The following is a 113871-nucleotide window of genomic DNA, read 5'->3' on the forward strand; positions in this document are numbered from 1 at the left end:
TGTTTTACCCGTTGCGTTGACATTGTAGGTTGATGTGCCGAGCGTATCTGTTTTATTAATAGTTGGGTCATCTTTGGCAAATAAATAAGTGTATCCCGCATCAAAGCCAACGCATGGCCAGGCTTGATAATGGGCGCCAATAGATAAGGCCCAGCGGTCAGCGTCTGGCAAACGCACATCCCGTTGCGCATCTATGGTTGGCGTTTGATCATAGCCCCCGCCCAAGCGCATCATCAATTTATCATTAACATGGTAATTGGCGCCCAGAGCAAACCGCCAGGCATTTTGATAATTTTGTACGGTGGTTGAGTTCACAATCACCTGGCCTACTGCGGGAGAGAAGGCCGCGACATTATTCAATACGGTAAGCTTAAATACATCCCAGCCGGTATACACTACTGATCCGAGAATAGCCAACCTGTCATTCACATCGTGATAACCGCTTAACGTCACCACATCCGGGAATTCAATATCATTACTGTATAAAGCATCGCTTCTGAATTTAGCCAGGGGGTTTCTTGTCAATGGATCAGCCAGACGACCTGTTAATTCGCTGTATCCATGAAATGTATGTTTCATTTTTGACTGATAATTCAAACCAATGCGCGTATGGCGGTCATTGAACATGCCAAGAACACCTGCATGAAATCCGACAGCAAATGAATGGCCCTTGTTATAGCTTAAAGAATCAAAGGCGAAGGGAGACAAACCTCCAGCCTGTAATAAAGTGGGTGCGCCTAAAATCCGGTTAAACTTAACCTGCGACCATTGCAAATCGACTCCCGCGCCTACTGAAAAATTATCCGTTAGCAAGCCGCCGATTTCAGGCGAAACGTTTGCGGTCAACAATTCGGTAAATGTCGCCGCATAACGGACAGGAGAGGTGTTGGAATATTCAGTGGATAAGCCAAAAGGTGAGACCACGCTAAAACCAAACACTGCTCTTTGCCCCAGCGGCCGCGCGTAGTGGAAAGCAGGAACAAACGCTGATTTGGATGCTTCCAGATCGCTGAAGCGTTGGCTATAAGGAGGCAAGCCTGGTGTAGAAAACGTGCTGACTCCCGAGATTTTGGTATTGGGAAATACGCCAATGCCGCTGAATACCGCCTGCTGCTCATCAAGCAATACAAGTCCTGCCGGGTTGTACCAGCCAATGGAAGCATCCGAACCCTCAGCCGCAACACCGGCAGCATAATTGCCAATTGCGACTGCACTTCCCTCGGTATATAAGGAAAAACCGCCGGCAAGGGCGGTTGCGCTAGCCATCATCACTGCAAGGCTGACAACCGATTTTAAAGGTTTATGCATGCTTTTCACTCCATACTCCTAAGCTCAATCCTGATGTTTTAAAGCCTGATGATAAATGAATGGCAACTATTTTCAAAGAGTTAAATCGAAATTCGCGTCAACGAGCACATTGAAAAATTTTTTCTATTTGATCTATATTGAATCATATTTTTTGTTGAATTCCCTGTTATTTTGTACTATTTATTCATTATGCTCATTTTTTATTCAATTATTAGTATGAACAGTTATCAGGATATTCAAAAGCAATTGAGTGAGGAGAAAAAAAATGAGCATGCAGAGGGAACCACAAAACTCGAAGTGAAGGGAGCTGAACAACGCGATACAGCCATAACCTTTTTTCAAAAAACAGATGAGCAATACCAGGAAGGCTGCAAGGTCAAAATTGTCTCAAACGCTGTCAGGGTTGAACAGGGTGAGTATGCTGTTTTAAAACGCTCAGAATATTCCCCGCCTATAGGAACCCATCATGTAACCCCTTGCGTTATCATTTGTGTGCAAAGCCAAAATTATTTTGGCTTGGCCCACTTTGATTCTTATAGAAATCCATATGATCTAGAATCCTTTTTTAAGCCTTTTGAAGGTGAACAAACAGTTCAAGTCCAGATTTTTGGCGGCAAACAGGGTTCTGATCCCCTGCGCACAGGCAATGAAAACAAAACTGAAGTCATAAAATATGTTGGCTCTTTCCTCCCGAAAGCATCAATAGCAGTCACTCCTCCCCCCGAAACAGGCTTTCTTGATCTTGTTTTCTATCCTGACGGTAAAATAAAGGAAAAGGAATTTTGTACGGGACTTGGAATAACAGAAACTCACGGCGCAAAAATGCGCCTCGTTCACAATCTTGGCGGGATTGTTACAGCGCAGCAAAGCAGGAGCGGGCAATTCATTCCGCTAAACTTTACTGAAGCTTACACTGGAACCAAGCAGCCGTTTTTGCTGGACCGGTTGGATATGAAGCTTTTTCATGATTTTGACCCGTCGCCCATTAAAGGCGAAGAACAAAGCTGGACACTCGATCCCGGAGGTTATCTTCTCGGCCAGGAAATGAAGCTTGGATATCAACTCATCAAGGAAGAAATCAGCAATCAGCAAAAAATAATGGAAAAATTAATCTCCGAATTCATAAGCGATGAGGAATTGAGAAAAAAAATCATCTCAGCCAGCCCTATCTATATTGGCGAGGGGGCTGAAGAAGCCAATGTAGATATTGTAAAATTGCTGGCAAATATTTACGAAACAACTGATAAAGAATCAGTTTATCCAGAATTTTTATTGCAGGTAAACAAATTATCGCCCTATCCGCTCGTCACAGATATTATTCCTGAAGTTGCCAAGCTCTATCAGATTAAAGATGAACATTTAAAACAAAGCCTGGGCGATAAATTTGGCAATTACAGCAACTTGGCTTATGGAGTCGATATCACGGCGAATGATTTAGCATCCATCATTCAGTCATTAATCATAAAACAAAGGCCAGGCATCTATTTTATCCAGCAGTTAAAGGATAATCTTCAGGATGAAAACGTGAAAAATACCGGCGACTTCATGAAGCATTTGGGCGATATTTATTCCTTCAATTCAAAGAAAATGCTTACAGAAATATGTGATGAATATAATCAGGAATTAAAAAAAGAAGAAAACATCAATGCCATAATAGAGGCGCTCGATGAGAAAAATGAGCTCTCAAAGGGACATGTGCTTCAGGTGCTGCAAAGCACCTATTCTCCTATGTATTTTAAAGTGATTTCAACAAAATACTTTAATGACATTTGGGATGAAGCAAAATCTCCTGTAGCAGCCCTGGAAGCGGTTATCTTTAAATTTCAACCGCCTTCAGAAAGTGATCTTAAATCCGAATACCTGAATTTGGCAAAAATATTCCATTTGGCCCATTTGAAACCACTTAGCCCGGAAGATATACAAAATATGGCGTTTGATGATAAAATACCCGGCATTGCAGGCGTGACTGCTGGAATCCTGAAAAAAACCATCATCAACGTTCTTGGAAAAAACAATGAGTTCCAGAAGGATTTTGAGGCAGAAAAAATAGATAGCATCGCCTTAACCAAAAAATTAAGAGATCATATGCCTTACAAAAAGCCACTCTCAGAATCATTTTCTGAATGTAAGGACAGTAAAATAAGCTTTTATAGGATCTAAATATGGTTATATCAGTAGAAACACAAAATGAATTCCACATACACTGTGCTTGTGCAGACAGCAAGCAGGTCAAATCGTTTTTAGAAAAACATCCAATTGATGTTAATTATAAAAACGGCATGCCTCTCATTCTTGCCATACGCAGCATTCAAAAATATCCCGCACCGTCTGCGGAAAACCGCCTGGAAACCATGAAAACCCTGGTTGAAGCCGGCGCGGATATACATATTCATGATGATGCGCCTATGTATTGGGCATTAAAGCTCAAAAACCATGTCGCGGTTGATTATTTATTTTCTCAGCAGGGAAATTTTTCAATCGACCCGGAAATCATAGATGATTATTTATCCGAAGGCAAAAACCTAAATCAACAAACCGTTGAGCGCCTCACAGATATCAAAAAAAATTCTACAATGAGGCTTGCCTTGTAGGCCATAAAAAAGCCGGCTGAAAATCTTGTTCTCTGCATGACTCCATGCTAATGTGCTTTATTTTTGCACGGATTTTCTATGCAACAAATCGTTACCAAATTTGGCGGCACAAGCGTTTCCACGCGAGAAAACTGGGATAATATTGCACTCATCACCCAAAATCATATAACCAATGGCCTCCAGCCGGTTATCGTCTGCTCGGCGCTCTCGCAAGCTTCCAATAAACTTGAAAAATTGATTGCTGCAGCACTTATCAATGAACATCACGCGCTGGCTATGAATCTTCGCGAAGACTATCTTCAATTGGCTCACGAGATGGAGGTTGATCCAAACCTAATCAGCAAGGACTTAATCCAGCTTGAAGAATGGCTTACAGGCATTGCATTGTTAAAAGAAGCACCCGCCAAAACATGTGCAGAAATCCTAAGTCTTGGTGAGTTGATGATGACCCGCCTCGGGCAGGCATTTTTACAAAAAAAAGGCATCAACTGCCTATGGTTTGACGCGCGCTGCGCCCTCGTGAGCCGCATTATGCCGGGCGGCGATAAAATCAATTATCTGGCTGCCCGTTGTATAGACGGACCCAACCCAAAGATAGCGGAGCAATTAAAAACAAGCGGGGCACAAGCCATTATTACTCAGGGTTTTATTGCCGCAAATAACAAAGGAGATACAGTTTTACTGGGACGCGGCGGCTCAGACACTTCCGCTGCCTTATTTGCAGCCCTTCTTGAAGCATGCGCTTGTGAAATATGGACTGATGTACCCGGCATTTATACTGCAAATCCACATCAGTTGCCCAATGCCCGTTTATTAAAACAACTCAATTATGATGAAGCCCAGGAAATTGCCTCCATGGGCGCGAAAGTGCTGCATCCCAACTGCCTCCCGCCTGTAAGGCGCGCCGGTATTCCAATGTGGGTTAAATATACCCGGCTGCCTAAGCACTCTGGAACGTGTATTTCAAAAGACAGTGATGAAAACGCGCCTTTGATTAAATCCATACAGGTCAAACACAATGTGACGCTGATTTCCATTGATACGCTCCATATGTGGCAACAAGTCGGCTTTTTGGCTGATGTGTTTAATGCCTTTAAGGCCCATGAATTTTCAGTGGATTTGCTTTCCTCTTCCGAATTCAATGTCACCTTATCTCTGGATACCAATGCCAGATTGCAGGATAGGAGCAAACTGGACGCCCTGCTTGCCGATTTAAATCAGTTCGGGCGCGCAAAACTAATTGAATCCTGCAGTGCCGTCAGCCTTGTTGGACATCATATCCGCACGATGTTGCCGAAACTAGGCGCTGCACTGGAACTGTTTGAATCGCAGCAGGTATATCTAATGTCACTGGCATCAAATGACCTCAATCTCACTTTTGTTGTGGAAGAAACCCAGGCGGAACGTTTATGCCAAAAGCTTCATGGACTTCTGATTGAGAATAATCCGCAAAGTTTTTACTATTCGAAAAGCTGGCAGGAAGAGTTTGGCGCGCCGGAACCCCAGGGGGAATGCTGGTGGCAGGAAAAACGTGAGCACCTGTTAACCTTGGGCGAGCAACACTCGCCCTGCTATATCTATCACACGAGGGTTGTTGCCAATAGCGCGGGAAATTTGAAAAAATTAAGCTCGATTGATCAATTGTTTTATGCCGTTAAAGCCAATCCCCATCCAGCCATTTTAAAGACCCTGTTTGCTCATCAAATTGGTTTTGAATGTGTTTCAATGCCTGAATTGCAACATGTCCTAAAGTTGTTTCCTAATCTTTCTCCTGAAAAACTCTTATTTACACCCAATTTTTCCCGAAGGGAAGAATATGAGTTTGCCCTGAATCTTGGCTGCCATGTGACTGTTGACAATCTTTATCCATTGGAGCATTGGCCTGAAGTTTTTCAAGGAAGAGAAATTTTAATCCGCATTGACCCGGGTTGTGGCGCAGGTCATCATAAATACGTTTGTACAGGGGGAAATGAGTCAAAATTCGGTATCCCAAAGGAAGATATCCCCAAAGTGCTGGCTTTAATCAAAACCCATCATGTCAAAGTTTCAGGATTGCATGCGCACTCCGGGAGCGGCATACTGACGCCTGATTTATGGCAACAAACCGCTTTAATGCTAGCCTCTTTTGCCCGCGAGTTTCCGGATGCCTATATCCTCAATTTGGGCGGAGGGTTAGGTGTTGTCGAAAAACCTGGGCAGCAACCGCTTGATATCAAAAAACTGGATGAATTGCTTTTAGCAGTCAAATCACAGCATCCGGACTTTCAATTTTGGCTTGAGCCTGGTCGTTACTTTGTTGCGGAATGCGGCATTATTCTTGCAAAAGTCACGCAATGCAAAGAAAAAGGCAAAGTCTCCTTTATAGGCGTTGAAACAGGGATGAATTCCCTGCTTCGGCCTGCGTTATATGGTTCTTATCATGAAATTGTCAACCTGACTCGTTTTCACCAGGATAAAAAACGGATAGCCCATGTGGTAGGGCCGATTTGCGAATCAGGGGACACCTTGGGCTATAGCCGCTTATTGCCTGAAACGGAAGAAAATGATCTCATCCTCATTGCCAATGCCGGCGCTTATGGGCACTGCATGAGTTCTTCCTACAATTTAAGGCCGCCGGCACAAGAAATTATTCTGGATCATGATGAGCACGAATCATAATGCTTAAAGATCACGCAGCTCGGAGCGAGGCAACTAATCCCGAACAATCTTTTATTGTCCAGGCTCCCGCGGGTTCGGGTAAAACGGAACTTTTAACCCAGAGATTCCTGCGCCTTTTGGCTAATGTCGAAGCGCCGGAACAAATTATTGCGCTGACTTTCACCCGCAAGGCAGCCAATGAAATGCGGGAGAGAATTTTAAAAGCGCTCGCCATGGCAAACAGCGGCTTTAGCGCAGAATCTGCGCATCTCAAGCAAACCCTGACTTATGCCGAGGAAGCATTAAAACGCAATAAAGCAAAAAACTGGAATCTCTTGCAGCAGCCGGGAAGGCTCCATATTTACACCATTGATGCGCTTTGCCAGCGCTTGAATCAAGCCATTCCCTTACAGGAAAAACAAATAGCCTATGCAAAGGTTGCTGAAAAACCGCAAAAATATTACCGCGCCGCGGCAGAAGATTGCCTGAATTACGCAATCCGGCATGAAGAATTTCAACCCGCCATTAAACTGCTCCTAAAACATGTTGATAACCATCAGGAAACTCTTTTATCTTTATTGAGCGACCTCTTGGCCAAACGCGATAATTGGCTTGCGATGATTGCTGACGCGCGCTTGCAGAAAAAAGAAGATTTTGAGAAAGCGTTATCCTTTATTGAAGAACATGAGCTGGCAAGGCTGCACCTCACCCTGCCTGAAGAGCTTGCACAGGATTTAGTCAATCTTGTCAGAAAGCTTGCTGATATAGAAAGCGATCCCGCCTCTCCCCGCCATACTTTACGGAACCTATCTCATTTCAGGGAGCTTAACCGCGAACTAAGTGCTAGCCTTGCAGCGACGCTTTTAACATCTGAGATGAACCTGCGTAAGTCATTTGATCATCATGTCGGTTTAAAACGTGGAATTTGTCCGGACAAGGAATATAATGAGCTTAAAGAACAAAGCAGGAAACTTCTGGAACAACTTGGGGATTATCCGGATTTTTGTGATTGTCTTGTTCAGGCAAAAGAATTACCCGTCCCTGTTTATGACGTGCAGCAATGGCAGGTATTGCAGGCGATTTTTAAAATTCTGCCGTTGCTCGCTGCTTCATTACAATTGGTTTTCAGCAAGCATAATACCCTAGATTTTACTGCTGTTTCCGAGCAGGCTTTACACGCTTTGGGAGATGAGGACAACCCCACTGATCTGACCCTATATCTCGATCATCAAATTCATCATTTGCTGGTCGATGAATTTCAAGATACATCTATCCGGCAGTTTAAGCTCCTGGAAAAGCTCATCGGGGGCTGGGAGCCGCATAGCGGAAAGACGCTCTTTTTAGTGGGTGATCCCATGCAATCTATCTACCGCTTCCGTTCGGCGGAAGTGGGGCTTTTTTTACGCGCGAAAGAACAGGGGATAGGCCCTGTCAAACTGGTTTCGCTCCAGTTAAATTCAAATTTTCGCTCTACAGCCACCATTGTCGATTGGGTTAACCGGCATTTTAAAAACCTTTTCCCCTCGACAGATGATATTGAATCAGGCGCGGTTTCATACCATGATTCAACCAGTATCCACCCTCAAAGTAAAGACAGTTTTATTACAGCTTGCGCTTTAAGGGATGCAGAAGAGGAAGCCTTTGAGCTTGTGCAAAAAATACGGCATGAGCTGTCATGCTATCCTGAAGACAGTATCGCCATTCTAGTGCGGACACGGAATCAGCTGACCCGCATCATGCGCTTGTTGCGCCAATTTGAAATCCCCTTTCAGGGTATAGAAGTTGACCCGTTAGCCAGCCTGCCTCACCTTCGTGATGTATGGTCGCTTACTAAAGCGTTATTAATGCCAGCCAATCGGTTGAGCTGGCTTGCTTTGCTGCGTAGCCCCTATGCGGGATTGCCTATTGCTGACCTGCATGCAATTGCCAATTATGATAAAAAAAAATCGATTTATTTTGCCTTGCAAAACCTGGACGCCATCCGGGGATTAAGTGATGACGGCCGGCTTAGGGCAAACTACGTGTTTTTCATCATGCATCAGGCTCTGGCAGAAAGACATCAGGAACCTCTGGTGAGCTGGATCAGAAAAACGGTTAATCAGCTGCATGGAGAACATATTCATTCTGAAAATGAACTGGAAGATCTGGAACAATTCTGGTGTCTTCTTGAAGAATTTGAACAAGATGGCCAAATTGCGGATATTCATCTATTCGATGCCGAGTTTAAAAATCTGTATGCCAAACAGACAACGCCGTCGAACTTGCAGGTCATGACCATTCACAAGGCCAAGGGACTTGAATTTGACTCTGTTTTTTTACCCGGTTTAAGCGCAAAACCCAACAATCCCGATAGGCCTTTACTGCGTTGGCTTAAATTGCCCACTGAAGATAAGGAATTGCTTCTGGTATCGCCCATAAAAGCATTCGACACAGAGCAATGCTTGCTGTATGACTACCTTGGCCGGCTTGACATGCAAAAAGATGATTACGAGCAGAGGCGCCTCCTTTATGTAGCTGCAACCCGCGCCAAAAAAAGGCTGCATTTATTCGATAACCGGGAAAAAGGCGCTAAAGGCACGTTTAGGTCGTTTTTAGGGCACCAGGAATTTTTAACCCCCAAACAACTGGAAAACCCAATCGATAAAGAGCCAACATTGCCTGAACTCTATGCATTGCCTGGCAATTATTATCAGCAGGCTTTTACGCCTAATCCCCAGCCAAACAGCCGGTTTTTGTTGCCAGCCGAGGACAGTAATCATCGGCTCCTTGGGATTGTCACCCATGAGCTCTTGCAGTGGATTTGCGACAGTCATCCTGATTTTCACTCCATTCCCTGGCAGATGGCTGCCAACCGGCTGTTAACCCTCGGGTTTTCAAGGACTCAGTTAGCGACGGTTCTTGCGGAATTAAAACAACAAATCAGGCGATTATTTGATGATCCTATAGGACAATGGCTCATTGCGGAACACAAAGAAGAACGAAACGAATTTGAGCTTCTCCTGGATGCGAACGGTACTGTTTCTACCCGAATTATTGACCGAACCTTTGTTGAGCAAGGCATTCGCTGGGTCATTGACTTCAAAACCGGTCGTGACGATGTAAACAGCCGTAAAAATCATCAAAATCAGGTTAATGAATATGCAGAAATTTTATACCGCCTTAAGCCAGGTCCAATTTGTTGCGGCATTTATTATCTGGCGAGTAGTCAATGGCTGCATTGGTCCTACCCGGAAGATCATTTACCCTGAGTAAGATCATGCTTACGAAAGTGTCTAAAATTTTCCATTTCCGCGCAGGCAGAAATGGCACAAACAAAGCATTACAGTCAAAGCACAACTTGCCCCTTGAAGTCTCGTAAAAAACCCTCATTACAGGTATTATGCCTTTTTTAAAACCTATCTATCATGGCAATATCATGCAATTGCAAAAAAAACTGCAGCACATTCTAAATCAGATACAAGATAATTTTTTGAATCAGCCGCTTGCGGAATTACCGATTAAACCCATCATCACAGAAAATGGCAATGTACTTGATATTCACCTATCTCTCGGTTTTCCGAGCCATTTCTTTAAAGAGCGTCTATCTCAAACTTTAACTGCCAGGCTTCAAGAGGCATTCTCCGAATATGAAATCAATCTTCATATTGATCATTTGATTAAATCCCACCGCACACAATTGCCCGGCAAAAGTTTACGCGGTATCAAAAACACAATAGCCATCGCTTCTGGCAAAGGCGGAGTAGGCAAGTCCACTGTTGCGGTCAATCTTGCGGCAGCTCTGGTACGTTCAGGCGCCCGGGTAGGAATTCTCGATGCGGATATTTATGGGCCAAGTATTCCTTTAATGCTTGGAAAAGCCCCACCCGTTCAGATAGAAGGCGACCATTACCTGCCAGTACTTGCGCATGGTATTCAAGCTATGTCTATAGGCTATCTGACTGAAGGCGACCCGGCATTAATCTGGCGAGGCCCGATGCTTGCCAAGTCCTTACTGCAAATGCTTGATATCACCCGTTGGCAAGAACTGGATTACCTGCTAATTGACCTTCCCCCGGGAACCGGTGATATACAGCTTAGCCTAGTACAGAAAATTCCCCTGACTGGCGCTGTGATTGTAACCACGCCACAGACTGTGGCGACCCTTGACGCACAAAAAGCCTTGAAAATGTTTGCCAAAACCAATATTGACGTGCTTGGAATTATAGAAAACATGTCGCAGCATGTTTGCAGCCACTGCGGTTTTCAGGAAGCTATTTTTGGTCACGATGGCGCTGAAAAACTCTGTCAAAGTTTTCAATGCCCTCTGTTGGGGCAACTCCCCCTCCATCGTGATATTGGCGACCATTGCGAACAGGGAGAGCCTACTGCATTGCATGGAAAAAATGACCTGGCCATGGCTTTTTGCAAAGCGGCTTTGCGAATGGCTGTCGAGATTGCCAATAAGCCCTTAAATTATGCTGATAAATTTCCGCCTGTAGTGGTCGAGTCATGATTTCGTGTTAAACTTAAGCCAGTGAATTTGATTTTATTTTTTAGCCAATGTCAGAAAATTATACCGCAGAAGCCATTGAAGTATTGAGCGGACTGGAACCGGTACAACGCCGCCCCGGCATGTATACAGATACATCCCGTCCCAATCATTTGGCTCAGGAAGTCATCGATAACAGCGTAGATGAGGCGCTCGGCGGATTTGCCAGCAAAATCATAGTCCGCCTCTATGATGACGGTTCCATTGAAATCGAAGACAACGGCCGCGGCATGCCGGTTGATATTCATCCGCAATTAGGCATCAGCGGTGTTGAAGTGATTATGACCCGCCTGCATGCCGGTGGGAAATTTTCTCATAAGAGCTATGAATTTTCCGGAGGCCTGCACGGTGTTGGCGTCTCTGTGGTTAACGCTTTATCCGAGAGGCTCGATGTCACCATCAAAAGAAACGGCATTATTTATCAAATGTCTTTTGCCAATGGTGAAAAACAAGTTGAGCTTCAGGAAACAGGCATCACGAAAAAAAAAGATACCGGTACCATCATCCGGTTTTGGCCTAATGCAAAATATTTTGACAGCACCAAGCTTTCTTTGAAGCAATTAACCCATGCCCTGCACGCCAAGGCAGTCCTTTGCCCAGGCCTTCTGATTACCTTGATCAATCATCCTGCAAAAGAGGAAACAAGCTGGCGCTATGAACATGGGCTGGCCGATTATTTATGCCAGTCCTTAACCGGCGAACTGGTGCCAAATGAGCCATTTACCGGCGAATTTAAAAGCGCTGATGCCACAGTGGATTGGGCTTTGGTTTGGAGCACAGACTCAAATAATTCAGTTCATGAAAGTTATGTGAATTTAATACCAACAATCCAGGGCGGAACTCATGTCAACGGCTTGCGTTCCGGCCTCTTTGAAGCGCTCAATGCGTTTTGCGAATTAAGAAACCTCCTTCCGAGAGGGGTAAAACTGACGGCAGAAGATCTTTGGGAGCCCTGCCAGTACGTCCTGTCTGTTAAAATGAAAGAGCCTCAATTTGCAGGACAAACCAAGGAAAGATTGAGCTCAAGGCAAACCGCAGCCTTTGTCGCCAATGTGATTAAAGATGCATTTGCGCTCTGGCTCAATCAACACCGCACGTCCGGCGAAATGATAGCCGCTCTTGCCATTGAACGCGCGCAAAAGCGTTTGCGGCAGGCCAGGCAAGTCGCCCGCAAGCGGGTCAGCCAAGGGCCTGCGCTTCCCGGTAAGTTAGCCGATTGCCTGCAGCAGGATTTATCTCAGGCGGAATTATTTCTGGTTGAGGGAGATTCCGCGGGCGGCTCCGCAAAGCAGGCTCGCAATAAAGAATTTCAGGCTATTTTGCCGCTTAGGGGTAAAATATTAAACGCCTGGGAAGTAGACTCTGCCCAAGTCCTCGCCTCGCAGGAAATACATGATATTTCTGTAGCCATCGGGGTCGATCCTGGCTCTGATAATTTAGGCGGCTTACGCTATGGCAAAATCTGCATTCTCGCTGATGCTGACTCAGACGGTGCCCATATTGCAACTTTGATCTGCGCTTTATTTCTCCGCCATTTTAAACCTTTGGTGCAGGCCGGTCATATTTTTGTCGCAATGCCGCCCCTTTATCGAATTGACGCGGGCAAAGAGGTTTATTATGCGCTGGATGACCTTGAGAAGGAGAAAATTGTCGCACATTTAGCCCAAAGTAACCGCGCCAAAATGAACGTTCAGCGCTTCAAAGGATTAGGGGAAATGAATCCTCTGCAGTTACGTGAAACCACCATGGACCCAAATACCAGGCGCCTTGTCCAACTCACGCTTGAAGATGAGCTGGCTTCCAATGAATTAATGGATATGATGCTCGCCAAAAAAAGGGCAGCGGATCGCAAAGCCTGGCTTGAGCAAAAAGGCAATCTGGCTGATTTATAACCCTCTTCTTTCCTAAATAATTTCTTCAGTTAATTCAACCATAGCAACCGCATCATTGTTGAATCGCCCGAGATTTGGCTATGATTAAATTGATGTATGGAAAATCATCAATAACACTAAAAGGGAGAAAAGGAATGTCTCACTATAATTTTTTTAAAACCAATCCCGAAGTCCGCAATTTCCAATACAAATTAAACAGCGCCATAACGCTTATCAGGCAAAACAACGCTCTTGTTGCCAGAAAAGTAATCGAAGCAATAGATGCGCAACAAGTCAAGATTGGTTCTTTTTTTGATTTAACCCCCGAGCATTACGCCTCCATGCGTCGAAGTTTTAAACGAGAACATAAAATTAATCTGCCTGCTTCCTTTCCGCCTGGTGAATTGACTGTCAGAAAAATTGAATCTGTACTTGAAGGAATTATATATGCTGATAAATACATCTACCTGAGCTCAAAAAAAAATGTTGAAGAAATTGCAAGCACCCTGATTCATGAGGTAGGGCATTTCCTGAATTCAGGAATCTTTGATGAAGAAAGCAAATTCAAGGCTCCAAAACTTGCCAGTTACAGTGATGAGGTTCGTTCATTCACTGCTGAAAAGATGTTTGAAAAAAACGGATTTTGCCTGACGAGAAGCGACATAAAAAAAATCCATAACACGGTTTCAACCCTCTACCCTGAGTTTACCGGGCCTGAGGTTGATCCTGATTCCTTAGGATACATTTATGCGAGCTATGATTGGCCGCTTCATGAAAGTCCCTGGGATAATAAAGGATAAAAATTTCAATTTATACGTTAAAAGCCATAGTTTCAGTTGAAGCCGCCTCTTCGATGACGGCTTCTTGCTCGCCTTTTTTCTTGGATGAAGCATTAAATATGCTGAGTCCAACCTGCGGCGAATGCTGCCTATCCCGCACCCTGTTTTGGCTCATGAAGGGTTGTTGGCTATGTTCAGGGGAAAGATCCGAATTTCTTTCAATCCTTGCCTGCTCAAGGGTATTGAATTGCGCTTCCATCGCGGAAGAGATAGCTTGTTTATTCCAATGAACAATTTGATTCTTTGCAAGATACACAAGGCCTATCGTCAAGATTGCGCCAATACTTATCAAAAGACTTGCCGGCATAAAACACCAGGCCGCAATAATTCCTGCAACAACGACTGCCGCCCCGAGCTCTACTAAAACATGATTTCTTCGTTTTCTGAATTCAAATATTAACCTTGTTTTTTTCTGGCAGGATATCAAATCATCGTGTTCATCAATATTTTCTATGTTCTTAAATTTTATTAAAATTTCTATCAAACTGATTGCTTCTTTAACGATATTGACAGAAGCTGCCAGGATAAACAAGCAAGCTGCAACAGGCGTCATGGTAGCAGCAGCTGTAATTAATATGCCGTATGCGGCAAGATTCAACGCGCTATGAGCCAATAAGAAGAAATTATCCCGAAATCGTTTCCAGAGGGGAATTTCAGGAGTAATCAAGCCTTGATAAAAACTATAAGCCCCTACTCCAATTGTATATAAAATGCCGACGACAGGAAAAAAAAGAGTTGCAGCCACAATGCCTTGCAGAATACTGATACCTCCCTCACTCAACAAAGGCAAAAGGAACCATAAAAGCCCTACAAAAAAAGCGCTGCCAAAAAATATTTTCCTGTCCAGCGTTTTATTTTTACTCTCAATCTGAGAAATGAAATGCACAATCTGTTCGTGTTTTTGAAGAGGAAGCTGTTTTAATTCCAGCAAAAAATCATAAACGGTAATGGATGCCCCAATATATCGTCCCCATAAATATGGCGGAACGCCAAGGCTTCGTAAAATTTCTTCAACACATCCTTGAATTTGCTCATCCTGGCAAATTTTTGTGGTATAGAAATCCTGGCGTAATAATGCGCTTCTTGAATCATAAAAATCCATACAGGTTTGTAACCGGAAGGGGTTGCCTGATTCTATGTATGCTTTAAAACCATTTAATGTATTGATTATAGACATATTCAATTTATATTTTACTTAGGCAGTATGTTCGGTAAGAAGAATTTAAATTGCCCAATATTTTAACATATTTCCGCATCAAATCATTTTTCAGCTACAAAAAATCCGGTTCAAATAGCCGGTATTGTTGCTGGAAAATGCAGCAATTAACGATCTGGTTTCGCTTGGTTAATCTCTTCTTCTATTTCATCCAGTTTTTTTGCTGAATCTGTTTTATGGACAAAAAAGAACTGTTTATTGTTCGCAAGGTTAATTCCGCCTTTAATCAACAACCCAATGCCCGCCGTTAAAATTGCCAAGGCCAGATTGGTTAAAAATTCTGACCAACCTCTATGGTTATCCAGTACCTCTCGCGCTGTGCGGATATGGTGGTTGCAATTGTTTTTAAAAACCTTATAGGAACCTATGGTGGCTTCCTGTTGAAAATAAATTTTTCCTTCGCGAACAAGATTATTGTACAACTCAGATGCAGCAATGCAGGCATCATTTAATTGCTTGCGTTGCTTGAGCTTGCCGTTCTTCTCCGCCTGCGCTTTACGCTTTTCAAGATCATCAATTTTGTATCTCAGTAATTCGAGTTTTTCAGCAAACTGAAGTTCAGCCTTAGATTGTTGCGGCTCATCTTTTGTCTGTTCTTGATTGCTTTTCAGACTATCCCCGTCTTCTTCTGACAGGTGTTCCTGGGTTATGTCTTGCTGGTCTGAGCGGATCTCTTGTACTTCTTGATTTTCCAAACCGGATTCGGCCTGTTCTGGATTAAAAGGTTTAATTATGGGCTCAACCAAAGATTGGATGACATCTTTTTCGTATCCTTCAAGATGCGGTTTTTGAGAGGGATGAGCTTTAATCCAGCGTTCATAAATAAGATTCTGATTAACCTCATTGAAGTGATAATGCGCAATAAAGCGTTGTACATCCTGTGGCAGATTGTCCCCAAGCAATTCAATAGCAAGTGCTTTTGGAACATAGGCAATATTAAAAAGGTACCGCTCAATTAAAGCAGCTGAGTAATATAATTGACTAAACTCACCAACCAATTCTTGGTTCTTTGCAATGGCTTTCGCACTCAACTGAATATGTTTTTTTAACAGTTCAAAGCCAATCGGGTTCGTATTTGGATCTTCTCCTAAAAAAGGCAGAAAGGCGGTCAATTGGGTCGTTTCATCCTTTTGGAAATCAACACTGCTTTCCCCATTCCTGGTGCGTTCCCAATGTCCTCCTGATTGTGCGCCGATAACCCCGCCTTGATGGTACATTTCAACCGGTTGAACGGTAACAGAATCATTGGCATTCAACGGTTCATTATTCCCTGCCTCAGCGAAATAATGGATAGAAATCCCCAAATGCTTGGCTACAAAATTGAATACTTCCTGAGGCCCAAGGCTTTCATAACGCCCGGTATCCCTGTTTGTCTCTGTGCATAATCGGATATATTCGTCTTTAGCCACATTCCGTTCAACAGCCATGAAATATAGGCTTTCTTCCCCTGGCATTTTTTCTTTCATGAAGAGCCGCAAGACAGGGCCCAAAATAATTTGGGTATCAAACGCATTGTAGCGCTCGAGAAGATCAGCAAACTGTTTCCATGTAAAGGTGTCAGGCTCAAAACCATAAAAATCGGCAAACGTACGCTTTAAACGATCATAATCAGCATTATGCTGATTCACATAAAGCGCCCTATCCCGAAATTTGATAATTTCAGCTTTTAATTCAGGTGTCAGCGCATGTAGAGGGCAATTATTTAATACTGCCGATAATTTTGGATAAGGCATACAAAAATCCAGATACGGTTATCTTTATTGTATGAAAATTAACTTAAGGAATTCTTAACAAGCACGGGGCTTCCCACATACACTGGACTTGACTGTTCCTACCATCTCAAGATTGGAATCAGGTTTGTGTAATCATCCCGCCACAACAGGCTTTCATTTTCAGCAACAAAGCGCCAGTTTTTATCGCGCAGAAGGCTCGATATCGTCTCTTCATTTTTGGTCAGCAAAACCCATTCAGACGGGAGCTGCCCCTGCTTCCTGTTACCGTTTTGCCTGGTATGCAAAACCGCCATATCCAATTCACGTCCCGCTGCGGTTATCACTGGCAAGACATTTAAATGGCGGTTGCTGATGTTCGCCAGGATAACGCCATTTTCCGTGATTTTTTGCTGATAAAGCTTAAATGCTTCCAAAGTTAATAAATGAACCGGTATTGCGTCTGAACTGAAAGCATCCATCACCAGCAAATTATAGGCATGATCCGGCATATGCGTCAGGGCTAATCGGCCATCATCCCTGATAATGGAAACTTTCGCCGGGCAATCCTGCAAATAAGTAAAAAATTCTGGATTGTTGGCCATCTCAATGACTTGCGGGTCAATTTCCACCATGGTTATCTCATCCTGCTTACGAAATTGGCAAACCATGGTTCCAACTCCCAATCCAAAAATAATGGTTTTAAGAGAGGGGTGAATCTGCTGCAGATACTGAACCACCGGAAAAACCGCTCCATAATAAGCTTCTATTCCCCTGTATTCTTTTTGTTGTTTGTTTTTTATCAATTGAAACCCGTGTAATGTGCTGTGGCTCATAAAAACATGCAAACCATTCTGGGCGTAAACTTGTTTTACCCCATAAAAATTGCGCTGCTGGCTCAGAATAGTTGGCGTTTTAAACCAGGGCATAAAAATAAACACAAATAAAATGCTCATGCTGACAAACAGCGTTTTGGAACTATTTGCAAAAATTAAAATCATTGCCAGGGCAAGTATTTCAAGGATATGCATTGATTTTATCCAATGCGGCCAGCCTTGATCCGGTAAGTAATAATTAATCAGCAGCAGCAAAATTGTCAGTAAAGGCACCCCCCACTGGAAATTTTGCCTGGGCATTGAAATTCCAAACAGCGCAATCAGGATAATTAATGGATATTCCTCGGCATGTATAAAGAGTATTGGCGCAAGCAAACTGTTAAATACCCCTGCCAGAACACCTCCTGAAGCAATACAAAAATAAAAAGTGGTTAATTGGGATACAGGCGGCCGAGAACGAGCCAATTCCCCATGAAATAACAATCCCAGCATAAAAAAGGTTACAAGATGGGCAATAATCAATTGCCACCCTGGCAGGCTGTGTATGCCCGCAATAAAGCCGATGATAGGAAAAATTAAAATAAACAGCGTATTTCTTTGCACCCACCTGTGGGATATAAAGCTTTTACGTGAAAAGGTAATGACATAAGTCAAAAGATAAAGCGCAAGCGGCAATACCCAGAATAGAGGCGTCGCCGCTATATCTGTCGTGATGTAAAATGTTACCCCAAGCATCAAACTGCAAGGCACGAAACTAAGATAAATCCACCACAGTTTTTTAGCAAAAGACACAGTCCCTGCCCTTGAATATGTCTGGATGACAGGCGCATAACGGCTCGTGGTCAAAAGCAAAATCAGTAAAATAAGATATAAAGCATAAGCAACGTTCCAGGCAAAAAATTGTTGTTTAACACTGAAATAACGTTCAATAAGCCAGGGATAACTCAACAGCGCCAGCAAACTGCCTGCGTTGCTGGCTGCGTACAGGTAATAAGGGTCGCTGCTTCTAATTTTTTGATTTTGGCTGAAAGCATATTGTAATAAAGGCGCCGAAGAGCCTATTACCAGCAAGGGCAACCCGAGCTGCATGACCAAAGACTTAAGAATACTGAACTCGGGAATATCGGTTCCCGAATCGGGCGAAAACAATAAAGGCAGAAAAAAAATACTAAGCAGGCTGACTGCAATATGCACACTTCGCCAAAGACCACCATATCTAAATCGGCTTATTGCCCAGACATATGCATAAGCAACAAGGAGCAGGGCTTGAAAAAACAACATGCATACAGCCCATACGGCCGGTGTGCCTCCAAATGCCGGCAACAGCACTTTTGCCGCCATAGGTTGAATCATGAATAAAAGGCTGGCGCTTAAAAGCAAAGCCAGTGGAAAAAGTAATTGCAACACCTTAAGCTGTCCTGCGCAGGGTATCGGATATATTCATCATAACGAAATAATACAGTAAATAAAGCAATTTTTCGGAGCGACATCATGCTTTGATCGCCAAATGCCTTATTTACATCATTTTCGCGAAGCATGAAACGACAAATCTTAGGCGTTAGAGCCTTGACGCGCTTTGTTCCGAGCCGTTTATCCTGACACCCTCATACAGAACTGAATTAACGCTGTTCAACCTCCTGCTTTGGAGGTTGCTCAGGCGGCGTTACATACACCCTCGGGAGTTCAACCCTGGTCTCTGTTTCCGGTACAATGGGAGCTGGTGGAGGCGGAACAGTAACATACCGGCCGCCAAAGACAAAATAAAGTACAATCATGGCCAAAAGTACAATCACGATTACCGCAATCACCATTACCGTATTATTTGCCCTGTATCCTGCCATAACCCACTCCTCTTTTTACTGCAACATTTTTAATAAGAAGAAAGGCTCTTATGGATTTTCTCGTGAAGCGGCAAGCATCCAGCGTGCCTTTTCATGCGCTTCTATCCGGTTTGCCAATAAATTAACAGTTCCTTCGTCATTTTTTTCCTGAGCCATGTTCATGGCTATATTTAAGTCTTTCAGCAAAGCACCGTGATCTTGAGCAAGCTCAACGACCATATCATTGGCGCTGATATCTGAGTTGCCGTCTTTAATGGTTTTCAAACGCTCAAATTCTTTAAAAGTTGCAGGAGCCTTGTGGCCTTTAATCAGGATTCGCTCTGCAACTTCATCCACGGCCTCTGCCAGCGCCAAATATTGACTTTCAAACAGGCCATGCAATGATCGGAATTGAGGTCCTTTTACATGCCAATGATAATTTTGTGTTTTTAAATACAAGGCGTAGGTATCGGCCAGGATAACAGATAACTTATTAATCAAATCACTCATCTTAAACTCCCTTTTGATTATTTTTATGATCAATATGATGGTTTTGAATTACCTTATCCTGAATTAAGGATAGTTGAAAAAGAAAATAATTAAAACCGCCACGCCTCGACCGATTGCAGGTAAATATCAGTTTTTGATGGGCTTATAATCCCGATAAGAGGTTTTGCCGGTTCATTGCCCTTTCCCCTCTAAATCTTGAGTGGTTGGTTAAGGCTCTGCGAACTGCCATTCCAGTGATGATACAGTCGGCCGCCGGCAAAAAGACCCAAGCCGCAGGCTAAAGCCGCAAGACCAGATCCTGCTACAATTAAACCAGCGCTAGCGCTCACCGCAGCCAGGAGTACTATGCCCGAAGCTACGGCGGCCAGTCCCAAAACAGCGACAAATCCACCCAAAACCTGCATGCCGATACCCATTAAAGAAGAAGCAGATTTTTTGGCAGCGCCATTTTTTATATTATCCGACGCCTCCATATTCAAAGAATCCACATTGGTATTTTCTTCTGAAGATTGCGTTTCAAAAGAACCATTGATCTCCGGGTGTGTTCCTATATACCAGCGAATCTTATCCCGCACTTCTTGGTTCTTTGTGGATTCTAAAAGTTCCTTAAAGAGTTTTTTGGCTTTGGATGGAGCCTTGCTGCATGTTTTCCGGCCTTCATTATGGTATACAGCGAGGTTGAACTTAGCCCATTCATGTCCTTTGCTGGCAGCTATTTCTGCCCAGTAAAAGCAGTCTTTTTCAGAACGCACGCTGCAAATGCGCGATAATTTGAACGCATGTTCTGCAGGAATTAAATCAATATGCTTTATAATCTCGGGTTCTAATTGGACAATTACCTGCCTTGCTTTCTCCAATGCGTTTGCTGAAACCATAGTGGCGTTCATCAGAAAATCAAGATTCTTTTCATACTCAGGCAATTTTTTTTCGACGAAAATCTGTTGATGACGTTTATTAAGAAGCTCTTTGTGGTTTTTCTGGTTTTCTTTCGATGTGAGCGACAAATTGAGCAGGGCGGCATTAGGAAGAAATGGAGCGACCACATCTTGCATGATGTCTTGAGGTATATCGGAAAATGGTTTCATAGCAATTAACAATGGTAATTTTGATTGGTAATTTTACAACAAGTAAAAATCACAATCAATATGTCCATTCAGAAATGTCAAGTCAATATAAAAATCATATTTTTTTATTTATCATCGTTTTGTTAGAATCTTCTCATTCTTATTTTACATTTTGCGAATATTTAAGCATGAATCAATATTTATATTCTTTAGATAAAAAAAGTATTTCTGAATTTCAATCACAGGATAAAATGGAAGCCCTTGCTGCGTTAGAATCAGGGAAAGTCGTTTTTCTTCCAAATTATTGTTTTACCCTGAACCAGCATGAACACATGTTTACTGAAAGTATACTGAGTCCAAATCGTAAAAACGTCAGCTATGATTTTCAATCGCGAAAGCTTTCAGGCGTCTGCAAACACCATTCTATTGAGCAGGCCAACAAAGTCCGACAGTTTATGCACCGTTATGCGGAATTTTCCAGGCAGCTGCTCGAAAGCCTCCTGCCCTCATATCAAAATGAATTACGGTTGGGAAGAACCAGTTACCGACCTGCCGAAATTCAAGGAAGAAAAAGCTCAAAACTCAAAGATGATACCAGGTTACATGTGGATTCATTTCCTGCAACACCAGTTAACGGACAAAGGATTTTACGTGTTTTTTGCAACATTAACCCTGAAGGTAAACCCAGAGTATGGCACTTGGGAGAGCCTTTTTCCCAAGTCTTGGAACAATTTTCATCCAAAATACCGAGGTATAATGCTTTGCAAGCAAGGTTATTAAAGCTTTGCAAAGTGACCAAAACCTTTCGTACTCCTTATGATCATGCCATGCTGAATCTTCACAACCTGATGAAGCTCGATGATGCCTACCAAACTGCCGTTAAAAAATTGCGATTCGATTTTCCGGCACAAAGCACCTGGCTGGTTTATACTGATCAGGTTTCCCATGCGGCTTTAAGCGGCCAGTTTTTGCTTGAACAAACTTTTTATCTGCCTGTCTCTGCTATGAAATATGCTGAATTTTCACCGCTTAGGCAATTGGAAAAAGTAAAATCGTTATCACTGGCATAACGTCTTATCTTACGAAACATTTGCTTCCTGCAAAAAAAAACCCGCCAGGCGGCGGGTTTTATTAGCTGGACACATGAAGGCTTACATCATGCCGCCCATGCCGCCCATGCCGCCCATATCATGGGCGCCGACAGCTTCTTCTTTTTTGGGAAGCTCAGCTACCATGCACTCTGTGGTCAGCATTAAGCTTGCGACTGATGCAGCATTTTGCAACGCAGTACGGGTCACTTTGGTTGGATCAAGGATACCCATCTCAACCATATCGCCATATTCACCGGTTGCAGCATTGAAACCAAAGTTGCCTTTGTTTTCTGCAATTTTGTTAACAATCACAGAAGCTTCATAGCCGGCATTGGCAACGATTTGGCGCAGTGGCGACTCAATAGCGCGGCGCAGGATATCAATACCCATGTTTTGGTCATGGTTATCGCCTTTTAACCCGGCCAGAGCTTTTTGAGCCCGGATTAACGCAACACCACCACCGGCTACGATGCCTTCTTCCACTGCTGCGCGGGTAGCATGCAACGCATCTTCAACGCGGGCTTTTTTCTCTTTCATTTCAACTTCAGTCGCAGCTCCGACTTTAATCACTGCCACGCCGCCTGCCAATTTGGCAACACGCTCTTGCAGTTTTTCACGATCGTAGTCAGAAGAAGTTTCTTCCATTTGAGCACGAATTTGAGCAATGCGATCGCTGATGTCTTTTGCTTTACCTTCACCGTCAATGATAGTGGTGTTTTCCTTGGTAACCACAACACGTTTTGCACCGCCCAGATCTTCAAGAGAAGCGCCTTCAAGGCTTTTACCGATTTCTTCAGAAATCACCTGTCCATTGGTTAAAATAGCAATATCCTGCAACATGGCTTTGCGACGGTCGCCGAAACCGGGAGCCTTCACAGCGCACACTTTTACAATGCCGCGCATGTTGTTGACAACCAATGTAGCCAGAGCTTCGCCTTCCACGTCTTCTGCGATGATCAATAACGGACGGCCGGATTTGGCAACCCCTTCCAGTACTGACAGCATGTCACGGATATTGGTAATTTTCTTATCCACGAGCAGGATGAAGGGGTTTTCCAATTCTGCTGACATATTTTGCTGATTGTTGACAAAGTATGGGGAAATATAGCCGCGATCAAATTGCATACCTTCAACAACAGACAGCTCATTTTCCAGGCTGTTGCCATCTTCAACAGTAATCACGCCTTCTTTGCCCACTTTTTCCATTGCTTCTGCGATAATGGAACCAATGGCTTCATCGGAATTGGCAGAAATGGTACCAACTTGGGCGATAGCCTTGCTGTCTTTGCAGGGCTTGGACATAGCATGCAATTCTTTGGTAATAGCCTGAACTGCCTTATCAATGCCACGCTTCAGATCCATGGGATTCATGCCGGCAGCAACGGCTTTATGCCCTTCAACCACAATGGCGTGAGCCAATACGGTCGCTGTTGTGGTGCCGTCTCCTGCAGCGTCAGAAGTTTTGGAAGCCACTTCCCGAACCATTTGCGCGCCCATGTTTTTAAAGCGATCTTCAAATTCGATTTCCTTGGCAACGGATACGCCGTCTTTGGTCACTGTAGGAGCGCCATAAGACTTTTCCAATACCACATTACGCCCTCTTGGGCCCATTGTGACACGTACAGCGTCTGCCAGGTCTTTTACGCCAGCGAGCATTCTTTGGCGTGCGTCATCACCAAATCGTAAATCTTTAGCCATTATTTAGTCTCCTTTAACGATGAATTTATTTTTCAATAACACCCATGATGTCATCTTCGCGCATCACGACGAGTTCCTGCCCATCAATTTTGACTTCTGTGCCGGAATATTTGCCGAACAATACCACATCCCCTACTTTGACAGCCAAAGCGCGGACATCACCATTTTCCAGTACCTTGCCTTCACCGACAGCCAAAACTTCGCCTTGCATTGGTTTTTCTTTAGCGCTGTCTGGAATCACAATACCACCGGCTGTTTTATGTTCTTCTTCCAGACGGCGAACAATAATACGATCGTGTAAAGGACGAATCTTCATACTTGTTTTCTCCTGATTGTTTTATACCCTATTTTATCACTCAGAGCGCTCTCTGACTGCTTAGCGTTATCATCTCGATGACGCTGATGATTGCCATATGGGGATTCAAAGGATAGTTTCAAGGGGGTTGAAAAAAAAAATTTATAGAAAGCTCACCAGAGATTATTTGAGCCCGGGCTTTTTTCTCCATACAATCATGCATGATATAATTTCAATGCAGAAGATTTTCAGGCCCAGGAATCCAGATGACATGGCATACTTAAAAGCACCATTCGCGACTGGGCCTTGCTGAAGCGTGGTTTGCATCCGGCTTCAGACTGGATGAATATTTAACGGGTTTGTCATGAAAAAAATTTTTCTAATGTTTTTATTTTTATTTCAGGCGCTTGCATTTGCAAGCCCCCCTTCTGCTGAAGAGATTTTTCAGCTTTCAGCTAAAAGAGAAGATCCAAACACATTTATTTTAAATTGGTCTATCAAGCCAGGTTATTTCTTATATAAGGATAAAATTCAGCTTCAACCCAAAGGAGACAAACTATATAAGCTTGGCAAAATTCGCTTCCCGAAACCCTTAAGCAAAACCAATAACAGGGGAGAAGAATTTGAGATTTACCGCCTAAAACTGTCGCTCCCTGTCCCTGTTCTCGGTGAGGCGGCGGGAGAAGACCTCATCACTGTGCATTATCAGGGCTGCTCGGATGATGGTTTTTGTTATCCGCCGCAGGCAAAAGAAATCAAATTATCCTTTGATAAAGACCTTGCGTTGGTAAACGCGGAACATGGAGAAAACGCAACAGGGGCCAGCAGCGAAGCAGAACCCAAAACTCAGGTGGACGAAGTGCTTTCATCCAATAGTTTGCTCTGGATTATTCCAGGATTTTTAGGTTTCGGCTTGCTGCTTTCATTCACGCCCTGTGTTCTCCCCATGATCCCGGTACTTTCCGGCATCATTGTCGGTCAAGGCAAGGAGTTATCCACCCGGAAGGCTTTCTTGCTTTCATTAAGCTATGTGCTCAGCATGTCTTTAACTTATGCGCTGGTGGGTGCGGTGGTTGCATTGATGGGCAACAATTTGCAGATTTTCATGCAATCTCCCTGGGTCATCGGTGCCCTTGGCCTTATTTTTGTTGTTTTAGCCTTATCAATGTTTAATTTTTATGAATTGCGCATGCCCGTCTCCTGGCAAAGCAAACTGGCAAGTGTTACCCGCAGTCAAAGCGGGGGGCATTATTTGGGAGCGGCCATTATGGGATGCGTGTCAACGCTTGTGCTGTCTCCCTGCGTAACCGCTCCCTTAATTGGGGTTATAGGCTATATTGCCCACACGGGAAATATAGGCTTTGGCAGCACTGCTTTATTTTTCCTGGGATTGGGCATGGGGTTGCCATTATTATTCATCGGAACTTCCGCCGGCAAGCTGTTGCCCAAGGCCGGTTCATGGATGAATACTGTAAAAGCCTTTTTTGGCGTCTTGCTCCTCGCGCTTGCAATTTATTTACTTGAGCGCATTTTGCCTCAAATTTTAAGCATGGCATTATGGGCGGGGTTATTGATTTTTTGCGGCGTCTTTATCGGCGCATTCAATCAAGCAAAAAGCAATCTTGATAAGCTGAATCAAGGAGCAGGCATCATGCTGTTGGTTTATGGACTGCTCATTCTGATTGGCGCCAGTCAGGGAAACACCAATCCCCTGCTTCCTTTAAAAAATTCTTCTGACCTTGCAAGAACCAGCCGGCAATCTTCGCCACAAGTCGTAACAACCGTCAAGGAAGCCCAAAAAGCATTGGCTGAAGCAAAAGGAACACCAGTCATGCTGGATTTTTATGCAGACTGGTGTACATCGTGTAAAGTCATTGCCGCAACCACTCTGAAAAACCCGGCAATTTTGCAAGAATTAGAAAATATCATTGTGGTTAAAGTCGATCTCACTTCAAATGATCAAAATACAAGAGAGTTGCTGAAGCACTTTAATGTGGTAGCCCCGCCAACATTTCTTTTCTATGACCGAAACGGCAGAGAACTTTCTCACCTTCGGGTAATTGGCGAAGCATCCACGGAAGCATTCATTAGAAAGCTCAATACAATCAAGTTTTAAAATATGATGCGCCCCGCAGATCCATAGGGTATGTGGACAATGCTGGCTGGAAATCGGTATAATTCGCCCACTTTTTTTACATAATTGTCATAATGAATCATAAAGTTGGTTTTGTAAGCCTTGGCTGTCCCAAAGCTCTGGTGGACTCAGAACGCATCATCACCCAATTGAGAGCCCAGGGATATGAATTGGTATCCAGTTATCAGAATGCAGGAGTTGTAGTAATTAACACGTGCGGATTTATTGACTCTGCCGTTCAGGAATCTCTGGAGACCATTCAGGAAGCAATGGCAGAAAATGGGCGAGTCATCGTGACCGGCTGCCTGGGCGCCAAAGCAGACATCATTCGTGATGCCTGCCCTGATGTATTGCATATCAGCGGCGCTCATGCCTATGAAGAAGTTATCCGCGCTGTGCACCGCCATTTGCCGCCGCCTAAAGATCCTTTTACGCAACTCATCCCGCCGCAGGGCATTAAGTTAACGCCAAGGCATTATGCCTACTTAAAAATTTCTGAAGGATGCAATCAAAAATGCACATTCTGCATTATTCCTACCATGCGTGGAAAGCTTAGGAGTTATCCAGTCACACAAGTCCTTTCTGAAGCTAAACGCTTGCAAGAAGCCGGCGTAAAGGAATTATTGGTCATCTCCCAGGATACCAGCGCTTATGGGGTCGATACAAAATTTAAGGAAGCGCTGTGGCAGGAAAAAACCATAAAAACTCAATTTTATGATTTATGCGAGCAACTGGGCAAATTGGGAATCTGGATTCGACTGCATTACGTTTATCCTTATCCCCATGTTGATGATATAATACCGTTGATGCGCGATCGAGTGATTTTGCCTTATCTTGACATTCCCCTGCAGCATGGCAGCCCCCGAATATTAAAAGCGATGAGGCGGCCTGCCAGCCGTGAAAACACCTTGGCGCGCATACAAAAATGGCGGGAAATCTGTCCGGAAATTACGCTGCGCTCCACTTTTATCGTCGGGTTTCCGGGTGAAACCGAGCAGGAATTTGAAGAGTTATTGGCCTTTTTACAAACTGCCCAATTAGATCGCGTTGGCTGTTTCCAATACTCGCCAGTTGTGGGAGCAAAAGCAAATGAGCTGCCAGATCCCGTACCTGAACCAGTCAAGGAAGAACGCTACCATCGTTTCATGCAGACGCAAGCGGAAATCAGCCGCAAGAAATTACAGGCGAAAATTGGTTCAACGCAAAGTGTGCTGGTTGATGAGGTCAATGACAGGCATATCATTGCCCGCAGTATGGGTGATGCGCCTGAGATTGATGGCCTGGTTTACTTGCCTCAATCTTCACAAGTTCATGCTGGAACTTTGGCTGAAGTCAAAATTACAGGCAGCGATGATTATGATTTATATGGCGAATTGCTCGAGGCGAGGTTATAGAAATGTTGACTGAGTGCCCATATCTCTTCTTTGGCAGGATGGGCTTTTTCAGTTTGATATCGCAGTATTTGTTCATGTAATAATTGATGGCAGTGTTGATAAACTCGCCTTAAAAACAACCATTGTTCTTTATCCAGTATATTTTGGCTCAAGAGTTGATTGATCTGCGATAAAGTATGGCTTTTGCGAGCCAGGCGCTCATTGGGATTGGCCAATATCAAATACTGAGTTAGAAATTCAAGATCCAATAATGCGTCAGCACCCGCTTTATGTTCACCAGTTTGCCCAAATTGTTTGATTTTTTTTCTCATTTCCTGAATAGCCGCAGCCAAATGGCGAGTGTTTCTTGGGATAAATAAAATATCTTTTTTTAGCTTGACAAACTGCTGTGTGATGGCTTGGCTTCCAAAAAGCACCCTTGCTTTTAATAGAGCCTGATGTTCCCAAACCCAGGCCTGGTTATACTGATAATCGATATAAGCTGGTACAGAGCTAACCAGTAAACCCGCAGATCCGGAAGGACGCAGGCGGGTATCTACGGCATAAAGCGTACCCATTTGCGTGCGCAGTGTTAATGAGTGGATGATTTTTTGCACAAGCCGATTAACCAAGGGTTCTTTTTCGCAGGGCGCCGTATGCAAAAAAACCAAATCAACATCTGAATCATAGTTCATCTCGCGACTGCCGAGCTTCCCATAGGCAATAACTGCAATATGAGATTTAAGTGATCGAATTTCGGGGAAGCGGCTTTTTAATTCCCGACAGGCATGAAGCAACGTTTCAATAATGATCAATTGCGCGACGTTAGCTAAAAAACGCCCTGCTGTAATTGCATCGACATGGCCATTTAATTCTGCACGGGCAATAAGAAGCCAGCAACGCAATTTGAATTGCCGTAAAATTTCACCCTGTCTCTCCTCTCCTTCTCCATATCCAGGCTGCATTTGCAACATTTGGCGCAGATGAGCATAATCAGGCGGCCTCCAGCTTTCATCTTCATCAAGCAGTACTTCCAGTAAAAAAGGGTATTCAACCAGGAGATATGCAATAAAAGGGCTGACAGCAAAATAACGCAGCAATTCCTGCAATACTTTGGGATTTTCTGTGAGTAATGCGAGGTATGCGCTGCGCGTTACGGTTTTTTCCAATAAGCGGATAACCTGCAGGAGGATAGCGTCTGTTTTGGGAAAGGACGCCAATTCTTGCAATAAAAGCATCATGAATCGCGCCAGCCGCAGGCGCGCGGCCTGTGACAAACGACGGCAACGCGGCGCATGGCGAAACTCCTGAAGTATTTGGTAGCAACGGTCTGCGTTCTCATAGCCCAGGCTTGATAAAACATTGACGGCAAGAGACTCTTCAACATGCCCATGCCAAATGCCTGCCATTTGCGTTGCCAGAAGGCGTGCTTCATTAGTATAAATATCAGCCTGACTTAAAACTGACTGAAATGAGCGTGTGACGATTTCCTGAAAATGACCGAGCTTTTCCGATAATTGCTCCCAGTTATCAAAATTCATTGCCAGAGCCACCTTGCGCTGGATGTCGCGATCATCTGGCAAAGTGTGGGTTTGCCTGTCATTATGAATCTGCAAAACATTTTCAAGCCTGCGGAGAAAGAGATAGGCGTTTTTCAAATCAGGCGCAAAATCCAGCAGTTTCCCCTGATGGAGAGACTCAAGCGTTTGAATGGCATTGGCGCTGCATAAGTTCGGCAATCTGCCGCCGCGGATGAGTTGAAAAGATTGAATGATAAACTCAATTTCCCGAATGCCGCCTGGCCCTCTTTTAATATCGTGTTGCAATGACTTTATGAGCACTTCGCGGGCAATCATTGCTTTCATGCCGCGCAATGATTCAATTACGCTAAAATCAACATAACGACGGTAAACAAAGGGAGCGATAACACGCTGTATTCTTTCAACTTGCCCCTCATTTTCCTGGATGACTCTTGCCTTAACCATTGCGTAACGCTCCCAGTCACGCCCTTGTTCCTGATAATAGGTTTCCATGGCTGATAAAGATGTCACCAGAGGGCCGCTTTCACCATTAGGTCTTAGGCGCAAATCCACACGAAACACAAATCCTTCTTTGGTCATGCATTGCATCAACTCCAGAAACTTTTGAATCAGTTTGGAATAATATTGCTGATTGAATATTTTTTCTCTGCCATTGGTAAATCCCTCATCTGTATAGACAAATATTAAATCGATATCTGATGAATAATTGAGCTCTTTTCCTCCCAGTTTGCCCATGGCAATCGTGTATAACTGGCTAGAAATTCCTGGCTCTGAACAGGGCGTTCCATAGCGGTGCGCCAGTGCCTGATTGCAATATTTCAATGCGTGTAAAATTAAGGCATCAGCACAATCCGACCAGGCACTCATGCTTTTTTCAACATCACAAAGGCGAGCCTGTTCTCTTAATACAATCCTCAATAAATGGCGATGCCTAAAAATACGCAGCCGATACGCAAAAGCCTGGCTGTCGAGATCAAGCGGGATTTGAGAAACGAGCCTAAAATAATCTCTCCTGTCCAGAGGGCCTAGATCATCCTCTGCAACCAGCATCTGTAAAATTGATATATGGCGGCATGCATACTCGCTGATATAAAGTAGCCTTGCCATTGCGTCGCATAATGATCCCTGCAGATCAGGAAAATGTCTGCTGATTAAGTGTTGTTTTACCTCGGGTATCTCATATGAAATATTCTGCTTCATCTCCACTCATAACTAGGAAAAAAGTCTGACTCATCCTATTATATTATAAATACTGAAAAGCATTGAAACCGGCACAGGGTAAAGCCATATCATCTTGATTAAATAATGACTTTCCAAGGTGCCTAAACGGATTAAAAGGATGCAGGGAAAATGAAAAAAATCATATGCTTGTTAATCATTGCCTTTACACTGCATACCCTGGCTCATGCGCAAAATCCGCCGCTTAGAGTAGCAGTCAACCGCTTTGAGCCTCCTTTTGTCATGCAAGGCGCCAATAAGCAGCTGTTTGGATATGATATTAGCATGATGAAATATATTTGTGCGGAAATTCAGAGAGATTGTAATTTTATCCCTATGGATTTCAAAAACCTGATTCCAGCATTAGTCAATAACGAAGCTGATGCTGCCATCGGTGCAATTGGCATTAACGCAGAACGGGCTTTGCAAGTTAACTTTTCAATACCCTATTTGCCGAGCTATTCGCGGTTTTTAACCCGCAGTAATTTAGCCAAAGAACCGTTTAACCCCATGTTTTTGGACAATAAGGCCATTGGGATTGTATCTGGATCTGTATTTGAAAGCGAAATTAGGCGCATGGGCATCAAAAACCCGGATATTCAGCAGTATGATTTTGAAGGAGATATCATTGATGCCTTGGCTAATGAAGAAATCGATCTGGCTTTGCTCGATGCGCCCACCACTCTCTATTGGCAGAGCAAATCATCAGGGCTCCTCAAAGCTTATGGGCCTCCAATGCCCTACGGATTTGGACTGGGTATTGCGGTGAATCGCGATAGCGGGAACTTATTGCGAGAAATTAATCTTGCTCTCACCAAATATTTGAAAAGCAAGGAATTCAAGAAAAATTTCTCCATGTATTTGGAAGAATTTTAAACAAAAAACTTAATGGATGGTGTGCCCTTGAGTCAAACAACGGCTAATCACCTGTCGGGTTACAAAATCTCCTTGATTTGCACCGTACATGGCGCTGAATTGTTGTGCCATTGTCAATACCCAGCTTGCCAAACGCAAATCCAGCCGTTTTTCTTTCTGATCCAGAACAAGCTCAAATAAGCCTAATGAATCACAGTTTTGCTCCTTGGCATACTCTTCCATAATCGTTTGGGCGATATACAGGTCTTTTTCTTTAGTAGGCCAGTCTTTGTTCACAACTCGTTCCTCATTATTATCTCTTATAATCTATATGGGGTTGAATTTTAAAAAAACAAGCACGAATCACCAGGGTCAAACCATTATTTCAATAAGATAAGGTTGGTTATTCAGCCAACCGTTCATGTACGTGTCCCTGGGACTCATACCATAATGTAATAAAAAGTACCATAATGATTGGGCCCAAAAACAAGCCCAAGAGTCCGAGCGTTTCAACACCTCCTAAAATACCAAACAACACGGCAAGAAAAGGCAGCTGGATGGCGCCGCCAATTAAAACAGGCTTGATGAAATGATCGGCAATAAACATCACAAACGTCCCCCAGGCAATGACGATGATTGCTGCAATCATTGCGCCGTTGCTCATTAATATGAGCGCTGCGATAGCGAATACTATGGGAACCACAAAGGGTATCATAGCGGCAAAAGCAGTGATAAATCCCATGAGGGTTGGAGCAGGAAATCCTACGAGCCCGTAGCAGATTCCCATTAAGATGCCAACACCTATGCCTACAACAATCGTGCCGTTTACCGTTGCCCGCAATGCGCCCGGCAGCCTGTCGGCGTATCTGAACCAGCGGCTCCCGAGGCACAGTTCGCCTATGTGATTAATCTGCTGGAACAGTTTTTCGCCATCCCTAAAGAAAAAAAACAGGGTTAAAAGCGTGAATCCCAGTTGAAACCCGCGATGCGCCAAATTCAGGCCAACCTGCTTGATATAATAGCTGGCTGGAGTCAGCGTTAAATGAAGATTAGAGAGAAAGTATTTTACATTACCCGGCTGGCCAATATTTTCATTCCAGTAATTGACCAATTCATTACCTATCAGCGGCAGATCCTTCAGCACGGCTGGAGCCTGGCCTCCTTCCCGGTTAATCAGCTGTAAGTAATTAATCAACAGCTGCAATTCTTTTACAAGAACCGTGATGAGCCAGCTAATTGGAAGAATTAAAAGTAACGTCAGCATGAACGTAAATAAAAAAGCTGCCAGATTATCTTTACCCGAAAAAAATTGTCGCCAATGCTTGTATAACGGGTAAGTGGCTATGACAATAATACCTGCCCACAGCATGGAAGGAATAAAACGATGAATGATAAAAAGCGCCAGCGCTACAATGCTGACAGTCAAGCCAATGCTGATTAATTCTTTATGATTGTCGTTCACGCCTGCTCTCCACAATAAACTAACAGATTTTAGAAGTTACCCATCAAAAGCTGCATGGTATATCAGGAGTGATTCATGCCCATCGCCCGCAAAAGAAAGCCGCTAATTGCAAAATAAACCAGGCCGGTACCGCAGCCAATACATCGTCAAGCATTATACCAAAACCGCCTCCAATCTGTTTATCAATCATGTGTATAGGCTCCGGCTTCCAAATATCAAAAACCCGAAAGAGAAAAAATCCCAGAACCATCCAGCCAAAACCTGGCGGAGCGAGAAACATGGTACAAAGGTAACCAACGACCTCATCCCAGACAATGCCGGAATAATCATGCACACCCAGATCGCTGGATACGCGGTTAGAAACAGCTATTCCCAAAATAAAAGCAAAAACTGTACAAAGCAAATATGTTATCCAGCTGGTTCCGGATAACAGCAGATAAAGCGGAAAAGCAGCCAAGGTTCCAAAAGTGCCGGGCGCTATGGGCGCAAGGCCGCTGCCAAAGCCAAACGCAATAAAATATGCCGGGTCTTGCCATACTCTTTCAGAAAGTTTCATGATATTCATTCCTGATTCCCCAGGGTAAATTAAAAATGGCTGTAGCCAGAAGTTTGAATGGTTTTGGTAGTACCATCCTTTTCCTTGCCGCGCATTCCTTTCTCCTCAGCAATGCACCCTACTGGGAAACAATGAAGCCCCAGTTCGGCCATTGTACATAAAAAAGCCTGGTTTTGTTTTTCAGATACAGTGAAGCACAGCTCATAATCGTCTCCGCCATGTAAAGCAAAATCTATTGCCTTGTCTCCCTGGTAGCGCTTAACTAATGGATGAACAGGAATTGCTTCCAAATTCAGGATGGCGCCAACATCACTTTCCTCACAAATATGATTTAAATCAGCAGCCAATCCATCGGAAATATCTATGGCTGATGTAGCATATCGTAATAAAATCTGATTGAGATCCACACGTGGTTTCGGGTGCATCAGGGCATTCATTAATACCGTTCTGTCATTGGCATCCAGAGACTTGTTATCTAAAAATGCCACTGCCTGAGCCGCGGCACCTATAGGCCCGCTAACATAGACGATATCTCCAGGACTCGCACCGCTTCGAGTCACTGCTTTGCCAGATGGAACGAGGCCGTGAATACAAATGGTCATGGCCAATGGCCCCCGGGTTGTATCCCCTCCTACTAACGCAAGATTGAATTCCCGCATGGCATCATAAAGGCCCTCTGCATAACGCTTAAGCCATGAGGCATCTGATTCGGGCAGGGTTAAGGCCAGCATCATCCAATTAGGATCGCCTCCCATGGCAGCTATATCGCTGACATTAACCATAACCGCTTTATAGGCTATATCGTACGCGTCCCAGTCAGAGAGAAAATGGATATTCGCAACCAGGGTATCAGAGCTTACCACCAAATCATGCCCAATTGGCACGCAAAGGCAAGCTGCGTCATCACCAATACCAAGTACTACATCGGGACGTTTCGCTGACAAGGACTTAAAAAATGTATTAATCAGCTCAAATTCATTCATGTTCACTGCTGATTTCAATTTGCCGGACGTTTTTAGCCAGGTTGTTTAAAACGCCGTTCACATAACGGTGGCCATCCTGAGAACCAAAGGCCTTGGTTAGCGTAATCGCTTCATCAAGAACGACACGGTATGGAATTTCAGGACAGTAAAGAAGCTCATAAGTGCTTAAACGCAGCACAGTCAGTTCGATAGGATTGAGACTTTTGATCGGCCTGTCGAGGAAGGGCTGAAACGAATTTTCTATATCGCATAATTTTTCCGGAACGCCATACAGCAAGCGGCAGAAATATTGACTGTCGACTTTTGACATGTCATTCATGGCGCGAAACTGCGCCTCAATGTCCGATAGATTGCTTGCTGTCATATACCATTGGTATAACGCCTGCAACGCAAGTCTGCGTGCTTTTCTTTTACCTTTAATTGATAGATTATCCACACCAACCTCATGACGATTTATCGTCGTTCATTTGATCAATTGTCATTCTGAATTCACTGATATCTTTAAATCGTTTGTAAACAGAAGCAAATCGCACATAAGCGACATGATCAAGGTTATATAATTGTTCCATTACCCATTCCCCCACCTGTCGGGAATCAATTTCGCGCTCACCTCTACGCCGGATTTTTTGCATAATAGCGACAATGGCTTCTTCAAGCGCATCCCGACTGACAGGCCGTTTCTCCAGTGCCCGCAGCATGCCCGCACGCAGATTCTCGATGTTAAAGGCTTCACGCCGGCCATCACGCTTGATAATAACGGGCATGATGAGTTCAGCCGTTTCAAACGTGGTGAACCGCTCATGGCACGCGAGACATTGCCTTCGCCTTCGGACTTGCGCGCCATCTGCAACCAGGCGGGAATCCACTACTTTGGTTTCTTCTGCATGACAAAAAGGACACAACATAATTAACTGCGATAAACCGGAAAATCGTTACATAACTGCAAAACCTGTTTTCTAACTGAAGAGATAACAGTTTCATTGCTTACATCTTCAAGTATATCCGCTATCCAGTGAGTGATCATTTTGATTTCTTTTTCCTTAAAGCCGCGCGTGGTAACGGCTGGCGTTCCCAAACGCAACCCGCTGGTCACAAAGGGCGAACGCGGATCATTTGGAACGGAATTTTTGTTTACCGTAATGTTCGCACGGCCAAGTGCCGCATCTGCTTCTTTCCCGGTAATATTTTTATCTATCAAATTCAGCAATAGCAAATGATTTTTTGTGCCTCCTGAAACAATGCTGTGCCCACGTTTAATCAGCTCTTCCGCCATGACTTTGGCATTGGTAAGCACTTGTTGCTGATATTCCTTAAATTGGGGTTGCATTGCTTCAGCAAAGGCCACAGCTTTTGCTGCAATAACATGCATGAGGGGGCCGCCCTGAATCCCTGGAAACACTGCCGAGTTGATTTTTTTCTCGATTTCTTCATTTGCCCTGCAAAGAATCAGGCCGCCCCTGGGGCCCCGTAATGTTTTATGCGTGGTCGAGGTTACCACATCAGCATAAGGGAGGGGGGACGGATATAATCCTGCTGCAATGAGGCCTGCAACATGCGCCATATCAACCAGTAAATACGCGCCAACCTTATCGGCAATTTCCCGAAATCGCGCCCAATCGATAATTTGCGAATAGGCTGAAAATCCGGCAATAATCAATCTTGGCCTATGTTCAATCGCTAATGACTCTACCTGTTCATAGTCTATCAGACCTGTTTCAGGATTAAGGCCGTATTGAATTGACCGATAGAGTATGCCTGAGAAATTAACAGGCGATCCATGAGTCAAATGCCCGCCATGAGGCAAGGCCATCCCCAGGACCAAATCCCCCGGTTTCACTAGAGCCATCATTGCCGCGGCATTAGCCTGTGATCCGGAATGCGGCTGCACATTCGCATAATCGGCATTAAACAGTTTTTTGACCCGGGAAATTGCCAACTGCTCGGCGATATCAACAAATTCGCACCCGCCATAGTAGCGTTTGCCCGGATATCCTTCTGCATACTTGTTTGTCAGTACAGAACCCTGCGCCTGCAAGACCCTGGGACTTGCATAATTTTCAGAGGCAATCAACTCAATATGTTCTTCCTGGCGTTTCCCTTCTGCTTTGATCGCTTGCCATAATTCGATATCAAAATTGTCTATTGTATAATTCCTGTCGTACATGACTATTCCTTAACCCGTGAGGAGCAAAACCCGAATACCATAAATACTTTATTAAAGAATCTTCACTTGATAATCAAATCATTGCGGACTTTTTTAACATTGGCAACGCTTGATGCAATTTGTCCCGCCCGTTGCTTAATGGATGCACTGTCCACAAAACCGCTTAGCTGCACTTCATCTTTATAGGTCTTCACCTTGATCTCAAATCCCCGAGCTCCCAGCTGATTTAGCAGTTTAGCCTTGACCTTGGCTGTCACAGCGGAGCTATCTAGATATTCTCCGGTGCTCTCACGGGTAGGTGTGGCAGCGCAAGCAATAATGACTAAAGCCAATAAGGACATGGTCAACATTTTAATGATTTTTATCATTGTTTCTCCAAGTCATGATGGAAGTTGCGTAGCCAGCATTGAGCAGGCAAAAAACAGAGAAAATTTAGAGCAGAAAGCACGCCATAGATACAATTAATGCGTATTTTATAATCAAATTTTCTCTCATTTTAACAATAAAGGCGAAATTGCTTAATGCCGGACTCCGGTAAAATGTCTCAAATTTATCAAGATTACCATGCTGTTATAATAAAGTCATGCACTGGTTTTGTGCGGGCACGGACAAAATCATACTTTTACATCAAGGCTTATTTGCGCAATTTACGCGCGGTCAAAAAGCCCTTGGCAAGCAAACTCAAGAACCATCATCAGAAATAAAGCCCTGCCTGGACGGAAATGCCAAATTTAGGCGTTCATAAAAGCATTATTTAATCAAAATGATATGGTTTTAGCCATAATGCGCATGGGTAGCCCCGGGTTATGACTTAGTCCAAGCCGGGGTACAAGCGGATAATGGGGGCTAAGAAACAGCCTGTCAGGATTTCTGTTTTACTTCGGCGTAAGGTGCGCCGTTCACCGGTAAAACATAGACCGTGGTTCCTCTTGGAGTGTAACCCTTGTAAACCGGATACCCTCTCAAGGTATTGATGTACAAGTCCATGCCATCATGGCAGTACCCATAGTAATACAGCGAAATATAGTGAGGCGCGTCACCGCTATACACGATAAAAGGTGTCAGGCGGCTTCTATCATCAAAAAAACCGGAAACGCGGACATCCTGACTACTGTAATTAATAATTTCAATTTCACAATAGCCAGGATAGTTCATGCTGCTCGTTGCGGCGTTTTTGCTATTGTCATTCGCCTGGGGGTGAGTATGCAGGTTTGCAGCAAAGGCTGAGGAAAAAAGAGATAAAAAACCAAAGAATAAAACGGCTTTCAGTTTCATGATTATACCTTTATTGTGTTGGGTGTATGAATACTATCAAAGAACATTGTTTAGTCAATAAGTTTTTTATTGATCATCATGATGGATTTATATTCTAAAAAATGGCGGCCTCAAAACGTGCTGGCTCAAGATATGCTCATGCAGGGACTCTGCATTTCCCGCATTTAAGTTGCATGCGCTTTTAAGCGGATGATATATTACGGTATTTGTAATTGCCGTGTCCTGTTGGCCCTTTTAAGGACTATTGCCATTTATGAACAGAATCACAAGAAAACGCATGACCATCATGATCATACTTTTGGTCATTGTGTTTGGTGGAATCATAGCGTTTAATGCCTTTAAAGCGTTCATGATGAAGCGATTTTTCGCAAGTTTTGAGCCGCCTGCCGTCACTGTGTCCTCAGTCACGGCAAAAGAGCAAGATTGGGAGCCCACCATTTCTGCAGTTGGAAATTTTGCAGCAATCAATGGCGTTGAAGTGAACTCGCAAGCGGCTGGCAATGTGGTTGCTATCCATTTTGATTCAGGGCAATTTATTGAGAAAGGCCATCCGCTGATTGATATTGATGACTCTGTAGAGCAGGCAACCTTAAAATTCAACAAATCCGATCTTGCATTACAGGAGATAAATTATAAGCGTCAGACTGATCTCTTTAAAAAGGGCGCTACACCAAGCTCAAACGTTGATGAGGCTCGGGCTAAACTATTACAGGCACAGGCCAATGTTGAAAAAACTCAGGCCTTAATCAATCAGAAACATATCACAGCGCCTTTTTCCGGGCAGCTCGGCATACGCCAGGTCAACCTCGGCCAGTATGTTTCGCCCGGACAAACCGCTATTGTGAGCCTTCAGTCGCTTGACCCATTATTTCTGGAATTTTATCTTCCGGAGCAATATCTTAAACAGTTATATATTGGCCAAAACATCACATTCGCTGTGGAGCAAAATCCAAAATACCGGTTTCACGGTATCATTACTGCGATTAATTCCAAGGTTGATGTGAACACCCATAATATTCTGGTACAGGCCACTGTACCCAATTGCCCCGCAAAGGCTGTCGCAATGCCTAAGACATCCAAGCTCGTGAAAATTAAAAAACAAAAACTTTTTACAAGAGAGCTTTTAATTTGTGACACCGACTTAAACACGAAGAATCATGTTACTGAATTTAACTTCATTCCAGGCATGTTTGCTGCCCTGGAAGTTGAACAACCTTCCGTCTCCAAGGTGGTTGTCTTACCCTCCACTGCCATCTCATATAGCCTCTATGGCAATTCAGTATTTGTGATTGAAAAGGATAAGGAGGGGAAAAAAGATGAGAAAGGACAGGATATACTTCGCGTGAAACGCGTATTTGTCACAACTGGCGACCAGCAAGGCAATTACACCATTATTCAAAAAGGAATCGAGCCGGGCCAGGAAGTGGTCAGTGCCGGCGAACTTAAATTACAGGACGGCACGCGAGTTATCATCAATAATGATGTGCAGCTGGACCAAGAGGTCAACCCTCAGGAATTGAGCCAATAAAATTACATTGGAATTAACTTAAATACGTGGATGTGCACGCTTGCCCATCTTTCAGGTAGTCCTTAGGGTGGATTACATTGAATTTGCAGGACAACATGAAATTTACTGATTTATTTATCAAGCGCCCCGTTCTGGCAACTGTTGTCAGCTTGCTGATATTGCTTTTCGGATTGAATGCAATTACGAAGATGCAAGTCAGGCAATTCCCAAGAATGGATAATACGGTTATCACGGTAACGACGACTTACCCCGGCGCGGATGCAAATTTAATTGCAGGCTTTATCACAACGCCGCTTGAAGCTGCAATAGCAAGCGCTGAGGGCATTGACTACATGACTTCTTCAAGCACCCAAGGGGTCAGCACAATCACTTTAAACATTAAACTCAATTTTGATCCCCAAGTTGCTTTCACCGATATCATGAGCAAGGTGCAGCAAACCTTGAACCAGCTTCCTCCCGAATCGCAGCAACCCGTCATTGTTAAAAGTTCTGACGCTTCCACAGCTTTGCTCTATATGAGCTTTGACAGTGAAGAAATGACGCCTCAGCAAATCACAGATTATGCAACCCGGGTTATTCAACCGCAGCTGCAAACAGTTGAAGGTGTTGCGAAGGCAGAGATTTTGGGGGGGCAAACCTACTCAATGCGGATTTTTCTTGATCCTAGAAAAATGGCAGCGCTTGGCGTAAGTCCCGCCGATGTTTTTAATGTATTGGCAAATAATAATTTCCTGACCGCTGCAGGGAACACCAAGGGAGAATACGTTGCCATAAACATTAAAGCCAATACGAATCTTAATAACGCCAAAGAATTTAGCCAGCTCATTGTGCGCAGTGATAAAAATTCAATTATCCGCCTGGGCGATATTGCGAAGGTCATGCTTGGTTCGCAGTCTTATGATACTTCAGTTATTTTTGACGGCAAGAAAGCGGTTTTTATCGGAATAACCCCCACTCCAACTGCCAATCCCTTAACCGTGATAAGCGATGTGCGTAAACTCTTTCCTGAGATTCAACGCCAGTTGCCGCCGTCACTTGAGGCAACAATCGTTTATGATGCCACAGACTTCATCCGTGCCTCTATTAACGAGGTTATTACGACCATTATTGAAGCGGCCGCGATTGTCATCGTTGTCATTTTTCTTTTTTTGGGTTCCATACGCTCAGTTCTTATCCCTATTGTCACAATTCCCCTATCCTTAATCGGCGTTTGTACATTGATGCTATTTTTGGGTTATTCCATCAATTTGCTGACGCTTCTTGCGTTTGTTCTGGCTATTGGGCTTGTCGTTGATGATGCCATTGTGGTTGTGGAGAACATTCACCGCCATATCGAAGAAGGGCTTTCTCCATTTCAAGCCGCCCTTGTTGGCGCGCGTGAAATCGCGACGCCCGTGATTGCCATGACCATTACATTGGCTGCTGTCTATGCTCCCATTGGGTTCATGGGGGGATTAACGGGCGCTTTATTCAAAGAATTTGCTTTTACTTTAGCCTGTGCCGTTATCATCTCCGGCATCATCGCTTTAACGCTTTCCCCGATGATGTGTTCTAAAATCCTGAGTTCAGATAAAAGCAGCGGCAGGTTTGTTCATTTTTTAGATAAAATATTTAACCGCCTGCGCCTTCGTTATCAGAAAATACTGCACAGCCTGTTAGAAACCCGGATTATCATACTCGTTTTTGCCGCAGTAGTTTTATTAATCCTGCCCTATTTATATACACATACTTCCAAAGAAACAGCGCCTGAAGAGGATCAAGGATTTTTTTTCGTGGTGGGGACAGCCCCGCAGTATGCGACACTGGATTATATTGAAGCCTATACCCGAATGTTTGGCGATATTTATCGAAGTTTTCCGGAAATGGAGCATTATTTCGTGATTAATGCCGGCACTCCCATATCAGGTATGGTGCTAAAGCCATGGGATCAGCGGGAGCAGAGCCAGTTTTCACTAAAAGAACCCTTGCAAAATAAACTGGACACAGTTCCTGGTTTAAAATCCTTTGCGGTTATCCCACCGCCTCTCCCGGGAGGAGGCGGCGGTACGCCGATTGAATTTGTGATTAAAACCACAAATGATTTCCAAAGCCTCCTCGAAATTTCAAATAAGCTTCTTGAAAGCGCCCAGAAAAGCGGTTTATTTATCTATCTGGATAATAGCCTGCGGTTTAATCAACCCGAAATAGAGCTGAAGATCAATCGTTCCAAGGCATCTGATCTTGGCTTGGATATGAAAAGTATCGGCAGCAGCCTGGCCAGCGCCCTGTCAGGCGGTTATGTTAACTTCTTTGATCTGCAAGGGCGAAGCTATCAGGTTATTCCCCAGCTCGAAAGGCAATATAGGCTGTCTCCTGAACAGCTTGGCGAGATATATGTACGCTCAGCTAGCGGAACAATGATTCCCTTATCTACAGTGATCACCCCAGTCTCCAAAACCCAGCCCAACAAACTGACTCATTTCCAGCAATTAAATTCCGCAACCATTCAGGGAGTGATGATGCCGGGAGTGACATTGGGCCAGGGACTCGCGTTTTTACAAAAAGAATCCCAGCATATATTGCCCAAAGGATTTACCTATGATTATGCTGGGCAGTCCCGCCAATTCATTCAGGAAGGCACTGCTCTCATTTTTGCCTTCTTTATGGCTATTATCGTGATTTTTTTAGTACTTTCAGCGCAATATGAGAGTTTCCGCGACCCCTTAATCATTCTTATCAGTGTGCCCATGTCAATTTGCGGGGCGTTAATTCCGCTCAATCTAGGCGCGGCAAGTATTAATATTTATACCCAGGTGGGATTGATTACACTGATAGGTTTAATCAGCAAGCATGGGATTTTAATTGTTGATTTCGCCAATCACCTGCAACGGGAAAAGAATTTAACCCGAAGGCAAGCCGTGGAAGAAGCGGCCGGCATTCGCTTAAGACCAATCCTCATGACCACCGCCGCCATGGTTTTTGGCGTACTCCCGCTCCTCATTGCCAGTGGCGCCGGCGCCGTAAGCCGGTTCGACATTGGTCTTGTGATCTCATCAGGATTGTTGATTGGTACATGTTTTACCCTGTTTGTAGTGCCGGTTATCTATACCTATCTCGCAGCAGATCACAGAAAGGATTCAGACGTCCCTGAAAATATTAGTTAGCGAACGGGCCTTGCTTTCATACTGTCGCATCTTCGACCGGATATGTTAAAATCCCCAGTTTTTACAAGACAGGTTATACCATGGAGAAAACATACTCTCCCCACGAAATCGAAAAAAAATATTACCAAAAGTGGGAAAATCACCATTATTTTGAACCTCGAGGTGATGGAGAAAATTTTTGCATTATGCTTCCCCCCCCGAATGTCACCGGCAGTTTGCATATGGGACACGGATTTCAACATACCCTGATTGACACTGTGATCCGGTATAAACGCATGTGTGGTGCGCGGACCTTGTGGCAACCCGGTACCGACCATGCCGGTATCTCTACACAACTCATTGTTGAAAGTAATTTAGACAAGCAGGGATTGTCTCGCAGGGATATGATAAGAGAAGAGTTTTTGGCTCATGTTTGGAAATGGAAAGAAGAGTCCGGCAAAAATATCACAAGGCAAATGCGGCGGATCGGTTCGTCTGTGGACTGGTCACGCGAACGCTTTACCCTCGATGAAGGCTTATCCCTTGCGGTACAGAAAGTATTCATCCAATTGTATAATGAAGGTTTGATTTATCGCGGTTCCCGCCTTGTCAACTGGGATCCGAAACTTGGTACTGCAATATCTGATTTGGAAGTTATTTCAGAAGAAGAAGACGGGTTTCTCTGGCATATTCGTTATCCTGTAGTCGATTCTGAAGAAACACTGGTTATCGCAACCACAAGGCCCGAAACGATGCTTGGGGATACCGCAGTAGCCGTCCATCCCGATGACACACGTTACCAGCACCTGATTGGCAAACAGGTTCATTTGCCTTTATGCGGCCGTACTATTCCTGTCATTGCTGATGAATATGTTGAGCAGGAATTTGGCAGCGGCTGTGTAAAAATCACTCCGGCACATGATTTTAATGATCATGAAATTGGCAAGCGCCACCAATTGCCGGTGATTAATATTTTAACCAAAAAAGCGGCTATTAATAAAAATGCGCCTCTTAAATATCAAGGCATGGACCGCTTTGTTGCCCGTGATCAAATTATTCGTGATCTGGAGGAAGCCGGATTGCTGGTTAAGACTGAGCCGCATAAACTGAAAGTTCCCCGCGGAGAAAAATCAAACGTTATTATTGAGCCTCTTTTGACTGATCAATGGTATGTCAGGACCAAACCATTAGCAGAGCCCGCAATTGAGGCTGTTAGAAGCGGTGAAATCCGCTTTATTCCAGAAAACTGGAGCAAAACTTATTTTCAATGGATGGAACATATTGAAGACTGGTGCATCAGCAGGCAGCTGTGGTGGGGACATAGAATTCCTGCTTGGTATGATAACCATGGCAATATCTATGTGGGATACAGCGAAAATGATGTGCGCTTCAAATACAATCTGGATCCATCCCTCGTATTAAGACAGGATGAGGATGTGCTGGATACCTGGTTTTCTTCAGCGCTCTGGCCATTTTCAAGTTTAGGCTGGCCGGAAAAAACTCCGGAATTTGAACAGTTTTACCCCACTTCGGTGTTATTCACAGGCTTTGACATCATTTTCTTCTGGGTAGCAAGAATGATTATGATGGGGTTGAAATTTACCGGCAAAATTCCTTTCAGGGAAGTTGTCATCACCGGTTTGGTCTGCGACAGTGAAGGTAAGAAAATGTCCAAGTCCAAAGGTAATGTACTCGACCCTATCGACATCATTGATGGAATTGACCTGAACAACTTAATCGCTAAAAGAACCAGCAACCTCATGCTCAATTCCGTGCGTGAGAAAATTGCAAAAGCTACGCGAAAGCAGTTCCCTGAAGGTATTCCGGCATTTGGTACTGATGCCTTGCGCTTCACTTTTTGCTCGCTTGCTTCCAATGCCCGCAAAGTCCGTTTTGATATTGCCCGAGTTGAAGGCTACCGCAATTTCTGTAACAAATTATGGAATGCCTCCCGCTTTGTTTTGCAAAATACCGCTGAAGAGCAGTTAGATTTTGGTGACGGCGCCTTCCAATATAGCCCTGCTGATCAGTGGATTTTATCATTGCTGCAACGTACAAAAGCACAATGCCACCATTATTTCGAAACATATCGTTTTGATTTGCTGGCCAATACGCTTTATGAATTTGTTTGGCATGAATATTGCGACTGGTACTTGGAATTTTCCAAAACAGTGATTTATGATCCCGAGGCTTTAGCGTCAAGAAAAAGAGGAACAAGACGCACGTTAATCCATGTCCTTGATCAAACTTTAAAGTTATTGCATCCAGTTATTCCTTTCATCACTGAAGAAATTTGGCAGCAGTTGACTAAATTGACCAGTGAAAATGGCGAAACCATCATGTTGAGCCAATATCCTAAAGTAGAGGCTGATTTAATCAACCAGCCTGTAGAAGAGGAAATCGACTGGCTTAAAAATGTCATACAAGCAATACGTACCATACGCAGCGAAATGGCAATTAGCCCTTCAAAACAGATTCCCATGAAATTGCGTCATGTGACGTCTGTTGTTCAGGAACGGGTAAGCAAATATGCCCCAACCCTGAAGGCGTTGTGCAAAGTATCAAGTATTGATTATGTCGCAGACAGAGAAGAAATTCCCTTATCTGCCACGGCAGTTATCGGTGAAATGGAATTATTTATTCCCATGAAGGGCTTCATCGACAAGGAAGCGGAAATAAGCCGGCTGGAAAAAGAAATTGCCAAGCTTGATAAGGATATTGCTCTTGCTGAACAGAAGCTTGGGAATCCGGGCTTTATCGACAAAGCTCCGGAAGAGATCGTAGCTAAAGAGCGCGAAAAACTGGATCTTGCTAGAACTGCGAGGGAAAAACTTGTTCGCCAGTATGAGAAAATCAAAACTCTGTGAATAAAACCCTTTCCCGCATTTTTTATCCAACCCCGGGCTTAGACTGCGTCTAATCCGGGGCTCTGGCGATTGTGCTCGAAAAACCGCTTAACGGCGGCTGCATACTTTTTTTTCAATCCACATTGCTAAAGAGATGATCACAACAGCGCTTAGGACAACTCCAAGCGGCTCCCAGGCTGCGCCTACGAGGCTTAAGGCATCAGGACTATGAAATATAGAAAACGGGATAGCCAGCACGATATCCATTAATGCCGCTCCTGCCACCAAGCCGCATGCGATAAGCGTACCAATTTGCAAACGGAGGCTTTTCTCTTCTTTTTGCAAATCTTGACGCTGCAAACGCCAGTTCACTATCATGGCAATCAATCCTCCTAAAAAAAGCGGAAAGGAAGATGAAATCGGCAAGTACATGCCAATCGCGACACCAAGAATGGATATTTGAAAAAAACGCTGTAAATTAAAAAGCTTGTTAATAAAAATAATCGCGAGGATAATCGCTGAGCCAACCAGCATCATAACCCAGGGCAACGTATTGCGAAATACTGCTTCCGTAACAGCAGCAAGCATGGCTGCGGTGGGTGCCGGAAGAGATTGGCTGACATCCATATTTTCATGAGGCACAACCCCGGCTATGCCATATACTTCAAACAGCAACTGCATGACAGGCGGGATAATCAAAGCCGAAATTAAAACCCCCAACAGCAACATGAGCTGCTGTTTCCAGGGCGTTGCGCCAACCAGTTGGCCTACCTTTAAATCCTGGGTATTGTCATTGGCAATAGCTGCTATCCCTGTCACAACCGAACCAATGATAATTGTAATGGCTTCTGCGGCTTTTAATTGTTCAATGGATAAAGGCAGCGGAATCGCCACTTTAATCACTCCTAGCAATAACCAGGCGGCAAGCAATACCCCAGCAATGACCACTGAACTTCCGGGGCTTGCGGTAACCCCAACCATGCCAGAGAAGTATGCTGTAATCACAGAAAACAAAAAGCCAATAACCAATACATAAATGACAGTCGAAAAAATGAGCGTTGGGGCATAATCATTGTCCAGCCCTGCTTTACCCAGAGGAAAAACAAACTGAAAAAATAAAAACATCAGCGCAGCAGTGATGAAGATGCCGATTAAAATATAAGGCATTGGAATATCCCTGTCAGTGCGGGGAAGGTGCTCTTCTGCCCTGCTTTTTGACATAAAAGCGCGCATGGAAAGCCTGATGCTGCTTTTAAGAGGCTTCACCAATTTCATCATTGTCCAAATGCCCGCAAACAGCATAGCGCCAATACCGAGATATCTCATCTCGCTGTTCCACAGCAACAGCGCAGCCTTATCAGTCGGGTATTTGAGTAAAAATTCTGGATAATATTGGCTGACTATCGGCAAGGCTATGACCCAGGAGACAATTGCTCCGATAAATATGCTTAAAGCCATATCATGGCCAATTAGATAACCCGCGCCGATCATGGTTGCAGAAAACCCGGCGCCAAATCCAAAAATAGATCGTTTGAAAACAAACCAATAATTATAGCTGCCGGCCAAAATCTTAAATCCAGTCTGAAATAATTCAAGGACTGCCCCAACCAGGCCGCCCAATACGATATTCTTAAGACCAAATCGGTTAGCAGAAGATTTCAGTACTTCCGCAATCGCGCGGCCCTCTGGAAACTTCAATCGTTCTTCATTGACAAGAATCCTTCGCAAGGGAATAGAAAACAGCACTCCCAAAACGCCGCCGCTCGCCGCTATAAAAAAATTGGTAAAATAATCAAAATGATTCCAGTAGCCTATGATTACCAAGCCGGGAATAGTGTATACAATGCCGCCGGCAACAGCTTCTCCCGCAGAAGCGGCAGTTTGAACCGCATTGTTTTCAAGAATAGTGGAATGTTTAAAAAGACGCAGCACACCCATGGAAATAATGGCAGCAGGGATAGAAGCAGAAGTAAGAATACCGAGTTTCAAGGCAAGATAAGCATTGGACATCGCCAGAATCAGGGTCAGCAATATCGCCAAAACAATGGCGCGAAGGCTCAATTCAGCCAGCTCTTTTTCAGGAGTAACAAAAGTCATAGGCGTGTTGTCCTCTAATAGCAATTTTTCCTATTTTTCCTTAACCCACTGTCCAGCAATCATTTTTTCATGCGAAAAAGGATATCCAAATTGATAACAAAGCTCTGCCGGATCATGGATAGACCAACGCAGCAGATCAGCCTTAAAGCCTTTCTCCAACACCCCTTTTTTGTGGGATATGCCTAACGCGCGCGCTGCCTGGTAAGTAACACCCGCCCAAACTTCAGGCACGGTCAATGAAAACAGCTGGCAGGCCATATTCATCATTAATGGCAAGGATGTCGTAGGCGAAGATCCAGGATTGCAATCGGTAGCAACTGCCATACCGACTTGATGTTGACGCAACAGGCTGACAGGCGGCTTTTGCGTTTCGCGAAGAAAATAATAGGCTCCCGGTAAAAGTACTGCAGTCGTGCCAGCATTTGCCATCGCTTCGATATCCTTTTCATGAAGATATTCCAAATGGTCGGCGGACAATGCCCCATAACGGGCCGCAAGCGAGCTTGCGCCTATATTCGATAACTGTTCCGCATGGCATTTAACCGGCAGATGGTATTTCTTTGCCGCAGCGAATATCTGCTCAGTTTCCATGACCGAAAAGGCTATGGATTCGCAAAACACATCGACTGCATCAGCTAATCCTGATTCAGCAACCGCCGGCAGGACTTCCTCACAGACATATTCTACATAAGCTTTACGGTTATTTTGATATTCGGGAGGAACTGCATGCGCGCCAAGGTAAGTCGTAAAAACATCAACGTCCGCTTCCTGTTGAAGTTGCCTTGCAACGTGCAGCATTTTTAACTCAGTTTGCAAATCAAGTCCGTACCCTGACTTGATTTCAACTGTTAACACACCCTCTTTGCGCATAGCCAAAAGCCTGGGCAGGGACTGCTCGATAAGTTCATCCTTTGAAGCCACCCTTGTTTTCTTCACTGTAGAAATAATTCCCCCGCCTTTATGCGCTATCTCCTCATAAGAAACTCCCTTTAGACGCAGCGCGAATTCATCGGCACGATTACCTGCATACACGAGATGGGTATGGCAATCAATAAGGGCAGGCGTGACAAGTTTTCTTTGGCAGTCTTCAACGTTCCTGGCTGATTCCAAAATGCCTTTGGATAACTCCTCCATAGAACCACGCCAGCCAATGATGCCGGCTTTAATTGCCAAGGCATGATTCGGCAGGGTATGACCCTTGCGATCCAGCAAGGTTGCGTTAATCAACAACGTATCACAATCAATCATCATGCTCTTCCCAGTCAGGCACTTCATATCCCGCAGCAAGCCAGGCAGGATGGTGCGAGCGATCATAAATATCCCATTCTTTAGCGGAATACTGTTCCTTACCCACATCAAGCAAAAGCCAGGTCAAAAAAAGAGCTACCGTTTCAGCTGATAACAATTGTTTATTTGCTTTTAGCCGATGGAAAAATCGCTTTTTATCTTCTTCCATGAAATCGGCATCGCGAATTAATGCCTGCATATCCGTATCAATGATGCCTGGCATGGCTACCGCAAAGTCAATATCCCTGCTTTCTAATTGCCAGCAGCGGGTCAGCATCGCAAGCGCCGCTTTTGACACACAATACCCCCCCCACCCTGCCACAGGAAAATAGGCAGCCCCTGAACCGATATTTAATACCCGCTGATTGGTCAGTTTCCGGCTCAATAGTTGAGTTAAAAATAAAGCAGGTTCTACATTTGTCGCCAAAATATGATGCCATTCAACTTCAGTAATTTCATTGAGCGGCTTAATCGGTTGTATTGTACCTGCATTATGAACCAGTCCCTTGATCACAGGAACATGCTCGAGGTACCCGGCAATCAGCTGGCGGCCTTCACCGGTTGAGACATCAGCTGCCAGATATTCAATGCCGGAAGCTTTAGCTGCGGTTTGCCGCAAGAGATTTTCGCGGCGTCCAATGATTAAAACAGGCTGGTTCCTTCTAGCCAAAGATATGGCTAAAGCCGCACCAATTCCTGTCCCTCCTCCTGTTACCACAAACACCTCAGCCTCCGAATTAGACAGTAAAAAACTTGAGTTCAAGATGATAGCAGACATGTCCTTTTAAGGCACGATTAAAATTTAGCCTGAGAGATAAACGCACAACATGTTTGGTCTAAAATTTACATCCCTGCAATACAATTTTGACTTCAAACATAGATTACATTTCCCTTGTTGTTGAACCATAATATAATTTCGTAACATTGCGCGGGCGGGAGCATTCATGTTATCTGACATGAAATTTTATGAGGCGCCTTCTTCATCCTTATGGCAGGGAAGGAAAGACAGTTTGCCAGAAGAACGCTTTTTTCAAAAAGTCACCTGCTGTGATCTTCGCGGGGCGCACCCAACGCAACCCGAGGAAGCGATAGTTTTGATTGGCTTTGGCAGTGATGAAGGGGTGAGAAGAAACCTCGGTAGAACTGGAGCCAAGGAAGGGCCTGATGCAATACGCCGCCAACTTGGGGCTTTAGCCTCGCATAACAATCTCAACTTAATGGATGTTGGCAATATTATCTGTAACGAAAATCAGCTTGAAGCCGCTCAGGAACATTTCGCGACACTCATTCAACATTTCCAAAATCAGGGATACAAAACAGTGGCATTAGGCGGGGGGCATGAGATTGCCTGGGGGCATTTTATGGGGTTGGCGGCCCAATATCCGGATATTGGGATCATCAATTTTGACGCCCATTTTGATTTACGTCCCAAAATAGAATCTGCAACAAGCGGCACGCCGTTTTGGCAGATTCGCCAGTATTGCATTGAGAACAATCTTGATTTTAACTATTGCTGCCTTGGCATCCAGCCAACTGCCAACACAAAATCCCTTTTTGACAGCGCCCATGAGTTTAAGGTTTCATACTTGACTGCTGATCAAATGCATGCGGAGAGTATTGCCTGGCAAATGGCTTTTCTTGATGATTTTGTTTTGCGACATGAGCATTTGTATGTAACTATTTGTCTTGATGTATTTTCTGAAAGCCACGCGCCAGGCGTCAGTGCTCCGCAGGCCATGGGGTTATCTCCCGCGCAGGTTTTCACCCTGTTGAAATACATCACACAAACTGGCAAAGTGGTAAGTCTTGATATTGCCGAACTTTCACCGCCGCTGGATCAAGGACAACAAACAGCGAGACTGGCGGCAAATCTATTGGCTAAGTTTTTAAATTTAATATATAAAGGAATGTAAACCATGAGAAACACTGTCATTAACGCAGTTTTTTTGGCAATGCTTAGCAATACCCTATATGCTGAGAGCGTCAATCCTCCTGCTGAATCCACAAGCCAGCCCGCTGTAGAACAGCAAGCGCAACCGGCATCTGACCAAACAAAACCAGAAACAGCCGCGGCAATCAATTGCAGCTACCAGATACCGCCAGAGAAAACTGATATTGAACCTTCCATAGTCAACGCTTGGTCAAAACAGGCTGTCATCCAGGCATTTGACTTTAATTCTGCAACTATTGATCAACAACTTGAGCAACTAAAGGCCTGTTTTACTGAAACCGGCTGGCAGGGTTATCAGGAGGCTTTACAACAATCAGGCAATATTGATGCCATTAAGTCACAGAATTTAACCGTCAGCAGTCAGATAGACGGAGAAATTAATATTAACCCTGTGAAAGAAAATCAATGGAAAGCAACCATTCCACTGGAAGTTGTCTATCAGAACAATAAAGAAAAATTAACTCAAAAATTGATGGTGAACATGTTAATTGGCCGAAAAATGACAGGCGAGCTCGGTATCATGCAAATTATTGCTGCTCCCCGTGCCGCAGAAAATGCAGACAATTCGACCAAGGCATCCGAACAAACAGGGCAAGAATAAAAAAATTTTCTCGTCCTGCCCATGTTCAAGCAGGACGACAGGCGCTTTCTCGATTTTAACAAGCTTTCAGGATGATGATGCCTTACTTAATTGCTTTAATCATTTTTCTATTCAACTTCAATACTCATGCCAATGTCATCCAATATTTTACCGGTATAAGCTACAGCAATCCCGCAGCTTTGTTTCAGATAAAACAAAATGAGTTTATCCTTGGCGGTACCGGTATTTATACCAATGCCAGATTTGCAGGAAGCGTACTCAATTTCAACAACGGCCTCTATGGCGAAGGCATTTCTTATTCGCGCACCACAAGCTTCCTGCCTTACGGGCGGATAGCAACGCGACTTAATGATAGTAGCGTATTTGCTGTTGATGTCACCCAGCCTTTTCACTCTAACCTTAATTGGGGAAACAATTCATTTACCCGCTATGCAGCCACACAAACCTATCTCACAGATATTGATGTAAGTCCCAGAGCATCGTACAGTTTCAACAAGCAATGGCACTTTGGAGCAGGACTGAATTTTAATTTTCTGCAAAATAACGAAACGAACTGGGCTTTACCCGTAGGGCCTGCCGCTTTTGCCAATTTGGTTAACCAAACATCGGGGTTTGGATTAGGTTACAATCTTGGTGTTTATCATATGTTTAATCCTACCAATTTTTTAGGGCTAACTTATTATTCTTCAATTAAGCAGGTCACCCGAGGTACCAGCACGCTGCAAAACGGGATGAACACGAATTTGGCATTTGACTTCCGTATGCCTGCCACGACAGTTTTAAGCTATGTTCACCTGTTTAACAAAGACTGGCTTGCCAGCGCGCAAGTATTTTACAGTCAATGGAGCGCAAATCAATTTGCCAATTTTCGCAATACCAGCGCTCCGCCGCCATTAAGCCCCCATTTTTCTTTTAATATGAGTTTTAGTAATTCCATTGCGCTGCTTGGCGTACTGCGCAATCAATACAATGAAAAACTGGGCATGACCTTATTGGGCATGATAGATGACGGGCCAGAAAAGGACCGCTTGCGCACAATTAATTTTCCTGCTGACACCCAGTTTTTTCTCGCCCTTGCGGCAGAATACCACATTAAGAAGAATATGCTCATTGAATTACTGTATGGACATGGATTCTCAAATACCACGATGAACAACAAGGTTGTATTGAATGGGCAAGAGATGCCCTTTACCACAGGAAAAGTTCGCATCCATGCCGATGTTATCGATTTGAAACTAAAAATAATGAACTAGGCGCGTGTCAGTTGAATGACACGCACTGCTGTTAACCGACCTCGTCCTTATCCCCATCTTCGTCCGGATAGGAAAGCACCGTTACAGTCGTGCCTATATCAATAAACTCTTCATTAAGCCATTTTGCAGCACTGGGCAAGACCCGGATGCATCCGTGGCTGGAGTTGTAAGGAGGGACTTCATAAGCTGCATGGATGGTAAAACCACGATAAAAATACATGCAATAAGGCATTTTTGCGCCCCCTTCCGTTTGCACAGGATATTCTCCTGATTTGCAGTTAATGCCCTTTTTGTTATAGACGCGGAAAGTACCAGTCACTGTTCGGCATGGCTTACCCACATCCTCGCAAAAGTCTTTTCCACCAGAAGCGCTGCCGGTCATAATACGGCGCCCCTCAGCATCATAGGCAGCCCATGCCGCAACCTTTGGATCAAAAACAAACTCTTTTTTGCCGGCAGCCTGTTTTTGTTTGGGAAAATAATTGGCTCCACGGTGATCGCGCAGATAATGTTTAGTATGGTGGACAATGCCCGCATCGTCTGTAATATAGGTCGACTCATCAAAATCAACGCAGGCTGTTAAACTCATAGCTAACGCTAAAACCAGCAACAATTGCTTATTCATGAAAAAGCATCCTCATATTCAAAAATTTAATTACATGCGCTGCTCATCATTCTTTTACCTTATCCCGTAGGTCATGAGGGATGTCTGAAATTTGGTAAAATCAAAATCTGTCATCCTTCGCTGGCGAAGGATGACAGGCGAATGAGCAGGATCAATTACGCCGATAAACGACGATATTTAATCCTTGAAGGCCGCACAGCCAAGTCACCGAGGCGGCGTTTTTTATCTTCCTCAAATTCGCTGTAGTTTCCTTCAAAAAATGTCACCTGTGAATCACCTTCAAACGCTAAAAGATGCGTGCAAATGCGATCCAGAAACCATCGATCATGAGACACGACAATAGCGCAACCAGGAAAATTTAAGATTGCCTCTTCAAGTGCGCGCAAAGTTTCCACATCCAGGTCATTGCTTGGCTCATCGAGTAGTAAGACGTTTGCGCCACTCTTCAAAAGCTTTGCCAAATGCACGCGGTTTCGCTCGCCGCCCGAGAGCTGAGACATCCGTTTCTGCTGATCAGAACCTTTAAAATTAAAGCGGCCGACATAAGCCCGTGAAGGCATCTGAAACGCGCCAACCTGAATGATATCATGCCCTTCAGATATTTCCTCCCAGACTGTCTTTTTATCATCCAGAGCATCACGCATTTGATCGACATAAGCCAGCTTAACTGTTTCTCCTATGCGTAACTCACCGCTGTCGGGGGCAATATGCCGGGTTATCATTTTTAAAAAGGTGGATTTACCCGCCCCATTCGGGCCGATGATGCCGAGCACGCCGCCTTTCGGCAAGTGAAAATTCAAATCATCAAACAATAAGCGATCGGCAAATGCCTTTCTGATATTTTTGCCTTCAAGCACCAAGTCGCCCAGGCGTTCACCTGGCGGTATATAGATCTCATTGGTTTCATTGCGTTTTTGAAATTCCTTGGAGTTCAACTCATCAAAACGGGCAAGGCGGGCTTTATTCTTGGCATGCCGCCCTTTTGGCGATGTCCTCACCCATTCCAGCTCAGTTTTCAAAGCCCTGAGATGGGATGCCTGTTGTTTCTGTTCCTGTTCAAGGCGCGCATTTTTTTGCTCAAGCCAGGAAGTATAATTACCTTTATAGGGAATACCTTCCCCTCTATCAAGCTCAAGTATCCATTCTGCCGCATTATCAAGAAAATACCGGTCATGGGTGACTGCCACGACAGTTCCGGGATATTCTTCCAAATAACGCTCAAGCCAGGCAACACTTTCCGCATCCAAATGGTTGGTCGGCTCGTCCAAAAGAAGCATATCGGGGTTCGACAACAGCAAGCGGCATAAAGCGACCCTGCGTTTTTCACCGCCAGAAAGAACCTCTATTTTAGTTTCCCAATCCGGAAGCCTTAACGCATCAGAAGCGATTTCAAGTTTCCGTTCAAGCTCCCACCCCTGGCCTGCATCAATAGCCTGCTGCAATTCCCCTTGTTCCGCCAAAAGGGCATTCAGCTCATCATCACTCATTGGTTCGGCAAAACGCATGCTGATTTCATCAAAGCGGGCGAGGAGAGCTTTCATCTCTGCCACACCTTCTTCTACGACCTCGCGCACTGTCTTATGGGCATCAATTTCCGGTTCCTGAGCAAGATAACCGATTTTAATGCCAGGCTGGGGGCGCGCTTCGCCATCATAATTTTTGTCAATACCTGCCATAATGCGAAGCAGAGTAGACTTGCCAGAACCATTTAAGCCCAAAACACCAATCTTTGCGCCAGGAAAAAAACTTAGCGAAATATCTTTCAGGATGAATCGCTGGTTATCAACAACTTTGCTCACCCGATTCATCGTAAAAATATATTGTGACATAAAAACTCCCAAAGGGTCTTAAAAACCGTAGAAAAATACTGTCTTCGGCCGATTACAACTCACTCCAGTCAAGGATCACTTTGCCAGACTGGCCAGAAGCCATAATTTGAAAAGCGCTTTGAAACTCGCTTATGGGAAAACGATGGGTAATCACAGGGGAAATATTGAGACCGCTTTGTAACATCGCAATCATTTTATACCAGGTTTCATACATTTCCCGGCCATAAATTCCCTTGACAATCAATCCCTTAAATATAACCTGATTCCAATCGAGCGGCGTTTCCTGGGGAGGGATGCCAAGCATCGCAATTCGTCCGCCATGATTCATGGCCTTGACCATGTCGTTTAAAGCCATGGGATTACCGGACATTTCAAGCCCTATATCAAAGCCTTCTGTCATGCCAAGCTCATCAATCACATCCCTGAGCGGCTGATATTTCACATTCACAGCCCGCGAAACACCCATCTTACGGGCCAAGTCTAGGCGATAATCATTCACATCCGTAATCACCACATGACGGGCGCCAATATGGCGAACGATAGCTGCCGCCATGATGCCGATAGGCCCTGCACCGGTTATCAATACATCTTCCCCAACCACATCAAAGGACAAGGCGCAGTGAGTTGCGTTGCCGAGAGGATCAAGTACTGCTGCCTGCTCGTCTGTGATATTGTCAGGCAAAACCAATACATTGCTGGCCGGCAGAACCAAATACTCCGCAAAACTCCCTGGACGATTCACACCTACTCCCTTGGTATTGCGGCACAAGTGCCGCTTGCCGGCCCGACAGTTACGGCATAAACCGCAGGTAATATGGCCTTCTCCAGAAACTCTCTGGCCCGGGCTTATTCCTTTGACTTCCCGGCCAACTTCAACAATTTCTCCATAAAATTCATGGCCGACAGACATAGGCACAGGAATTGTGGCTTGTGCCCAGTCGTCCCAGGAATAAATATGTATATCCGTGCCGCAAATCGCGGTTTTTTTGATTTTAATCAAAACATCATTCACGCCATATTCTGGGACGGGCACATCCTGCATCCAAATACCCGGTTCCCGCTTTGCTTTAACCAATGATTTCATACTATCCTCGATTCATCTCATTTACTGATTATTAAAATTCATTAATTTTTTTAAATAATGCCAAGCTTTTTCCCTACTGACTCAAAGGCATTTAAAGCTTTATCCAAATGATGCAATTCATGGGCTGCAGACATTTGGGTGCGAATTCGAGCCTGCCCCTTGGGCACGACGGGAAATGAAAAGCCGACAACATAAACCCCTTCTTTAAGCAATTCTTCCGCCATTCTTGCAGCCAATGCAGCATCCCCCAGCATGACAGGAATAATTGCATGTTCTCCTGGTATCAGGTTAAAGCCCAATTTCTGAAGACCCGAGCGAAAATACTGGGCATTACGCTTGAGTTTAACAAGTAAATCATGGCTCTTTTCCAACAGGTCCAAAACAGCAATAGAAGTAGCCGCGATTACCGGTGCCAGCGTATTGGAAAAAAGATAAGGCCTTGAACGCTGGCGCAACCATTCTATAATCACTGAATTTGCTGAGGTATAACCCCCAGAGGCTCCGCCCAGGGCTTTTCCGAGAGTACCGGTTATGATATCAATCTGGTCAGTTACACCAAAGTATTCGGGAGTGCCCCGGCCGGATTCACCGATAAATCCAACAGCGTGCGAGTCATCAACCATCACCATGGCATCATATTTTTCTGCCAGTGCGCAAATCTCAGGCAAATTGGCAAATATGCCGTCCATTGAAAACACCCCATCGGTAGCAATAAGACGAAAGCGCGCCCCTTGCGACTCCTTAAGCTGTTTTTCCAAATCCCTCATATCATTATTGGCATAACGATAACGCTGTGCCTTACAGAGGCGAATGCCATCGATGATGCTGGCATGATTCAAAGCATCGCTGATGACAGCATCTTCAGGGCCGAGTAAGGTTTCAAACAAACCAGCGTTGGCATCAAAACATGAGGAATATAAAATGGCTTCTTCCTTACCGAGAAATTGACTTATTTTTTCTTCCAGAATTTTGTGCGGGGTTTGAGTGCCGCAAATAAAACGCACCGATGCCATCCCATAACCATATTGAGCCAGTGCTTTTTGCCCTTCGGCAATCAAAAGGGGATGATTGGCTAAACCCAAGTAATTGTTGGCACAGAGATTAATTAACTCCTGATCATTGACTGCGACATTTGCCTGCTGTTGAGTGGTAATGACTCTTTCCGGCTTGTACAAGCCTTCTTCTTTGAGCTTCAACAACTCAGTTTGCAAATAATCTCTAAAGCGATCAATCACATGAATCTCCTGATAAATAGATAAATTTGCCGATAATATCAAATTTTACACAATTGCACTACGTGCAACCATATTTACGTCAGCGGCCAAAGACCTAAATTACTTCCCTTGATCATGAAATCGTCGCACCAGAGAACAATTCTTGCTAAAATCATGCCATCGTTTTAACCTAGTTTTATAATTTCACCGGCGGGATTACATGAGCAGTCAAATCGCATGCATCAATATGATCAAACAGCAACTGAGGACAGGTGATGTCTTGAATGACAGAATTCTTGATTTATTCAAAATCATTCCTCGCGAAAACTTCGTGCCAAAGGAGTTTAAGCATTTTGCCTATTCTGATATGCGGATTGATTTGCCCCATCAGCAAAAAATGATGGCTCCTTTGGAAGAAGCCACACTGTTACAATCACTGGATTTAAAAGGCACTGAAACGGTATTGGAAGTGGGAACAGGCACAGGTTTTTTAACAGCCTTGCTAAGCCGATTGGCAAAACATGTTCTAAGCATCGATTATTTTTCTGATTTTACAGCCCAGGCCCGGCTCAAGCTTGCTGAGCATCAATGTAAAAATGTAGAGCTTGTTACTGGCGACGCTGCGCGAGGCTGGGTGGACAAAGCGCCTTATGACGTGGTGGTTTTCACGGGCGCTGTACCGGAAATAACCGATACCCACCGGCTGCAGGTTTTACCGGGCGGAAAATTATTTATCATCGTTGGGGACAAGCCCATTATGCCTGCGGTCTTGCTCACGCTCACGCAGGACAATGTATGGGAAGAAAAGCTCATATTTGAAACCTCAATTCCTCCTTTAATTAATAAATTAAAACCAAAAGAATTTGTTTTCTAAGGCATGCAGCAATGAGAGTAATGCGGTATCAGTTGACGAATCATTTTGTAAAGGCGCATCAGCGCATTCTTAACTCGGCTGGGTCTTTCCTCCACAAACTGATTAAGCGGCTTGTTTTATATTCCTGCGCGTTCAGCTTTGTCTTTAGCGTCCGCGCAGCAGATTTGATGGACGTTTATTTACAGGCCCTCGAAAATGATCCTGCATTTAAGGCTGCCTACAGCACTTTTTTAGCGAATTGCGAAGCAGTGCCCCAGGCAAAAGCAGCCTTACTGCCACAGGTTAATGCAACAGCTCAATCCAGCCGAAATGTCATTCGCGTCCATACCGCAAATTTTACCGATGAGCAAACCTACAACAGCAATCAGTGGCAATTTACTGCGTCTCAGGCGATTTTCAATTATCAGGCATGGGCAAAAGTACAACAGGCAAAATCATCCGTCAAAGCTGCCCACGCGACTTTTAATGATGCGGCACAGGATTTAATCCTGCGCACAGCCAAAGCTTACTTCGATGTTTTGTTTGCCAGAGACACATTGAGTTTTGCAGAAGCAAAGCTTCGCGCCAATAAACGCCAGCTTGAACAGGCCCAACAAAGGTTCAATGTCGGTTTAGATGCCATTACCTCGGTTTATGAAGCAAAAGCAGCCTATGATCAGTCTATTGCGCAAGTTATTTCAGCTAAAAACAACCAAATCAATCAAAATGAAAATCTACGAAAACTGACCAACCACACTTACGAATATTTATCGCCGCTGCGTAACAGCCGGATTCCCCTTGTTAAGCCTGAGCCGGAAAATGCCGATGAATGGATTGCCACAGGATTAAAGCAAAATTACAAATTATTGTCAGCCAAATATAGCCTGCAAGCCGCAAGAGAAAACATCAAGGCACAGACTGCAGGCAACTGGCCCACTTTTTCATTGCAGGGCAACAGCGGCAAAACCAATAACAGCGGCGGGCCCGGCAATGTCTTTGTCCCATCTGCTCAAATGAATTCAAGCGTCGCGATTGCCATGAATTTTCCTATGTATCAAGGAGGATTGGTGGCATCGCAAACAAGGCAAGCAAAATTTAATTTTCAAACAAGCAGTGAGCAGTTAGAGCAAACATACAGAGACGTGGTGGTCAACAGCCAGATTGCTTTTAACACCATCATTGACGGCATCAGCAAAGTCAAGGCTGACAGGCAAACCGTGGTTTCACAACAAAATTCTCTGGAAAGTACGGAAGCTCAGTTTCAAGTGGGCACGCGCACCATGGTGGATGTAGTCAATGCCCAACAGCGTCTGTTTGAAGCCCAGCAGCAACTTGCTTCTGATCAATATGGCCTGATTAATGCTATTTTAAACCTGAAATATCTTGCGGGAACCCTGAATGTGAATGATCTTGAAGAAATTAACTCATGGTTAGACACAACGCGCATCAAGGGCTTGCCTGGCAAACTCAATGAAAAGTTAACCCAATAACCTTCTTTTTAACCTGAGCTGTAACTATGATTTCCTCTCCTACTCCTGTTGAAAAAAAATTATTGCACTATACCGGTAAAGCGATTGCTGATTTTAACATGATTCAAACAGGCGATCGCGTCATGGTGTGTTTATCCGGAGGCAAAGATTCCTTTACCTTGCTGACTTTACTTCATTTGTTGCGCGCGCGTTGCAATGAAAAATTTGATTTGCTGGCTTTTACTCTTGATCAGGCACAACCCGGCTGGAATGACAGTAAACTTCGCGAATGGCTTGAATCCAGAAATATCCCCTATGAAATTTTAACCAGGGACACATACAGCATTGTCAAGGAAAAAATTCCGGAAGGAAAAACATATTGTTCATTGTGCTCAAGGTTAAGGCGGGGAATCATTTACCGCTATGCGGAAGAAAACGGCTATAACAAGATTGCCCTCGGCCACCATCGTGATGATTTAATCCGAACCCTGTTGATGTCCATATTCTACAACGGCGACATTCGTTCCATGCCTCCCAAGCTGCTTAGTGACAATAAAAAACATATTGTGATTCGACCGATGTGTTATGTGCAGGAAAAAGACATCATGACTTATGCGAAAGAAAAAGAATTTCCAATTATTCCATGCAACCTGTGCGGTTCTCAGGAGAATCTTGTCCGTAAACGAATCGGCAGGCTGATTGATGAACTTGCCAAAGAAAACCCAAAGATCCCAAGCAACATGCTGCATGCCTTACAAAGCATCAAGCCCAGTCAATTAATGGATCGCAGCTTGTGGCCCTTTAAGAATCTTGAACAAGAGTTGCTTACAGGCAAAAACGCTTTAAAAGAACAACTCATCTTTCCCGAAGACAATTGCCAAGAGCAAGCATTTTTAGAAACTGAAGATACAGATTGTTAAAATCCGAAATCTCTGGCAGCGCTCGCGAAACGCACTCCCATGACAGGGTTAACAGATTAATTGTTTTAGTATAATATGACCATACTTTAAACTGGCCGAACAAATATCCGATGACCGAAGCATTTCAGCAGCAATTGCGTAAACTGCGTGTTTATAAAAAACGTCAATTCAAGTTTGACCTGATAGCCGCCATTGTGGTTTTTCTGGTTGCAATTCCATTATGCCTTGGCATAGCGCTTGCTTCCGGCGCGCCTCTTTTTTCAGGAATTTTAAGCGGGATTGTGGGCGGTATCGTTGTTGGCAGCCTTAGTGGTTCCCAGGTCAGTGTCAGTGGCCCTGCCGCAGGAATGGCGGCAGTAGTACTCGCAGCCATAACGCAGCTGGGTGATTTTAATACTTTCTTGCTGGCAGTAGTGCTTGCGGGCTTGCTGCAGATTGCAGTTGGCAGCTTAAGAGCCGGGTTTATAGCGGATTATATTCCTTCAAATGTAATCCAGGGGCTGCTTTGTGCCATCGGCATATTGTTAATTGTAAAACAGTTGCCGCTTGCTTTTACGCTTTCTTCCAGTCTTTCCGAGCTTAAAATGCATTTGCTGGAAACAACGGAAGGAATAACTTTAAAACCGCTTTATGATCTCTCATTCCATATCAACAGCGGAGCCATGATTCTTTCGATTACCTCCCTTGCTGTCTTGATTTTTTTCGATAAGACGAAAATTAAATTATTAAAAGCCATTCCTGGTCCCATTGTCGTTGTTATTATAGGCATTCTTTTTAACGAATTTTTTATCCTCATCGACTCCTATCTCGCGCAACACAGCCCGCAACTCGTCAATATTCCGCAAAATGACGGCTTGAAAGATTTCATCTCCTATTTGGAATCGCCAAACTGGGCCGCATTCGCTAATCCAAAAGTGTATTTATACGCTTTTGTTTTAGCCACCGTTGCCTCTTTGGAAAGCCTTTTAAACGTAAAGGCAGGAGAAAAGCTCGATAAGAAAAAACGCTATTGCTCCAAAGATCAGGAATTGGTCGCCCAGGGTTTTGGAAATTTAGCGGCCGGTTTAATTGGCGGAATCCCGGTTACCTCGGTGATAGTCCGGACATCGGTTAATATTCAAGCAGGAGCAAAAACCAAATTTGCAGCCATACTGCATGGTCTTTTTATCCTGTTGGCGGTTATTCTTATTCCCAATATGCTCAACCGCATTCCATTGTCTTCTCTGGCTGCAATCCTGATTTACACGGGTTATAAACTGACCAAGCCCTCTATTTACTCCAGCATCTACAAACAGGGCTGGGATCGATTCATTCCCTTTATCGCAACCCTGGTATGCATTGTTATGCTCGATTTGCTGACTGGAATTCTTATTGGATTAATGGTCAGCCTGTTTTTCATCCTCAAATCCAACAGCCAGATACGGTTGGATATCATCAAGGAAATTTATCCAAACGGCATTACGAACCGCTTGATCCTTCCACAACAGACAACCTTTTTAAATAAAGCTTCCCTCGTCGCCGAACTGGATACCATTCCCAGAAATTCACAGCTCATTATTGACGCTCGTTATTCAGACTACATTGATAAAGAGATAGTCGAGTTTTTAAAAGAATTTAAGGAAGAGCAGGCGCCGCAAAAACAAATTTCCTTAAATTTAATCGGCTTTAAGGATCATTACGATATTCATAACTATATTGATTTCATTAATGTCACAACCTACGACGTGCAAGCCATGCTTACCCCTCGTCAGGTTCTCAATATTTTGAAAGAAGGCAATCAGCGTTTCCTGGAAGACACCCGCATCCACCGCAGCCTGAAAAGCGATATCAAATACACCGCTGCCACGCAACATCCCATCGCGGTTGTCCTTGGCTGCATTGATTCCCGGGTGCCTGTTGAAACAGTGTTTGATATGAGCTTTGGTGATTTGTTCTGCATCCGAGTTGCCGGTAATGTTGTCAATGACGATGTTTTGGCAAGCATGGAATATGCCTGCAAGGTTGCGGGCGCCAAATTAATTGTGGTTCTTGGCCATACCCGCTGCGGTGCAATTCAAGCCGCCTGCGATGAAGTTAAAATGGGTCATATCACCCATCTTTTGGGTAAAATTAAGCCAGCCATTCAGGCAGAAACCAAGACCGAAACAAATCGAACGAGCAAGAACAATTCCTTTGTACACAATGTGACTGAACTTAATATTGCCAACACTTTGATGCATATTTATCAGGAAAGCGATATTCTAAGCAAATTAATTGATGCGCATGAAATTGGCCTCGTAGGTGCTGTTTATGATGTCAACACCGGGGCGGTTTTATTTAAAGACTACTCTCCAGTCATTACACGGCTTAATAAAAAAGCGGGAGCAAATCTTTCTGACAAATTATCCCATTTGTTGACTTCTGAAACTGCAGCATCTAAGACTGACTTGCAAGACACTGCTGCTGAACCAGCATAACCGATAAAAGGAGTAACCATGCGGGCGTCCCAATGGTTTTTTGCGACTTTAAAAGAAACTCCAGGCGATGCGGAAATCATCTCCCATCAATTGATGCTAAGGGCAGGCATGATTCGCAAGCTGGGATCTGGACTTTACACCTGGCTACCTATGGGATTGAAAGTATTGCGGAAAGTGGAATCCATTGTGCGGGAAGAAATGAACCGCGCGCAAGCGCTTGAAGTACTCATGCCCGCTGTGCAACCTGCGGAACTTTGGCAAGAGACCGGGCGCTGGGAAACCTTTGGCGCTCAGCTGCTCAAGATGCAGGATAGCGGCGGTAGAAACTATTGTTTTGGGCCGACTCACGAAGAAGTCATTACTGACCTGATTCGTGATGAATTGCAGTCTTACAAGCAGTTGCCGCTTAATCTATATCAAATTCAAACCAAGTTCAGGGATGAGATACGCCCGAGGTTTGGCGTTATGCGGGCACGCGAATTCCTGATGAAGGATGCCTATTCTTTTCACTTAAGCGAAACTTGCCTGCAAAAAACCTATTACGATATGTATCATAGCTATTGCCGCATATTCGATCGTCTGGGCCTAAGATACCGTGCAGTTGAAGCGGATACCGGCGCCATTGGCGGATCTGCATCGCATGAGTTTCAGGTGCTCGCAGACTCAGGGGAAGACCTGATATTTTACAGCGATGAAAGCGACTATGCAGCCAATGTTGAACAGGCAGCAAGCTTTATTCCTGAAAAAGCGGACGCATCGGCAATTCATGAACCGATGATAAAAATTGCTACACCCAATCAAAAAACCATCGCTGATGTCGCTGAATTCTTAAAGATCTCGCCCAAGGATATGGTGAAAACCCTGATTGTTGAAGGAAAAACGCACCCATTTGTGGCTCTGGTTCTCCGCGGTGATGACGAGCTTAATGAAGTCAAGGCAGCAAAACATCCTCTGGTAAAATCCCCACTTGCCTTTGCCGATGAAAAAGAAGTATGCAAGGCATTAGGTGCGCCTTTTGGTTCCCTTGGGCCGGTTAATCTTGGGATCCCGGTCATCGCTGATTTTCAAACCTTGGCCATGCCTGAATTTGTCTCTGGCGCCAATGAGGCAGACCATCATTTTATGCATGTAGTCTGGGGACGCGACGCAGATTATGAGGATGCCTATGATTTGCGTACAGTGCAAGTTGGGGATAAAAGCCCAGATGGCAAAGGCACCTTGCAGGCTTGCCGCGGCATAGAAGTAGGCCACGTATTCCAACTTGGCGCAAAATATGCCGAAGCCATGCATACAAAAGTCCTGAATGCCGAAGGCGAGCTGCAAACCATACTCATGGGCTGCTATGGCTTGGGCATCAGCCGCGTGGTTGCCGCGGCCATTGAACAGCATCACGATGAGCGGGGCATCATCTGGCCTGAAAGCATTGCCCCCTTCCAATTGGTGATTATTCCCATCAATGCCCATCGCTCACAACAGGTTCAGGAAGAAGCAGAAAAGCTTTATCAGTTCGCGCTTGCGGAAAACATCGATGTGTTGCTGGACGATCGGGAAGAACGGCCAGGCGTATTGTTTGCCGATTGCGACCTGATTGGCGTGCCGCATCGTATTGTGATCAGTGAGCGCAACTTAAACCAGGGCCTTGTGGAATATAAAGCACGAAATCAGGAGGATACACAACTTATTGCACTTTCTGAGCTGCCAACGTTTATTTCCAGGCTTTTCAAAGCTGGATTTTAGCTATCTTCATTTTTGACTTAAATCAATCCAAATTGATGGTTTGTCATCCCCACGAAGGTGGGGATCCATGTGCAACTTGGCATATGTGCCCTGAAAGATAGATTCCCTCCTTCACGGGATTGACAATATCAAAAATGGCTAAAGTCCAGTCAAAGATAAAGGATTTTAGCAGAGGAATTATTGATCTTACTGTTAACTTTTTAAGCATTAATTGTTATAATAGCTTAAAAGTGATGCTGATCAAGGTGTAAAAATGCAAACTTACTGGTGTGCAGAAGCTCAAGCCTGGCTGCGATTTGATATGGATAGAAAAGGTGATGTGGACAGCAATACCGTCGAAATTGCAGAGCCTGACGATGAGCATCCCTCAATGGCTGCACCCTGGAAAAAGGCTGATGCCAACCTCAAGCAAGGCTTCTGGACGCTTTATGATGCAGAAGAACAGCGCTACTTTTATCTGAAAGCAGGCAAGTTATATCAAAAAGACGGCATCGATAAGTGGACAGAAAAGCTAAGGATCAGTGAATTCGATGGAACGCACTGGAGGCGTTCAAGGGAAACCCTTGAAGGTTTTACCCTTGCCGACACCCCGCCTGCAAAACTGCCTATGACCCCTGAACAACAGCAGCGGCAATGGAAAGAGTTACAATCGAAAGATTTGGCTTCTCCATATCTTGCAGGCATTAATTCAAAAATCGCAAAGGATTTTGGGATTGGGTTCACCGAGCAGCAATATAACGAAATTGCAAGCTTCCTGCCCACACCTCTGCTTGGCCAGCGTAAAGATGATTTCAGCGATGTACAAAGCTATCTGAAAGCGTATAAAGATGCCATCACGGATGAGAATAATATAATACATCAGCAAATAGCGGGCCAGGCATCAAGAACATTTGATTATACAACGCTTGAAGGCACTGGAATTGATATTCCAACCCAAACTTTAATGAAAAAACAATTGTTTTTTCATTTGCTGACAGCAGAATATAATGAAATCTGTAATGTGTTTGGCCTTTCAGATAAAAAATTAGCATATGCCAGTTATGCCCGTCCCCGCCCCCAAGGCGCAGATATTCGCCAGGAACTTATTCCTCAAGATGACTTCTTTAACCTGCAACAGTGCCAGATTTTATTCCATAAGCTCGAGCAAATCCTTGCTGATTTTTTCAATACACACTTTGCACATACCAGCGACTACTGTGGTGAACTCAATCAAGTGATTCAAAATCAAGAACATGAAATTCATAAAAAAATTGAAACGCAAGCCTATGATAGTTTTCTTACAGAAAATCAGGAGCTTAATCCAGAAAAGGATGAAAGTCTGAAAACTCACATTAAACAGCAAAAAAAGGAATTTTTCTTAAACCTTCTTCAGGCCGAGCATGATCTTATTGCTGCTCAACTCCTGTACGACCTGAAAAAAGCGGTGGCTGGCGCACAGACAAAATACGCTTCCTGGTATGCAGGGCAATCTGATGCGAAACGCGGTAATCACGGATTTTTCACCTGGGCCCGGCATGGCCGTTATGGTCAAAACCGTGCCTGTGAGTTAAAAAACAAAATTGAAGGACTGGAAAAGCTGGGTGTCGCTATTGGCGAAATACAATCATTTCTGACAGACAGCAAAACACGCTATCACCGCCATTCTTTTGCTTCGTTTCTTTTGGATGAATTAACGAAGCATGACGGTTTGCCCTGGCACGCAATCAACAAGAATAGCGGTAAGAAGTATAATAAAAATGACTTGCTTAATCTTAATATAAGACAGGATATTGAGGATGAACATCGTCAGAATCAATTAAGTCATTAATTCCCGCGTCGTCACTAAGATAGACGTAATTTGAAATCCTGGATTACGACCTTCGGTCTAATCCAGGCTATATCATTACAATATGTGACTACCCGCCATAGGTGTTCCTTAGCACGCGCATTAAACAGTCAGGACTGAGGAAAGCAGCTTTTGGGTATAGGGATGCTTGGGATTTTGCAGGATCTCTTTGCAAGGCCCATGCTCGACTGCCTGGCCATTGCGCATCACGAGGATTTCATCGGCAAGGTATGACACTACCCCCAGATTATGGGTGATAAACAAGTAAGCGATGCCCTGCTCTTCCTGCAAGTCCTTCAGCAAATTCAGAATCTGAGCCTGTACAGAAATATCCAATGCGCTGGTTGGCTCATCGCAAATCAAGACCTGAGGTTCTGTGGCCAAGGCCCGCGCGATAGCAATACGCTGGCGCTGCCCTCCTGAGAACTGGTGCGGGTAACGCCCGAGGCTTTGGCTTGGCAAATTGACTATGTCTAATAGTTCTTTCTGCCTTTTTTGTAACTGCTGCGAATTGAAGCTTTTAAACTGCAGTCCTTCTGCGAGGATTTCTGCGATTGTCATCCTTGGATTCATGGAAGAGAATGGATCTTGAAAAATAATCTGCATTTGTTGCCTGAACTGAAAAAGAGCATGGCCGTATAGCGCGTTAATATTTTTTCCGCAAAATTCTATCGCTCCTGAAGTGACAGGCAGTAAACGCAGCAAAGCCCGTGCTGCGGTGGTTTTGCCACACCCTGATTCTCCAACCAAAGCCAGTGTTTTACCGCGGGATAAGGTAAAAGACAAACCATCTACCGCTTTAATAACTTCCTTTTTGCCCGTCAGCCGGTTTTTATGGAGCATAAAATACACTTTCAAATCGTCTACAGATAAAACCACAGATGTTTCTCGAGACGGAGAGCGTTTCGTTACTGCTGACTCCCGGCGCAGGGCTGGCGGCTTTGAATGTTCCGGATACAAATGGCAGCGAACCAGGCGATTCTTGCCGGCTATCTCCTGCAACAAAGGCTCAATATCGGCGCAGGGAGAAAATACGTGCGCGCAACGGGGATGAAACCGGCAGCCGCGAGGCATGGCATTGAGCACAGGGACATTGCCTGGAATTGCCTGCAACCGCTCTCCTCTTTTGGCTAATGAGGGTAAGGATGCAAGCAACTGCTGCGAATAGGGATGTAGCGGCTGGTGAAAGAAATCCTCTATCTCAGCCCGTTCAACAATTTGCCCGGCATACATCACATAGACCCTGTCAGCCACCTTTTTAACAACACCCAAATCATGGGTGATTAAAAGCAAACCCATTTGGTGCTGGCATTGTAACTTTTTCAATAACTTTAAAATCTGCGCCTGGATTGTGACATCAAGTGCGGTTGTTGGCTCATCAGCAATCAATATTTCAGGCCTTGCAGCGAGCGCCATGGCAATCACGATCCGTTGTTTCTGCCCGCCGGATAGCTGATGAGGATATTGTTTTAAGCGTTGTTCTGCATGAGATATTTCAACTTCATTTAACAGTTCGAGCATGCGGTTTTTTAGCTTCCTGCGGCTTATGGATTCATGCTGTTGGATGGTTTCTGCAAGCTGCGCACCGATGCTAAGCACCGGATTTAGAGCTGTCATTGGCTCCTGGAAGATAATGGCAAGGCGCCGACCGCGCATGGAGCGCATGATCTTTTCCGGCAAATCGAGCAGATCCTGGCCCGAAAACAACACTCTGCTTTGGCTGCCGTAAACGGCATGCTCCGGCAACAGCCTTAAAAGGGCAAGAGTGGTCAGCGATTTTCCGCACCCTGATTCACCGAGTAACGCTACTGCCTCTCCTTGCCTTATATTAAACTCAACTTCATCTACGGCTTTGATGCTTCCCCTATCCGTTTGGAAAGCAACACTTAAGGACTTTATATTCAAGACATTGTTCATCACACAGGCGCATAATCAGGAGCAAGAATGATACTGTAACAAGCTGTTACCGGGATTGACAATGCCAAATGAAATCAGGCTCTTGCGTTTTGGTTCAACAGAGCCTAAACATTAAAACGAAAATGCATCACATCGCCATCGCAAACGACATACTCCTTGCCTTCCAGCCGCAATTTTCCCGCTTCTTTCGCGCCCTGCTCCCCGCCAAAGGCAATAAAGTCATCATAAGCAATGACTTCTGCGCGAATAAACCCTTTTTCAAAATCGGTATGAATAACGCCTGCCGCCTCAGGCGCTGTAGCGCCTCGCCTGATAGTCCAGGCACGTACTTCCTTAACACCTGCAGTAAAATAGGTTTGCAGCCCAAGTAAATCGTAACCAGCCCGGATCACTCGGTTCAGACCGGGCTCTGAGAGGCCAAGGTCCGCCATAAACTCCTTGCGTTCATCTTCATCCAGCTCCATAAGCTCGGCCTCGGTTGCGGCACTTATAGCTACAACTTTCGCATGTTCTGTTTGCGCGAGGTCTCGTACTTTATCCAATAAGGGATTTTGTTCATAACCATTGTCATCGACATTGGCTATGTAAAGTACAGGTTTTTCAGTGAGCAAGAACAATCGGCGGCTGACAGCCTGTTCTTCTGGAGAAAGATTTAATGTGCGCACAGGCAGGCCTGCATTTAGATGAGCGCTGATTTTTTCCAAAGTATACTTTTCAAAGAGCGCATCCTTATTCCCACTTTTGCTGTTCTTGCCCGCCTTATTTAAAGCGCGTTCGACAGTTTCCATATCAGCCAGCGCCAATTCTGTATTGATGACTTCAATATCGCTGACGGGGTCGACCTGTCCTTCAACATGGATCACATCGGGGTTTTCAAAACAGCGCACCACATGCGCTATTGCGTCGGTTTCGCGGATATTCGCTAAAAACTGATTTCCCAGACCCTCGCCGCTTGAGGCGCCCTTGACCAGCCCTGCAATGTCGACAAACTGCATCACGGCAGGCACCGTCTGCTGAGGATGCACAATACCTGCCAATGCCTGCAAGCGCGCATCCGGGACTGTAACCACACCCACGTTAGGTTCTATGGTGCAAAAAGGGTAATTGGCCGCTTCTATCCCTGCCTTGGTGAGAGCGTTAAATAAAGTTGATTTGCCAACATTAGGCAACCCGACTATTCCACATTTAAATCCCATACTTACCTCGAAAAAACTATCGGTTCAATTGGCTCATAGCCTGGCTCATAGCCCCATTAAACACATCAGGCATGATGTCCACTCCCCGCCTAACCGCCTCGAGGATTAATTCGCGCTCGGAAATTGAGGGAGGATGCAAAACATAATCGATCACCAGATGTTTGTGGCCTGGATGGCCTACGCCGATGCGCAGGCGATGAAAATCAGGGCTGCCAAGTTGGCTGATGATATCGCGCAATCCATTATGGCCGCCGTGGCCCCCGCCTGTTTTAAGCTTAATCCTCCCAGGCGGCAAATCAATATCATCGTGTGCCACCAGCAATTCACTGACCCCTATTTGATAAAACTGACAAATAGATCGCACACAAATCCCGCTTTGATTCATAAAAACCAACGGCAGGGCTGCCTTGCAGGCATGATGATTCAATTCAAGATGAGCCAATTCCGCATGAAATTTCTTTTCAACTTTAAAAACGGCATCAAAATGGCGTGTTAACGCTTCGACAAACCAGGCGCCCGCGTTGTGGCGGGTTTTCTCATATTGCGAGCCCGGATTGCGCAAGCCAACTATCAATTTAATAGGCATGGATCAATAGACCTGATAAATATACATCGCGCACCAGGCGCAAGACACGGAATTCTGAGACTGCATGTCAACAGGCCAAAAAAACAAGCGGCAATAAATATTATAACCTATTGCCGCCCATATGCATTAAATCAGGGAAGAGCTTACTCTGCGCTCTCTTCAGGCCCTTGTTCAGAAGCTGCTTCGGGTACTTCTTTGGTTTCAGCTTCGGCTTCAGCCGCGCGTTTTGGCTTATGGATGCTCACCACCGGATGGTCATGATCCCCTGCAGGTTCTATCGTCAGCTGGACTCCTTTGGGAAGTTTTAAATCAGACAGGTGCAAGACATCGTCAAGCTGCATGTCACTGACATCCACTTCAATAAATTCAGGAAGATCTTTTGCCTGGCAGCGCACCTCAACCTGATTCATGGTGTGGTTGATCATGCCGCCCGCTTTCACGCCTTTGGCTTCAGTTTCATTCACAAAATGTATGGGAACCATTTTGACCAGCACATCCTTGGCGCCTACGCGTTGCAAATCCATGTGTAAAATGACCGGTTTGTAAGGATGGCGCTGTAAATCTTTCAGGATTACCTGCTCAACCTTGCCGCCCAATTTCAAATCAAAAACACTGGAATATATGCTTTCAGATTCGAGCGCCTTTATAACCTTGTTATGCAGTAAATGAATCGCCTGTGGTTCCTTACTGCCGCCATATAAGATGGCAGGAACTTTGTTCTCAAGACGACGCAGGCGGCGGCTCGCACCTTTCCCCTTGTCAGTTCTTGTTTCAGCTTCTAAAATTAATGTTGTCATGGGTATTCTCCGTTAAAAACAAATTCCCGGGCAGCCGCACGTCTTTCGTGCTCAAAAAGCTCTAACCTCGCGACCAGGTTATGCGGGATACGGTGGCGAAGTATACAATAATTTAAAATCAACTTGAAGTCAGAATTGATATTTTATAGAATGTTGCACTTTGCTGGTATGTGCAACCAGAAGGTATGTTGGAGAAATAATATGTATGCGGTAATTAAAACAGGCGGCAAGCAATATCGCGTCAAAGAAGGCGATGTGTTAAAGGTAGAATTATTGTCCGCTGATGTTGGCAGTAAGGTCGATTTTTCAGAAGTATTAATGGTTGCGGATGGCGATGACATCAGCTGCGGCAAGCCCATCCTTGAAAATGCGGTGGTTCAGGCTGAAGTGCTTGAGCATGCCCGGCACAAAAAAATTAAAATCATTAAATTCCGCCGTCGCAAGCATCACATGAAAACCATGGGTCACCGGCAATATTACACTCAGGTTAAAATTACTGGGATCAATAAGTAAGAGGTAGTTCTAATGGCACATAAAAAAGCAGGCGGCAGTACACGTAACGGTCGCGATTCGAATCCAAAATACCTTGGCGTTAAACGTTTTGGCGGGCAAAGGGTCAACGCCGGTGAAATTCTGGTTCGCCAGCGCGGTACCCGCTTTCATGCTGGTGAAGGCGTTGGGCTTGGGCGCGATCACACGCTTTATGCATTGGTATCCGGCTTGGTAAAATTTAAAGTCCAGGGTGCAAAAAACCGTAAATATGTGATCATCGAAAGATCACAACAAGACAGTTAAGCATTCCTATCCTATTGCTATTTACTTAGCTGCGCTATCATACGAACCGTAGTATTGTAGCCCGTATTAGCGAAGCGTAATATGGGGATTAGGCAGAAAATCCCGGATTAAGACTGCGTCTAATCCGGGCTACGATCAAACTCAATTTTATAGCCACAAATTGCTTTTACAGGCTCGGCAAAGTTTCTTCATGCAGTCAGCCGAATTTACGGCCGTTAAATGAAGTGCTAACAGAACCCCAAACTCTATCCCTAACTAATTGATAAGCATAAAAAAATGAGATTCGTTGACGAAGCGATCATTAAAGTTGAAGCAGGCCATGGCGGCCATGGTTGTTTAAGCTTCAGGCGTGAAAAATATGTTCCTCGTGGCGGCCCGGATGGCGGCGATGGCGGCGATGGCGGCAGTGTTTTTCTTGTTGGTTCTGAAGAACTCAATACCTTGGTTGATTTTCGTTATCAGCGCTATTTTAAAGCGGAAAACGGCCAAAGCGGGATGGGCAGCAACTGTACAGGGAAAAAAGGAGAGGACTTAACCATACCTGTGCCGGTAGGTACCATGGTTTACGATAAAAATACGGGTTTTCTGATGGGCGACATCAAAACAGATGGGGAAAAACTTAAGGTCGCAGAAGGCGGTTTTCATGGCCTTGGTAACGCCAGATTCAAAAGCAGTGTGAATCGCGCTCCCCGGCAAACCACGCCTGGAAAGCCTGGGGAATCTCGAGAGCTTCGCCTTGAATTGCGTGTTTTAGCGGATGTTGGATTGCTCGGGCTGCCTAATGCGGGCAAATCAACTTTAATCCGTGCAGTATCCAGTGCGAGGCCCAAAGTCGCTGACTACCCTTTTACAACTTTGCATCCCCATCTTGGTGTTGTCAAAGTCGCGCCTCATAAAAGCTTTGTCATGGCAGATATCCCAGGACTTATAGAAGGTGCTGCTGCAGGTGCCGGTTTAGGGCACCGTTTTTTAAAGCATTTATCGCGCACCTGTGTTTTGCTGCATGTCATTGACGCCGCGCCGCTTGACGGCACAGATCCCGTAATTTCGGCACAATCCATCATTCATGAACTGGCTGCTTTTAACAAAGAGTTGCTCAATAAGCCTCGATGGCTCGTCATCAATAAAATTGATATGCTTCCCGATCAGGAAACCAGGCAGCGTACCATCCAACATATCATTGACGGCTTGCAGTGGCGTGACAAAGTGTTTGCCATATCTGCCATAAAACGCGAAGGGACAGACGCTTTGGCTTGGGCATTAATGCAGTTGATCGATGAGATGAAGCAGGCGGAAGCATAGCCATTCTGCAGCATGGTGGATGACGGATCGGCTGCGGTATGGGAGCTGATAGGATTCACTGCCTTGCTGCCGGTCGTTTTGGTATTTGATGGTGATATTGCAGAAAGAAGCCTCCTCTTGCGTCCAGTACTCTTCAAGGCCGCTTAGATGAAACTGGACGCGGATGTTCTCATGCTTCTGAAAAAATACCCTTTGATAGGTTTCTGGCTTTTGAAGCAAGGTTTGCAATACTCCCCCTGTCGCTTCATCAACAATCACAACAGGCTCTGATAACTGGCTTAAGATCTGGCATAAACGCACCGAAGCTTTATCGCTTAATTCCCCGAGCAGATAAGGTTTAATCAGCGGCAAAACAATGTCTTGAACCTCAGCGACCATGCTGGCTGGGCAGCGAACCTTAAACTCAAGGTAAGGCGTTTCAAGGCGATATCCGGTATCACAATTTAATCCTGCGAGGGATTTATCGAGAATTTCCGCAATTTCACCTTCAGCGACCCCCAAAAGGCGCCATTTTAATAATTGCTTACCGCTACGCTTTGTTTGCTGTAAAAGAGGCAAGACATGATGATTCAACATGGGCAAGCATTCGGCAGGAGGCCCTGGCAGCATGAAGTATTGCCTGTTATCCGCGCGGCACATGCAACCCAGCGCTGTACCAAAAGGATTTGGCAGCAAGGTGGCATTGGCTGGAAATAAAGCTTGCTTGCGATTCCCGGCGTTCATGGATAAATTGGCGCAGAGAAGGCGCTGCTCAATGTGCAGCAAAGCTTCAGGATATTCTATCAACTCTACCTGAAGAAAACGCGCCAGGGCGAAACGAGTCCTGTCATCGGAGGTAGGGCCAAGCCCTCCTGTAATCACAATGATCTCATGCTGCTTGTGCAAAAATTTAAGTCCTGTGACAATTTCCTGCTCTTTATCCCCGCAGGCCAAATGGCACCCCATTGATAAACCCTCGGAGCATAAAACCTGAGCTATAGCCTGGCTGTTCGTATTCAATGTGTCGCCATGGATAATCTCATCGCCTGTGGCTAATAGTGCAATACTCATAATCTATCCTGGGTGTTTAGAGTAATCATGCGCAAATCGTCAACATGCGGTTTTCCCGGTTTAAATCCTATCCCCCATAATGCCCTTAATGACTCATTTCCGATGATATAGCGCGCATCCGCAAGAATCAGGGGATTACGGCTGACGAGTAACAAATAGCCGTCGGTAAACCAGTTGAAAATAGTCAAATCACGCAATTGATCTCCTGAATGATATACATAATCAGGCAGTTCGTCACCGGAGAATGCAGGAAATAATGCAGTTGAATCAACCTCGCTTTTTGAAAACCAGGGGGTGGCTACTCTGGCAAGAACGAGTTTGTTACCGCTGAAAGCAACGCTTCGCCAATGCGTTGAGCTTGCAAGTTCGGGAAACACTCTTAACCGGCTTATCTGCAGATGATTTTCATGCGCATAGGCTTGAACTGCTGCCAAGGCACGGTGGTGTTGCAGTGCATTCACTGATAAAAACGCACCTGCAAGTATAATGCCCAGGAAAACAGGCTTGCGGTTATCATAAACCAGGGTGCCGATAACACCCGCGCCTAAAAATACAGTAAAGACAGGATCGACAATAGAAATTAAATCCCAGGCGTACCTCGTATTGGCAAGGGGCCAAAATAACACAGTGCCATAGCTGGTACAGGTATCCAGCAATGCATGGGTTGCATAGCCAATGAAAGCAGCCCAAAAAGTCAAACGCCATCTTTCCCGAAATCTCTGGAAAGGAATCAGGGCAAGCGTCACGAGTATCGCGCCAAAAGGGATGAAAATAAAAGAATGGGTAAATTGCCGATGATATATCAGGGTTAGCATCGGATCATTTGCCGAGCGGATGAGCAAGTCAAGATCAGCTGCTGTTCCTCCAAGAGCGCCAACGATCCAGGCATTTTTTCTATCATATTGGTGCAAGATGGCCTGTGAACATGCAGCGCCAAGAGCCGCCTGTGTGACGGGATCCATATTGTTATGCCTGAGGCAGCGACATCTGTCGATAAGGCATTTCTATACCCTCCTTATCAAATACCTGCTTGATTTGCTCATATAATTCATATTTCACCTGATTGACTGTTCCTGTTTCTGCCCAAAACATCAATTTTAATTCAATGGCCGAATCGGTAAACTGGTTAATGACCACTTGCATTGCCGGTTCTTGCAAAACATCCGGATGCGCTTTAAGCAAGGTTAGCAAAATATGTTTTACATGCTCAATCTCAGTGTTATAGGAAACACCAATGAGCATATCCACTCTCCGGGTTTTAAAATAGCTCATATTGATGATATCTGATTTCATAATCGTTTCATTGGGTATGCGAATCCTCATATTATCTGCCGTTTTGATCTTGGTTGATAAAAGATCCATGGAATCGACAACTCCCGCCATGTCTTTTAAACGAATGGTATCCCCTACTTTAAACGGCGACTCAAACAGAAGAAAAATGCCGCTGACCAGGTTGGATGCGGCGGTCTGGGAAGCAAAGCTTAATGCCACTGTAAATACACCGGCAGCGCCCAGCAGAACAGTCATTTTAAAGCCAATTTGTTGTAAAGCTGAAATTAAAAAAAGTAAAAATAACCCATAAAATATCAACCTGCGGCTCAAAACAGCCAGATGGCGGGAAAAGCGTTTGCTGACGGCTTTACCGACTATCGCACCAACCTGCCTCGCAATAAAAAAACCCAATACCGCCACGAAAACCGCATAAACAATATGTAGCCAGTCTATCTTTGACAGCACATCCATGACTCCTCCGGCACCGATTTCATAAACAAAAAACCCCGCAATACGGGGTTTAGTAAGCATCTATCAAAAAAAGCAAACACCTGCCTTTGCAGCGGGCCTTGCTGTTTTTGGGGTATTACTCTTGTGTTTGATTATCAGCAGCGCCTTGGTCTGCGCCCTGATTTTCAGTATTTGTAGCGGCAGGTGCTTGCTCAGGTGTTTGCTCAGGCTGAGTCGCGGTGGTTTCTGTTCTGACTTCAGGCTGTTTTTGCTTATCCTGACCGCCACAGGCTACAAGCGACAAGGCCATAAAACCAGCTACGAACAACATTGCCAACTGTTTCATTTTTTTCTCCCGTTTTTTTTTATTTTTTAAAAGTCTCCCGTTTCAAAGTCTAGCAAAAATTTACTTATTGTGAAGGAGTTAATTGTAATTCTCTTCAGTTAAACCCAAAAACCAGAGCTCAATGAACACCAATAATTCATTATGGATTATTTTAAGGCAAAGAACAGGCGAGATAACCCCTACCTGCTCATTGGTTTGACTATTAGATCTTGGCGCTGAACAAAGCTATTAGGCTGGATTGGTACTGACTTGTCATCTGTCATTTGCTAGAATTTGCACAACTTTACCCAGAATAATAATTAAGATGAGTTCATCCCATACTCCTATGATGCAGCAATATTTAAAAATAAAGGCACTGCATCCTGACATGCTTCTCTTTTACCGTATGGGCGATTTCTATGAGCTTTTTTTCGATGACGCCAAGCGTGCGGCAAACCTGCTTGACCTGACTTTGACTCACCGCGGCCAGTCTGGCGGAAAACCGATCCCCATGGCAGGAGTACCCTTCCATGCTGTTGAAAATTATTTGGCAAGGCTCGTCAAAAAAGGGGAATCGGTTGCAATTTGCGAACAAATTGGCGATCCATCTTCAGCAAAAGGGTTGGTAGAGCGGCAAGTAACCCGCATCATAACGCCGGGAACGCTTACGGATGACGCGTTGCTCGACGCCCGCGCAGATAATATTCTGCTTGCTGTTTATGAGTTGCGGCAACAATATGGGCTCGCCTGGGTTGATTTAAGCGGCGGTCGGTTTCATGTCTCCCATGCAGCAGATAAAGCTCAACTTCATGCTGAAATCCATCGGTTAAAACCTGCGGAAATTTTAGTCAGTGATGCATGCTCTATCCAAATGCCGGATGAGTTTCTCATCAAAATCAGACCTGATTATGAATTTGCGATGGGAAATTCAGAAAAAATAGTATGTGAGCAATTTCAGGTCGTGAATCTTGAAATCCTCGGGTTAAATGAGTTTCCTGCCGCTGTTCCGGCAGCAGGTTGTTTGCTCTCCTATTTGCGCATAACCCAGCGCCAGTCTCTGCCTCACCTAAAGTCGCTGACGCTTGAGAAAAGCGATGATTATTTACAGCTGGATGCGGCAACACAAAAACATTTGGAATTATTTGAAAGCAATCATGGCAAAAATGAAAACTGTTTATATGCTCTGCTGGATAAAACAGCCTCTGCCATGGGAAGCCGCTTATTGAAACGATGGCTTGGGAGGCCTTTAAGGCAGCATGAACCCATCCGGCATCGCCAGGAAGCGATACGCGAACTCATCGCGGAGAAACAAACCGATGCTATTTATAAACTCCTAAAACAGACATCCGATATCGAGCGCATTATCTCGCGCATAGCTTTACAAACCGCAAGGCCAAGAGATTTGCTGCTTTTACGCGAAACGCTGAAATTAATCCCCGAATTTCAAAGGGCGCTCGCCCCCAAGCAAAGCTATTTGTTAAAAAATATCTGCAAACACCTTCAGCCTCAGCCGGTACTGGAGGATTTGTTAAGCCGGGCGCTCGTTGACAATCCTCCAGCCCTGCTTCGCGACGGTGGCGTCATTGCCCGCGGGTTTGATGAGATGCTGGATGAATTGCGAGAATTAAATGACAGCGCCTCGGATAAATTGCTGGATCTTGAACAGGAAGAAAAAAAGCGTTGCGGGTTAAGTTCTTTAAAATTCGGCTATAACCGCGTTCATGGCTATTATATTGAACTGTCAAGGGGGCAGTCAGAAGAGATTCCACCCCATTTTCAGCGCAGGCAGACCCTCAAAAATGTGGAACGCTTTATCACGCCAGAATTAAAACATTTTGAAGAGAAGGTTTTATCAGCGCAGGTAAAAGCGCTTGCTCGAGAAAAATGGCTTTATGAAAACCTCTTAAAGGAATTGAACCAATATATTGCAAGGCTTTCAGAAATCGCCAAGGCCCTTTCAACGCTAGATGTTTTGAATAATCTTGCCGAGCGGGCAATATCTCTGAACTGGCAATGCCCTGTTCTGGTTTCTGAACCTGGGATTGAAATTAAGACTGGCAGGCACCCGGTCATTGAGCAGATCCTGCAGGAAAAATTTATTGCCAATGACTTATACCTTCATCCCGCGCAAAACATATTATTGATAACAGGCCCTAACATGGGCGGAAAATCAACCTACATGCGGCAAAATGCATTAATCATACTTTTGGCGCATATTGGCAGCTTTGTACCGGCACAACACGCCAAACTGGGTCCCCTGGACAAAATATTTACCCGCATCGGCGCCAGTGACGACCTCACATCCGGCCGCTCTACCTTTATGGTAGAAATGACCGAAACAGCCCATATCCTGCGCAATGCAACCCGGCAAAGCCTGGTTTTAATCGATGAAATTGGCAGAGGGACAAGCACTTATGACGGCGTGGCACTGGCCTATTCCTGTTGTGCCTATCTTGCTGATACCGTGAAGGCTTATACCTTGTTTTCAACGCACTATCATGAATTGACCGAACTTCCGCAACGGTTTTCCTGTATCCGCAATATACATCTTGAGGCGGTTAAACGAAAAAACAGCATTGTTTTTCTTTATCAGGTTAAAGATGGTTATGCAGATCAAAGCTATGGCATTGATGTAGCAGCCCTGGCAGGTATTCCTGAAGAGGTGCTCATGCTTGCAAAAGAGTATTTAAATACACTAAAGGCCCATCATCCTGAAGACTCAGGCCAGGACAATCCATGCACTACGGAGTCATTGATTTTGAAAAAACTGGCCAGTGTGGATGTGGATAACCTGACACCAAGGAGGGCGCTTGAATTGCTTTATCAGCTAAAAGCATTGGAAAGCTGCTAAGGCCTACTTTATTCCGGCTGCATATCCTGCCAAACTAGTACCGTTTTCCTTTAATTTTGGCTGGCTTTTATCACCAAGAACGAATTTTTCTAAATGCTCAACAGGATTTCTGCATTGATTCAATACTTCAGCAAAAATGGTTTATTCAGAAAAACTGTTTCCCTTGTGCTTTTCTTTTTGATCCAAAAGAGCGTTTATGCGGCGAATTTTAAAATCACAGGAATTAAAGGCGAACCCTTGCAGAATGTGCGCTACCGTTTATCAGAGTTGTACCAGGATAAACCCTTAACAACAGTACCAAGAAAAGAACTGCAAGCCCAAATTGAAAAAGCCTTGCATCCCTACGGTTTTTTTAGGCCGAAGATATCTTTTGCGGTCAGCAGCGAGGGGACGCCTTTTCGCATTCAAATCACTCCAGGCCCGCAATTACACATCGCAACGATGACGATTCAGGTTACCGGTGAAGGGGCGGATAATGCTGAAATCAGGCAGGCGCTGCGTGATCTCCCCCTTAAGGCAGGCCAACCTTTAAATAACCCAATCTATGAGGAAGCCAAGGAAAATATACAAACAGCTGCTGAACATCAAGGCTATCTGCACGGTATTTTTGAAAAGGCTGAAGTATTGATTGACCTGAATCGATATCGCGCAGATATCACGCTGATTTACAATACTGGCCCACAGTTTTACTTCGGGCAATTGAAATTTGATCCAACCCATATTTCCAAGGAACTTCTCTACCGCTACGTTCCGTTTGAGATGGGGCAGCCGTATTCAACAGATAAAGTTCTTGCCCTTGAATCCAATCTCTCGGCGAGCGGGTATTTTAAGTCAGTCATTGTGAAGCCTGAGATGAACAGCAGGCGGCTCGTGCCCGTGAATGTCCATTTGGAGGCGGTAAACCGCATCAATTACACCCTGGGTATTGGTTATGGAACAGATACCGGACCCAGAGGCCGGGTCGGGTTGCATGTTGTGCCTGTCAACAGCGCCGGACATAAATTCAATGCCATAGCACAGGGCTCTCTGCAGGAAAATGCGCTGTTGGCTCAATATATTATTCCCGGACGGGATCCCTTGCATGACAAATACAGCGTTTCGGCGAGTTTTTCCAATCTGGATTACAGCAGCGGCTATGCAAATTCCGCGCTTTTATCGCTGGCTCATCAGCATCTGAAAACCAATCACCAGCGCGTCATTTCCCTGAATGCCCTGCATGAACGCTTCAATTATACAAATACCCCAAAAACTGAGAAGACCTTGCTTTATCCCAAGGCAACCCTGACCTGGCGGAAGGTCACTGATCAGCTGTTTTCACCATCAGGCTATAATATTACACTGAATGGCCTTGCAGCGAGCAAACTTTTGCTCTCCGAAATCAATCTGGCACAGGCTTCTATTGACGTGAAAGCGGCTCTCACCGTCAAACCAATCCGGACCCGGTTTTTCGTGCACGGCATACAAGGCTTTACCGCGGTGAATGATATTGAAAACCTCCCCCTATCGCTGGCCTTATTGCTTGGCGGAGCCGAGAACTTGAAAGCCTATTCATACAATTCAGTTGGGCCTGGTAAAATTTTAAGTTTTATCGGCGGAGAAATTCAAAAAGAAACGTTTGAGAAATGGTATCTGGTAGGGTTTCTTGATGCGGGGGATGTATACAATCCAGGCATAAAAGATTTTAAATATGATGCAGGCATCGCCCTAATGTGGGTATCTCCCGTGGGGCCCATTAAAGTTGGGGTCGCGCAAGCCATTAATCGCGACTTTCAGAGAATCGACGGGAGAAATCCCAAACTGGTCATCAACATGGGGCCTGATCTCTAATGAAATACCTAAAAACTGTTACTTACAGCCTACTGCTCTTGTTTGTCATCCTGATGAGCCTCTTGGCTTTTTTGCTCACGACCACTCCCGGCATTTATACCGTGATAAAAATCACAGGGCTTTTTTTACCCGGGGATATATCTATCCAAAAGCCCAAAGGGCAATTGCTTGATGAATTCTCTATTGCAAAATTAACCTATACTGATGCAACACTCTCAATAGAAGCAGATGATATTCACATCAACTGGAAATTACTCCCTCTTTTGCAAAAACAGCTAAAAATTAAGCATTTCATTATTGATAACCTGAACATTCATATTAAAGACACGAAAGAAGCGATCGAAGAAACGAGGGATATGGATTTTGGCTTTCCCGCTTTACCTATAGCCCCAAATGTCGGCGAAATCCTGATAAATGATTTAAAAATCAAGCAATTGGGCGTTACACGACACATTAAAAAAGTGCATATTCATGATGCTGTTTTAAATAACCAGCAATGGCTCGTTAAAGAGCTGGGTGCTGATTATCAGGGCTATCAATACCATCTGGTTGCCAAAATCAAGCCAAATATGCCTTATGAGGCGTCAGCCAGCCTCGAATTCAGCCCCCTAAAAAAAGAAGCGGGACTGCATGGCAAGATGAGCCTCTCAGGCGACTGGCAGCTTTATCATTGGCAGGGACAATTTAAGGGGGCTGCCAGGGGCAGCCTTTATGGAACCTTAAAAACAGGGCGGGAAGTCTTTTTAAAAGCCAGCTGGAACAGGGTTAATTGGCCCTTGAATGGCGATGTTCTGTCTGGGAAAAAAGGAGAATTTGTTGTTTCTGGAACCCTGCCTGATTTGGAAATCAAAACGCTTATGAGCCTTGATAAGCCTGTTGCCGCTCATTTAGAGGCCCATGCAACAGTCATCCAGCAAAAGATTGAAGCCCAAAGCCTTATTGAGACTGAACAGGGAAACATTCAGGGCAGGTTTTATTATGATGGCGCAGCAAAACCGGCATTCAAAGGGGAGCTTAAAAGCAAATCACTCAATTTAACGGAGTTTGGCATCCCGATTAAACAACTTGAGTTTAATACCGTTTTTTCCGGGAGTTCTCCTGCAACATTGACTGTTAAAACCAGTTTAACAGCCGAATACCTGGAACATCTCTTAAGGGCAGATATTCGCTATGATCAGCAAACAATCGAAAGCGCCTTCTTTCTTGGCGCCAATCATATCCGGATTAGGGGAACAGTCCCTTACGGCTGGAAACTGAACGCAACGCTTCCTGAACCGGAACTCCTGCACCCTAACCTCCAAGGCTTGCAAACTGCTCTGAAAATTGAGGGCAATGTTGATAGCGCGAACCAGGGAAAAATGCATTTGACCCTGCGCCCCGGCGTTTATCATACGCCGGATAATGATGCCCTGCCTCCTATCCCCTTTTCCGGAGGCCGAATGATCATCAATCTAACCCCAGATGGGTTAACCGCTCAAGGTTCTCTCGCGATTGACGGGCAAAAAAGGCTTGGGCTTGATTTAACCCTCCCCAAATTTCATTTGGGTAAAGCCAGTTACCAAAACCAGCCGCTTACTGGGGAATTAAACGCGCAAATTGATTCGCTTGCATTTTTAAGCAATCTGAGTGAAGCCATTCAAAAAACGAGGGGATCGCTCAATTTAACCCTCAAAATACAGGGAACAGTTAAAAAGCCTGATCTTCGCGGCCAGATAAAGCTCAGGAACGGCAGTGTATTTTTACCGCACTCAGACCTAACCCTAAGTCCTATTACAGCAACAATTGAAACCCAGAATAAACAATGGAATGCCAAAGCAACCATAGGACCGAAGGCAAGCAGGCTTTCTTTAAAGGGAAATGGCCAGTTTACGCCTCTGCTTTCGGGAGAACTGACTTTAACCGGCAAGCAATTCCCTATCTCAAAAACTGCCGAATATACCGTTTTTGTATCTCCGCTTTTAACGTTGGCTTTTGATCAGCAGCATCTCAATATTAAAGGCAGCATTCTGGTTCCAAACGCGAATTTAAAGCCCATATCTTTCAGCAACACTGTCGATTTAACAAGCGATGCGGTATTTGTCAGTGAAAAGAAAGAAACGGCGCCCTTTAATGTCAGTATGGATGTAGATATCCAGATGGGAGAGAATGTCGCACTGGATGTGCGCGGCTTGAAGGGCTACCTGGATGGGCAAATCAGGCTTAAGCAATTGCCGAAAGGTTCAATGCAGGCTCTAGGGGAATTGCGCATCCGTAACGGCGTCTATAAGGCTTACGGCCAAAATCTGGTTATAGAAGAAGGGCAGCTCGTTTTTGGCGGCGGTTCTCTTTGGAACCCGGGCATCCGCATACGGGCTGTGCGCTATTTCAAAAATGCCGCCGCAAGTTTTGCAAGCACGAATGAATTGTTCGATTTTAATCCCAGCAACTTACAAAGCATGAACCTTGGCAATCAAGTCACGGTCGGCATTGAGATAACAGGCCGCATTGATTCGCCTGAAGTCAAGCTCTTTTCGATTCCCGCCAATCTTTCACAGGCAGATATCCTCTCGATGATCATTCTTGGCAAACCTGCAAGCCAGGCAAGCCAGGCCGGAGGACAATTATTGCTGACCGCTATTTCTGCAATGAACCTTGACTCAGGGACAAGCGGCTTGCAGTTACTGGACCAATTAAAGCAAACCCTGGGATTTGAGTTTGACATCAAAACCACATCACAGTTTAACCAGCAGACTCGTGAGGTTACCGACGATACTGCCCTGGTAATTGGTAAATCACTGACGAATCGCCTGCATTTAAGTTATAATATTGGCCTTTTTCAAGAGGACAGCAACGTCTTGACTTTAAAATATCTGTTAAATAAGTTTTTGAGCATCCAGGTTACCGCAAGCGATTCCGGCAGCGGCATTGATTTAATTTATACGCGCAGTAAAGGATAAAATGAACGGTTATTCACTCCCCCTACGTTTAAAACGATTACGCCAAGGCTCCATTGTACGCTCAATGATTCGCGAAACAGATGTTCTCCCAAGGCACCTGATTGCGCCTCTGTTTATTAATGATAATCTGGCCGGGAAACGTGAAATCAGTGCCATGCCGGGCCAGTACCAGTTATCCCTGGCGGATTTGCCTTATGAAATAGAATCATTATCCGCATTTGGAATTCCTGCGGTATTGCTCTTTGGCATCCCCAAATACAAAGATGCGACAGGCAGCGCTTCCTGGCAGGCCGATGGCGTCATCCAACAGGCTATACGTAAAATACGCGGCGTCAATCCCGAGCTTTTAATCATCACTGATGTCTGTTTTTGCGAATACACCGAACATGGTCATTGCGGTGTGCTGCATAATAACGTGATTCATAATGACAAAACCCTGGAACTGTTGGGAAAACAGGCAGTAAGCCATGCAGCAGCCGGTGCCGACTGGGTTGCCCCCAGCAGCATGACGGATGGAATGGTGGCAGCCATTCGCCAGGCATTAGATCATAACGGCTACCAAGACATTGCCATATTAAGTTATGCTGTGAAATATGCATCCGGATTTTACGGCCCGTTTCGCGAAGCAGCGCAGGGAGCTCCTCAGTTTGGCGACAGGAAAACCTATCAGATGGATCCGGGAAACAGCCTTGAAGCGCTCCGCGAGGCAAGGCTTGATATTGAAGAAGGCGCGGATTTGCTGATGGTCAAGCCTGCCATGAATTATCTTGATGTCATTTTCAGGGTCAAGCATGCATTTCCGGAGGTTCCGCTTTGCGCCTATCAGGTTAGCGGAGAATATTCGATGCTCAAAGCCGCCGCTCAAAAAGGATGGCTGAACGAGCAACAGGCCATCCTTGAAAGTTTAACGGCAATTAAACGGGCTGGGGCAGATTTAATCATCTCCTATTTCGCGAAGGATTTTGCGAAATTATATAAGGAGAATCAATAACGGGACGTTGCCTATAATTTTTCCATCACTTCCTCGATGTGCTTAACTGCTTCCACCTCCATGGATAATGTTTTTTTAGGGGCGTTCGCATAAGGGACGATGGCACGCTTAAAGCCATGCTTGGATGCTTCCTTTAACCTTTCCTGGCCGCTCTGCACCGGCCTGATTTCACCAGCTAATCCCACCTCGCCGAAGATAACTGTTTTACTGTCAAAAACCCGGTTGCGAAGGCTTGAAACAACAGCGGCAAGCAAGGCAAGATCACTTGCCGTTTCCGTGACTTTAACCCCGCCCACAACGTTGATAAAGACGTCTTTGTCAAAGGTTGCGATGCCCCCATGACGATGCAGGACAGCAAGTAAAATGGCCAGCCGGTTTTGTTCAAGGCCTGCGGTGACCCGTTTAGCCTGATGCCCATGGGCTTCATCGACCAAGGCCTGAACCTCAACCAGCATGGGCCTGGAACCTTCCCAGGTTACCATCACAGCGCTGCCGGGAGTCGCCTCCGGTTGGCGGGATAAAAAAATGGCCGACGGGTTCGCCACTTCCCGCAATCCTTTGTCGGTCATGGCAAAAACGCCAAGCTCATTAACAGCCCCAAACCGATTTTTAATTGCCCTTATTATCCTGAAACGGCTGTCATTTTGTCCTTCAAAATACAACACGCTATCGACCATATGCTCAAGAACACGAGGGCCTGCCAGTGCGCCTTCTTTGGTGACATGCCCGACGAGAAATACAGCCGTTTGCGTCATTTTGGCGTAGCGGACAAGCTGTGCGGTGGATTCACGCACCTGGCTTACGCCGCCGGGTGCTGCTGAAATGGAATCGGTAAAAATGGTTTGCACTGAATCTATCACTAAAACACGGGGTTTTTCCTGTTTTGCATGGGATAAAATCATTTCTACATGGGTTTCAGCGAGCAAGCGCAAGTGATCAAGCGGCAACTGCAAACGCCTTGCCCTCATGGCAACTTGTTGCAGCGATTCCTCACCTGTAACATACAACACTTTTTCATGCTGAGAGAGAGATGCCAGGGTCTGCAACAGCAAGGTGGATTTTCCAATGCCGGGATCACCGCCAATCAGTACCACAGAACCTTCAACCAGCCCCCCGCCCAATACGCGGTTGAGCTCAGAGAGCCCGCAATCCATTCGCGCTTCTGTATTCATCATCACATCTTGAATCAGAGTCACGGCGGAGCGTTGATTGGCATAGCTGTTATTATGAATATGTTTACTGCCAACGGGTTCTTCAATGACCGAATTCCATGCCCCGCATTGCCCGCACTGCCCTGACCACTGTGAAAAAAAAGCGCCGCACTGACTGCAGATAAATCTGGTTTTTATTTTCATAAAGCCACTCTCAGTTCTTTGAGTGTTTACATTCCATAGCGCCCGATGGCCGATACTGCCTGGCAAAATCAAATGACAGCTATCCGGCTTCCCCTAAAATACAAAACAAACTCATTTGAAAGCAATGAGTAACTCAGTATAATTGCGAATTTGCTATTGTACTGGATAAGGTTAATGACAAAAACCATGCAGTTTGAAAAAACGATTGCAGAGCTTGAAACAATTGTTTCGCAATTGGAAAAAGGCGATCTGTCTCTTGAAGAATCTTTAAAGCAATTTGAAAAAGGCATTACGCTTGCCCGAAAATCGCAGGAAATTTTAAGCAAAGCCGAGCAAAAAGTTGAATTGCTTACCGCTTCAAACTTTAAAGATTTGGACAATGCCGATGAATAATACTTTCATCGACTATTATATCACACGCCATGAGCAGTTATTGCAGGACACCATTGATGCGCTTGTTATTCCTTCCCCTCGCTTAAAAGAGGGCATTGGTTATTCTTTATTTCCCGGCGGGAAGCGTTTGCGCCCCTTGCTTGTATATCTTTGCGGCGAACTGGTTTCAGCCAATATGGCCTGCCTTGATTACATCGGCCTTGCGATCGAACTCATCCACAGCTATTCACTGGTGCATGATGATCTGCCCGCGATGGACAATGATGATTTTCGCCGCGGCAAACCGAGCTGCCATCGAGCCTTTGACGAGGCAACTGCCATCCTCATCGGGGATGCGATGCAGGCGCTGGCAATTGAATTGTTATTAGAACATTTACCGGGGTTTATAACCCCATCGCAAACGATCGCTGTTACCCGCGAGTTGGTCAGTGCCTGCGGCGCGGCCGGCATGGTCAGTGGCCAATGCCTTGATTTAACTGAACTGACCGCAAATCACCCTGTTGATGACATGCGCCTTTCTGAAATTCATGCCCTTAAAACAGGTAAACTGATTTTAGCTTGTGTGAATATGGTGTTGGCATCAACACGCTATCAACCCGAAGAGTGTACTGCTTTACAAGAATTTGCCAAGCATTTTGGCCTGGCATTTCAAATGCAGGATGATTATCTTGATCAATTTGCCAGCAACAACCATGGTAAAAAAAGAGCATCGGATTGTGAAAATCAAAAAACCACTTATGCCGCTTTATATCCCAAGGATACCTTGGCTGCCCTTGTCCAACAGCACTATCAGCAAGCTTCTTCGGCAATCCATATTTTTGCTGCAAAAGGAGAACGCCTTTTAAATTTAATTTCAATGCTGCAAGAGCGGAGCTGCCATCAATCATAGCCCAGGCAACAGCATCCCATTTCATCTTTTCAGCGCCACACTCATCAGGGCGCATCCTTTCATTTCGACAATATCGAGCGTTTGGGCTTTTCCTAGCCCTTTTCATTTAAAATCGATTCTGCTAAGGTAGCTTTTTTTTTCATATAAGGAATTGACTATGCCAATTATCAGCGGTACCAGTTTGCAAAAAAAAGAAAAAATTAAAGCTGAAATCAACAGTGAAATACTCGCCAATATCCAAGCCTATTGCGAGTGGGCCAATATTACTGACCTTGGTTTTTTTATTGAAGAGGCAGCAAGTTTTATCTTTGCCAAGGATAAAGAATGGAAACAATATAAAAAAGCAAAGAAAAAGCGTGCAAACCTGAAACAGGAAGCCTAAACAATCTGATTGCGCCTGCAATCAAAACGATCTATCTGCCGATCATTCGCGTTCGCGTGAATAATTCAATAAAAATTGCTTGACAGCCAGCACGCCGCTCATTAAACTTCGATTCTCTTTCGGGGTTATAGCTCAGCTGGGAGAGCGCTTGCATGGCATGCAAGAGGTCGGCGGTTCGATCCCGCCTAACTCCACCATCAATGCAGATTGATGGTACGATGTGTCCCCATCGTCTAGAGGCCTAGGACATCGCCCTTTCACGGCGGTAACAGGGGTTCGAATCCCCTTGGGGACGCCATTTGCGTGCAGGCTCGCCAATTTTTGTTGCGGCAAGTTGGCATGTGAAAATTTACAATCAGCTCCAGGTCCCCATCGTCTAGAGGCCTAGGACATCGCCCTTTCACGGCGGTAACAGGGGTTCGAATCCCCTTGGGGACGCCATTGATTATTGATCACAGTCTTTCAAAAATCGTCCGCGTGTTAAAGCCAAACAAGCGCTCATGCATGCGGTATGCGTATTCATCCGTCATGTTGGCGATATAATCGCAAATAACCCTTGCGGCTTGATTTGCATCCTGCGCTTCCTGATAAAGCCTGCGGTTTTTATTATCCAGCAGGCTGCCCGGATTTGAGCTCATGGCTTCAAACAGGCGCAACACTACCGTTTGCCCGCCATATTCAAAGGTGCGCGCTTCTTGCGAGTCTATGACATGCTGATATATGAATTGCATCAAATAATCCAAAAGGCGTTGCGCCTCAGGAACGAGAGTCACATTATATTTTAAGAGGCTGTTTTCAAAAGCTTCATGGTTCACTCGAATGTCGGTTGCGGTGATAAAATAGTTGACCATTTCGCCAATTGCCTGCTTACGCAGATGCAATTCCGCGGCAAACAGATTATCCAGCAGCTCGTTCTGCTTTTCCTTCAAGGAAGTATCAGCAATTAACTCACGGAAATGCCGGGTATCCAGTTGCGGGCGCTGTATTAGCCGCAAATGAATCGCATCTTCCAGATCATGTACCCCATAGGCTATATCATCGGCAATGTCCATCACCGAACAGTCAAAATCATGGTAGGCCGCTTTACCGTGAGCCTGTTCTTGAGGCAAGAGGGCCAGTGATTGAAAGAGAGTTTGATCTTCCTGAGAGAAAGGCGATAAAAGCCACTCAACCTCTTCTTTCTCACTGTCAAAATATCCTTTTGGCGGCAGCCAGTCATTGATGCGGATGCTTTTACTGAATGTTTCCCTGACTGCAGGCATTTTAGTCGCAACAACCCTTGACCAGTTAACCGGGTATTTTAATAGTCCCAACAATGCGCGCCTGGTTAAATCAAGCCCGTAGGCTCCGTAACTGCATTCCACCTTGGTCAGGAGACGAAGGGTTTGGCCATTACCCTCAAATCCGCCATGCTCACGCATCATAAAATTTAACGCAACCTCGCCGCCATGGCCGAACGGCGGGTGGCCAATATCGTGCAACAAGCATATGACGCTGATTAAATCATCATTCGGCAACAAGGCACTGAGCGCCTGATATTTGGGATTAAGTTTCAAGTTACGCACAATGCTTCGGCCGATGGAGGCGACTTCCAATGAATGGGTGAGGCGCGTACGATGAAAATCTCCTTCATCGGTGCCAAGTATTTGGGTTTTTCGCTGCAATCTTCTAAACGCGGGACAATGAATAACCCTGGTACGGTCTCTTTCATACGGATCTCGATGATCCTGAAAACCACGTTGATTGGTATGGCCCGAACGGCGGTGAGTCCACATTCTGTACCCTGCCTTGCTGATATAAATCGACTCTGGCGAGAAAGAATACAGGATTAGGAGCCGGATTGTCGATAAGGAAAGGTTATGCCGAATTCCCAAATCTAAAGTTTTTTTGTTGAATGCAGATATAAAGGAAATAAAAAACCCTACCCAACAATGAGCGATAAGGGGCAATGATGATGGACAAAAAAAAATTTCTGGGAGTTGTATTGTCTGCAGCCGGTTTAGGCGGCTGCATGTCATATAATCCCCATGGCTATACCAACTATCAGGCTTACACATACGAAGGTTCAATAATTTACCCTGAAGATTATGAGGGCTATGAAGGCTATGCAGAGAGCCAGGGTTACCGTTATCAAACTGAAGGACGAGGCCAGGTGGTTGTGCCGGAGAGCTATCATGTCGGCTCATATCACTCCCCAACCTCACATAAAGACCGTGACAGGCGCTGGGTAGATCAGCAAAATCCAGGGGGCTATACCATAGAACTGGCACATGGCGAAAAGGCATCCCAGGTAGCAGGCGTACTCTATAAGGCTCCTAAAAAAGACAGGATGGCCCAGATCAAATACCATCAGGACGGCAAAACCTATTACAAAGGGTTATATGGCAGCTATTCAAGTTATGAAGCTGCGCAGCAGGCGCTGAGTTCATTGCCAGAAAATATCAGGCAAAGCGCGCGTATCACATCCTGGGGCAGCGTACAAGGCAAGGTTCAATAAACAATTGAGCCGGCACTAGGCAGCCGACACAACAAGCAACAGCTTCACGATTCCAGGGCTACCCGTACGCTCGACATTCAATTCTTTGATGGATAGCGCATATTCCTGATTTAAGGCAAAAAGCCATTGCAGAAATGGATTAAATGGCACTTCATCGAATGCCGCCTGCACATCTCCTGCGCCTGTTTGCTGCAATTGATAGGAATAGTCCTGAACCGGCGAATCGGCCAATTTCCTGGATAATAAAGCAAGAAACTGGGCATTGCTGATTTTTTTCCCCGCCTGATTCGGCTGGTACTGAAGCTTTATCCGCCGCATCCAGATTAAAGTTTCCTTTTTTTCCGTCAACGCTTGCGAACGATTCTTAATAACAGTCACTAAAGGGGAATAAATGAGGAGATAGATGAGGTAAAATAAACAAAAAAAACCACCAAGCATTAATGCCAGGCGTTCCCTGTCATTTAAATTACGCCAGTACTCCATCATAGGGTCAGCTCCAGGGTTGCCAAAACCTGATTTTCCTTCAAGGAAGCCTGGGTTTGCCTGACGGCTACACCAGACTGCTGAAGTTTATTCTGCAAGGCTTCAAGCGTTGAAAAATCACGCGCGGTTAGCCTTAAATTTAATGCTTGGTTCTGATAACGCATCATCTCAACCTGAACACCCTCAATATCCAGGCTTTGTGATAATTTAGCGTAAAGAAGCCAGAATGCTTTTTCACTGCCTGCGGCACTTGATTTTAACAACTGGCTGATGCGAAATTTGGGATTGACGATTTGCCGGGCATTGGGGAAAAATTGCCGGTAAATTTGCGCGATTTGCTGATCAATCCGCTTTATCTCATGGTTTAATGTATACCATTCCAACCCCTTCATGACCAAAAAACTGAGCAACCAGAGCCCGAATAGTATTGAACCTGTTAAATACCAAAACGACATCGGTCGCCTAATCTGCTCTCTTTGCAATTCCCCCTGACAAAAGTTAAGTAAATCAGCCTGGTTTAACCGTTGTGCTATCCACGTATGTGAATCCTCATCAATGCTTTGATTACTGAATTCTGTCAATTGGGGATCGCTGTCGGCACAGGAAATAACCGTCAAACCAGGAGGTTTTTTTTTAAAAAATTGTTTAGCAAGCAGCGTGCTTAATACGCCTTTAAAGAACGGTTCATGAACCAATAAGCCCTGTTCCCGGATGAAAGCCTCATGAAGTTGCAGCGCGAACCAGTCAATGGTCAAGATTTCAAAGCGGATATTGAAGCGCTCAAACTGTTCAACCCAGGCAGAAAGGATTGCTTTATCGACAGCAGCGACCAGGTAGCGATTGTCTTTATAATGCTTGCGGTCGAAAGCAAAATGAAGGGATTCAATATTCTGCGCTACCTGCTCCTCCAGGGCATAAGGAATTGCCGCACGGGTTTTACGTTCACCAAGCCATGGCAGCTCCACTTCATGCAGGCTGCAAATGTCTGTGGGCAGCACAATAACCGTTCGTGCGCCAGCAGTAATGGCTTGAATGTCTTCAACGGTTCTTATCGTTAAGGCCTCTTCGACCCTCCCTGATGAATCAATCTTTACGACAGGGAATTGGTCTTCACCCAACTGTTTAGCAAACAAATACCAGGTAGCCAAACGATTATCCTTAATGAATTATTGAATGCCTCATCCATACACCCGGCTATGGTTTGCAAGGCTTGCAACCCAATGAGCCTGCAGCTCTTGGGCCAGTAAATAAACTGCCATGGCATACTGCGGGCTCGTATTGTAACGGGTAATCACATAAAAATTAGGATAAGCAAGCCAATATTCCTGCCCTTCGGCTGTGGTTAATTCGATCAAGCCTGCCTTTTTAACGGCATGAATTTTTGAATTCCGGGGCTTAATCCCGACTGAGGCGAGATAGTGGGTATTGTAATCAGGGTGCTTGCTGTTGGTACGGATTTTTTTATACCCCGCACCCTTAATCAGGGCAGGCTGCACAACAATTTCGCCCATTTGCCAGCCATGCTTGTGAAAATAATTGGCGACGCTGGCTATCACATCCTTATCATCATTAATCAGATCCCGTTTGCCTTTGCCTGTAAAATCAACCGCATAGAATCGATAACTGCTGGGCATAAACTGGGGCTTGCCAATAGCGCCGGCATATGATCCCTTATAAGCAACTGGGGAAACATTTTGCTCACGGCAAAGCAGTAAGTATTCTTTTAATTCTTTGGTGAAAAAATCTGAACGCTTGGGATAATAAAATGCAAGCGTACTTAGGGCATCAAGCACCCGGTAATTGCCTTGCCGCTCCCCATAAAGGGTTTCGACACCAATGATTGCCACAATGATATGGGCCGGCACGCCAAATTTCTGCTGAGCCTTTTCAAGTGTTTGCTGATTGGCCCGCCAAAATGCAATCCCTTTTTGGACCCGTTCAGGAGTCAGAAACAAGGCCTTGTACACATCCCAGTTTTTTTTCTCAAAAGGTTTATTCATGGACTCAATAATTTGCGGCTGATATTGGGCCTCCCGCAGGATGCCAATGACTTCCTCGCGCTTGAAACCATGGTTTTTTACCATATAGTTGACAAAAGCTTGGGCATCTTTGCGTTTTAACAACGCCTCATCGGCGTATACTAAATTGGCAAGCTGTGTAAACAATAAAAAAATTATAAGAACACTTCTCATAAGATTATCCGTCATTTTTCTCCGGGCAATCCCTTGATCATCCCTGTATTTTGTTCTTTTTGCAATGGCAAGGTGAGGCCCTGTCTTCTTTATCTCTTTCTGCATGCAATAATTTAGGCTAAAATAGCGCCATTTACCAACAGGTTCTGCAATTGAGCGATTTAACCCGTATTCGAAATTTTTCTATTATTGCCCATATCGATCATGGTAAATCAACGCTCGCTGATCGGTTCATCCAGATTTGCGGCGGCCTTTCCGAGCGGGAAATGGCCGAACAGGTACTGGATTCCATGGATATCGAACGTGAGCGCGGCATCACCATTAAGGCACAAAGTGTTTCTTTACACTATAAGGCAAAAAACGGGACAACCTATCTCCTGAATTTTATTGATACGCCGGGGCATGTCGATTTCAGTTATGAAGTATCCCGCTCTCTTGCTGCCTGTGAAGGCGCGATCCTCGTCGTGGATGCGGCCCAAGGCGTTGAAGCGCAAACTGTTGCTGTTTGCTACACAGCAATTGACCAGGGGCTTGAGGTTCTGCCGGTTTTAAACAAAATTGATCTCCCCCAGGCCGAACCGGAACGCGTGATCGCTGAAATCGAGGATATTATCGGCCTTGAAGCACAAAATGCCTTGAAAGTCAGCGCAAAAAGCGGCCAAGGCGTTGAGGAAGTATTAGAGGCGCTCGTAGAGCGCATCCCTCCGCCCCAAGGCGAGCTGGATGCTCCTTTGCAGGCCCTCATTATTGATTCATGGTTCGACAGTTACCTTGGCGTCATTTCTTTAGTCCGCATTGTTAACGGTTCCTTGCGCAAGGGCAATAAAATGCGGGTCATGTCCACAGGGCGCGCCTATGACGTCGATCAAGTCGGTATTTTTACGCCCAAACGCACCCCCACTGATGCGCTGCGGGCCGGCGAGGTGGGTTATGTGGTAGCGGGCATTAAAGACATTCAGGGCGCGCCGGTGGGAGATACCCTGACCCTTGAAAAAAATCCGGCAAATGCCCCCCTGCCTGGGTTCCAGCGAGTCAAGCCCCAGGTGTATGCAGGGCTTTTCCCCATCAGTTCAGATGACTTCGAAGCGTTTCGCGATGCCCTGGCGAAGCTGAGTTTAAATGATGCCTCTCTTTTTTATGAGCCTGAATCCTCTGAAGCATTGGGATTTGGTTTCCGCTGCGGTTTCCTTGGGATGCTCCATATGGAAATCATTCAGGAACGCCTTGAGCGCGAATATAACCTTGAATTGATCTCCACCGCGCCCACAGTCATCTATCAAGTCATTACAACCAAAGGCGACACCCTGATGATTGACAATCCGTCGCGCCTTCCGCCCGTCCAACAGATCAAACAGATGCTCGAACCCATTGCCAGGGCCAATATCCTGGTGCCCCAGGATTATCTCGGCCAGGTTATTACCTTGTGTGTTGAGCGGCGCGGCGTGCAGGTTAATATGACATACAGCGGCCGCCAGGTTTCAGTCACATATGATCTGCCCATGAGTGAGGTGGTTTCTGACTTTTTTGACCGCTTAAAATCAGCAAGCCGCGGCTATGCTTCCTTGGACTATAATTTCCTGCGTTTTGAGCCTGCTGATCTTGTTAAACTCGATATCCTGATTAACGGGGAGCGGGTTGATGCGCTGGCTGTTATCGTCCATCGCAGCATCGCGCAATCCCGGGGAAGGGCGCTGGTTGAAAAAATGCGGGATCTGATCCCAAGGCAAATGTTTGACGTGGCTATCCAGGCAGCGCTCGGCAGCCACATTATTGCGCGGCAAACCGTTAAGGCGTTGCGAAAAAATGTTACAGCCAAGTGTTACGGGGGAGATGTGACCCGCAAGCGCAAACTGTTGGAAAAGCAAAAAGCCGGCAAAAAACGCATGAAGCAGGTCGGTCAGGTTGAAATTCCCCAGGAAGCGTTTATGGCCGTGTTTCAGACGGAAAAGAAAAAATAATCAGGCTTAAAGCCAGGTTATCCTTGAGATGGAAGGATACTCTCAAAATGACGATTGTCGGTTATACTTAACAAAAAGACGGTTGCTGTTGACGAATCAAATACAGGTTATTTCATGAATTTTGCTTTAATATTACTTATTCTCACGGTTGTTTCAGGCCTTATTTATTTACTGGATGTAATTTTTTGGGCTAAAAAGCGTCCTCAAGAACAAAAGCCCTCGCGTATCATTGAATATTCAAGATCATTTTTCCCTGTTTTTTTTATTGTTTTATTGCTGCGTTCATTTCTGGTAGAACCGTTTCGCATTCCATCAGGCTCCCTGGAACCTACTTTGCTGGTTGGGGATTTTGTGGCGGTGAACAAATTCGCTTACGGTTTGCGCTTGCCGGTTTGGGAGAAAAAGGCGGTTTCCATTGCCAACCCGAAACGTGGCGAAATTGCTGTTTTCCGTTGGCCGCCTGATCCTTCCTATGATTATATCAAGCGGGTCATTGGTGTCCCCGGGGATAAAATTTCCTATAAAAATAAGGTCTTAACCATTAACGGCAAAAAAATGGAACAACGTTTTGTTGAGTACACCATCGATGAAAGCTCAGGCAGAACTGTCGCAAAATACGTTGAAAATTTAAACGGCATTGAACATCATATTTATATTCGACCTGAGGTTAAGGGGTCTGATTTTGAAATTGAAGTCCCTGAAGGCCATTATTTTATGATGGGGGATAACCGGGACGACAGCGCGGATAGCCGATTTTGGGGATTCGTAGCTGACGAATATCTGCGCGGCAAAGCCTTTCTCGTCTGGATGAGCTGGAATGGGAAAAAGGACACAGTTCGTTGGTCGAAAATTGGTAACTTGATCCACTAGGGAATGACAATGAATAAACAACATGGAATGACGCTCATCGGGATGCTCTTTACGGTAATCGTGATAATTTTTCTGGGTATTCTCATCATGCGGATCTTTCCTGTTTACATCCAGCATTACACGGTTAGCCGTTCTATTGAGGCAATGAAAAAAATACCTGAGAGTGATTTTTCCGCCGAGCCTTCGGTCAATGCCATCCTCCTTAAGAAGAAATTGATGAATCAGCTCTATGTTAACGGCGTTGACATCCCCGAAAAACAAGTGGCTGTTAAACCCACAAAACCCGGTATTTATTTGATCACCGTCAAGTACCAGGTGGTCAAGCCCGTGGTTGGCAATATGAGTCTTTTGTTTAAATTTGATAATGCTGCAGAGGTAAAAATCGGTGGAGAATAATTTACAAAGACTTTGCCGTCGCCTGGATTATGAATTCAAAACGCCTGCCTTCCTGAAACAGGCTTTAACACATTGCAGCGCCGGGAAGGTGAACAATGAACGCCTGGAATTCTTAGGCGATTCCATATTAAGCTTCGTCATTGCCAACGCGCTTTTTGAACGATTTCCAAAGCACAGCGAAGGCGAGCTAAGCCGGCTCAGGGCGCACCTGGTTAAGGGCGAAACACTTGCCGAAATTGCGTTTGAATTAAACCTCGGCGATTACTTATATCTTGGCCAGGGAGAATTAAAAAGCGGCGGTTTCCGGCGCGCTTCTATATTGGCGGATGCCCTGGAGGCGATTTTTGCCGCAGTCTATCTCGATGGAGGCTTGCCGTCTGCCCGGCATGTCATTCTTCATCTTTACCAGACGAGGCTTGATGATAACGCGCTTAACTATAATTTGAAGGATGCCAAAACGCAATTACAGGAATTCCTGCAGGCAGAAAAGCTTGCCTTGCCCGAATACACCTTAAACCGCATTGAGGGCGAGGAACATAATCAACTGTTTTTTGTCACTTGTACGGTTCCAACGCTTCGCATCAAAACATCCGGGCAGGGAGCAAGCCGGCGTAAAGCGGAACAGGACGCTGCATACCACTTGCTGAATCAGCTGAAAAAACAAATTTAGCCGGAATTTTCATCAGCAAAAAGCTTGTGCGCCATGCCGGATTCAAAAAGTTTCAAGCGCCTCCATGACTTCAAGCCATGCTTCTTCCGCAGCGGCCAACTCCTTCTCAATTTCCAGGCGTTGCCTCAATATGTTCTGCAAGGTTGTATCTTCGCCTTCTGCATATAGCGCGGCATTGCCAAGCTCCTCTTCAAATGCCGTCAATTGTTTCTGGCAGGAGTCGATAAGCGCTTCAAGTTTTTTTAAGCGATTTTGCAAACTGCGCTTCTCTCGATACCGGGTGCCGCCTTCAGCAGAACTGACTTCATTTTGCGCGTTTCGACCCTGCATCCACTGATAATAATCTTCGAGGTCTCCTGAAAAAGGAGTCACTTGGCCATCATTCACCAGATAAAAATCATCAACTGCCGTGCGCAGCAAATGGCGGTCATGAGAAATTAAAATCAAAGCGCCTTCATAGCTCTGCAGGGCAATTTCAATTGCTGCCCTCATGTTTAAATCCAGATGGTTGGTTGGTTCATCCAGCAATAATAAATTGGGCTTCAGCCAAACAAGCTTGGCCAAGGCGAGGCGGGCTTTCTCACCTCCGGAAAAATAGCGAATGCTGCTGGTTGCCATGTCGCCTGCAAAATTAAACCCGCCTAAAAAATCACGGATTGTCTGTTCTTTTGCATCTGGAGATAAAGGCTGGATGGTTTCCAAAGGACTAAGATCCACATCCAGCTGTTCCAGTTGATGCTGGGCGTAGTAGCCAATCCGCAAATGCCTTGAACGCTCAATGTCGCCCGCGAGGGGTTCCAAATCCCCGACCAGCGCTTTAATCAATGTTGACTTGCCTTGCCCGTTAGGCCCCAATAGCGCGATGCGGGAAGAGGGGTTTACTGTGAAATCCACTTTCTGTAAAACCGGATTAAAAGGCTTATAACCTACTGATATTTTCTGGCATTTTAATAAAGGTTTTGCTGCCGGCCCACAAGGATAGAACTGAAAAGAAAAAGAAGAGTCAATCTGCGCCTGTGCGATAATATCCATCCTGGCTATCGCTTTCAAACGGCTTTGTGCCTGTCTCGCCTTGGTTGCCTTGGCCCGGAACCTCTCGACATAAGACATTAAATGCTTAATCTGATTTTGCTGCTTATTGTATAGCGCTTGCTGTAGCGCCAGTTTTTCAGCCCTGCTTCGTTCAAAATCAGAATAATTTCCACTGTACAAAAACAAGCCCTGCTGCTCGATATGGAGAATATGCGTTACAACGGCATCAAGAAACTCACGGTCATGGGAAATTAAGATGATGGTTTGCGGGCAATGTTTTAACCATTTTTCAAGCCAGATGATTGCTTCCATATCCAGGTGGTTGGTCGGTTCGTCCAGGAGCAACAAATCAGCAGGCTTCATCAAGCAGCGGGCTAAATTAAGACGCATGCGCCAGCCGCCGGAAAAGCTGTTAACGGACGATTCGTGGGCGCTGGCGGCAAAACCAAGGCCTGCGAGAATGGCTGCGGCTTTTGCGGGCTTGCTGTACCCTTCAGTCTCATTCAGCAATGTATGGCAGGCAAGCACTTCCATGTCATCGCCGGCATGTTCTGCCGCTTTAAGTTTTCTCTGCAAGTCGATATATTCCTCATCGCCGGCTAAAACATAATCGAGCGCCGATTCTTCCCCTTCAGGAACTTGCTGGGCGAGGTGGCTGATGCGAAGATGAGGGTTAACAAAAAACTCCCCGGCGTCAACCGCCAATTCCTTGCGCAACAAAGCAAACAAGCTTGACTTTCCGCACCCGTTCTGGCCCACTAAACCCACTTTTTGCTTTTCGTAAAGGCAAGCGCTTGCCTTGTTTAAGAGTATTTTATTGCCGCGCGAGAGTGTAATCTGGTTGAGGGTGAGCATAATTCATGAGTCAAATAAAAAATGCCGGCAGTTTAGCATACATCAGGCTGCAGGGCATGACCTTATTGTGCAAACTGTAATCATCAGGGGCTTATCGTGCCCGCCACATGACATTGCACTTGGCTTTGGCCGAATCTTCCAACAGTCCAATTAAGGGTAATGCCCTGTGGGCAATACTGACTTCCGGCTCTTCATCCTCATCAAGTTGGGCGGATTCAGGGCTCTTTTTGCTCTTTTCTTCGGCAATAGCCGCCTTCAAGCGGGATAACGCTTCAGGGACATCTTGCGCCAGTATGGCTCCTGGAACTGTACCGCTGTGTCCCATCATATTTAATAATCGCCTGGCTACGCTGCCGAACATGGTGATATTCTCATGGGCGTCGCTGCTAAAGGTTACAAGCATGGTTAGTCCTTCCCTCAGAGTTTTGCGTTATTGCATAATAAAAATATACATGCTATTACATAATAAAATAAACAATAAATTCCCCCATGAACCTGTCCTGTTTAAAAACATCATTTGCAGCCCTTGCCGTTCTTGGCATTTTCCATGTAAAGGGTTTGTTTGCCCTCCCTTTAACGCCGCCAGATGAACCCAAGGCTGACAGCTTCTACATTTGCTATGAAAAACGATGTCCAAATGATGTCATTGATACGCCATTTGTCCGCTACACGCGCTTTAAATATATTGGCTGCATCATCAGCCGCCTTCCCTGCCATCTTTGCAGCGATGACAAATTCAACAGCAGGCCAAAACCATTGCATCAATTTCAATGGGTCAATAATTATCCTGATGCGTTAAATTCGTTTTACCGGTGTGCCTATAACTAAGAAATATTTTGGTAGTTTTAAAACAAAAATTCTTAATGTTAACCCCATCTCAAGGTTCCTAATCACAGTATCGAACTTTAGACTTACCTTCTTTTTTTGCTTCATACATCGCATGATCAGCCCGTTGGATAACTTTTTCCAGCGAAGTGTCGTACTCTGAAACACTTGTTGCGCCAATACTGCTCGAAATTTGATATTTATTTTGCAGGCACTGATGCAATTTTTTTGCCTTGGCTTCAGTAGTTGCCCTATCGGCGCCTTCGAGCAAAACAATAAATTCATCACCGCCGTACCGACCCACTTTATCAATGGCACGGAAAACCTTGCGGCAGACATTGGCCACCAGTATTAATAATTTATCGCCCGCGATATGCCCTTTTTTATCGTTAAACTCCTTAAAATTATCTATATCAATAAAAATAAGCCCAAATTTCTGCCCCAGGCTTTTAAAAGCAAGAAAAGCCTCTTCTCCGTACCTGAATACAGTATCACGATTTAACGCTTTGGTTAGCGGGTCAACTTTCGATTTTTTCTCCAATGCGCGATTGAGCTCTTTGATTTTCGTGATATCACGTTCAATCGCGCCTAAATAACAAACTTTCCCTGTATGATCCCGAATGTAAATGATATGAAAATCAATCCAGTACTCGCGCCCGCTTTTGGCATAGTTAAGCAATTCCACGCGGAGCTCCTGTTCTTTTCGCATTGCTTTTTTTAATTGTTTTAAGGTTTTTTTATCCGTTTTCTCACCTTGAAGAATGCGCGGCGTTCGCCCGATGGCCTCTTCTTTTGAATATCCTGTCAACTGCGTAAAGGCGTCATTAACATATAAAATTTTTGGAGAATCCGGCGCTTCAATATTCGCTTCAGTGATAATGACAATATCATTGGTGTTTTCGAGCAGATAAAGCTTTGCTGTGTCAATATCCATATCCTTCCCCCGGTACTTAAAAATTAGTTTTTATCCTGCATAAACACCAAGCGATTATCTCATGAAGCTTGGTATCACAAAAAGGCTTGTTGGAATTGGCGCATCCCGACTAAAAACTTCATGAATATGCTGATGACGTTGGTTTTAAGACAGAACTGAAAACCAGGCGGTGATGACTATATGAATCCCGGATTCTCTCTACATCACAAAAAAATCTGTCATGCGCAGAGTCCCGGATTAAGGCTTCGGCCTAATCCGGGTGACACAATTGAAATGCAAAACAATGATAAATTATTTTTGCAGGGAGCAAAAATGCTTAATTGCCTGTTTCTTTTTTCATCTCAGAATTGGTTTTGGCATCTTGTTCACCATCTGCAGTCGTATCTTTTTTCTCTTCGGTATCAGAAAATACATAATTAATCACAAATTCCGCGCCAATACATTCACCAATACTGTGACCCCATTTGGATACGTTTTCCTGGGTTATGGTGGCAGGCAGGCGATCGTAAAATTTTTTCGAGCACTTATCGGCAATCCCCGGGATCAATTCTATGCATTTTTGCAAATCAATATTCCTGGCCTTTAAGCGGGACGCTATGGTTTCATCCTGCATAAATCCTTTACAGATGGGTTCAGGCACGATTTCCTTGATTTTACTTAACCACTCATCCTTGCTCATTTCCATTTTGGCGTTGGTCGCAGCTGTTGCCAGCAAAGGAAAAACAACCAGCACCAACCCCATGATTTTAGATAATTTTATTTTTGTAGCCATGTTCATCGTCCTTGTGTTTGCTCATTGTAATAATAGACTATCCCGCTTCTGATTGCTGAAGCGGGGTTTTCCTACCTGCTCAGTTTTTTTATGGTATCGTCAAGATTTTCTACCTCGCCTGAATGGTGATAATAAATGCGGTTTTGGCTGCAATCGATAATGCAAAGCGCCTGCTCTGGTTTTCCATTGAATTGCTTGAATATCCAGTAAAGCCCGGCTGAGGGGGTTTGCTTTATTTCTTTGAGCAAATCAAGCATCTTGTCTTCTTCAAACTCATAATGAGTGCAGACAAGCCTTGAAGCCTCACGATATATTTTATAAGCAAAATGTTTTTCTTTCATACCTGCGCCCTTTTTGCTCCGTACAGAAGTGATATCGGACGGATAACAAAAAAGTTGAGAAAAACGCCCCAAACGACAGGGGCGCTCAGGAAGCCTCATTTTGCATGCGATCTTGCAGCCGTCGCAATGCAGTGGACAAGCGTTCAAGGACCCGTTTTTTGCCAAGCAGGGTCAGGGTCATGTCGATTGAAGGCGACGTGCTTGTTCCGGTCACCGCGACACGTAAAGGCTGAGCGATTTTGCCCATGCCCTGGTTAAATTCGGCGCAGATGTCATTGATGCATTGCTGCAAAACATCTCGTTGCCAGTGCTCAACTGCGGCAAATGAAGCATACAGGGCTTTTAATGGAGGGTAGGCTGCAGGAAGCAAATATTTTTTTTCTGCTTCCTCATCATATTGTATTTCATCTTCATAGAAATAAAGGCTTTTTTCAGCAATTTCCCGTAATGTCTTACATCGCTCCGCCTGAATGGAGATTAAATCCTCAAGTTTTGGCCCATTGGCCACATCAATCCCTTTTTGCTCAAAGTGCCATAAAAGTGCCTTGGCCACGGACTCTTTGGCGTCAAATTTCTGATAATGCTGATTGAGCCAATATAATTTTTCGTAGTTAAAGCTCGCTGCGGCGCGACTGATGTTGTTCAGGTTAAAAGAGGCAATCATTTCTTCAACGCTGAAAATCTCCTGATCGCCAAAAGACCAACCGAGCCGTACCAGGTAATTGAGCAAGGCATGCGGCAAAATGCCTTCTTCCTTAAATTGCAAAACGCTAACTGCCCCGTGCCGTTTTGACAGGCGTTTGCCATCTTCGCCGAGAATCATGGGTAAATGGGCAAATACAGGGATAGGCGCATTTAAAGCTTTAAACAAATTGATTTGCCTTGGCGTATTGTTAATGTGATCATCCCCGCGAATCACATGCGTAATACCCATGTCCCAGTCATCCACAACAACCGCGAAGTTATAAGTCGGGTTGCCGTCAGAGCGCAGGATAATCAAGTCATCGAGTTCGCGGTTATCCACATGGATGTCGCCATATACCTGATCTGTGAAAGTGACTGTTCCGCTTTGCGGGTTTTTAAAACGCACGACAAAGGGTTCTTCACGCCCTGGAAAATTTTTTCCGCGGCAATGGCCATCGTATTTGGGTTTTTCTTTAGCGGCGATCTGCTGTTCACGAAGCGCTTCCAGGCGTTCCTTGCTGCAGTAACAACGATAGGCGCAGCCCTCAGCCAGAAGCTGCTCAACGACTTGTCGGTACCGCGGATATCGCTCTGTCTGATAAAATGGGCCTTCATCATGATGAAGGCCAAGCCAGGACATCCCATCCAAAATTGCTCGAACTGATTCTTCTGTGGAACGCTCGCGGTCAGTATCTTCAATACGCAGGATAAACTGCCCTTGATGATGCCTGGCAAAAAGCCAGGAAAATAAAGCAGTGCGCACCCCGCCTACATGCAAAAAACCGGTAGGGCTTGGCGCGAAACGGGTTCGAACAACCATTGAATACTCCATTGTAAGCTCTGAAATTATCGCGATATAATAGCCGACTAAATGCCTGTTAACAAATTGCGCCATCCAGAACCTGTCTGTATGGTTTATGTCCGCAAACGCGTCTAATCGGTCTTACACAGCATCAAGGCAAGCCAACCAGGGGGCATTGCCTCATATTGACGTGATTCTGTTTCGATTAACCAAACATGTTGCGAAAAGGCCCTGGGCGTTTTTTGGTTGAATGACTTCAGGGAGTTTCGTGAAAAGCATTGGCATCAAATACCAGCTGAGAATAATGACTATTCTTCCTGTCCTTCTGGTGGCTGTAATGTTTGCTTTATTCTATAACGGCCAATTCAGCAGGGATCTAGAGCAGAATAACCTGCATCTTGGCGAAGCCTATATCCGCCAGCTGCTTCCCGCAGCACAGCTTGCGCTCCTGCGCCATGACTATCGAACCTTACAGGGCCTGGTCGATGCTTCAACCATTAACCCGGAAGTTCTAACATTGGCTTTTTATAACGCCAAAGGCCAGCTCATCGCTTACCGGGGCGGCAAACATTCCCTCAAAAAGCCGCTGCCTGTGCCCAAGTTCACGGGAGATTATGTTGAAAGCAAACGGATAACCCCTTTGAGCATCAATTTCATAGCGCCAATTACCGTTCCCCGGTTCAACCTGTATGCTTCAACCCCTTTTAAAGCGCCGGCAAGCCCCATCGATTTTCAGGCTGATGATATTCTTGGCTGGCTGTCGATAGACATAGATACCCGCTCAGCCCTGCTCAAACAGTATCAAATGTATATCGTGACTATTTTTATCACCCTGATTGGATTGCTGCTTGGGCTGACAACCCACTTTTTTCTTTCCAGAAAAATTTATCTGCCGATTATCCGCCTGCAACGCAGCATGAAACAAATTTTACGGAATGAATTTGAAACAGAGATTCGTGTTTCAAGCCCCGGGGAGCTGGGAATTATTGAGAGGGGCTGCGCGCACATGCAAAAGGAATATTTAAACATTACCCATGACTTAAACCAGTACATTGAAGTAGCTACCGCGGATTTACAAAAAAATCTTGAACTGCTTGAAGAAAAAAATATTGAACTCACCCTTGAAAAAAAGAAAACGGAAGAAAAAAGCCAACAAAAATCGGAATTCATCGCCAACATGAGCCATGAAATACGCACCCCGATGAATGGAGTGATTGGGTTTACGAATGTATTGCTGGAAAGCAAGCTTGATCCGCTGCAATTGGATTATGTGAAAACCATCCGCTCCTCGGCACAGGATCTGCTCGCAATTATTAACGATATTCTCGATTACTCCAAAATGGAGGCGGGCAAGCTGCACCTCGATTGCATACCGCTTGATATACGTGCCTGCATCGATGAGGTTCTTGCCTTATTTGCTCCCAATGCCCATAAAAAAGGCATTGATTTAATTCCCATTACCAATGTTGCTGTTCCGAAAGCCATGTTGGGCGACCCGCTGCGCATTAAACAAATCATCAGCAACCTCATCAGCAATGCCATTAAATTTACCGATCACGGCTATGTGCTTATCCGCACCCATATTGAAGAAGAAACCGCAAGGGAATATACCGTATGCCTTGCCGTTACCGACACTGGAACAGGCATTGCGCCAAAAGACCAGGCAACGCTTTTTAATGCATTCAATCAGGTGGATACCACAATAACCCGGCGCTACGGCGGCTCAGGGCTTGGGCTTGTGATCTCTAAAAAACTTGCGGAACACATGCATGGCCGTATCAGCCTAAGCAGTGAACTCCATAAAGGCTCTACATTCTCGGTACAGATTAAACTTGCCAAATTGCCAGGCTATGAAGTCGAAAAGCATCAGGCGCACCGCTTCAGCAACCTGAAAGTTCTTTGTTTTGATGATAATCCCCTGCACCTTGAAGCTTTATGCAACGGTTTAGGTCACTGGGGCATCCATTGCATCAAGGTCAACACGTTCAAACAGTTAACAGAGTCCTTTCAGACCCATAAAGACTGCCATCTGGCTTTCATCAGCGTGAATCAGGGGTGTGAGCCGCAAATTGCCGCGATACTAAAGCAACAGCCAGTGCCCTGTGTCCTGGTATCGAAATGGCCTATAGAAAATTATGCCGCTTTAGGCGCAAAAGGGTTTTTATTTAAACCGCCCAATATTCAAAAGCTGCATGGCGCCATCGATTCGCTTTTAAATCAAGCGGGCATCTGCAACAAGTCCGATGAAGCGCTGGACAAGCTAAGAGATGAGCTTTATCGCCAAAAGCCCGCCTTGCTCATTGCCGAGGATAATCCGGTTAACCGGATGCTTCTCAATTCATTGCTGGGGGAAAGGGCTTGCATTGAAACCGTCGCAGATGGCGCGCAGGCTGTCGACTTATGCAAGATAAAGCGGTTTGATGCCATTTTGCTCGACTTGCAAATGCCAAAATTGAATGGGTTTGATGCCGCGCGCCTCATCAGAAAAGCCTCAGTTCTCAACAAAAGCACCCCCATCATCCTCATTAGCGCCAACAATGTTGAAATCAGCAGCGCGCAATCTTCAAAAGCCGATATTGATGTTTGCCTGCAAAAACCCATTGACGAAAAAACCTTGTTGCAGCGCCTTCTCGCCGTCATTCGGAAAGACAATGAATCGGCCATAAACTGGCAGATGTGCCTGCAGAAGGTATCCGGCAATGAGGAGTTGGCTTTGGAGTTTTTAAGCCGCTTTATTGAAGAATTGAAAAAAAACCGCAAGGAATTTGCCCGCTTGTTGCAAAATCAAAATTTAAAGGCATTAGAACATCTCGCTCACAAATTACATGGCGCTTGCTGCTTTTGCGGGGTTCCCCGCTTGCAAAAGCAAGTCGCTCAAGTAGAATCTCTGGCAAGGCAGGCAAAGCACATTCATGAAATACAACTCGCCTTTTCACAGTTGATGACTTGTATCGATGAGGTGCTTGCCGAATATCAAAATACTTTTGCTGCCAATTTAATCCCTCCGGATAAGCTATAGTCAATATGGGAGAAATTATGTCCGTTAAAAATGCAATTTATGCGCAGTCAGGCGGGGTAACTGCGGTCATTAACGCTTCAGCCTGTGGCGTTATTCAAACAGCCAGGCTGCATCGAGATCAAATCGGGACAGTCTATGCCGCCAAAGACGGAATCATCGGCGTGCTGGAAGAAAACCTTATCGATACCGGTTTTGAGAGCGATGGCGACATAGGCAAATTGCTGCATACCCCTGCCGGCGCGTTTGGTTCCTGCCGTTACAAATTAAAAGAAAACAGCAATGATTTTTCGCGCCTGCTTGAAGTGTTTCAAGCGCATAATATAGGTTATTTTTTCTATAATGGCGGCGGTGACTCTCAAGACACTGCCCATAAAGTTGCAAAACTGAGCCAGGAACGCGGGTTTCCGGTAACATGCATCGGCATCCCCAAAACAGTAGACAATGATTTACCGTTTACCGACTCCTGCCCCGGATTCGGCTCTGTCGCGAAATACATTGCCATTTCAACGCTTGAAGCCGGAATGGATGTCGCGTCCATGGCCGCGACGTCAACCAAGGTATTCATTCTTGAAGTGATGGGCAGGCATGCGGGCTGGATAGCCGCGGCAAGCGGCCTTGCCGGAAAAGAAGCGCACACCCCCCCTCATATCATTCTCTTTCCTGAAATCCCCTTTGAGGAACAGCGCTTTCTCGAGCGGGTCAAGCATTGCGTGAGCGAATATGGTTATTGCGTCATTGTCGTATCAGAAGGCATCCGCCGCGAGGACGGGCAGTTTTTAAGCGATTCAGGGCTTCGCGACGCCTTTGGCCATGCGCAATTGGGGGGAGTCGCGCCCGTGATCGCAAGCCTCGTCAAAAACGCGTTAAACCTTAAATATCATTGGGCGGTGGCTGATTATCTGCAACGTTCCGCGCGCCATATTGCCTCACGGACAGACCTCGAGCAAGCCTATGCCCTGGGCAAGGAAGCCGTCAAGCTTGCAATCAGCGGCCATAATGCCATTATGCCTGTCATTATCCGTACACAGGAAGAACCTTACCAGTGGGCAATAAGCCATGTGCCCCTGGCTGAAGTCGCAAACCAGGAAAGAAAAATGCCCAGGGAATTTATCCGAGACGATGGCTTTGGCATTACAGAAGCCTGCAGGCGCTACCTGACCCCCCTGATTCAGGGCGAAGCCTACCCCCCCTATGCCAGCGGCCTGCCAGATTACGTGCGGCTTAAGAATCAACTGGTTGAAAAAAAATTGAACCCGCTGCGGCAGGCATAAGCGCTGCGATAAAAAAAGCCGCCTGCTGGCGGCTTTTGAGCCCAATGTCCTGAATTACGCTCTACAATTGGCAGGAACATAGCGGTTGTTTGCCGCATTTGTTACCCGACAGGCCCAGGTTATTTCCCCAGTGGCTTGTGCAGTAGGTGTTAAAGTCAACACCACATTCTGCGCAGGAGCTCCGTAAGTCACCGTAATCACTCCATTAGCCCCAACGTTAATAGACTGGACATTAGCATTAGCAGTAGCTGTTATCCCCGGATAACCAGCCGAAGCATTATCAGTCGGGAAAGTACCTTGGGACTGCCGTACTTCAGCTACAGCAAGCTTTGCGGCCGCTGCCAGGTTTAACCCCTCGGTGACCCGCGCCCGGATTGTATAATCCTGGTAGGCTGGAATTGCCACAGCGGCCAAAATACCAATAATAGCCACCACAATCATCAGCTCAATTAATGTAAAACCTTTCTGCATCATGACAATCCCCTAAAAAAATCGGTTACACTATTTAATATGCAAAATAGATGCCAGCTCAGAACCCCTTTGTTTGTCGCTTAAAATGCAGATCATGGACGGATGAGGTGACAATTTTTGTCACTATATGACATTATTTGTTCTGCTGTCCAGTTGTTTTTCATCGGCAATTGGCCGGGCGGTATTTGGCCGCGAGCGTCCCGCCGGTACATGTCCAGGTGATTTCCCGGTTGGCTTGAATGTCGGGTTTTAAAATAATCGTGCCGCCCCCTGCCCTGGCAGTATAACGAACCGTAATTTCAGCCGTGCCGTCATCGGCAATCGTAATTGAGCTGACGTCTTCATTGGGCGCGGGGCTCTGGTATCCTGTTTGGACCTGCGTTGCGGGCAGGCCATTGCTTTCCATCACGCTGGAGGCTACGGCAAATTTTGCCGAAGCGGCAAGGCTTAAGCCGTTGGTCACGCGGGCGCGCACAATATAATCCTGAAAGGCCGCAATCCCGAAGGCCGCAACGATGCCGATGATCATGACCACGATCATCATCTCTATTAACGTAAATCCCCGCATGCTTGCCACTGAAAAATGAACCTGTTCATTATTAATGATAATCCAGTTTACAAGATAACGATGCGCCTGTTACGCGGCGGGTATTCGGCATGAGGGGAATTTTAGGGTATACTTAACCCATCTTCCCTGTTAGTTATTGAATCTGCCATGTCACGGAAACAACGCATCTATCATGTGCTTGAAAAAGAGTTAAATCCCCATACCCTTCAGGTCGATGACGAGACTCATCGCCACCATGTCCCCCACCATTCGGAATCGCATTTCAAGGTGATTGCTGTTTCCGAGCAATTTGCTCAATTAAGCCGCATTAACCGGCACCGTTTGGTTCATTCCCTCCTTGCCCATGAGTTTGGCCAAGGCCTGCATGCCCTGAGTTTACATTTGTATAGCCCTGATGAATGGGCAAACCAGGCTTCAGTTGCGGATTCGCCTGCCTGCCGCGACGGGATGAGGCATGACAGAGGATAAGCGCCCTCCCGTTTACTGGCAAAGGGAGCTTGCAATCGCGCAAAAGCCGCGTGGATTTCATTTGATTACCGCAGAGATTGACTCAATCCTGAAAGCGATGCCCGCGATAAAAACAGGCCTTTTGCATTTATTTCTCAAGCATACTTCAGCGTCATTATGCCTGAGCGAAAATACCTGCAGGGAAGTCCGAAGCGATCTTGAACGTTTTTTTAACCGGACGGTTCCTGAAGAACAGCCGCTTTATCAGCACACCCTTGAAGGCCCGGATGATATGCCCGCGCACATTAAGAATGTTCTTCTCGGCGCAAGCCTGACGCTTCCTCTAAAAGACGGGGCAATGCAGCTTGGGCAATGGCAGGGCATTATGCTCTCGGAACACAGAAATCACGCCCCGCCCCGCACGATTATCCTCACAGCGCACGGGATTTTATCCGGATAGGGGGCATCGCAAACAGCATGCCTTCCTTCCGCAAACTGAATCACTTATACTGATGCGGGGCATGCCGGTGCGAATGATGGCATAACCCCAATCAGTCAGGAAATTCCATTCCAAACTGTCTCTTATTCCTATATAATGTATATGTTTTTGCCAAGTAAGGTTTGTTTCCATGAAAGCATGGTCTTCGGAAAAAATTTCAGTGCTCGCTTTGGTTTTATTAATTACCGGAGCAATCGACAGTATACGTAATCTTCCCGCGACGGCCTTGTTTGGTTCTTCATTGATATTTTTCTTTATTTTTTCTGCCCTGGTTTTTCTTATCCCGGTAGCGCTGGTTGCGGCAGAGCTTTCCTCAACCTGGTCGGAAGAAGAAGGCGGCGTTTACAGTTGGGTTCGCCATGCCTTTGGCGATAAGTGGGCTTTTTTTACAATCTGGCTGCAATGGATCAATACCATGGTCTGGTACCCGACCATTCTTTCCTTTATTGCGGGAACGCTCGCTTACCTCATCAATCCTGAACTTGCACAAAATAAATATTACCTAATCGCCGTCATTCTGCTTATATTCTGGTCCTTAACCATCCTGGGGCTCACAGGGCTTCGCGCCTCTGCCGCCTTTGCAAGCTTCTGCGCCATAGTCGGGATGATTATCCCGATGGGGTTTATCATTCTTTTAGCCGTCATCTGGCTCCTGCAAGGCCACCCCCTTGCCATTGATTTAAGCTTCAACAAATTGATTCCCCATTTGCACGATACGCACTCATGGATATCTTTAACTGCCATTATGACTTCATTTCTGGGCATGGAACTTGCCGCAGTTCACGTGCGCAATGTTCATAATCCCCAAAGAAATTTTCCAAGGGCCATGTATTTTTCCGTCCTGCTGATTTTATCGACCATGATATTGGGTTCTCTGGCTATCGCATTTGTGCTGCCCCAGGAAAAAATCAGCCTGGTGCATGGCGTGATGCAGGCCTTCACCAACTTTTTTGCCGCCTACCACCTCGATTATCTAATGCCCCTGATGGTGATTTTGCTGTTGCTTGGCAGCCTTGGCAGCATGATCAACTGGATTATTTCTCCTGCAAAAGGATTGCTTCTTGCTGCAGACGACGGTTATTTTCCCCACTGGCTTTACCGGATGAATCGCCATGGGATTGCCTCCCGCATTTTGATACTGCAGGCGGTTTTAGTCACGCTTCTTTGCGGCGGCTTCCTGTTATTTCCCACCGTGAACGCCATTTACTGGCTGTTTACTGCCTTGAGTACCGAGCTTTATATTCTGATGTATGTGCTGATGTTTTTAGCCGCCATCCGATTGAAAAGAAAATTTGCCGCGCTCCCTCGCCCGTTCGCAATCCCCGGCGGAAAGATTGGTTATTATTTAACCTGCATTATAGGCATCGCAGGATGTACCATCACGCTGGTGGTGGGTTTTTTCCCGCCGGAAAACAGCCTCGATTTTGGCGGGACTGATCATTACCGCATGGTGTTTACTCTGGGTATTTTGCTGATGTTATTGCCTGCATTTCTCTTATACTGGCGCAAAGCCTCACGTGCCGCACACGCAAAAAAAAACTCTTATGAAAGCGACGTTGAATGCTATGGCTGTGAATAAATCCCTTGCTCCAGATACTGGCAAGCTTTTGCCAAATCCTCAGGGGTATTGATGTCCTGCAAGGGTTCAACGCACGCTTCATCAACCTTGATTGGATAGCCATTCCAGAGTATACGCAGTTGCTCAAGGGCTTCTGTGGTTTCCAGCTGGCATGCGGGCCAACTCACCACTTGCCTTAAAAACCCTGCCCGGTAGGCATATAAGCCGATATGGCGGTAAACCTCGCGGATGGAGTCAGGATTGTCGCGGCAAAATGGAATCAGGCTTCGGGAAAAGTAAAGCGCATAGCCCTGGCTGTCGCGGACAACTTTGACCACATTAGGATTGCGGGCGCTTTCAAGCGTATCGACAAGGCGACAGAGCGTTGCCACAGGGGAATTGGCTTTTCTGAGGCTGGCTGCAACCTGGGCAATCAATGCAGGCGCGATAAAAGGCTCGTCCCCCTGAACATTGACGATGATATCCTGCTCGTCAAAATGGCCACGCTCCACCACTTCAGCAAGCCTGTCAGTACCTGAGGCATGATGCGTGGAAGTCATAACGGTATTTGCCCCAAACCCCCGCGCCATGTCAAATATAGCTTGATGATCGGTTGCAATTGTGATGGTTTTGGGATTCGCTTTCAGCGCCTGGCGATATACCCGTTCGATTACAGTGATGCCCTGTATAAGTTTCAGTAATTTACCGGGAAATCGCGTGGAATGAAACCGGGCGGGTATGACGATATGAAATTCAACGCTCATAGCTCGTCTTTTTCTTCAAGGGTTAGCAATCGCGCTTCCTGCTCCAGCATGACAGGAATTCCATCGCGAACAGGGTATGCAAGCCGGTCAAAAGGGCAAATTAACTCCTCTTTTTTCAACAAAAGCTTACCCTTGCATAGCGGGCAGACGAGAATATCCAATAATTTTTTATCCACGTGTTTCTCCTTGGGTAACTTGGTTGCGCACATAGACGGGCAGCGCCTCGGCAGCGCTGACAGGTTGGCAACATCCAGATTGCACTAAATGGATCATCGAGCGAGCATGGGGAAACACAGCCATCTGCCGGATGAGGTTTTTCTGCAAAAGGGGCGGCAATAGGGCAAGATAAGGTTCAAATCCGCTGCCTGCCAGAAGAACAGGCGACTGGACAACATCCACCTCATGAGGATCGGTTACCCGTTCCGGTTTCGCAGCAGTGTTGTCCAAATAATATGCCCAATACACTTGCTGCATGCGCGCATCGATCATCGCCAGCACCTGAGTTTGAGGCGGCAGCTGCTCAACGCGGTTAAACGCTTCATAGGCAATGGCAGCAAGGCTGCTCACAGGGTAAACCGGCAAATCATGGGCATAGGCAAGAGCTTTTGCAACGCTGCAGGCTATCCGTAACCCGGTAAAACTGCCAGGCCCACGCCCAAATATGATCCCATCCAGCTGTTTTACAGACAATCCTGCCTCATCCAGCATCTCTTTTATCATAGGCAGCAGCAATTGGGCATGCTGGCGGATTAAACCCTGTTCTTTACAAAGCATACGGCTTTCAATACTCAAAGCCACTGAAGAAAGTGAGGTCGTTGTGTCAATTGCTAGAAGTTTCATGAGTCAGATTGAGCTGATTAATAAACGTTAAAACCGTATTTTCATGACGCGTCTTTTGCATGTTGGGCAGGCTTTGAAAAATCTCCCGGCCATACTCTCTTGCCACCAGTCGCGGATCGGCTATCATCAATACCCCTTTGTCATTTACATCACGGATGAGGCGCCCAACACCTTGTTTTAGCGCCAGTATGGCATTGGGCAAGGATAAAGCCTCAAACCCTGAAATACCCTGCGCTTTTAAATAGGCCATTTTACCATGCATTACAGGATCTGTGGGACTTGCAAAAGGTAATTTATCAATAATCACCAACGATAATGCATCGCCTTTGACATCCACACCTTCCCAGAACGTTGCGGTTCCCAACAAAACTGCATTGCCGAGCTTGCGAAAACGCGCCAAAAGAATCGGCTTTGCTTCTTCCCCCTGGATTAACAGGGGAAAGCTTAAATAACGCTTTAAACGCTTCGCAACCTGATTTAAGGCCTGGTGGCTCGTAAAGAGGAAAAAACAGCGCCCGCCGCAGGCTTCAACGATTGGCAGAACCCGTTCCAGCAAACAATCATAATAGCGGGCATCTTTTGGATCAGGCAGCGATCGCGGCAAGTAAAGCAAGGCTTGCTTTGCAAAATCAAAAGGACTTGGCAGCATCAGGGTATCGGCATGGCAAAGCCCTAAAGATTGGGTGAATGGCTTGAATGAAGAAGCGACAGTAAGCGTTGCGGAGGTAAAAATGGAAGCGCTGTTTTGTTTTCTCAACAACTCTCTAAATGAATCAGCAATATTATAAGGCGTCATGTGAAAAACAAGAGAATGCTTAAAACGTTCTATCCAGCGGATATATCCGCCTTCTTCGCTGATGAACAGATTAAGGAAAGCAATCAATTCCTGCAGGCGGATTTTGCAACGCATAAGCCCCGGATAGTCGCCAAGATCCATGTCTGAAAAACACTGCATGCATTGGCCGGCAATATCGGCAAGCGACTGATAGGCCGTTTTAAAAGGTGAATTTTTGCCAACCCCCTGTATTGAAAAACGGTCTCCAAGGGTACTGCATGCTTCAAACAGGAGGGTTACGGTTTGATCAAAACGGCTGCGTAAGGGCTTAAGGGGCTGATTGGCAAGATCAAGCACAGGCCATTCGCGAAGCATATCATCCAACAGGTTTTCAAACTGATGGGTACTTAGGCGCTGGCCATAAAAATTGGCGGCAATTTCCGCTAATTGATGCGCTTCATCAAATACCGCTACTTCCACACCAGGCAATAATTCAGCAAACCCTTCATTTTTTAGGCGGCTGTCGGCAAAGTAAAGATGGTGATTGATCACCACGACATCTGCCTCCATGGCGCGTTTTCTGGCATGGACCAAAAAACAGGATTGATGGAAAGTACAATTGCTGCCGAGGCAATTATCTGTCGTTGAGGTCACATAGGGCCAGGCAGGGGAGTCTTCGGCTAGGCTCAATCACCATTTAAATTGAATACAATAAAAAAATCCGTAAACTGTTATTTTTCACAATTTCAAGGGAATAGTAGTC

Annotated in this window: 95 protein-coding genes and 3 tRNA genes (1 of these 98 running past the window's edge); 47 read left to right on the forward strand and 51 right to left on the reverse strand. The window is 45.3% G+C overall.

Features of this window, described 5'->3' with window-relative positions; translation table 11 throughout:
• Positions 1–1317, reverse strand: partial view of an OmpP1/FadL family transporter gene (locus tag Llon_RS05235; RefSeq protein ID WP_058528998.1) — the 5' portion only. It extends 66 nt beyond the left edge of the window; only the first 1317 of its 1383 coding nucleotides appear in the window; the start codon lies at positions 1315–1317; its stop codon lies beyond the left edge, outside the window.
• Positions 1318–1524: 207 nt separating this feature from the next.
• Between Llon_RS05235 and Llon_RS05240 the strand changes: the two genes are divergently transcribed.
• The 7 genes from Llon_RS05240 to Llon_RS05270 all read left to right on the forward strand — a co-directional run bounded on the left by Llon_RS05240 (position 1525) and on the right by Llon_RS05270 (position 13735).
• Positions 1525–3468 carry a hypothetical protein gene (locus Llon_RS05240; protein WP_058528999.1) on the forward strand — a complete coding sequence of 648 codons (1944 nt, stop codon included), beginning with the start codon at positions 1525–1527 and terminating at the stop codon, positions 3466–3468.
• A gap of 2 nt (positions 3469–3470) precedes the next feature.
• Positions 3471–3899: an ankyrin repeat domain-containing protein gene (locus Llon_RS05245; protein ID WP_058529000.1), complete on the forward strand. Its 429-nt coding sequence runs from the start codon at positions 3471–3473 to the stop codon at positions 3897–3899.
• Positions 3900–3977: 78 nt separating this feature from the next.
• On the forward strand, positions 3978–6557 hold the full coding sequence (locus Llon_RS05250; protein ID WP_058529001.1) for a bifunctional aspartate kinase/diaminopimelate decarboxylase: 2580 nt from the start codon (positions 3978–3980) through the stop codon (positions 6555–6557).
• Positions 6557–9784 carry a UvrD-helicase domain-containing protein gene (locus Llon_RS05255; RefSeq protein WP_058529002.1) on the forward strand — a complete coding sequence of 1076 codons (3228 nt, stop codon included), beginning with the start codon at positions 6557–6559 and terminating at the stop codon, positions 9782–9784. The genes Llon_RS05250 and Llon_RS05255 overlap by 1 nt, the downstream gene beginning before the upstream one ends.
• Before the next feature lie 167 nt (positions 9785–9951).
• Entirely contained in the window at positions 9952–11028 is a 1077-nt protein-coding gene (gene apbC / locus Llon_RS05260) for an iron-sulfur cluster carrier protein ApbC (protein WP_058529111.1), read from the forward strand.
• A gap of 47 nt (positions 11029–11075) precedes the next feature.
• On the forward strand, positions 11076–12956 hold the full coding sequence (parE, locus tag Llon_RS05265) for a DNA topoisomerase IV subunit B (RefSeq protein WP_058529003.1): 1881 nt from the start codon (positions 11076–11078) through the stop codon (positions 12954–12956).
• 134 nt (positions 12957–13090) lie between these two features.
• The gene (locus Llon_RS05270; RefSeq protein ID WP_058529004.1) at positions 13091–13735 is read left to right on the forward strand and encodes a hypothetical protein; all 645 of its coding nucleotides are present in this window, start codon (positions 13091–13093) and stop codon (positions 13733–13735) included.
• A gap of 10 nt (positions 13736–13745) precedes the next feature.
• Here the strand turns inward: Llon_RS05270 and Llon_RS05275 are convergent, their stop codons facing one another.
• The 6 genes from Llon_RS05275 to Llon_RS05300 form a co-directional block, all read right to left on the reverse strand.
• Entirely contained in the window at positions 13746–14876 is a 1131-nt protein-coding gene (locus tag Llon_RS05275) for a hypothetical protein (RefSeq protein ID WP_058529005.1), read from the reverse strand.
• Between the two features lie 221 nt (positions 14877–15097).
• Positions 15098–16723: a hypothetical protein gene (locus Llon_RS05280; protein ID WP_058529006.1), complete on the reverse strand. Its 1626-nt coding sequence runs from the start codon at positions 16721–16723 to the stop codon at positions 15098–15100.
• A 98-nt stretch (positions 16724–16821) separates the two neighbouring features.
• Entirely contained in the window at positions 16822–18942 is a 2121-nt protein-coding gene (locus Llon_RS05285; RefSeq protein WP_058529007.1) for a spermidine synthase, read from the reverse strand.
• A gap of 212 nt (positions 18943–19154) precedes the next feature.
• A complete protein-coding gene (locus Llon_RS05290; RefSeq protein WP_058529008.1) occupies positions 19155–19376 on the reverse strand; it encodes a hypothetical protein in 222 nt (73 codons plus the stop codon).
• A 48-nt stretch (positions 19377–19424) separates the two neighbouring features.
• Positions 19425–19865: a Dps family protein gene (locus Llon_RS05295; RefSeq protein WP_058529009.1), complete on the reverse strand. Its 441-nt coding sequence runs from the start codon at positions 19863–19865 to the stop codon at positions 19425–19427.
• A 188-nt stretch (positions 19866–20053) separates the two neighbouring features.
• Positions 20054–20950: a hypothetical protein gene (locus tag Llon_RS05300; protein ID WP_058529010.1), complete on the reverse strand. Its 897-nt coding sequence runs from the start codon at positions 20948–20950 to the stop codon at positions 20054–20056.
• Between the two features lie 167 nt (positions 20951–21117).
• Between Llon_RS05300 and Llon_RS05305 the strand changes: the two genes are divergently transcribed.
• Positions 21118–21999, forward strand: coding sequence for a Kdo hydroxylase KdoO (locus Llon_RS05305; protein WP_058529112.1), 882 nt, complete (start codon positions 21118–21120; stop codon positions 21997–21999).
• Between the two features lie 81 nt (positions 22000–22080).
• On the opposite strand, the gene groL is transcribed toward Llon_RS05305, so the two are convergent.
• Together groL and groES are read right to left on the reverse strand one after the other, a co-directional pair.
• Positions 22081–23718, reverse strand: coding sequence for a chaperonin GroEL (gene groL / locus Llon_RS05310; protein ID WP_058529011.1), 1638 nt, complete (start codon positions 23716–23718; stop codon positions 22081–22083).
• Positions 23719–23743: 25 nt separating this feature from the next.
• On the reverse strand, positions 23744–24034 hold the full coding sequence (groES, locus tag Llon_RS05315; RefSeq protein WP_058529012.1) for a co-chaperone GroES: 291 nt from the start codon (positions 24032–24034) through the stop codon (positions 23744–23746).
• Positions 24035–24377: 343 nt separating this feature from the next.
• On the opposite strand from groES, the gene dsbD reads away from it, so the two are divergent.
• Both dsbD and rimO read left to right on the forward strand, forming a co-directional pair.
• Positions 24378–26129, forward strand: a complete 1752-nt coding sequence (dsbD, locus tag Llon_RS05320; protein WP_058529013.1) for a protein-disulfide reductase DsbD — start codon at positions 24378–24380, stop codon at positions 26127–26129.
• Between the two features lie 92 nt (positions 26130–26221).
• Complete coding sequence (gene rimO, locus Llon_RS05325) at positions 26222–27541, forward strand: 30S ribosomal protein S12 methylthiotransferase RimO (RefSeq protein WP_058529014.1); 1320 nt, start codon at positions 26222–26224, stop codon at positions 27539–27541.
• Here the strand turns inward: rimO and glnE are convergent.
• Positions 27502–30261: a bifunctional [glutamate--ammonia ligase]-adenylyl-L-tyrosine phosphorylase/[glutamate--ammonia-ligase] adenylyltransferase gene (gene glnE / locus Llon_RS05330; RefSeq protein ID WP_058529015.1), complete on the reverse strand. Its 2760-nt coding sequence runs from the start codon at positions 30259–30261 to the stop codon at positions 27502–27504. The genes rimO and glnE overlap by 40 nt on opposite strands.
• 150 nt (positions 30262–30411) lie before the next feature.
• Here glnE and Llon_RS05335 point away from each other — a divergent pair, with 150 nt between their 5' ends.
• Positions 30412–31155, forward strand: a complete 744-nt coding sequence (locus Llon_RS05335; protein ID WP_058529016.1) for a transporter substrate-binding domain-containing protein — start codon at positions 30412–30414, stop codon at positions 31153–31155.
• Positions 31156–31164: 9 nt separating this feature from the next.
• Here the strand turns inward: Llon_RS05335 and Llon_RS05340 are convergent, their stop codons facing one another.
• The 9 genes from Llon_RS05340 to Llon_RS05380 all read right to left on the reverse strand — a co-directional run bounded on the left by Llon_RS05340 (position 31165) and on the right by Llon_RS05380 (position 37574).
• Positions 31165–31431 (reverse strand): hypothetical protein, encoded by a 267-nt coding sequence (locus tag Llon_RS05340; RefSeq protein WP_058529017.1) that lies wholly within the window; start codon positions 31429–31431, stop codon positions 31165–31167.
• Positions 31432–31537: 106 nt separating this feature from the next.
• Positions 31538–32596, reverse strand: a complete 1059-nt coding sequence (locus Llon_RS05345) for an AI-2E family transporter (RefSeq protein WP_058529018.1) — start codon at positions 32594–32596, stop codon at positions 31538–31540.
• 73 nt (positions 32597–32669) lie between these two features.
• A complete protein-coding gene (locus Llon_RS05350) occupies positions 32670–33161 on the reverse strand; it encodes a phosphatidylglycerophosphatase A family protein (RefSeq protein WP_058529019.1) in 492 nt (163 codons plus the stop codon).
• A 20-nt stretch (positions 33162–33181) separates the two neighbouring features.
• Complete coding sequence (gene thiL / locus Llon_RS05355) at positions 33182–34135, reverse strand: thiamine-phosphate kinase (RefSeq protein ID WP_058529020.1); 954 nt, start codon at positions 34133–34135, stop codon at positions 33182–33184.
• Complete coding sequence (gene nusB / locus Llon_RS05360; protein ID WP_058529021.1) at positions 34128–34571, reverse strand: transcription antitermination factor NusB; 444 nt, start codon at positions 34569–34571, stop codon at positions 34128–34130. The genes thiL and nusB overlap by 8 nt, the downstream gene beginning before the upstream one ends.
• 7 nt (positions 34572–34578) lie before the next feature.
• Positions 34579–35040 carry a transcriptional regulator NrdR gene (gene nrdR, locus Llon_RS05365; RefSeq protein WP_058529022.1) on the reverse strand — a complete coding sequence of 154 codons (462 nt, stop codon included), beginning with the start codon at positions 35038–35040 and terminating at the stop codon, positions 34579–34581.
• Between the two features lie 2 nt (positions 35041–35042).
• Entirely contained in the window at positions 35043–36299 is a 1257-nt protein-coding gene (gene glyA, locus Llon_RS05370) for a serine hydroxymethyltransferase (protein ID WP_058529023.1), read from the reverse strand.
• A 62-nt stretch (positions 36300–36361) separates the two neighbouring features.
• Complete coding sequence (locus Llon_RS05375; protein ID WP_058529024.1) at positions 36362–36667, reverse strand: BON domain-containing protein; 306 nt, start codon at positions 36665–36667, stop codon at positions 36362–36364.
• A gap of 493 nt (positions 36668–37160) precedes the next feature.
• On the reverse strand, positions 37161–37574 hold the full coding sequence (locus Llon_RS05380; RefSeq protein WP_058529025.1) for a hypothetical protein: 414 nt from the start codon (positions 37572–37574) through the stop codon (positions 37161–37163).
• 253 nt (positions 37575–37827) lie between these two features.
• Between Llon_RS05380 and Llon_RS05385 the strand changes: the two genes are divergently transcribed.
• The 3 genes from Llon_RS05385 to Llon_RS05395 all read left to right on the forward strand — a co-directional run bounded on the left by Llon_RS05385 (position 37828) and on the right by Llon_RS05395 (position 45091).
• Positions 37828–39102 (forward strand): efflux RND transporter periplasmic adaptor subunit, encoded by a 1275-nt coding sequence (locus Llon_RS05385; protein WP_058529026.1) that lies wholly within the window; start codon positions 37828–37830, stop codon positions 39100–39102.
• 95 nt (positions 39103–39197) lie between these two features.
• The gene (locus Llon_RS05390; RefSeq protein WP_058529027.1) at positions 39198–42245 is read left to right on the forward strand and encodes a multidrug efflux RND transporter permease subunit; all 3048 of its coding nucleotides are present in this window, start codon (positions 39198–39200) and stop codon (positions 42243–42245) included.
• Between the two features lie 80 nt (positions 42246–42325).
• Positions 42326–45091 (forward strand): valine--tRNA ligase, encoded by a 2766-nt coding sequence (locus tag Llon_RS05395; protein ID WP_058529028.1) that lies wholly within the window; start codon positions 42326–42328, stop codon positions 45089–45091.
• A gap of 87 nt (positions 45092–45178) precedes the next feature.
• On the opposite strand, the gene Llon_RS05400 is transcribed toward Llon_RS05395, so the two are convergent.
• Genes Llon_RS05400 through Llon_RS05410 form a run of 3 tightly spaced genes read right to left on the reverse strand, consistent with a single transcriptional unit; the run spans position 45179 to position 49232 of the window.
• Positions 45179–47167 (reverse strand): OPT family oligopeptide transporter, encoded by a 1989-nt coding sequence (locus Llon_RS05400; RefSeq protein WP_058529029.1) that lies wholly within the window; start codon positions 47165–47167, stop codon positions 45179–45181.
• Positions 47168–47197: 30 nt separating this feature from the next.
• Entirely contained in the window at positions 47198–48415 is a 1218-nt protein-coding gene (gene hutI / locus Llon_RS05405) for an imidazolonepropionase (RefSeq protein ID WP_058529113.1), read from the reverse strand.
• Positions 48408–49232 carry an SDR family NAD(P)-dependent oxidoreductase gene (locus Llon_RS05410; RefSeq protein ID WP_237758263.1) on the reverse strand — a complete coding sequence of 275 codons (825 nt, stop codon included), beginning with the start codon at positions 49230–49232 and terminating at the stop codon, positions 48408–48410. Before Llon_RS05410 ends, hutI begins: the two co-directional genes overlap by 8 nt.
• Before the next feature lie 166 nt (positions 49233–49398).
• Between Llon_RS05410 and hutG the strand changes: the two genes are divergently transcribed.
• From hutG to Llon_RS05425, 3 genes are all read left to right on the forward strand, one after another.
• On the forward strand, positions 49399–50367 hold the full coding sequence (gene hutG / locus Llon_RS05415; protein WP_058529030.1) for a formimidoylglutamase: 969 nt from the start codon (positions 49399–49401) through the stop codon (positions 50365–50367).
• Positions 50368–50370: 3 nt separating this feature from the next.
• Positions 50371–51006 carry a DotI/IcmL family type IV secretion protein gene (locus Llon_RS05420; protein WP_058529031.1) on the forward strand — a complete coding sequence of 212 codons (636 nt, stop codon included), beginning with the start codon at positions 50371–50373 and terminating at the stop codon, positions 51004–51006.
• A gap of 77 nt (positions 51007–51083) precedes the next feature.
• Positions 51084–52259, forward strand: a complete 1176-nt coding sequence (locus tag Llon_RS05425) for an OmpP1/FadL family transporter (RefSeq protein WP_058529115.1) — start codon at positions 51084–51086, stop codon at positions 52257–52259.
• Between the two features lie 31 nt (positions 52260–52290).
• On the opposite strand, the gene Llon_RS05430 is transcribed toward Llon_RS05425, so the two are convergent.
• The 4 genes from Llon_RS05430 to Llon_RS05445 form a co-directional block, all read right to left on the reverse strand.
• Entirely contained in the window at positions 52291–52884 is a 594-nt protein-coding gene (locus Llon_RS05430) for a L,D-transpeptidase (protein WP_058529032.1), read from the reverse strand.
• Between the two features lie 155 nt (positions 52885–53039).
• Positions 53040–54713, reverse strand: a complete 1674-nt coding sequence (gene ettA / locus Llon_RS05435; protein ID WP_058529033.1) for an energy-dependent translational throttle protein EttA — start codon at positions 54711–54713, stop codon at positions 53040–53042.
• A 52-nt stretch (positions 54714–54765) separates the two neighbouring features.
• Positions 54766–55797, reverse strand: a complete 1032-nt coding sequence (gene tdh, locus Llon_RS05440; protein WP_058529034.1) for an L-threonine 3-dehydrogenase — start codon at positions 55795–55797, stop codon at positions 54766–54768.
• A 50-nt stretch (positions 55798–55847) separates the two neighbouring features.
• The gene (locus tag Llon_RS05445; protein ID WP_425293475.1) at positions 55848–57029 is read right to left on the reverse strand and encodes a glycine C-acetyltransferase; all 1182 of its coding nucleotides are present in this window, start codon (positions 57027–57029) and stop codon (positions 55848–55850) included.
• A 202-nt stretch (positions 57030–57231) separates the two neighbouring features.
• Here Llon_RS05445 and Llon_RS05450 point away from each other — a divergent pair, with 202 nt between their 5' ends.
• The 6 genes from Llon_RS05450 (at position 57232) to Llon_RS05475 (ending at position 66253) form a co-directional block, all read left to right on the forward strand.
• Positions 57232–57885: a protein-L-isoaspartate O-methyltransferase family protein gene (locus Llon_RS05450; RefSeq protein WP_058529036.1), complete on the forward strand. Its 654-nt coding sequence runs from the start codon at positions 57232–57234 to the stop codon at positions 57883–57885.
• A 167-nt stretch (positions 57886–58052) separates the two neighbouring features.
• A complete protein-coding gene (locus Llon_RS05455) occupies positions 58053–59354 on the forward strand; it encodes a TolC family outer membrane protein (RefSeq protein ID WP_115336911.1) in 1302 nt (433 codons plus the stop codon).
• Between the two features lie 26 nt (positions 59355–59380).
• Complete coding sequence (gene ttcA, locus Llon_RS05460; RefSeq protein ID WP_058529037.1) at positions 59381–60253, forward strand: tRNA 2-thiocytidine(32) synthetase TtcA; 873 nt, start codon at positions 59381–59383, stop codon at positions 60251–60253.
• A 110-nt stretch (positions 60254–60363) separates the two neighbouring features.
• Positions 60364–62709 (forward strand): bifunctional SulP family inorganic anion transporter/carbonic anhydrase, encoded by a 2346-nt coding sequence (locus Llon_RS05465; protein WP_058529038.1) that lies wholly within the window; start codon positions 60364–60366, stop codon positions 62707–62709.
• 18 nt (positions 62710–62727) lie between these two features.
• Positions 62728–64446, forward strand: a complete 1719-nt coding sequence (locus Llon_RS05470; protein WP_058529039.1) for a proline--tRNA ligase — start codon at positions 62728–62730, stop codon at positions 64444–64446.
• A gap of 253 nt (positions 64447–64699) precedes the next feature.
• Entirely contained in the window at positions 64700–66253 is a 1554-nt protein-coding gene (locus Llon_RS05475; protein ID WP_058529040.1) for a hypothetical protein, read from the forward strand.
• A gap of 120 nt (positions 66254–66373) precedes the next feature.
• Here the strand turns inward: Llon_RS05475 and Llon_RS05480 are convergent, their stop codons facing one another.
• From Llon_RS05480 to Llon_RS05495, 4 genes are all read right to left on the reverse strand, one after another.
• Positions 66374–68188, reverse strand: coding sequence for an ABC transporter ATP-binding protein (locus Llon_RS05480; protein WP_058529041.1), 1815 nt, complete (start codon positions 68186–68188; stop codon positions 66374–66376).
• 104 nt (positions 68189–68292) lie between these two features.
• The gene (gene ychF / locus Llon_RS05485) at positions 68293–69384 is read right to left on the reverse strand and encodes a redox-regulated ATPase YchF (protein WP_058529042.1); all 1092 of its coding nucleotides are present in this window, start codon (positions 69382–69384) and stop codon (positions 68293–68295) included.
• Between the two features lie 16 nt (positions 69385–69400).
• Positions 69401–69970, reverse strand: coding sequence for an aminoacyl-tRNA hydrolase (gene pth / locus Llon_RS05490; RefSeq protein WP_058529043.1), 570 nt, complete (start codon positions 69968–69970; stop codon positions 69401–69403).
• A gap of 143 nt (positions 69971–70113) precedes the next feature.
• Positions 70114–70767, reverse strand: coding sequence for a 50S ribosomal protein L25/general stress protein Ctc (locus Llon_RS05495; protein WP_058529044.1), 654 nt, complete (start codon positions 70765–70767; stop codon positions 70114–70116).
• 201 nt (positions 70768–70968) lie between these two features.
• On the opposite strand from Llon_RS05495, the gene rplU reads away from it, so the two are divergent.
• The 3 genes from rplU (at position 70969) to cgtA (ending at position 72864) form a co-directional block, all read left to right on the forward strand.
• A complete protein-coding gene (gene rplU, locus Llon_RS05500) occupies positions 70969–71280 on the forward strand; it encodes a 50S ribosomal protein L21 (RefSeq protein ID WP_058529045.1) in 312 nt (103 codons plus the stop codon).
• A gap of 12 nt (positions 71281–71292) precedes the next feature.
• Entirely contained in the window at positions 71293–71562 is a 270-nt protein-coding gene (rpmA, locus tag Llon_RS05505) for a 50S ribosomal protein L27 (RefSeq protein WP_058529046.1), read from the forward strand.
• Positions 71563–71838: 276 nt separating this feature from the next.
• Entirely contained in the window at positions 71839–72864 is a 1026-nt protein-coding gene (gene cgtA / locus Llon_RS05510) for an Obg family GTPase CgtA (RefSeq protein ID WP_058529047.1), read from the forward strand.
• On the opposite strand, the gene Llon_RS05515 is transcribed toward cgtA, so the two are convergent.
• From Llon_RS05515 to Llon_RS05530, 4 genes are read right to left on the reverse strand one after another with little or no spacing between them, the layout of a single operon-like run.
• Complete coding sequence (locus Llon_RS05515; RefSeq protein WP_058529048.1) at positions 72823–73914, reverse strand: competence/damage-inducible protein A; 1092 nt, start codon at positions 73912–73914, stop codon at positions 72823–72825. The two genes, cgtA and Llon_RS05515, sit on opposite strands and share 42 nt — an antisense overlap.
• Positions 73911–74876, reverse strand: coding sequence for a metal-dependent hydrolase (locus Llon_RS05520; RefSeq protein ID WP_058529049.1), 966 nt, complete (start codon positions 74874–74876; stop codon positions 73911–73913). Before Llon_RS05520 ends, Llon_RS05515 begins: the two co-directional genes overlap by 4 nt.
• Positions 74877–74880: 4 nt before the next feature.
• Complete coding sequence (locus Llon_RS05525; RefSeq protein ID WP_237758265.1) at positions 74881–75717, reverse strand: mechanosensitive ion channel family protein; 837 nt, start codon at positions 75715–75717, stop codon at positions 74881–74883.
• A gap of 55 nt (positions 75718–75772) precedes the next feature.
• Entirely contained in the window at positions 75773–75982 is a 210-nt protein-coding gene (locus Llon_RS05530) for a hypothetical protein (protein ID WP_058529050.1), read from the reverse strand.
• 304 nt (positions 75983–76286) lie between these two features.
• Here Llon_RS05530 and mutS point away from each other — a divergent pair, with 304 nt between their 5' ends.
• The 4 genes from mutS (at position 76287) to hemB (ending at position 84566) form a co-directional block, all read left to right on the forward strand.
• A complete protein-coding gene (gene mutS / locus Llon_RS05535; protein WP_058529051.1) occupies positions 76287–78812 on the forward strand; it encodes a DNA mismatch repair protein MutS in 2526 nt (841 codons plus the stop codon).
• Between the two features lie 93 nt (positions 78813–78905).
• Complete coding sequence (locus tag Llon_RS05540; protein ID WP_058529052.1) at positions 78906–80639, forward strand: autotransporter assembly complex protein TamA; 1734 nt, start codon at positions 78906–78908, stop codon at positions 80637–80639.
• Positions 80639–83575 (forward strand): translocation/assembly module TamB domain-containing protein, encoded by a 2937-nt coding sequence (locus tag Llon_RS05545; protein WP_058529053.1) that lies wholly within the window; start codon positions 80639–80641, stop codon positions 83573–83575. The genes Llon_RS05540 and Llon_RS05545 overlap by 1 nt, the downstream gene beginning before the upstream one ends.
• A gap of 1 nt (position 83576) precedes the next feature.
• On the forward strand, positions 83577–84566 hold the full coding sequence (hemB, locus tag Llon_RS05550) for a porphobilinogen synthase (RefSeq protein WP_058529054.1): 990 nt from the start codon (positions 83577–83579) through the stop codon (positions 84564–84566).
• Between the two features lie 11 nt (positions 84567–84577).
• Here the strand turns inward: hemB and radA are convergent, their stop codons facing one another.
• On the reverse strand, positions 84578–85921 hold the full coding sequence (gene radA / locus Llon_RS05555; protein ID WP_058529055.1) for a DNA repair protein RadA: 1344 nt from the start codon (positions 85919–85921) through the stop codon (positions 84578–84580).
• 174 nt (positions 85922–86095) lie between these two features.
• Here radA and Llon_RS05560 point away from each other — a divergent pair, with 174 nt between their 5' ends.
• From Llon_RS05560 to Llon_RS05585, 6 genes are all read left to right on the forward strand, one after another.
• Positions 86096–86314, forward strand: coding sequence for an exodeoxyribonuclease VII small subunit (locus Llon_RS05560; RefSeq protein ID WP_058529056.1), 219 nt, complete (start codon positions 86096–86098; stop codon positions 86312–86314).
• Positions 86307–87203, forward strand: coding sequence for a polyprenyl synthetase family protein (locus tag Llon_RS05565; RefSeq protein ID WP_058529057.1), 897 nt, complete (start codon positions 86307–86309; stop codon positions 87201–87203). Before Llon_RS05560 ends, Llon_RS05565 begins: the two co-directional genes overlap by 8 nt.
• A gap of 157 nt (positions 87204–87360) precedes the next feature.
• Positions 87361–87585: a hypothetical protein gene (locus Llon_RS05570; RefSeq protein ID WP_058529058.1), complete on the forward strand. Its 225-nt coding sequence runs from the start codon at positions 87361–87363 to the stop codon at positions 87583–87585.
• Between the two features lie 121 nt (positions 87586–87706).
• Positions 87707–87782 (forward strand) — tRNA-Ala (locus Llon_RS05575).
• A 25-nt stretch (positions 87783–87807) separates the two neighbouring features.
• A tRNA-Glu gene (locus Llon_RS05580) sits at positions 87808–87883 on the forward strand.
• A 67-nt stretch (positions 87884–87950) separates the two neighbouring features.
• Positions 87951–88026, forward strand: a tRNA-Glu gene (locus tag Llon_RS05585).
• A gap of 11 nt (positions 88027–88037) precedes the next feature.
• On the opposite strand, the gene Llon_RS05590 is transcribed toward Llon_RS05585, so the two are convergent.
• The gene (locus Llon_RS05590) at positions 88038–89360 is read right to left on the reverse strand and encodes an anti-phage deoxyguanosine triphosphatase (RefSeq protein ID WP_058529059.1); all 1323 of its coding nucleotides are present in this window, start codon (positions 89358–89360) and stop codon (positions 88038–88040) included.
• 176 nt (positions 89361–89536) lie between these two features.
• Here Llon_RS05590 and Llon_RS05595 point away from each other — a divergent pair, with 176 nt between their 5' ends.
• A complete protein-coding gene (locus Llon_RS05595) occupies positions 89537–90082 on the forward strand; it encodes an SPOR domain-containing protein (protein ID WP_420324213.1) in 546 nt (181 codons plus the stop codon).
• Positions 90083–90097: 15 nt separating this feature from the next.
• On the opposite strand, the gene gspM is transcribed toward Llon_RS05595, so the two are convergent.
• The 3 genes from gspM to mltB are packed head-to-tail and all read right to left on the reverse strand — an operon-like array spanning position 90098 to position 92757.
• The gene (gene gspM, locus Llon_RS05600) at positions 90098–90568 is read right to left on the reverse strand and encodes a type II secretion system protein GspM (protein WP_058529060.1); all 471 of its coding nucleotides are present in this window, start codon (positions 90566–90568) and stop codon (positions 90098–90100) included.
• Positions 90565–91713, reverse strand: coding sequence for a type II secretion system protein GspL (gene gspL, locus Llon_RS05605; protein WP_058529061.1), 1149 nt, complete (start codon positions 91711–91713; stop codon positions 90565–90567). Before gspL ends, gspM begins: the two co-directional genes overlap by 4 nt.
• Positions 91714–91743: 30 nt before the next feature.
• Positions 91744–92757 (reverse strand): lytic murein transglycosylase B, encoded by a 1014-nt coding sequence (gene mltB / locus Llon_RS05610; protein ID WP_058529119.1) that lies wholly within the window; start codon positions 92755–92757, stop codon positions 91744–91746.
• Between the two features lie 131 nt (positions 92758–92888).
• Here mltB and lepA point away from each other — a divergent pair, with 131 nt between their 5' ends.
• The 4 genes from lepA to rnc all read left to right on the forward strand — a co-directional run bounded on the left by lepA (position 92889) and on the right by rnc (position 96651).
• Positions 92889–94715, forward strand: coding sequence for a translation elongation factor 4 (lepA, locus tag Llon_RS05615; RefSeq protein WP_237758270.1), 1827 nt, complete (start codon positions 92889–92891; stop codon positions 94713–94715).
• Positions 94716–94829: 114 nt separating this feature from the next.
• Positions 94830–95585, forward strand: coding sequence for a signal peptidase I (lepB, locus tag Llon_RS05620; protein ID WP_058529063.1), 756 nt, complete (start codon positions 94830–94832; stop codon positions 95583–95585).
• 9 nt (positions 95586–95594) lie between these two features.
• Entirely contained in the window at positions 95595–95981 is a 387-nt protein-coding gene (locus Llon_RS05625; protein WP_058529064.1) for a DUF4845 domain-containing protein, read from the forward strand.
• Entirely contained in the window at positions 95971–96651 is a 681-nt protein-coding gene (gene rnc / locus Llon_RS05630; protein ID WP_058529065.1) for a ribonuclease III, read from the forward strand. Before Llon_RS05625 ends, rnc begins: the two co-directional genes overlap by 11 nt.
• A gap of 42 nt (positions 96652–96693) precedes the next feature.
• Here rnc and Llon_RS05635 read toward each other — a convergent pair whose 3' ends face one another.
• Positions 96694–98538 carry an ABC-F family ATP-binding cassette domain-containing protein gene (locus Llon_RS05635; protein WP_058529066.1) on the reverse strand — a complete coding sequence of 615 codons (1845 nt, stop codon included), beginning with the start codon at positions 98536–98538 and terminating at the stop codon, positions 96694–96696.
• Between the two features lie 91 nt (positions 98539–98629).
• Positions 98630–98941 (reverse strand): DUF1840 domain-containing protein, encoded by a 312-nt coding sequence (locus Llon_RS05640; RefSeq protein ID WP_058529067.1) that lies wholly within the window; start codon positions 98939–98941, stop codon positions 98630–98632.
• A gap of 86 nt (positions 98942–99027) precedes the next feature.
• On the opposite strand from Llon_RS05640, the gene Llon_RS05645 reads away from it, so the two are divergent.
• Complete coding sequence (locus Llon_RS05645; protein WP_058529068.1) at positions 99028–99366, forward strand: hypothetical protein; 339 nt, start codon at positions 99028–99030, stop codon at positions 99364–99366.
• A gap of 58 nt (positions 99367–99424) precedes the next feature.
• Here Llon_RS05645 and Llon_RS05650 read toward each other — a convergent pair whose 3' ends face one another.
• From Llon_RS05650 to gltX, 4 genes are all read right to left on the reverse strand, one after another.
• The gene (locus Llon_RS05650) at positions 99425–100297 is read right to left on the reverse strand and encodes a GGDEF domain-containing protein (RefSeq protein WP_058529069.1); all 873 of its coding nucleotides are present in this window, start codon (positions 100295–100297) and stop codon (positions 99425–99427) included.
• A 316-nt stretch (positions 100298–100613) separates the two neighbouring features.
• Positions 100614–101069 carry a hypothetical protein gene (locus Llon_RS05655; RefSeq protein WP_058529070.1) on the reverse strand — a complete coding sequence of 152 codons (456 nt, stop codon included), beginning with the start codon at positions 101067–101069 and terminating at the stop codon, positions 100614–100616.
• Positions 101070–101140: 71 nt separating this feature from the next.
• Positions 101141–101410, reverse strand: a complete 270-nt coding sequence (locus tag Llon_RS05660) for a hypothetical protein (RefSeq protein WP_058529120.1) — start codon at positions 101408–101410, stop codon at positions 101141–101143.
• Positions 101411–101495: 85 nt separating this feature from the next.
• Positions 101496–102914 (reverse strand): glutamate--tRNA ligase, encoded by a 1419-nt coding sequence (gene gltX / locus Llon_RS05665; RefSeq protein ID WP_058529121.1) that lies wholly within the window; start codon positions 102912–102914, stop codon positions 101496–101498.
• 250 nt (positions 102915–103164) lie between these two features.
• On the opposite strand from gltX, the gene letS reads away from it, so the two are divergent.
• The gene (letS, locus tag Llon_RS05670) at positions 103165–105915 is read left to right on the forward strand and encodes a two-component system sensor histidine kinase LetS (RefSeq protein ID WP_058529071.1); all 2751 of its coding nucleotides are present in this window, start codon (positions 103165–103167) and stop codon (positions 105913–105915) included.
• 17 nt (positions 105916–105932) lie between these two features.
• A complete protein-coding gene (locus Llon_RS05675) occupies positions 105933–107186 on the forward strand; it encodes a 6-phosphofructokinase (protein WP_058529072.1) in 1254 nt (417 codons plus the stop codon).
• 54 nt (positions 107187–107240) lie between these two features.
• Here Llon_RS05675 and Llon_RS05680 read toward each other — a convergent pair whose 3' ends face one another.
• Positions 107241–107660 carry a pilin gene (locus Llon_RS05680; protein ID WP_058529073.1) on the reverse strand — a complete coding sequence of 140 codons (420 nt, stop codon included), beginning with the start codon at positions 107658–107660 and terminating at the stop codon, positions 107241–107243.
• Between the two features lie 157 nt (positions 107661–107817).
• A complete protein-coding gene (locus Llon_RS05685; RefSeq protein ID WP_058529074.1) occupies positions 107818–108225 on the reverse strand; it encodes a pilin in 408 nt (135 codons plus the stop codon).
• 147 nt (positions 108226–108372) lie between these two features.
• On the opposite strand from Llon_RS05685, the gene Llon_RS05690 reads away from it, so the two are divergent.
• The 3 genes from Llon_RS05690 (at position 108373) to Llon_RS05700 (ending at position 110750) form a co-directional block, all read left to right on the forward strand.
• Positions 108373–108693 (forward strand): BolA family protein, encoded by a 321-nt coding sequence (locus tag Llon_RS05690; protein WP_058529075.1) that lies wholly within the window; start codon positions 108373–108375, stop codon positions 108691–108693.
• The gene (locus Llon_RS05695; protein WP_058529076.1) at positions 108680–109132 is read left to right on the forward strand and encodes a secondary thiamine-phosphate synthase enzyme YjbQ; all 453 of its coding nucleotides are present in this window, start codon (positions 108680–108682) and stop codon (positions 109130–109132) included. Before Llon_RS05690 ends, Llon_RS05695 begins: the two co-directional genes overlap by 14 nt.
• Positions 109133–109301: 169 nt before the next feature.
• Complete coding sequence (locus Llon_RS05700) at positions 109302–110750, forward strand: APC family permease (protein ID WP_058529077.1); 1449 nt, start codon at positions 109302–109304, stop codon at positions 110748–110750.
• Here Llon_RS05700 and kdsB read toward each other — a convergent pair.
• The 4 genes from kdsB to Llon_RS05720 are packed head-to-tail and all read right to left on the reverse strand — an operon-like array spanning position 110735 to position 113798.
• Positions 110735–111493 (reverse strand): 3-deoxy-manno-octulosonate cytidylyltransferase, encoded by a 759-nt coding sequence (gene kdsB / locus Llon_RS05705; protein WP_058529078.1) that lies wholly within the window; start codon positions 111491–111493, stop codon positions 110735–110737. The two genes, Llon_RS05700 and kdsB, sit on opposite strands and share 16 nt — an antisense overlap.
• Positions 111490–111669 carry a Trm112 family protein gene (locus Llon_RS05710; RefSeq protein ID WP_058529079.1) on the reverse strand — a complete coding sequence of 60 codons (180 nt, stop codon included), beginning with the start codon at positions 111667–111669 and terminating at the stop codon, positions 111490–111492. The genes kdsB and Llon_RS05710 overlap by 4 nt, the downstream gene beginning before the upstream one ends.
• Positions 111662–112333 (reverse strand): tRNA (adenosine(37)-N6)-threonylcarbamoyltransferase complex dimerization subunit type 1 TsaB, encoded by a 672-nt coding sequence (gene tsaB, locus Llon_RS05715; RefSeq protein ID WP_058529080.1) that lies wholly within the window; start codon positions 112331–112333, stop codon positions 111662–111664. The genes Llon_RS05710 and tsaB overlap by 8 nt, the downstream gene beginning before the upstream one ends.
• Positions 112314–113798: an ATP-dependent DNA helicase gene (locus Llon_RS05720; RefSeq protein WP_058529081.1), complete on the reverse strand. Its 1485-nt coding sequence runs from the start codon at positions 113796–113798 to the stop codon at positions 112314–112316. The genes tsaB and Llon_RS05720 overlap by 20 nt, the downstream gene beginning before the upstream one ends.
• Positions 113799–113871 lie beyond the last annotated feature (73 nt).

Source organism: Legionella londiniensis (assembly GCF_001467825.1).
GTDB classification, from domain to species: Bacteria; Pseudomonadota; Gammaproteobacteria; order Legionellales; family Legionellaceae; genus Legionella_A; species Legionella_A londiniensis.

Coding starts and splice junctions, on each gene's coding strand:
- Llon_RS05240 (WP_058528999.1), top strand. CDS start 1,525: ATGAACAGTTATCAGGATATTCAAAAGCAATTGAGTGAGGAGAAAAAA.
- Llon_RS05245 (WP_058529000.1), top strand. CDS start 3,471: ATGGTTATATCAGTAGAAACACAAAATGAATTCCACATACACTGTGCT.
- Llon_RS05250 (WP_058529001.1), top strand. CDS start 3,978: ATGCAACAAATCGTTACCAAATTTGGCGGCACAAGCGTTTCCACGCGA.
- Llon_RS05255 (WP_058529002.1), top strand. CDS start 6,557: ATGCTTAAAGATCACGCAGCTCGGAGCGAGGCAACTAATCCCGAACAA.
- apbC (WP_058529111.1), top strand. CDS start 9,952: ATGCAATTGCAAAAAAAACTGCAGCACATTCTAAATCAGATACAAGAT.
- parE (WP_058529003.1), top strand. CDS start 11,076: ATGTCAGAAAATTATACCGCAGAAGCCATTGAAGTATTGAGCGGACTG.
- Llon_RS05270 (WP_058529004.1), top strand. CDS start 13,091: ATGTCTCACTATAATTTTTTTAAAACCAATCCCGAAGTCCGCAATTTC.
- Llon_RS05275 (WP_058529005.1), bottom strand. CDS start 14,876: ATGGATTTTTATGATTCAAGAAGCGCATTATTACGCCAGGATTTCTAT.
- Llon_RS05280 (WP_058529006.1), bottom strand. CDS start 16,723: ATGCCTTATCCAAAATTATCGGCAGTATTAAATAATTGCCCTCTACAT.
- Llon_RS05290 (WP_058529008.1), bottom strand. CDS start 19,376: ATGGCAGGATACAGGGCAAATAATACGGTAATGGTGATTGCGGTAATC.
- Llon_RS05295 (WP_058529009.1), bottom strand. CDS start 19,865: ATGAGTGATTTGATTAATAAGTTATCTGTTATCCTGGCCGATACCTAC.
- Llon_RS05300 (WP_058529010.1), bottom strand. CDS start 20,950: ATGAAACCATTTTCCGATATACCTCAAGACATCATGCAAGATGTGGTC.
- Llon_RS05305 (WP_058529112.1), top strand. CDS start 21,118: ATGAATCAATATTTATATTCTTTAGATAAAAAAAGTATTTCTGAATTT.
- groL (WP_058529011.1), bottom strand. CDS start 23,718: ATGGCTAAAGATTTACGATTTGGTGATGACGCACGCCAAAGAATGCTC.
- groES (WP_058529012.1), bottom strand. CDS start 24,034: ATGAAGATTCGTCCTTTACACGATCGTATTATTGTTCGCCGTCTGGAA.
- dsbD (WP_058529013.1), top strand. CDS start 24,378: ATGAAAAAAATTTTTCTAATGTTTTTATTTTTATTTCAGGCGCTTGCA.
- rimO (WP_058529014.1), top strand. CDS start 26,222: ATGAATCATAAAGTTGGTTTTGTAAGCCTTGGCTGTCCCAAAGCTCTG.
- glnE (WP_058529015.1), bottom strand. CDS start 30,261: ATGAAGCAGAATATTTCATATGAGATACCCGAGGTAAAACAACACTTA.
- Llon_RS05335 (WP_058529016.1), top strand. CDS start 30,412: ATGAAAAAAATCATATGCTTGTTAATCATTGCCTTTACACTGCATACC.
- Llon_RS05350 (WP_058529019.1), bottom strand. CDS start 33,161: ATGAATATCATGAAACTTTCTGAAAGAGTATGGCAAGACCCGGCATAT.
- thiL (WP_058529020.1), bottom strand. CDS start 34,135: ATGAATGAATTTGAGCTGATTAATACATTTTTTAAGTCCTTGTCAGCG.
- nrdR (WP_058529022.1), bottom strand. CDS start 35,040: ATGTTGTGTCCTTTTTGTCATGCAGAAGAAACCAAAGTAGTGGATTCC.
- glyA (WP_058529023.1), bottom strand. CDS start 36,299: ATGTACGACAGGAATTATACAATAGACAATTTTGATATCGAATTATGG.
- Llon_RS05375 (WP_058529024.1), bottom strand. CDS start 36,667: ATGATAAAAATCATTAAAATGTTGACCATGTCCTTATTGGCTTTAGTC.
- Llon_RS05380 (WP_058529025.1), bottom strand. CDS start 37,574: ATGAAACTGAAAGCCGTTTTATTCTTTGGTTTTTTATCTCTTTTTTCC.
- Llon_RS05385 (WP_058529026.1), top strand. CDS start 37,828: ATGAACAGAATCACAAGAAAACGCATGACCATCATGATCATACTTTTG.
- Llon_RS05390 (WP_058529027.1), top strand. CDS start 39,198: ATGAAATTTACTGATTTATTTATCAAGCGCCCCGTTCTGGCAACTGTT.
- Llon_RS05395 (WP_058529028.1), top strand. CDS start 42,326: ATGGAGAAAACATACTCTCCCCACGAAATCGAAAAAAAATATTACCAA.
- Llon_RS05400 (WP_058529029.1), bottom strand. CDS start 47,167: ATGACTTTTGTTACTCCTGAAAAAGAGCTGGCTGAATTGAGCCTTCGC.
- hutI (WP_058529113.1), bottom strand. CDS start 48,415: ATGATTGATTGTGATACGTTGTTGATTAACGCAACCTTGCTGGATCGC.
- Llon_RS05410 (WP_237758263.1), bottom strand. CDS start 49,232: ATGTCTGCTATCATCTTGAACTCAAGTTTTTTACTGTCTAATTCGGAG.
- hutG (WP_058529030.1), top strand. CDS start 49,399: ATGTTATCTGACATGAAATTTTATGAGGCGCCTTCTTCATCCTTATGG.
- Llon_RS05420 (WP_058529031.1), top strand. CDS start 50,371: ATGAGAAACACTGTCATTAACGCAGTTTTTTTGGCAATGCTTAGCAAT.
- Llon_RS05425 (WP_058529115.1), top strand. CDS start 51,084: ATGCCTTACTTAATTGCTTTAATCATTTTTCTATTCAACTTCAATACT.
- Llon_RS05430 (WP_058529032.1), bottom strand. CDS start 52,884: ATGAATAAGCAATTGTTGCTGGTTTTAGCGTTAGCTATGAGTTTAACA.
- ettA (WP_058529033.1), bottom strand. CDS start 54,713: ATGTCACAATATATTTTTACGATGAATCGGGTGAGCAAAGTTGTTGAT.
- tdh (WP_058529034.1), bottom strand. CDS start 55,797: ATGAAATCATTGGTTAAAGCAAAGCGGGAACCGGGTATTTGGATGCAG.
- Llon_RS05450 (WP_058529036.1), top strand. CDS start 57,232: ATGAGCAGTCAAATCGCATGCATCAATATGATCAAACAGCAACTGAGG.
- Llon_RS05455 (WP_115336911.1), top strand. CDS start 58,053: ATGGACGTTTATTTACAGGCCCTCGAAAATGATCCTGCATTTAAGGCT.
- ttcA (WP_058529037.1), top strand. CDS start 59,381: ATGATTTCCTCTCCTACTCCTGTTGAAAAAAAATTATTGCACTATACC.
- Llon_RS05465 (WP_058529038.1), top strand. CDS start 60,364: ATGACCGAAGCATTTCAGCAGCAATTGCGTAAACTGCGTGTTTATAAA.
- Llon_RS05470 (WP_058529039.1), top strand. CDS start 62,728: ATGCGGGCGTCCCAATGGTTTTTTGCGACTTTAAAAGAAACTCCAGGC.
- Llon_RS05475 (WP_058529040.1), top strand. CDS start 64,700: ATGCAAACTTACTGGTGTGCAGAAGCTCAAGCCTGGCTGCGATTTGAT.
- Llon_RS05480 (WP_058529041.1), bottom strand. CDS start 68,188: ATGAACAATGTCTTGAATATAAAGTCCTTAAGTGTTGCTTTCCAAACG.
- ychF (WP_058529042.1), bottom strand. CDS start 69,384: ATGGGATTTAAATGTGGAATAGTCGGGTTGCCTAATGTTGGCAAATCA.
- pth (WP_058529043.1), bottom strand. CDS start 69,970: ATGCCTATTAAATTGATAGTTGGCTTGCGCAATCCGGGCTCGCAATAT.
- Llon_RS05495 (WP_058529044.1), bottom strand. CDS start 70,767: ATGACAACATTAATTTTAGAAGCTGAAACAAGAACTGACAAGGGGAAA.
- rplU (WP_058529045.1), top strand. CDS start 70,969: ATGTATGCGGTAATTAAAACAGGCGGCAAGCAATATCGCGTCAAAGAA.
- rpmA (WP_058529046.1), top strand. CDS start 71,293: ATGGCACATAAAAAAGCAGGCGGCAGTACACGTAACGGTCGCGATTCG.
- cgtA (WP_058529047.1), top strand. CDS start 71,839: ATGAGATTCGTTGACGAAGCGATCATTAAAGTTGAAGCAGGCCATGGC.
- Llon_RS05515 (WP_058529048.1), bottom strand. CDS start 73,914: ATGAGTATTGCACTATTAGCCACAGGCGATGAGATTATCCATGGCGAC.
- Llon_RS05520 (WP_058529049.1), bottom strand. CDS start 74,876: ATGGATCCCGTCACACAGGCGGCTCTTGGCGCTGCATGTTCACAGGCC.
- Llon_RS05525 (WP_237758265.1), bottom strand. CDS start 75,717: ATGCTTACTAAACCCCGTATTGCGGGGTTTTTTGTTTATGAAATCGGT.
- Llon_RS05530 (WP_058529050.1), bottom strand. CDS start 75,982: ATGAAACAGTTGGCAATGTTGTTCGTAGCTGGTTTTATGGCCTTGTCG.
- mutS (WP_058529051.1), top strand. CDS start 76,287: ATGAGTTCATCCCATACTCCTATGATGCAGCAATATTTAAAAATAAAG.
- Llon_RS05540 (WP_058529052.1), top strand. CDS start 78,906: ATGCTCAACAGGATTTCTGCATTGATTCAATACTTCAGCAAAAATGGT.
- Llon_RS05545 (WP_058529053.1), top strand. CDS start 80,639: ATGAAATACCTAAAAACTGTTACTTACAGCCTACTGCTCTTGTTTGTC.
- hemB (WP_058529054.1), top strand. CDS start 83,577: ATGAACGGTTATTCACTCCCCCTACGTTTAAAACGATTACGCCAAGGC.
- radA (WP_058529055.1), bottom strand. CDS start 85,921: ATGAAAATAAAAACCAGATTTATCTGCAGTCAGTGCGGCGCTTTTTTT.
- Llon_RS05560 (WP_058529056.1), top strand. CDS start 86,096: ATGACAAAAACCATGCAGTTTGAAAAAACGATTGCAGAGCTTGAAACA.
- Llon_RS05565 (WP_058529057.1), top strand. CDS start 86,307: ATGAATAATACTTTCATCGACTATTATATCACACGCCATGAGCAGTTA.
- Llon_RS05570 (WP_058529058.1), top strand. CDS start 87,361: ATGCCAATTATCAGCGGTACCAGTTTGCAAAAAAAAGAAAAAATTAAA.
- Llon_RS05590 (WP_058529059.1), bottom strand. CDS start 89,360: ATGTGGACTCACCGCCGTTCGGGCCATACCAATCAACGTGGTTTTCAG.
- Llon_RS05595 (WP_420324213.1), top strand. CDS start 89,537: ATGATGGACAAAAAAAAATTTCTGGGAGTTGTATTGTCTGCAGCCGGT.
- gspM (WP_058529060.1), bottom strand. CDS start 90,568: ATGATGGAGTACTGGCGTAATTTAAATGACAGGGAACGCCTGGCATTA.
- mltB (WP_058529119.1), bottom strand. CDS start 92,757: ATGAGAAGTGTTCTTATAATTTTTTTATTGTTTACACAGCTTGCCAAT.
- lepB (WP_058529063.1), top strand. CDS start 94,830: ATGAATTTTGCTTTAATATTACTTATTCTCACGGTTGTTTCAGGCCTT.
- Llon_RS05625 (WP_058529064.1), top strand. CDS start 95,595: ATGAATAAACAACATGGAATGACGCTCATCGGGATGCTCTTTACGGTA.
- Llon_RS05635 (WP_058529066.1), bottom strand. CDS start 98,538: ATGCTCACCCTCAACCAGATTACACTCTCGCGCGGCAATAAAATACTC.
- Llon_RS05640 (WP_058529067.1), bottom strand. CDS start 98,941: ATGCTTGTAACCTTTAGCAGCGACGCCCATGAGAATATCACCATGTTC.
- Llon_RS05645 (WP_058529068.1), top strand. CDS start 99,028: ATGAACCTGTCCTGTTTAAAAACATCATTTGCAGCCCTTGCCGTTCTT.
- Llon_RS05650 (WP_058529069.1), bottom strand. CDS start 100,297: ATGGATATTGACACAGCAAAGCTTTATCTGCTCGAAAACACCAATGAT.
- Llon_RS05655 (WP_058529070.1), bottom strand. CDS start 101,069: ATGGCTACAAAAATAAAATTATCTAAAATCATGGGGTTGGTGCTGGTT.
- Llon_RS05660 (WP_058529120.1), bottom strand. CDS start 101,410: ATGAAAGAAAAACATTTTGCTTATAAAATATATCGTGAGGCTTCAAGG.
- gltX (WP_058529121.1), bottom strand. CDS start 102,914: ATGGTTGTTCGAACCCGTTTCGCGCCAAGCCCTACCGGTTTTTTGCAT.
- Llon_RS05675 (WP_058529072.1), top strand. CDS start 105,933: ATGTCCGTTAAAAATGCAATTTATGCGCAGTCAGGCGGGGTAACTGCG.
- Llon_RS05680 (WP_058529073.1), bottom strand. CDS start 107,660: ATGATGCAGAAAGGTTTTACATTAATTGAGCTGATGATTGTGGTGGCT.
- Llon_RS05685 (WP_058529074.1), bottom strand. CDS start 108,225: ATGCGGGGATTTACGTTAATAGAGATGATGATCGTGGTCATGATCATC.
- Llon_RS05690 (WP_058529075.1), top strand. CDS start 108,373: ATGTCACGGAAACAACGCATCTATCATGTGCTTGAAAAAGAGTTAAAT.
- Llon_RS05695 (WP_058529076.1), top strand. CDS start 108,680: ATGACAGAGGATAAGCGCCCTCCCGTTTACTGGCAAAGGGAGCTTGCA.
- Llon_RS05700 (WP_058529077.1), top strand. CDS start 109,302: ATGAAAGCATGGTCTTCGGAAAAAATTTCAGTGCTCGCTTTGGTTTTA.
- kdsB (WP_058529078.1), bottom strand. CDS start 111,493: ATGAGCGTTGAATTTCATATCGTCATACCCGCCCGGTTTCATTCCACG.
- tsaB (WP_058529080.1), bottom strand. CDS start 112,333: ATGAAACTTCTAGCAATTGACACAACGACCTCACTTTCTTCAGTGGCT.